The organism is Ruegeria sp. CDSB136, from assembly GCF_059610965.1.
Genome location: NZ_JBXWOP010000020.1, coordinates 1 through 115,343, shown reverse-complemented (window position 1 = coordinate 115,343; position 115,343 = coordinate 1). Strand labels below are relative to the sequence as shown.

Below are 115,343 nucleotides of genomic sequence, written 5' to 3'. Positions count from 1 at the left end.
AGGCTGTCGCGAAACGTACCGTAGATGCTCTTTCTCAGCCCAAGACAGCCCAGGATCGACGTGATTTCTTCAGATTCGCCGAGCAACTTTAGCTCTTCGACGTTCTGGCGAACTGCGAACGGGTTGCTGATGAAACTGTCGTCCGCCCCTTTTTGCAAACCGATCCCCAGACTGGCCAGCACGGCAAGATCTACGTATCCGGTCTGCACAAAACCATTCTCTGCCTGAAAAGACCGTATTCCAGCGCGTGTCCTTGGGCCAAAAGCGCCATCGGGCGTCCCAACATCAAAACCTGCTTTATTGAGTTCTTGCTGCAAACGCATTTTCATCTCTCGATCCGGCAGCAACATGTCTTCCAACACACCGATACGCCCATCTTTTTTGACCCAATTTGGTGTTATTTCGGCCATACGGTTCAGCACTTCCGGTTCGGCAATCGACGCCGCGCGGTATTTCTGGCTAATCAGACTCCAGCCCCGCATCGTGTTGACCGTCATCGCTGCTTCCATTTCGTCTTTGCGAGTTACAGTCGGTGCCAACGGAACAGGTGTAGCGGGTGCCTGTAATGCCGCCGTTTCCAGGCCAGGGACCAGAAAAATGTCCTGACCCGGAAGCGATCCATAGATGAAAGGCTCTTGAAAACCGTCCGTCAGTTCAAACACCCGGTCTCTTACCCGGCGGAACATCTTGCCCAGCTCCAACCCCGGCTGTTCGATATGCTCCAAAAGCGCCTGCGCGTAAGGGCTGTTCCGGCCTTCGCCATCCTGCGCCAGTGTGCCCCCGCGGGCGGCATATCCAACAACCACACCGCCCGGTTCCACCGCAGCCAGCCCGCGCCCGACCGACCGGGTCGCCGAAACGCGTGTCATCTGCGCCAGGAAAGGATTGTTCCGACAGGCGTCGACCAGCACGATTTTCAGCCCGGGGGCATCTGCAATGGCGTTCACGATCGCATCCAGACGAATGGCCTCGAACTCGACGTCCCGATCGCTTTTCAGCGTTGCGTTTACCGGTATAAGGTAGTTCGTGTTTTCGATCTCGATCCCGTGGCCGGCAAAATAAACCAAGGCCACGTCAGCGGCCGCGGCGGTTTCCGCAAAGTCGCGCAGTGCGATGCGCATACCGTTGTAGTCGAGGTTCAGGCTTTCGGTGACTTCAAACCCAATGCGCCTGAGAGATGCCGAGATATCTTTGGCGTCATTGGCCGGGTTACTCAAGTCCGATACATGCTGATACGCGGAATTACCGACTACAAGCGCGACCCGGTTTTCCAGGGCTTCAAGCCGCAATGGCATCAGCAGGACAAGCAGGCCAAAGGACAGAAGCCAGATGCCAGTTCTCCAACAGCGACCAGAAGACATGCGCACTCACCCGAACTCATTCAAACAGCGCTGAGGACTTTAGCACAACTCTGCTCAACCTCAGAATCCGCCAGGCAACGGGACACAGACGCGTCCCAAACTGGACTCTGACTTAGATCATGCTTACCGTTGCTTTTGAATGTTCTGTTTTATTAAGGGTTTACTGCGCGAGGCTTCGGGTGCCGTCGATCAGGGTTACAAAATTCGCACTGTTGTTCACGCTGGCACTGCCGGTGTTTTTTGACACTGGCGCTTTGGCGGCAAGTGAAGAACAAGTCACCAACGGGTCCAACGACGTTGTGTTTATCCCCCCTGAGATTGGTGCGCCCGGAGACCGAATGGGGGCCGGCACACGCGGCACACTTTCGGGCGATGACACAGAAATGCTGACGTTGTTGGTGCCGGAAGGTGGCGGCCTGACAACTCTTTCATCCCCCCCATTGGTCTGGCGTTTGGTGCACGGCCACCGGGGAAACCTGATCATCGGCCTCAATCCACTTGGATCATTGGGCGTGGAGTTGCAATTACAGGGCCCATTCCCACCCGGCGACTACGGGCTGGATCTTGGCAGGTCCGATTACACGCTGGAAACCGGCCGCATCTACGAATGGCATGTGGCGCTGATCGACCAGCAATCCGGCGCTGTTCTGGAGCGTGCGACAGCTTTGATCGAGCGGTTTCCGGATCAGATGAAGGCTCAGAACCCCGCGGCGGCAGGTCTTTGGTTCGACGCGCTTGCGCAACTGGTTGAAATTGGCCTCAGCGGTCGCGTGAGGGCCACTGACGCAACCGGGTTCGGGCAGCTTCTAGAAACAGCCGGTGTGGGCCGTTGAAATCAGAAGGTCAAAGGCAGACATGGCTGAGACCGTCGATGCTGATGCCAGTCTGGCAAAGCTGGGCACTGGTCGGCTTGATCACCCTTGTTGTCGGAGGTCTATTGGTCGAGTTGCGGTTGAAGGGTCTGCTTGAGCCTCTCCAACGTGCCCAATACGACTGGACCACGTCGGTGCTGGCAACCTCTGAACAAACGAAAGATGTCCTTCTTGTCGCCATTTCCGACGACGATCTCGGGCAATGGGGTTGGCCAGTCCCCGACGCGCAGATCGCACAGCTGACGGAAACCTTGCTGGCTGCCGGCGCGACCGCAGTCGGGATCGATATATACCGGGATGTTCCTGCGGGCGATGGCCGGGACAGGCTGATCAATATACTGAACGATCCCAGAGTTGTCGTGATCTCGAAACTGGCCGACGCAGGCGGGACAGGTATCGACGCACCCGCAGGGGCAAAAACCGGGTTTTCGGACATTCCGATTGATCCCGATGGCGTCGTTCGGCGCGCCCTTCTGCTGGTCAACACGCCGGATGGGATCGCAGTGTCGCTGTCAATGGAACTGGCGGCGATTTTTTCATCAAGACCCACATTGCAAAGCGCCCCGGATAACCCACGTTTTCTGGCCTTTGGGACAACGACCGCAGAGCCATTGGCCGAAGGGCAGAACTTGTTTCGCAATGCCGATGCTGCTGGTTATCAGATCATGATCGATTATCTGAATGATCTTCCGATTGCACACCGAGTCCCCGCAGCAGATGTACTGGCTGGGAAAGAGCTGGCGCAATTCGACGGAAAGACGGTCATCATCGGTGTTACCAGCCACTCGGTTAAGGACTATTTTTCGACCCCTCTCAATCGGGCAACCGGGGCCAGTTTCACTTTCGGCGCGGAAGTTCACGCAGCCATTGCGCAACAGTTGATCGACTATTCGAATGGTTCGCGTTCTCCGTTGGGCTCTCTGAGCGACCTTGCCTCTTCTATCATCATCCTGCTTTCAACATTTGCCGGCGCATGTGTGGCTGTATTCGTTCGAATGACTTCGCGGGCCATCGGTTTGGCGACGGTTGGCGGGGCGGTCTTGTTTGTCGGTCTGTCCGCCCATCAAGCGGCAGCCCTGCTGGCGCCTGCAGCGACCACGTTGTTGGGCTGGTCTATTGGGTTTCTCATCGGGTTCGCCGTTATCGCCGGAATTTCACGCAACCAAAGACGCGCCATCGTTCAGGTGTTTTCATCACACCTGTCCGAGGAGCTTTCCGCCGAAATATGGCAGCAGCGAAAAAGACTGCTGTCCGGTGGCAAGCCAAGATCCCGCCGTCTATTCGTCACCGCACTGCTGGCCGATATCGAAGGTTCAACGCGGATCGGAAATTCGATGGATGCGGAAGATTTCATGGTGTGGGTATCGCGCATATTGGACAGGTTGGGTGAAATCGCACGCGAACATGGCGGATTTGTCGAAAAGTTCACCGGAGATGGAATCCTCGTCGTATTCGGCGCTCCGATACCAAGCGAGACAGAAAGCCAACGGCAGGTCGACGCCCGGTCAGCCTTGAAATGCGCGCGCGCCATGCGTCAGGCCGCGATCGCGCTGAACGCAGAATTGAACGATCAGCCGAAATACAATCTGCGAATTGCACTGAACAGCGGCGAGGCTTTGGGCGGAACGCTGGGCGTGAGCGGCTCGCTGCACTACAACGTCATTGGTGACACAATCAACGTGGCCGCAAGACTGGAAAGCTGGACAAAGTCCCTTGATCGCGACAGCGGCGGGTTCCGCCCTGTGTGCATGACCATGGCCACTGCGCGCACCATTGACCCCAATCGTGATTGGCCCGTGCTGTCCTCATTCCTTCACGACGATGGGATTACCGATATTCAGGTCGTCGCCGTCGAAATGGAATAATGAGTACGGCCTTCTGAAAAATGTTCCGTGCTGGCAGAGCGTCGTGGGCACTCAACCTCCGCAATTGCATTGGTGCCTGCGCACCCCTCCACGGAAACAAGGGCATTACTGAACGCAGGGGGGCCAGGCTGTCTTTTGCACACAGGACTTTCCGCGATTTCAAACGCCAGCGGATTGCCCTTGGAGGGGGCATAGCGACGAAACGTTTTGTGTGAAGAACAAATGTCGGTATGACGATTTTCAGCAAACCCAAACTGCGTTAAGATGGTCAAGCAAAGCATTGAATTTTTAACACTCTGTGTCGCAACGTCTCACTCCAACAAGCGAACAGTCTCGCCCGTTTCCAGCGCCTTCTGGGCGGCAAGCCCCATCTTCACGGCCCAGATACCATCATGCAAACTCACATCCGGGCCCGCCTTTTTGCCGCGTAACAGATCCAGGAACCCCTTGTGCTGGTAGAATGTCGAACCGTTGTGATCCCCCGCTGCCAGAAGACGGGGATCGACGGGGATTTCCTGCGCGACAGGTCCCTTCGGATCCCGCGGACTTAGAATAACCTGCGGCACCGGCGGCTCGCCCAGATGCTTTGGCCAGAACCGGCCCGGTCCCGGCACCAGCGCCTCGATTTTGGCCTTCGGGCCCACGGCCGAGATTTCTTCCTGATAGCGAGAGCCTTCCGCAAACATGCACAATTCCAGCAAGGCTCGTGCGCCATTGGCAAAGTCGACAAGCACATAGCCGTGATCAAGAATATCAGGCACCTCACCGTCATAGCTCTCGTTCAGATGGTTTACGGCCTGTCCGCCGCTGGCCGAAATTCGCACCGGGTCAGAGTGCAGGATCAGGCGCATCAGGTCGAAGAAATGGCAACATTTCTCGACAAAGGTTCCACCAGTGTTGCGATTGAACCGGTTCCAGTTGCCGACCTTCTCCAGAAACGGAAAGCGATGTTCACGGATCGTCAACATACGGACCCCACCCGTTTCCTCGATCTTCTCAATCAGCGCAGCTATGGGCGGCATATAGCGATACTCCATCGCTACCCAGATCGGATGCGGATAATCGCGCTGCAGACGCTCCATTCGCGCCGCATCCTGCGGGTCGGTGAACAGGGGTTTTTCTACCAGCAGCGGCAGCGGACGGATCTGAGCGATCTTGCAGATCTGCTCGACATGCAGGTGGTTTGGGCTGGCGATAACCAGGCAGTCCAGCTCATTGACCGCCAGCAACTCCTGCACGGACCCCGACAGAACCGCATCCGGCGCGATGGTTTTCGCGGCATTTGTCATTGCCGGGTCAGGTTCGAAAATCGCCGCAACGCGCGCGCCTTCCAACAAGCCGATATTGTGCAGGTGTTCCTGCCCCATCATGCCGCATCCGATCAGCCCGTAATTGATGACCCGGGTCATGCGCGTTTCCTTTTACTTCAAACGTTGGACATAGGTGGCCCGATCGGGATCGAACCATGTTTTTGAGAACTCAACGGGCGCCGCCCCTTCAGACCAGCTGAACCGCTCGATATACCCTACGATCTGACCGGCGGGCTTGGTAAAGTCAGGTGGTGTCCAGTCGGGCAGCGCACCGACCGAAACCCGGTCCTCGGCCCGGGTGATCCAGAACCCCAAATGGTGCTGGTAGTAGCGGTAGAGAGAATCCGACAGCAGGTTGCGATCAATCCGACCGGCTGATTCGTCCAGCCAGATTTCCTCGACCGCGATAATTGTGTCATTCAGATAACGCATCCGGCGCACGCGGGACCCGGTTTCGGCGGTACCAAAATTTGGCAGATCAGACGGCTTGCGCAGATAGTCGACCGACAGGATATCCGCCCGCGGCAGGCCGCCCCCTTCGGGCAGTTCCAGCCGGAACATCGCGTAAACGCTGTTCTGGGTTCCCGTCTCGCGAACATAGTTTCCCGAACCCTGAATGCGTTCCAGCATCCCCTTTTTCTCAAGCTCCGATAGCGATTTTCGCAGCGTCCCGACCGAGACCTGAAGTTCGGCCGCCATATCCCGTTCGGGCGGCAGGCGTTCCCCGTCGATAAGACGGCCCGCCGCAATATCGCGGATCAGAAGTTCCGCGATCTGAACATAGATCGGCAATGCGTTTGGGTTTCGGCTGGTTGGGGACACGTCTGGCGCTTCATTCGGTCGCAGGAAAAATTGATACACTATTGATCTACATCAATGCGGTTGCTACGCAAGAGGAAAGTGGAAACCGCGCGGAGAACGACTTAGATGACCATCGTCCCCATCACTTCGCCCGATCTGGACGCGGCAGAAGTATCGTGGTTCGCGGCGCTGTGCTCGGACGATTATCAGTTTCTGGGCGTGCCGGATGGCAATCTGCGGTCCAGCTGGGAGCATTGCTCCGGCATCGTGAAAGAAGCTGAAGCGCAAGGGTTTCGAAACATTCTGTGCCCCTCGTCCTATCAGGTCGGGCAGGACACGCTGAGCTTTGTGGCGGGCTGTGCACCAATCACAGATAGGATCAATTTGCTGGCCGCGGTTCGCTGTGGCGAAATGCAGCCAATCATGCTGGCTCGTACCATCGCAACGCTGGATCACATGCTGAAGGGGCGGCTGACGGTCAATATCATCTCGTCCGATTTTCCCGGCGAAAAGGCTGAAAGCGCCTATCGTTATCAGCGCTCTCGCGAGGTGGTGGAAATTCTGAAACAGGCCTGGACCCAGGATGAGATCAATCATGCGGGCGAAGTCTATAACTTCTTGGGCCTGACGACCGATCCGGCCAGGCCCTATCAGACCGGTGGTCCGTTGCTGTACTTCGGCGGCTATTCTCCGTCGGCCCTGGAACTTTGCGGCGAGCACTGTGACGTCTATCTGATGTGGCCGGAAACCAAGGATCAACTGGCCGAACGGATGAAAGCCGTCCATGCGGTCGCCGAGAACTACAACCGAACACTGGATTACGGCCTGCGCGTGCACATGATCGTCCGCGATACCGAGGCCGAAGCGCAGGAATACGCGGACTACATCGTCTCGAAACTCGACGATGAATATGGGCGCGCCATTCGTGAACGCGCGCTGGATGCAACCTCTCTGGGTGTGGCGCATCAGGCCAAGAACCGCGATCTGGCGGATGAATACGGCTATGTCGAGCCCGGTCTGTGGACTGGCGTTGGCCGCGCAAGGTCCGGTTGCGGAGCCGCGCTGGTCGGGTCGACCGATCAGGTTTTGTCCAAGATCGAAGAGTATCAGAAGATGGGCATCCGCGCGTTCATCTTCTCGGGTTATCCGCACATGGATGAAGCCAGGCACTTTGGCGCCCGCGTTTTGCCCAACCTGAAAACCTGCTCGCTTCCCGAAGAATACGGGCGCGTGCCAAAGACGACCCCGGCCACACCGCTGGGCAACGGAGTTCGCCGCTGATGCAACGTGTAAAACTATCGGACACGCTGGAATTGAGCCGCCTTGTCTACGGAATGTGGCGGCTGGGCGATGACAGTGATACTTCGGCGGACCATGTCGAAGCCAAGATCCAGTCCTGCCTGGATCAGGGCATCACCACCTTCGATCAGGCTGACATCTATGGCGGCTACGCAGCCGAAGCTGTGCTGGGTGCTGCGCTGCGTGCCAATCCCGGCCTGCGCCAGCGGATGGAAATCGTTACCAAATGCGACATCGTCGCACCTGTCGGGCGGTATTCGGATGCGAAGGTCAAATACTATGACACCTCGCGCGCGCATATCCTGCAGTCGGTAGACACCTCGCTTTCGGAAATGGCCATCGACCATATCGACTTGCTGCTGATCCACCGCCCCGACCCGCTGATGGACCATCATGAAACCGGCGAAGCACTGGATGAAGTTGTCACCAGCGGCAAAGTGCGCGCGGTCGGCGTGTCCAACTTTCGACCTTGGGACTGGACACTGTTGCAATCTGCGATGAAGACCAAACTGGCCACCAACCAGATCGAGATTTCTTTAGGCGAGATCAGCCCCTTCACCAATGGCGATCTGGCGTTCCATCAGCAGCATGGGCAACCGGTCATGGCGTGGTCGCCGTTGGGCGGCGGAATGTTGATGGCCGGGAACCCTCCGGTCGGAGTAGTGGCAGACGAAATCGCGCAAGAGTTCGGGGTGGACCGGGCCGCTGTGGCGGTGGCTTTCCTGCTGGCGCATCCGGCGGGCATTCTGCCGGTGCTGGGCACCAACAACCTGGAACGGATCAAGCGCATCTCGGACGCACTGAAGGTCAATCTGGATCGTGAAAGCTGGTTCCGCCTGTACGAGGCGGCGCTGGGGCATGAGGTACCATGATGAACGCAATTTCAAAGGACCTGACCCGCACCTTCGTCCCGCACAAGGACGACACCCGCACCCTGCGCGACGCCTTTGGCCGTTTTGCCACCGGTGTTACCGTCGTCACCTGTGACAGCAAAGACGGACCGATATGCATCACGGCGAACAGCTTCTCGTCCTTGTCACTGGATCCGCCTCTGATCATGTGGGCTGCAGACCGCAATTCGCGCCGGTTCCCCTATTTCCACAAGGCGCGGCATTTCACCGTTCACGTGTTATCGTCTGAACAGGACGCACTTTGCTTTGGCTGTTCCAAGGACGCCCATGCGCTGCGTGACATCCGGCATGAGCGTTGCTCAAACGGAACGCCGCTGTTGCCGGATTGTCTGGCACGTTTTGAATGCGAGCAGCACGCCTATCACGATGCAGGCGATCACGTGATCGTGGTGGGCAAAGTCCTGAAGGCCAGCATGAGCGACGGAGACGCACTGACCTTCTATGCCGGAAAACTCGGCCAATTCGCGAAGAAATAAGCGCGTTCTGACGACTGCGGGACGAACCCGCAGCTGAACTTGGGAGGATCCGCATGGGCGGACTGGCATCGGTGCTTGCACCGATTGCATTCGTGAACGAAACCGTGCTGCGTCTGGGCCGCGCGGTTGGCGTTGTTGCGATTGCATTGATGGTGATCGCAATCCTGATTCAGGTGTTCTTCCGATATGTCCTGGGCAACGCTCTGCCCTGGCCGGATGAAGCCGCCCGGTTCTGCATGCTCTGGATGACCGGCCTGATGGCTCCGACGGCTTTTCGGCGTGGCGGCTTCGTGGCGATTGACATGTTGCAACGGTTCTTGCCACGCCTGCTGGGCCAGTCCCTCAATCTGTTCTTGTTGCTGATCTCGCTGATCGTCCTGCTGGTCGCCGTCAATATCGGCTGGTCTGAAGTCACAGGCTTTGGCGGCAGATTTGCCACTGCTGCTTTGTACCTGCCAACATCGTTCGGTTTCGATGAATGGTACCGTATTCCCCGCAGTTGGATGATGGCCTCGCTGCTGGTGGGGATCATCCTGCTGATCTCGGTGAATATCGAGCTGATCCTGCGATCCCTGATCACCATGCTGGGCGGCGCACATCTTCTGCCGGAAATTCCCGAAGCAGCCGTGGGGGCCGAATAGATGCTGATCTGGTTCCTGCCCACTTTCCTTGTTTTCCTGTTGATCGGCCTACCGGTCTTTTTCGCACTGCTGGCCGCGCCGGGTATCCTGCTGTGGCTCAACGGCCAAACGAATGACATTACGCTGCTTTATCGCAATGTCTATAATGGCATGGACAGCTTTCCCCTGATGGCCATCCCCTTCTTCATGCTCGCCGGAGAGCTGATGAACCGGGGCGGCATCACTATTCGCCTTGTCGAGTTCTCGCAGGCCCTGATGGGGCACCTGCGCGGTGGACTGGCACATGTGAATGTGCTGAGCTCGATCCTGTTCGCCGGCCTCTCGGGCTCTGCCGTGGCCGACACATCCGCCTTGGGGTCAATGCTGATCCCAGCGATGGAGAAACAGGGCTATACCCGCAAATTCGCCGCGGCGATTACGGCGGCCAGTTCGGTTATCGGGCCGATCATCCCGCCCTCGGGCATCATGATCATCTATGCCTATGTCATGGGTGAAAGCGTCGCCGCCCTGTTTCTGGCCGGAATTGTACCCGGGATCATGGTCGGCGTCGGTCTGATGGTGATGATCAAGTTCATGGCTGATCGCTATGATTTCCCGGTCGCCAGCCGGAAATACACCTGGGATGAACGCCGCCAGGCCAGCCTCAAGGCGTTCTTTCCGCTGATGACACCCGTGATCATTCTCGGCGGCATTCTGGGCGGCATCTTCACGCCGACCGAAGCCGCTGCTGTCGCGGTCGGCTATGCGTTCATCATCGGTTTTTTCGTCCTGCGCACGCTGACACTGAAGGAAGTGCCTGAGGTTCTCAGTAATGCGGGCATGACCTCGGCCGTTGTGTTGCTGCTGGTCGGCGCCGCGATGGCATTCAAGACGGTGGTCAGCCTCAGCCACGCGCCCGAACAGCTGGCCTCGCTGATCCTCAGCCTGTCCGAAAATCCGTTGATCCTGCTGTTTCTGATCAACCTGCTTCTGTTCATCGTCGGCATGTTTCTGGATGCAGGTCCCGCGATCATCATCCTTGGCCCGATCCTTGGCCCCATCTTCACCAGCCTAGGCGTCGACCCGATCCACTTTGCCATCATCATGAGCGTCAACCTGACTGTTGGTCTCGCCACGCCACCCATGGGGCTGGTACTGTTCGTGGCCGCCGCCGTGTCGCGGGAACGGGTCGAAACCATCGCCAAGGCGATCCTGCCGTTTCTGGCGGTCGAAATCATAGTGATCTTCCTGATCACCTATATCCCCGCACTATCCATGACGATCCCGAGGATAACGGGATTTGCAAACTGACTGAGTACCACAGGGAGGAAACGCATGCTCAGACAATTCATCAAAACCGCTGCGGTGGCCACATCGCTTGTGGCCGCGTCCGCCATGGCCGCTGTGGCCGCAGACTATACACTGCGGGCAACTGCGAACTCGAATGAAAACGACGAAGACTATGACGGCCTGATCGTTTTCAAGAACTATGTCGAGGCGGCTTCGAACGGCGCTATCGAGGTCGAGTTGTTCATCGGCACGCAGCTGTGTTCGAACGGCGCGGAATGCCTGCAGGGCGTGGCTGACGGCACTATCGACATCTACATTTCCACTTCCGGCGGGGCCTCGGGCATCTTCCCATATGTGCAGGTTCTGGACCTGCCCTACCTGATGGCCGATGACCGGATTGCCGAGCATGTGCTCTCCGGTGACTTCACCCGCACCATGCGCAACATGGCGCTGGAAGACTCGGGCGGCGCGATCCGCCTTATGACCATCGGCAACACCGGTGGCTGGCGCAACTTCGCCAACACACAGCGCCGCATCGCCGAGCCTGCCGATATGGAAGGTCTGAAAATCCGTACCGTGGTAGCAGACCTGCCGCAGGAACTGGTGAAAGCACTGGGTGCATCCCCTACGCCGATCCCGTGGCCTGAGCTGTTTACCAGCTTCCAGACCGGCGTTGTTGAGGGCTCGAAGAATGGCATCACGGACATCATGGGCATGAAATTCCCTGATGCGGGTCTGCAATTCGTCACGCTGGATGGCCACGCCTACATGGGCGCGCTGTGGTGGATGAACAACGCCAAGTTCCAGGAAATGCCCGAGGACCTGCGCCGCGTGGTTGTCGACGGCTTCTATGCGCTGCAGCAGGCCACCTTTGCCTCGCCCAAGCGCAAGTCGATTCAGGCTTATGAGGATTTCGTCGCCGGTGGCGGTGATCTCTATGTCCTGACGCCGGACCAAAAGGCTGCGTTCAAGGAAGCCGCAACTCCGGTCTATGAGTGGTTCCAGTCCAACGTGGCCCGTGGTGACGAGATCTTTGGTGCGCTGACCGACGCGGTTGCCGCGGCTGAGGCCGACGTGAACGCGTCACGTGACGCGGATCTGAACTAATCTGGCGGGTCGGGCCTGTGGCCCGGCCCTCACCGAAACGGGTACATCCACCCTTTGTAATCGTTCACCAGAACATGCGCCCTTTCGATCTGCTCCGGCGACATTTTCTTGACCACTTCCTCAAGGCTGATCGCCGCGTCGGGATCACCGCCAATGGCGCTGAGCGTGTACCACATGTAGGCCCGCACCAGATCGGGCGCGGGCATGCCAAGACCCAGCTCATAGTACCAGCCCACACCAGACTGCGCCCCGGGATGCCCTTTCATCGAGGCGCGCAGGTACCATTCGAACGCCCGTTCGTAATCCTGCGCGACTCCAAGACCCAACCCGTACATCACACCGATCAACTCTTCGGCTTCGGCATTGCCCGATCGGGCGGCCGGCAACAATTCCTCGCGCGCAGCTTCGAACTCTCCCGCCTCCATCATGTCGCGGGCCTGTTCCAACTCGGCCAGCGCAGGCGTCGCAAGACAGAAAAGGGCAAATACAAACTGGCGCATGGGGTGGCTGCTCTCCTTTGGGGCGGGATGGCGGCAGCGCAGGACTTGCCGCGCCCTTTGACCGACGATGACTTCATTTCTTTTGATATGAAACAGGCCGCCATTGGTCATCAACTGTTTTACGATCCAATCCTGTCAGGCAACCGGAACATCGCCTGCGCCCATTGCCACCATCCGGATTTCGGCACGTCTGACGGGTTATCGTTGGGTATTGGTGAGGGCGGACAAGGGCTGGGACCGAAGCGTACCCCCGGAACCGGAGCCGACAGAATCCGCAAACGTATCCCGCGCAATTCTCCGGGCCTGTGGAACCTTGGCGCGAAAGACATTCACACGGTTTTTCACGATGGACGGCTCAGTGTTTCCGAAATCTACGGCAACGGCTTCAACTCCCCTGCGCAGGAATGGCTGCCGGAGGGGTTGAACTCCCTTCTGGCCGCGCAGGCGCTTTTTCCGCTGACATCACAATTCGAAATGGCCGGGAACGTAGCTGAAAATCAGGTCACCGGAGCGGTACATGACCGGATCGACAAAGGCTGGCCGATCCTAGCCAAGCGTGTTCGTACCGAGCCTCGGTATGGCCCTGCCATGGTCGCGGCCTTCGATGAAATCGAAACCACCGAAGAAATCACGATCATCCACATCGCCAATGCGCTGGCGGCTTTCATGGCCATCGAATGGCGCAGCACGGACAGCCCGTTCGACCAATTTCTGGCGGGCGATGCCGATGCCCTTTCACTTAAGCAGAAAAACGGCATGAGCCTGTTTTATGGAAAGGCAAAATGCGCCACCTGCCATTCCGGGCCTTTAATGTCAGATCAGAAGTTTCACGCGTTGGGCCTGCCACCCTTCGGACCCGGCCGCACCCGACAGTGGGATCCTTTTGTGCGCGACGTCGGCCGAATGGGAGAAAGTGACCGGCTGGAGGACGCCTACCGTTTCCGCACCCCGATGCTGCGCAACGTTGCCCTGACCGCACCCTACGGCCATAACGGCGCATTCCCGGACGTTGAAAGCATGATCCGCCATCATCTGGACCCACAAACCAGTCTGGCGAACTGGACACGCGACATGGCGGCCCTGCCCCCGGTTCCCTGGCTTCAGGATGCGGACTTTGTCGTTTGGGACGACCGGTTTGAAATGGAACGTCAGCGCAAAAAGATCGACATTGCCCAAGTCACATTGACCGACGCGGAAATCGACAACTTAGTGGCCTTTCTACATTCCTTGACAGGTGCCGGCGTAGACACGCCGCCCTTTGGCGTACCAGCAGGGTTCGTTCCCTAGTTGATCTAACTCAAGGCATATAAGGGGTTCTCAGGGTCTAGACGCGGCGGCTCCCGGACCATAGCGGCACAGCATCATATCGACGCTGCTTTCGATGGTTTCGGTCATTTCCGCGTGGCTGAGCACGCCGCCACTGAACATCATGGGCCAGAACGCCTTTGCCTTGATCAGTCCGATAAATTCTTTACCTGCCTGATCAGCGTCTTCGATCTGCAACTGACCGTCCTCGGCGGCGTCTTTCAGCATGGCGATGAATGTCGAGGTCTTGTCCAGCTTGCCCTGTGCCGCCGCCGCCAGATCCGGGTTGCGCAAAGTTTCGCTGATAATCATCCGCGACATCGCGATCACGTCCGGGCGCATCAGAATACGGCCCTCAGCCCAGGCCAGATCCGTCAACTGCTCGCGAATATCGCGCCCCGGCTGATACCGGATCTCCAGAACCTCGGCAAAACGGCCGGACAGTTCGGCTACAATTGAACGAAAGAGATTTTCCTTACTTTCAAAGTACTTGTAAAGCGTGCGCTTTGACACTTCGGCCCGCGCCGAAATGCGATCCATACTGGCAGAAGCAAAGCCCTTATCTTGAAACTCGGCCACGGCGGCCTCAATGATCTGGGCGTATTTGGACTCATTCGGTGAATTGCATTCGTTCATGTTCCACCTATAGACCCATCACGTCCGGCCGGTCAAACAACAGTGTAAACTTGAGAGTTTACACAAGCTGATTTGACACTTAAGGTAAACGCGCCAGTTTACCGATTCAGGTATCCAGCCCAACAGGAGAACCCCTCATGGCTCTGACATTGAAGTTAAACGGTGAAACCCACACGGTCGACGCCGAACCCGGCACGCCTCTGCTCTGGGTGATCCGGGACGAACTCAAGCTGACCGGCACCAAGTTCGGGTGCGGTGTCGCATCGTGCGGTGCCTGCACCGTACACGTGAACGGCGAACCAGTTCGTTCGTGCCAGACCTTTGTAGAAGACATTGAAGACGCAGAAATCACCACAATTGAAGCCGTTGGCGACGGAAAGATCGGCGCAGCAGTGCAACAAGCCTGGGTCGAACTGGACGTGGTCCAGTGCGGTTATTGCCAGTCCGGTCAGGTGATGTCGGCGGTCGGACTTCTGTCAGAAAACCCAAAGCCCAGTGTCGAAGAGATTGATGACTACATGTCCGGCAACGCCTGCCGTTGCGCCACTTACCAACGCATCCGCGCCGGTATTCAGCGCGCTTCTGAAATTCTGGAGGCCTGATCCATGACCATCAACACTTCTCGCCGTGGATTTCTGAAAGGCGCTGCTGCCGCTGGTGCCGTCCTGCTGGTTGGCGCCCGCCCCGATGGCGTTCTGGCTGCGGCCTCATCCGAGACTGCGCAGTTCAACCCGTTCGTGAAAATTGACGCCGATGGCACCGTGACCGCCATCGTCAAGCACTTTGAAAAGGGTCAGGGCCCTGCAACCGGTCTGCCAACGCTGATCGCCGAGGAAATCGGCCTGACCATGGATCAGATCGAATACGAGTTCGCGCCCTCTGATCCGAACGTCTACAACAACCTGCTGTTTGGCCCCTTCCAGGGCACGGGCGGGTCGACCGCGATGGCAAACTCATGGCTGCAATACCGGCAGGCTGGGGCTGCTGCGCGTGAAATGCTGATCACTGCGGCTGCCCAAAGCTGGGGCCTGGATGCGTCAGGCATCACTATCGAGGAAGGCATCGTCAAGGCGGGCGACAAATCCGCACCGATTGCGGAGTTCGTCGCGGCGGCCTCACAATTAGAGGCTCCGGCCGAGCCGCGCCTGAAAGACCCGTCAGAGTTCCGTCTGATCGGCAACGAAGCGGTGCGCCGCAAGGACTCGGCCATCAAGGGCAATGGTCAGGCTATGTATGCCATGGACGTTCACCTGCCCAACCAGATGGTTGCCATGATCAAGCGCCCGGAGTCGAAGGGCGGCGTCGCGCTTGGTTTTGACGACAGCGCGTCGAAAGAGGTTAAGGGCTACATCAACGCCGCCGTCCTGCCCAACCAGGCGGGCGTCGCGGTTTATGCCGAAAACACCTGGGCCGCGATTCAGGCACGTGACGCGCTTGAGGTCGAATGGGACATGTCGGGTGCCGAAACCCGCGACTCGGATCAGATCAGGACCGAGATCATGGCCGCCCTGGACGCTGAACCCACGTACAACGTGAACAAGGCAGACGTTGCGGCTGTGGCGGCGGCCATCGAAGGCGCGGAAAAGGTAGTCGAAAAGACCTTCTACTTCCCGCTGCTGGCGCATGCGCCGATGGAGCCGCTGAACTGCACCATCGAACAGACGGCCGAAGGCGACATCGTCCTGCATGACGGGGCGCAGATGCCAACCGGCCCGCATATGGCCTATCAGCAGATCTTCCAACTGCCGCCTGAGAAGATCCACATCAAGACGATGCTGGCCGGTGGCTCGTTCGGTCGTCGCGCAACGCCGGATGCGGATTATCAGGTCGAGGCCGCGCTGGCTTTTGTGATGACCGACCGCTCACGCCCTGTGAAACTGGTCTGGACACGAGAGGATGACATTCGCAGCGGTTATTACCGCCCTGCATTTGGCCACAAGGTGCGTGTGGGTCTGGATGGAGAAGGCAACATCGTTGGCTGGCAGCATCAGGTGGCCGGACAATCGGTGATCAAAGGCACGCCGTTCGAAGCCGTTCTGGTAAAAGACGGGATCGACCACAGTTCGATCGAGGGGATTGCTGACAGCCCGTACACAATCCCCGGCATGGCTCTGGGTCTGACCGACACGCCCAAAGCTACAACCGTTCTGTGGTGGCGCTCGGTCGGTCACACCCACACCGGCTACGTGATGGAGGCCATGATGGACCTTGTCGCCGAAACAGCGGGCCGTGATCCGGTGGAGTTCCGTCTGGCACATCTGGCGGATACCAGCGACGCCGATCAGCAGCGCAAAGCAGGCGTCCTGAAACTTGCCGTTGAAAAAGCTGGCTGGGGCAACGCACCGGCAGGTCGCGCGCAAGGGATTGCCGTGCACAAATCCTTCGGATCCTACGCGGCTCAGGTCGTCGAGGTTTCGGGCGATCCAGAGAACGGCATCAAGATCGAAAAGGTCACTTGCGCCGTGGATTGCGGGATTGCGGTGAACCCCGATGTGGTGCGCGCGCAGATGGAGGGAGGTATCGGCTACGGTATCGGTCATGTCATGCGGGATCAGATCACGCTGACCGGAGGTGTCGTGGACCAGTACAACTTCCCGGACTACGAGCCTTTGCGCATCGGCGACATCGCGGAGATCGAAGTTCATATCGTACCTTCCGCCGAGGCCCCGACCGGTGTCGGTGAGCCGGGCACCCCCCCCTCGGCCCCGGCCCTTGCCAACGCGATCCGCGCGCTTTCGGGCATCAAGGTGACCTCGTTGCCGATGGCGGAAAACGGCGTCAACTTCGTCTGACGTCCTGTGGTCCCGCGCCAGTGTTGGTTGGCGCGGGACTCAAAGCCCTACCTGCCTGCAGGAAAAATTTGATCAAATTCCGTGACAAGACGCGCGGTCTCGACTACATCTCGGGAAACGAGAGTATTGGAGACCAAAATGGACCTGAGCGCCCTGCCCGGTTTTCGTGTTGCTGCCTGTGACCTTAACGGTCAGATGCGCGGCAAGCGCGTGCCGTCCTCTTACGCAGAAAAGCTGAACAAAGGCGCGGTCCGCATGCCGTTTTCGGCGCTGAATGTCGATCTTTGGGGCGCGGATATTGAAGGCAGTCCGCTGGTATTTGAATCCGGCGATGCCGATGGGATGCTTCTGCCGACCGATCGCGGACCGATTCCCATGCCCTGGCTTGATGCCGAAACCGCGCTGGTCCCGATGTCATTATATAATGACAAGTCCGAACCATACGCAGGGGATCCCAGACATGCGCTTGCCGCAGTTCTGGCCGACTATGCAAAGCGCGGCTGGTCCGTGATCGCGGCAACTGAACTGGAGTTCACGCTGCTTGATGCATCGGGATCACAACCCGGAGCGCCTGCCAATCCGGTCACAGGGCGCCGATTGTGCGACGAGGCTGTCCTGTCCCTTGCGGAGCTGGACGCCTTTGATGCGTTCTTTACCGAGCTCTATGACGGTTGCGTGGCCATGGACATCCCCGCCCAAACCGCCATTTCCGAAAGCGGAATCGGCCAGTTCGAGATCAACCTGAACCATCAGGAGGCCATGCGCTGCGCCGATGACACGTGGCTGTTCAAGGCCTTGACCCGTGGACTGGCCCGCAAACACGGCTTTACGGCGACCTTCATGGCCAAACTTTATCCGCAAGACGCAGGCAACGGGATGCACGTCCATTTTTCCGTGGTCGATTCATCGGGCCGCAATGTGTTTGACAATGGTGGCCCCGATGGCAGCCATGAGTTGCACGCGGCTGTTGCAGGCTGTCTTGCCGCGATGCCGGGCAGTACGCTGGTTTTTGCCCCTCACGGAAACTCTTACACGCGCCTCGTGCCCGGGGCGCACGCTCCAACCGGGGCAAGCTGGGCTTATGAGAACCGAACCGCTGCCATCCGAATTCCCGGCGGCGCGCCGGTGGCACGTCGAATTGAACATCGCGTGGCTGGTGGCGACATCAACCCCTACCTGATGCTGACAGCTGTGTTGGGGGCAGCATTGGCCGGTATCGATGACGGGTTGCAGCCGCCCCCGCCGATTACCGGAAATGCCTATGAAATTGCCGGGCTACCGCAATTGGCAGGCGACTGGTCCTCGGCCATATCCGCGTTCGAGGCCGACCCGATGATCCGGCGGATCTTTCCCACTGAACTGATCCGTAATCTTGTCATGACAAAACGGCAGGAGATCGCACGTTTTTCCGAGCGAGCGCCAGAGACACACTGGCTCAGTTACCTCGAGGCCGTATGACCCCCTTGCCCGCGATCAAGGACTCGCGTAGAATAAAATTTGATCAAATTTGGTGAATCATGAAAATCGGAATCCTAGTTACCGGCCACGCACCTGAACAGCTGGCTGACGACTTCGGCGAATATGATGCGATGTTTCGCGCCCTGCTGGATGGTCATGACTTCGAATTCGTGACCTTCCAGGTGGTCGACAATCAGTTCCCGAAGGACGTCTCTCAGGCTGACGGTTGGATCATCACGGGATCGCGTCACGGCGCTTACGAAGATCATCCGTGGATACCCCCGCTTGAGGACCTGATCAGGGAAATCCAGAATTCTGGAAAGCCGCTGATCGGCGTGTGCTTTGGCCACCAGATCATCGCCCAGGCGCTGGGTGGAACGGTAGAAAAGTTCCAGGGCGGCTGGGCTGTCGGACGCACGGATTATGAACTGGACGGCCAGACGGTTTCTCTGAACGCCTGGCATCAGGATCAGGTAACCCGGTTGCCCGAAGGCGCACGCGTGGTTGGTCAGAACGGGTTCTGCCGCAACGCAATGATCGCTTACGGAGACACGATCTGGACGGTGCAGGCGCATCCCGAATACTCCGATGACTTTATCGAGGGCCTGATGAGGACGCGCGGAAAAGGCGTGGTCCCGGACCCCATTTTGCTGGATGCGGCCAACCGCACGCGCGGGCCGATCGATAATCCCGCAATTGGCCGTAAGATGGCAGAATTCCTGAAGAAAGAGAGGGCCTAATGGCCGACTGGAAAAAACAGCTGCCAGAGGCAGCGCGCGAGTATATTGAAGGCCAACGTCTGGATGAGGTCGAGTGCATTATCTCGGATCTGCCGGGGATTGCCCGCGGCAAGGCCGTGCCTGCATCAAAATTTGCCAAGCAATCCTATTTTCATCTGCCCGACAGTATCTTCTATCAGACGATCACGGGTGACTGGGGCGAGGCAGCGGGCGAAGATGGCTTCATCGAACGCGACATGATCCTTAAACCGGATTTCTCGACCGCCTCGGCGGCACCCTGGACGGGTGACTGGACGCTGCAGGTTATCCATGACGCCTATGACCGGGACGACAATCCGATCCCGTACAGCCCGCGCAATGTACTGAAACGCGTCGTGCAGCTTTATCATGACCGGGGCTGGAAGCCGGTCGTCGCACCCGAGATGGAGTTCTTTCTGGTTGCCCCCAACGTCGACCCGGCGCAGGAAATCAAGCCGATGATGGGCCGTTCGGGTCGTCCGGCCGCAGCGCGGCAGGCATATTCGATGACTGCGGTGGACGAGTTCGGCCCCGTGATCGACGACATCTATGACTTTGCCGAACATCAGGGATTCGAAATCGACGGCATCACGCAAGAAGGCGGCGCGGGCCAGTTAGAGATCAACCTGCGCCACGGCAGCCCGGTGAAACTGGCCGATGAGGTCTTCTACTTCAAACGCCTGATCCGCGAAGCTGCACTGCGTCACAACTGCTTTGCGACCTTCATGGCCAAACCCATCGAGGACGAACCGGGCTCGGCGATGCATATCCACCACTCGATCATTGATATCGAAACCGGTCAGAACATCTTTTCCGGGCCGCAGGGGGGCGAGACGGACGCGTTCTATCATTACATCGCCGGATTGCAGAACCACCTGCCCGCCGGTCTGGCCGTCATGGCGCCCTACGTGAATTCCTATCGCCGTTATGTGAAGGACCACGCCGCCCCGATCAATCTGGAATGGGCGCGTGACAATCGGACGACGGGCATCCGTGTTCCGCTGTCCAGCCCCGAAGCGCGTCGCGTTGAGAACCGCATCGCAGGTATGGATTGCAACCCCTACCTGGGCATTGCCCTGTCTTTGGCCTGTGGGTATCTGGGACTGACACAGCAGGAACGGCCCCGGCGCCAGTTCTACGGCGACGCCTATGAAGGCGACGGTGACATCCCGCAGGTCATGGGCAGCGCGCTGGATCTGTTTGATGAGGCCACAGCCCTGCACGAGGTTCTGGGACCGGAATTCGCCCGCGTCTACAGCATCGTCAAACGGGCAGAATACGAAGAATTTCTGCAGGTGATTTCCCCGTGGGAGCGCGAGCATCTTCTGCTGAACGTCTAAGGTACTTGCGCGATGAACCTGCTCTATTCCAATGACCGCAAGGCGGAATACCCGCCTAGCTGGTATGCCGCGACCGTACATGCGGCTGATCCTAGCCCTGCCCTGACCGGCGATTGCACCGCGGATGTCTGTGTTGTCGGCGGCGGATACACCGGCCTGTCCGCAGCGCTGCATCTGGCTGAAGCCGGATTTGACGTCGTTCTGCTGGAAGCGCATCGCGTTGGCTTCGGTGCCTCGGGGCGCAACGGCGGCCAGTTGGGCAGCGCGCAGCGAATGGATCAGGAAGATCTGGAGCGCTTGGTTGGCGATGATGACGCCGCCAAGCTTTGGGATCTTGCCGAAGACGCCAAGGATCTGGTCAAGTCCCTGATCTCCAAACACCGGATTCAATGCGACCTGAAGCCCGGCATCGCCAATCTGGGGCTAAGCAAATCAGATCGGGTCGGACTGCACTCTCATGCGGAACACCTGTCCAAGCGGTATGGATATGACGAGATACAGTTGCTGGACCGCGAGGCGGGCCATGCGCTCTGCCCTTCTCCGACTTATCAGGGCGGGTATCTGGATATGGGGGCAGCGCATCTGCACCCCCTAAACTACGCTTTGGGACTTGCGCAGGCGGCCCGAAAGGCTGGTGTTCGTATCCACGAGGGGACCGAAGTCCTTAATATCTCGGATGGTAATGGCGTAAGTCTTCGGACGGCACAGGGAACAGTCAAGGCTGACCACGTCATACTGGCCTGTAATGGCTATCTCGGTGATCTGAATCGCAAGGTTGCCGAACGTGTCATGCCCATCAACAATTTCATAGCGGCCACCGAACCGCTGGGAGACGACGCCGCGCGCGTCCTGACGCGGGATGTGGCCGTTGCCGACACAAAATTCGTTGTGAACTATTTCCGGCTCAGCGCGGATGGCCGCCTTTTGTTTGGCGGCGGCGAAAGCTATGGCTATCGCTTTCCCACTGATATTGCAGCAAAAGTCCGCAAACCGATGGTCGAGATTTTCCCGCATCTGAAAGATGTCAGGATCGATTACGCCTGGGGTGGAACTCTGGCCATAACGATGCGTCGAATGCCTTATCTGGCGCGCCTTGCCCCGAATATCCTGTCTGCCTCAGGCTACTCAGGTCACGGGGTCGGCACGGCCACCCATGCTGGTCAGCTGATGGCTCTGGCCATTCAGGGACAGGCCGTAGGATTCGATACGATGGCGCGCGTTCCCGCCCAACCGTTTCCCGGCGGCCCTGCCCTGCGCAGCCCACTGCTGGTTCTTGCCATGACGTGGTTCGCCTTGCGCGACCGTCTGGGCCTTTAGTCTGATCTGGGGATCAGGACCGACTAAACTTGCGACAATTTGGTGAAATTTCGCCGACGGGCGATTACGCTCTTGGCTTGCCGGCGTTGTGAATTTATATTTACAAAAGTTAGAATTCAGGAAAACCAAATATGTCGCTGCCACCCAATGTTCACGAAGCCGAACCCATCCCCGCAGCCGCGCGCGAAGCGATTGATGCGCTGATGCAATCCGGTGACCTGTTTCGCTACACAGCACCCCAGGATTCACCCGTCGCACTGCTAGAGGCGGAATTTGCCGCGCTTTTGGGATCCAAATACGCTTTGGCGGTTTCATCCTGCTCAGCTGCACTGTTCCTGTCCCTGAAGGCGCTGGGTTTGCCACGGGACGCGCGGGTGCTGATACCCGGCTTCACCTTTGCCGCAGTGCCATCTTCCATCGTTCATGCCGACTGCGTCCCTGTCCTGTGCGAGGTTGGAGAAAACTACCGCATAGACCTAAAGGATTTTGAGGCCAAGCTGGACGGAGTTCAGGCAGTCATCATCAGCCACATGCGCGGCCATACCTCGGATATGGATGCCATTATGGAGCTGTGCAATGCCCGCGACATCCCTGTAATCGAGGATGCGGCCCACTCGCTTGGCACCACCTGGCACGACCGCAACATCGGAACGATCGGCAAAATGGGCTGTTTCTCGTTCCAGTCCTACAAAATGATCAACGCGGGCGAAGGCGGTATTCTGATCACCGATGATGCCGATCTGGTGGCGCAGGCCGTTATCATGTCGGGTGCCTATGAGCATAACTGGAAAAAGCATAAAACCCCGCATGGCGATAACTCGCCCGAGTTGGATCTGGCCTTTGCGCGCTGGCAGAACCGGTTGCCGCTATACAACCTGCGCATGAGCAACCTCAGCGCCGCCGTTATCCGCCCGCAAATTCCGGAACTGGCCCGTCGTGTCCGGGACGGCCTGGCAAATCACGACTACGTGGCGGATCGTCTGAACGCGTCACCCAACATTTCCGTGCCCGCCCCGCTTGATCCTGAAAAGCGCGCACCGGATTCAATTCAGTTCAACCTTGTCGGCATGAACGAGGACGAGATCCGCGCCTTTGCAACCGCAGCAGAGTCTCGCGGTGTGAAAGTGCAGGTTTTTGGCCTGAGCGAGGACAACGCGCGCGCGTTCTGGAACTGGCAGTTCTTGCCGGAAACGTTCGACCTGCCGGAAACCCGGGCAATGCTGATGAAAGCTTGCGATGTTCGACTGCCCGTGCGCCTGACCCGTGAAGAACTGGATGTGATCGCGGATATCCTGCTGGCTTCGGTCGGTGACGTGACAGCGCCGGCGATGGCCTTTGGAACCTGAAAAACCAAAAGGCCCGCCTCTGGCGGGCCTTGTTAGCTTCGGGTCTTCACCCTCAGTTCAGTTTGGATAGTTTTTTCTGCAGCTCAGCCAGCTGCTTTTTGATCTCATCCAGGTCTTCTTTAGGCTCTTCCTTCGCCTCGTCGTCCTGGGTCGGCGCCGACCACCCGCCCGACAATCCGCTGGTCATCGCCTTCAGGAAAGCCTGCTGCTGCGCCTGCATCGCCTCAAACCCGGGCATGTTGCTCATGGGGTTCATGGCGTTCATGTTTTCCATCATCTTGCTTTGGCTTTCGCGCAGCATTTCGAACGAGCTTTGCAGAAATTGCGGCATCATGCCCCCACCGGGCACCATGTAGCTGCGCACAAGATCGTTCAGCACGTTTACCGGCAGAACGTTTTCACCCCGGCTTTCATGTTCAGCGATGATTTGCAGCAGGTATTGCCGCGTCAGGTCGTCCCCGGATTTCAGGTCGATTATCTGAACTTCGCGGCCATCCCGGATAAATCCGGCGATATCTTCAAGTGTTACGTAGTCGCTGGTCTCGGTGTTATACAGCCGGCGACTGGCATAGCGCTTGATCAATAACGGTTTTTCTTGGTCCGACACCCTTTACCCTCCCCAAGGATGATGCGTTGCAGCACAGGTTATGCGAGTGCAGCACAAAAAGAAAGGGCAGGTCAATCGACCTGCCCAGCGCGATGGCACCAAATGGGAGGAGAGGGTGCGCCTCGCGGACGTTCTTACTTGGCAGCGGTTGCCTTTTTGGCGGCAGCAGTCACGTCGTTGGTGGCTTTCTTGACAGCCGAGCTTGCTTCTTCAGCAGCTTCTTTGCCGGCAGCCATCAGCAGTTCGACGGTTTCGCTCTGCAGTTTCTTGGCGATTTCAGCGAAAGCAGCCATGTTTTCAGCAGCAACTTCAGCCGAAGCGCTAGCGAAATCGGTTGCGGCTTTTGCGTAGTCGGCAGGCTCTGCCTTTGCTTTCGACATTTCGGTCAGTTTGGCCAGAGTGTCTTTGGTCCATTTGCTGGAGATTTCTGCCGATTTTTCAGCAGCTTCCAGAGCAACGCCCGACAGCTTTTCGTTCAGCGAAGCGGTCGATTTGAACGCGTCTTCCAGTGCGGTTGTGTCAACCGGGAATGCACCCATCATGTCTTTCATGACGGCGGTAAAATCCTGAGTCTTTGCCATTGTCTTAATCCTCTTTGCTGGACCGGGCCCACCCCGGCGTTCGTCAGCTTGAGGACAATATGCTTTCTGCATCGCAGCATTTCAAGTTCTTTTTGCTGCGATGCAGAAAAAATTTAGTTTCAGAATGAAATCAGCGATTTGCCTTGACCAGAACATAGGTCCCTGGGGCCGGACACAGGCTCGGATGTTTCGAATCGCCCGTTTCGCGGGCCGGTATCTGTTTGCCAGACCGCTTTTTTAGCCAGGCTTCCCACATCGGCCACCAGGATCCTTCGTGAAAATCCGCTTCTTTCAACCAGGTGTCCGCGTCCGTCTTCAGGTCCGGGTTCGTATAGTGCCCGTATTTCTTCTTGCTGGGCGGGTTCACAATTCCGGCAATATGACCGGATTCCGAAACAACAAAGGCTTTCGAGCGCGATCCCATCTGCTGAACACCGCGATAACAATCCTTCCAGGCTGCTATGTGGTCCGTCTCGCACGTGATGGCCATCAACGGGACATCTACGTCGCTGATATGCAGATTTTCGCCCAGCAGTTTGAACCCATCAGTAACAAATTCATTGTTCTGACAAAGCCCGCGCAGGTATTGGATTGCCATTCGGCCCGGCAGGTTTGCGCCGTCTCCGTTCCAATACAGCAAATCGAATGCCGGCGGTGTTTCACCCATCATGTAGCTGCGGATTGCAGGTGTGTAGATCAGATCCCGCGACCGCAGGAAGGACATTGTGCGTCCGATAATCCAGGCCTTTAGGATGCCATCCTTTGACACCTGATCCTCGATCCCGTCCACAAAATCGTTCTGCAGGAAAGGCGTGAACTCGCCCTGCTCTCCGAAATCGGTCAGCGTTGTAAAGAACGTGGCCGATTTGACCGATTTATCACCACGTTTCTTCAACAGCGAAAGCGTCAGGCTAAGCGTAGTGCCGGCAATGCAATAGCCCACGGCGTTGACCTGTTTGACCTTGCAGATATTCTTGGCCTCTTCGATGACGGCCAGAAACCCTTCTTCGATATAGTCCTCAAGTCCGATATCGGCATGTGAACTGTCTGCGTTGACCCAACTGACGACAAACAGGGTATAGCCCTGCTCTGTCACCCACTTGATCAGGCTGTTCTGCGCTTTCAGGTCAAGGATGTAAAACTTGTTGATCCAGGGCGGGAACAGGACAATGGGCGTTTCATGGACTGTTTCGGTCGATGGCTTGTACTGGATAAGCTCCATCATGCGGTTGCGAAACACCACATCGCCGGGCGTGGTGGCGATGTTTCCACCGATCTCAAACGCGCTCTCGTCCGCCAGCCGAACCACAAGTTCGCCGTCGTTGGCCTCAAGATCCGCAACCAGGTTCTCCAACCCCTGGATCAGCGACTGTCCGTCGGTTTCGATGGCTTTCTCGAGTGCGTCCGGGTTGGTTGCCAGAAAGTTGGTCGGAGCCATCATGTCGATGATCTGACGAGAGAAGTAGGCCAGTCTGCGCTTGTCCTTGTCTTCAAGGTCTTCAACCGAGGCTACGGCTTGCGAGATCGCTTCGGCATTGGTCTGATACTGTTGACGGATAAAGCGGAAATAGGGGTTGTTCTCCCACATCGGGTTAGAAAACCGCCGGTCTTCGGGCAGTTTGTCTTCGGTATCAGGCTCACCTTTAGACAATACCTGCTGTGCTTCGGCAAAGTTCAGAACCGACTTGCCCCAGAACTCGATCTGATGCTCAAGCAGCTTGGCCGGATTTTGCATCGCTTCGGCCCAATAGGCCGTTGCTGCTTTTGCAAAAAGCTCTTGATTCGGACCATCCAGGGCGGGTGTGTGCGACTTTTTTCCAGCCATCACTTCGACAAGCCGTTTCGAGAGGTCTTCGACTTTGGCCAAATTTTCCTTAAGACGTTCAATATGTTCGTCCGACAGGTCCGGCGTATTGTCTTCGGTAGTTGTCATTATAAGGATTCCCCCCTAACGTCGCTGCTATGCAGAATAACGTCGTGAACGCGTAGCGCAAAGCGGCGAATGGTCCGAAATCTCAGGATAATACTCAGGAGGCCCGAATACATGCGCTATATGATGACGTATGACCTGATGGAAACCATGCGCAATACCAACCAATGGTTGGGTGCAACCGCCAGCGCCATGGCCTCTTATCCGCTTTTTGCAATGGCCCCGAGCCCTGCGTTCAGCATGATGGCAGCCTGGGGAGAGGTTACCGAACGGACGTTTCAGCGCATGGTCGTCAAGCCGGACTGGGGTATTCGGACCTTCACCTGCGAAGATGGCAAGGATCACCTTGTCGACATCACAACCGTCGTCGAACGCCCTTTTGGCGATCTGATCCATTTTCGGGTCAACGGTCGCGAAGAACAGCCGCGCAAGGTTTTGCTGGTGGCACCGATGTCCGGGCACTACGCCACTCTGTTGCGCTCGACCGTCAAGAGCCTGCTTGTAAATTGCGAAGTCTACATAACCGATTGGCATAACGCGCGTGATATCCCGGTGTCCGAAGGCAAATTCGATGTCGAGGATTACACGCTTTACCTTGTCGATTTCATGAAGGAACTGGGTCCGGACACACATGTTGTTGCCGTGTGTCAGCCCGCGCCGCTGACACTGGCCGCAACAGCCTATCTGGCGGAACATGATCCGAAGGCGCAGCCCAGCACACTGACGCTGATCGGCGGCCCGGTCGATCCGGATGCCACCCCGACCGAAGTTACCGATTTCGGGCGCAGGGTGACAATGGGCCAGCTGGAAGAGACAATGATCCAGCGCGTCGGTTTCAAATACAAGGGCGTCGGCCGTATGGTCTATCCCGGCCTGTTGCAACTTGCGTCATTCATGTCAATGAACGCGGATCGCCACTCCAAGGCGTTTTCGGATCAGATTCAGCGCGTTATGCGCAACGAAGCCTCAGACCACGACGCCCATAACCGGTTCTATGATGAATACCTCGCAGTCATGGACATGACGGCCGAATTCTACCTGTCCACTGTGGAACGTGTTTTCAAAAACCGCGAAATTGCCCGAAATGAGTTCATTGTGGCCGGCCACAAGGTGGATATCGGGAAAATCACCGATGTCGCGGTCAAATCCGTTGAAGGGGCCAATGACGACATCTCGGCCCCCGGCCAGTGCATTGCGGCACTGGACCTGTGCACCGGTTTGCCGGACGGCAAGAAGGCCAGCCATGTCGAACCCGGGGCCGGTCACTACGGCATCTTTGCCGGGCGCAGCTGGCGCGACAATATCCGGCCCCTGGTGATCGACTTCATGAACGCCAACAGCCGCAAACCGCAACGCACGGCCGCAAACAAGAACAAAGTGGCCTGATCCTTAATTTCAGGCGGGCCGCCTTTTTCCAAACAGCGTTATACGTGACTGAGCCGCGCCGGACGGGAAAGCCAGCGCTTCAGTGCATCCGTCACGGCTTGTGGCGATTCCAGCATTGGTACATGCCCGGCGTCGTCAATCACCTGCAACTCGGCATTCGGAATGAGCTCGGTCATAAAGGCATGTTTTCGCACCGGTGTCAGCGTATCATGCACCCCACACAGGATCAGCGTCGGGACATTGATCCGCCGCAATGCACCCTGCTGATCCGGGCGGCGCTGAAGGGCGCGCAACTGGCGCACGAACAGGTCAGGACCCAATTCTACCGCCATCGTCAGAAGTTCATTCAGAATCGGGATGCGGTCGGGTCTCGGGGCCAGCGCATCCGAACCGATAACATCGCGCATGATGTCTTCAAGTCGCCCGGCCTGCGCACCCACTATCAGATCCTCGCGCGCTGCGGCCAATTGCGGGGTGTCTGCCTGCGCATCGGTCGACATCAAACACAGGCGCGAGACTCGCTCGGGCGCGCGGCGTATAACCTCAAGCGCAACGACGCCGCCCATGCTGAACCCGGCCAGCGCAAAACACCGAGGCAACACATCCAGAAGCGAAGAGGCTATCTCCTCAATCCGCTCACCGGTCGAGACCGGGGCCACGGTCACTGCACGCTCATGCGACAGGACAGTCATTTGCGACTGAAACAGCCGAGCGTCGCACATCAATCCAGGCAAGAATACCAGCGGCTCGATCACGCGGGGCCTCCATCCTTCCGCCAATCCCGGCGTCCCCGTTTCTTTCAGGATGGAAGTTTTGCAAGTGGCAGACAAGCCGTTTTTCAGGGGTATCGGATGGCCCGGAACCCGGGGAAATCACTGTAACGCCCGCGTCGTGTTTCGGCATCTTCTTCTGGCTCTGCACCGGGCCGCAACAGACATCCGCGTGGCGCGATGTAACTGTCGATCCGCCTTTGCGGCTTTGGTCGCCAAACCAGGTTAAAGGCGCACAGTTTCGGAAAAAACCAGATCTCCGAATAGTCCAGATGATCATGTATCCACCAGGCCAGATCGCGCCAGTCCCGCCCTGCGTCATATTGATCCGCAAACCATGGAATGACGATGGACGCCCCGGCTATTCTTGCATCCCCGGTTCCACGATCCCAGATGTGGCACTCCAACGGATGATCGTTCCGCGCGCAATTCAGCCGGTTTTCGTTCCCGAATCTGTTCAGAGACGGCGACCGGTATCCCGACCGAACGGCCACCCGGCCAAATGTTTCTTCCAGCGGGTCCAACAGGGACTGGCAAAACGCCCGGCCAGTCTCGATGGCCAGGTCCGGGTTGTCCGGCAGGTTCTGTTTTTCGTGGAAATTACTGATTTCGGAATACAGAAAATCACGCATGAAAAAATGCCGGGACAGGCGCACTCGGCCCAAGGTCTCAAGGCTCCACATGCTGCCCGGCTTGCGCATTCTCAACCTCCGCCCAAGGCATCGCGCCTGTGCCGACTTGGTGCTTCTCCCGGCATCATTCCACACCCAGCTCCTTTAGCCAGCCCAGTATGCCTGCGACGGTTACATCGGTCTGGCCGGGTGACATCAGACGTCCGGCAATCACGTGCGAAGACGGATCGTCCCCCGGCCCCGTCGTCACAAGATGTACTGTCGCGGGCGCGCCCCAGGCTTCTGCAACCCTATGTGTTCGGTCAGGCCGCACAACCTTTTCGTCATCTGAAAACCAAAACAGAGCAGGAGTTTTTGCTTCTGCGAAGTCCAATTCATTAACAGCCTCGACCAGCACGGTCAGCGGCACCACCGCCTCCCACGGGTAGACTGTCGACCAGTATTTGTTCTTTTCCGGGTTCGGCCCTGACACATCCCTGTCCTGCCCCATGATCAGCGGCAACCAATGCCGGGCCCAAGGGAGGCCGGGAAGCCAAGCCGCCGTCGTGTTCACACCGAAATTAGGTGAGACAAAGACCAGACCCGCTACATCGCGGCTCAGATCCTCATCCAATGCGGCCGCCGCGGCCAAGGTGCCACCGGTCGAGATCGAGATCACCACCACCCGGTCGCCCACCGCCCGCGCCGCCGCCAAACCTTCGGCGTAGTCCTGCATCCATCCCGAAGCCGTACCTTCGGCCATGGCGTCGCCGCTCCGCCCGTGACCTTGCAGACGCGTGTAGACCAGATTGGCCCCCAGCGCATCGGCCACCATATCCGGCACCGGGCGAATTTCTTCGGACGATGCCGAAAACCCGTGAACGTAAAGCACGGAAACAGGCGTTCGCTGCTCCTTATATCCGTCCTGCCAGATCACCCTCTTTTCAACACCCGGCACGATGTCGTCAAACGCAGACTCAGTGCTTTCGAAATAGACCTGCACGCCTTCGCCGAATTTCCTCGCATCAAAGTCTGGGTGCAGATTGACCTCTTCGCGGGGACCGAACCAATAGATCAGCCCGCCGACCAAAAGCACCACAATCAGAAAACGTCCCAGAAACCAGCCAAATCGCCGCATCAGCGATCCCCCATCACATCCAGCACGGCGTCTTCAATCAACCCCAGACAACGATCATCCGAGAACCTGTGATCGGCGTCCTTGACCAGCAACAGACGCATGTCTGGCCCTTCAGCACGCTCCAGCAAACGCACGGCGGTTTCGGTCGATACGGCAGTGTCTGCCGTTCCCTGCAAAAAACGGACCGGAAAAGGCAAACGCAACGGATCGCGCAAAACCAGATGTTCCCTTCCATCCACGATCATCCGCTTGGTGATGACATATGGCTCCATGTAGTCCGACGGCAGTTCCACGTGCCCAACCGTCTCGAGCGCCGCTTTCTGTTCGGCAGAGAATGAGGCCCAGTACCCGTCCTCGGTGAAATCCGGCGCGGCTGCGATCGTGACCATCCCGGCGATCCGGTCAGGCAAAATGCGCGCCAACAGCAACGCCTGCCACCCGCCCATGGACGATCCAACAACAATCAATGGTCCATCGGTCAATGCGGAAACCGCGGCCACGGTATCCTGATGCCAGTCGCCAATGCATCCCTCCTCGAACGAGCCGGAGCTTTCCCCATGCCCGGAATAGTCGAACCGCAGAAAGGACCACCCCCCCGCACGCGCCCATGCCTCCAGATGAACGGCCTTGGTGCCCTCCATATCCGACTTGAGCCCGCCCAGAAAAACTATGGTCGGCCCCGCGCCCTCGCTCTTGTGATAGGCCAGTCGGCGACCTTGCGCCGTTTCAAGAAATTCCGTCGCTGCCATGAAATCCTCGCTTCCTTGTCAGCATCATGCACGCCGCTCGCCCAAGCGCAATTCCCTGACCATTTCATCTTTTTGAAAATACTCCGGGGAGCGCGAGGGGCTGGCCCCTCGCCTGCGCGGTGCTTGACACTCTGCCTTGCACCTGCCAAAGCAACCGCACACGCATAACCCGCAACCGGGCGTTCAGTGGGCGCCAAACCGACGAGGAGAGCCAGATCATGGCCCTGGATTCCCAATCCGTCTCACTCACCTTCCCCGATGGCAATGCACGTTCTTATGACGCAGGCGTAACGCCCGCGCAGGTGGCTGCCGATATCTCAACCTCACTGGCAAAAAAGGCCATCTCGGCCACTGTGAACGGCCAGCACTGGGACCTGCAATGGCCCATCGAAGCGGATGCCGACATCGCCATCCACACCATGAAGGACGAGATTCAGGCCAATGAACTGATCCGTCACGATCTGGCGCATATCATGGCCCGCGCCGTGCAGGAAATCTGGCCCGACACCAAAGTCACCATCGGCCCTGTCATTGAAAATGGCTGGTACTACGACTTTGACCGGGCGGAACCTTTCACGCCCGAAGACCTTGGCCTGATCGAGAAAAAGATGAAGGAAATCATCAACAAGCGCGACCCTGTGACCACCGAGGTCTGGGATCGTCAGCGTGCGATCGATTTCTACACCGCCAATGACGAGCCCTATAAGGTCGAACTGATCGACGCCATTCCGGGCGACGAACCGCTGCGCATGTACTGGCACGGCGACTGGCAGGACCTGTGCCGTGGCCCGCATCTGCAGCACACCGGACAGGTTCCGGGCGACGCGTTCAAGCTGATGTCCATCGCGGGCGCCTATTGGCGGGGCGACAGCAGCCGCGCGATGTTGCAGCGCATTTATGGCGTGGCCTTCACCGGCAAGGAAAAGCTCAAGGCCCACCTGCATATGCTGGAAGAAGCCGCCAAGCGGGACCACCGCAAGCTGGGCAAGGAGATGGACCTTTTCCATCTGCAACCCGAAGCACCGGGCCAGATCTTCTGGCACCCGAATGGCTGGACCATCTATACCCAGTTGCAGGACTACATGCGCCGTCAGCAGAAACGCGGCGGCTATGTCGAGGTGAACACGCCGCAGGTTGTGGACCGCAAGCTTTGGGAAGCCTCCGGCCACTGGGACAAATATCAGGAAAACATGTTCATCGTCGAAGTGGACGAGGAGCACGCGCGCGACAAGGCGATCAACGCGCTCAAGCCGATGAACTGCCCCTGCCACGTGGAGATCTTCAAACAGGGACTGAAATCCTATCGCGACCTGCCGCTGCGCATGGCCGAATTCGGATCGTGCAACCGGTACGAACCGTCGGGCGCGCTGCATGGCATCATGCGGGTACGCGGCTTCACCCAGGATGACGCGCATATCTTCTGCACCGAAGAGATGATCGCGGACGAGACCAAGCGGTTCCTCGACTTCCTGTCGAATGTCTACAGGGATCTCGGGTTCGAGAATTTAAAGGTCAAGTTCTCGGATCGCCCCGAGGTGCGTGCGGGCACGGATGAACAATGGGACAAGGCCGACGAGTTGCTGAAAGCCGCCTGCGATGCCGCAGGTTGTGCCTATGACCTGAACCCGGGCGAAGGCGCGTTCTATGGACCGAAGCTGGAGTTCGTTCTGACGGACGCCATCGGGCGCGACTGGCAGTGCGGCACCCTGCAGGTGGACTTCATCATCCCGGAACGTCTGGGCGCGACCTATATTGCGGCGGACGGGGAACGGCACACGCCGGTCATGCTGCACCGTGCCTGCCTCGGATCGTTCGAACGTTTCATCGGCATCCTGATTGAGGAACATGCGGGCAAGCTGCCGTTCTGGCTGGCACCACGTCAGGTCGTCGTGGCCTCGATCACTTCCGATGCGGACGATTATGTCCTGGAAGTTGTCGAAACGCTGAAAGCCGCCGGTGTCCGCGCCGAAGCCGACATCCGCAATGAAAAGATCAACTACAAGGTCCGCGAGCATTCGGTCGGCAAGGTGCCGGTCATTTTGGCCGTCGGACACCGGGAAGTTGATGAGCGTACTGTCAGCGTCCGGCGCCTGGGTGAAAAACAAACGCAGGTACAGTCACTTGATGCTGTAACAAAAGAGCTGGCGCAGGCCGCAACCGCGCCCGACCTGCTGTAACATTCGGCGGCAATTCGCTCTGAATCCGGCCCCACATCCGGGGCCGGATTGAAACAAAATCTAATTTTCATTTCAAAAACAATTTGTTAACCTGCAAGGGGGCATGACGCTCTTTGACGGGGTTGTGAGACACGGGCTCGTGAATTCAACTATGAGCTTCAAGCCACTACCTTTGTCATTGTCGAACACAGACATACGCAGTCACTAAAAGGATTAACGAGATGTCGAACACCGCAAAAACCCTTGTCATCGCAAGCGCAGTCGCAGCCGCTGTTTCTGGTGCCGCAACCACCGCAACAGCGCAAGCGAAAGAGAAATGCTATGGCGTTTCGCTGGCCGGTCAGAATGACTGCGCCGCAGGACCCGGCACCACCTGCGCGGGCACTTCTACCGTAGATTATCAGGGTAACGCATGGACCTTGGTTGACGCAGGCACCTGCGCCGATATTGAGCTGCCCAAAGCCGCTGATGGCGCGGCCCGCAAAGGTTCGCTGGAACCGCTCGAGCGTGATCTGCCGGCATAAGGCCAGCCACACGAGATTACCGGGGCGGGCAATGTCGCCCGCCCTTTTCGTCGTGATCAGGAAAAATGCTCATGCTGGATGATGCACTCAGATCAAACCGGTTGCCTGCAGCACCCGGTGTTGGCTACAAACCGCAACATTTTGCGCAAATCCTTGAACACGCGAAACCGGTGGCGTGGCTGGAAATCCATGCCGAGAATTATATGGGCGACGGCGGTCGCCCGCTGGCGCAGTTGCGTCACCTGTCCGAACAATTTCCCATTTCCGTTCATGGCGTTGGCCTATCCATCGGTGGCGAAACGCCGCTGGACCCGGATCATCTGGCCCGCCTTAAACATCTGATCGGCTGGCTGAACCCCGCCAGCTTTTCCGAACATCTGGCCTGGTCCACGCATGACAGTCACTTTCTGAACGACCTGCTGCCCCTGCCCTATACTGATGCGACGCTGGATCGCGTTTGCGACCACATCGATCAGGTGCAGGAAACCGTTGGCCGCCAGATGCTGCTCGAGAACCCGTCCAGCTACCTCGCGTTCGAAGAAAGCACATGGTCCGAACCCGATTTCCTGCGCGAAATTTCGCGTCGCACAGGCTGTGGCCTGCTGCTGGATGTGAACAACGTATTTGTATCTGCCACAAACCTGGATTTCTCGCCTCAGGGCTATATCGATGCCTATCCGCTGAACAAGGTCGGCGAGATCCATCTAGGCGGACATGATGAGGATGAAGACGATCACGGGCACCCGCTGTTGATCGACAGCCATGGGCGCGAAGTGGTCGATCCGGTCTGGGTACTGCTGGATTATGTTCTGGAGCGTTCGGGCCCGAAACCCGTTCTGATAGAATGGGATACCGACGTCCCCGAATGGCCCGTTTTGCGCGCCGAAGCCGAACGCGCGCAGTCAGCGCTGGACCGGGTTCCAGCATGAGCGTTTCTCAGTCGGTCTTCCATTCCGCGTTGCTGGATGCGTCTGTTTCGGTTCCCGACGGGTTGCTTGACGCGGCGGACCAGCCCGCCGGGCGCAGGTTCAGCGTCTATCGCAATAATGTCGCCGTCTCGTTGACCGAAGCGTTACATCAGGCTTTTCCTGTCATCGCCAAGTTGCTGGGCGCACAGAACATGGACGGTCTTGCCGGGATGTTCTTGAGACAGCACCCCCCGTCTTCCCCGTTGATGATGTTCTATGGCGAAGCATTCCCCGGTTTTCTGGCTGATCTGCCGCAACTTGCGCATCTGGGATATCTGCCGGACATGGCGCGCCTGGAACTGGCTCTGCGCCGATCATACCACGCCGCCGACTGCACACCTGCGCCAGCCGACGCCCTGAACTTGTCACCCGAAGACATTATGCGATCGCGGCTGAGCTTTGCTCCTGCGATGCAGATCATGCAATCGGACTGGCCGGTACACGCGATCTGGCGATTCAATACTGAAGACAATGCCCCAAAACCCGAACCCGGCCCGCAAGACGTTCTGATTACGCGTCCCGAATATGACCCGATTCCGCATCTTTTGCCCGTGGGCGGCGCCAAGTGGATCAGCCATCTGCAAACAGGCGACACAATCGGTGAAGCGTATGAAAAAACGGCTGAAACCTGGCCCGAGTTCGATCTTGGAACCACACTGGCCATCCTATTGCAGGGCGGCGCAATAACCTCTGTGACTATTGAAAGGCTGGAGACATGACTGCTCTGATCTCAACCTACAACAACACGATGGAAAAGGTGGACCTGGCATCCAATTGGCTGACACCGACGCTGGCACGACTGGTGTTTGTCGCCGTCCTTCTGGTTTATTACTGGAACTCGGCGATGCTGAAGATCGATGGCTCGATCTTTTCGCCATCCGCAGGTGCCTTTGGCCAGATTTTCCCCAAGGCGGCCGAAGCCGTTCTGTATGATGTCAGCCAGATGACCTTTTTCCAGCGTATCGTGATCTTCTTTGGAACCGTCGCCGAGTTCGTTCTGCCGGCATTGTTGCTGGTCGGGCTGTTCACACGCCTGGCCGCACTTGGCATGATCGGGTTTGTCTGGGTGCAAACCCTGACCGACGTAACAGGCCATAACGTTCCATTGGGCAGCCTGTTCGACAACGCCATCTCGCTGATGGATCAGCGTGTGATGTGGACCTTCATGTTTCTGGTCATTGTCATCAACGGCGGAGGTCCAATATCGCTGGACCGGCTATTGCGACTGAAGTGAACTAGAAATGAGCCTTGGGCTGGTCCGGCTTTCCCGCAGCCAGCCCAAGCAGGCCGGCAACTGCTGCAAAAGCGACCGGGAACATCGTAAACGCATTGAAACCAAAGGCATAGTACATGCCGACGGCCGACAGCAGCAGCAAGACGCCGGCGATCAAGGCACGGGCATGGGCCATGGCTCCGCCCGCTATGGCGAGCAACGGCGCAAGGATCGAAGTGGTCTGCACCAAAGTGGCGTTTTCGACCTGCTCGGCAACGCCTTCGATCTCGCCAAACCGGTTGACCAGTTCGACATAACCATAGCCGAAAAAGCCCACGACCATTCCGATAAGCCCGGCGATAACACCCAAGATCATTGCAGCGTTACGCATAATCTTCCCTTCTGTCTGCGCTTGAGCAGATAGTCATCCGATCACGCAACTCCAAGTGCCGTACGTGTTTCCGGCGTCCAGCCCAGCAACAAAGCTCCCCCGGATTCGATCAACGGGCGTTTCATCAACGTCGGGTAATCGGCGAGAAGCTCCTGCGCAGGGCGTGACCGCTGTTCTTGGTCCAATCCCCGCCACGTTGTCGAACGGGTGTTCAGCAAGGCATCGCCGAATTGCTCTAGTGCCTGAGACAGCACCGAGGCCGGGACACCTTGGGTCCGGACATCCACAAACTCTGCATCTGGCATTGATTTCAACGCCTTACGGCACGTATCGCAAGTCTTCAAACCATAAAGGCGCATCTTACTTCTGTTCCTGTTTCTGCTTGGGATTTAGGCAAAATCACCGGTTTTCTTCGGTAATTCTTGATTTTTTACTTCACCGTGCAATGTTGAAAAAGACGAAACACGCAATTCGGGCCGTATCGTTTGGGCGAAACAGTGATGTGTTGCGGTTACGTCAACCACTGCCCCCACCAATTTGTGGGACAACGTGAAAGTAGAAGGAGACACGGGAAATGCCAACTGGCACCGTGAAATGGTTCAATACGACCAAAGGCTATGGATTTATTGCTCCCGATGAGGGCGGCAAGGACGTTTTTGTTCACATCTCGGCCGTAGAACGATCCGGTCTGACCGGGCTTGCTGACAATCAGAAGGTCTCGTACGAGTTACAAGACGGACGTGACGGCCGCCAGATGGCAGCTGATTTGAAGCCTCTTTAACCCCCCGCCAAGTGTGGGAAGATCAATAAGGTCGGCGGCCAATTTCAGGCCGCCGACCGTTTCAAAAGGTCCCAATCCTTACCCTCGCGCCGATTTCGCTCCGGCATGAGTGTGCTCGTCTTGTCCCATCGCAACGATACAGGACGTGCCGCTGGAATGAGTAACAACCATGGTTCAGTCACCCGATTTGCTGACCCAGACTTCCATGATCAACTCGGGCGCCTGCACCCCAGAGGCTGCACGGCTTGCACCGCACTGACGCTCGGGTTTCGAGTGCATTCTTGATGTGGGCTCGCAATTCACCTCGGCGATCCGAGTTTTTGCAGGTGCGGGATTGGCCCGCATCAGGCAGATCCCAAAAAAGCACACTGCACATAACATGCGGCCAGCGTGACAGCCGCATGGCACGATTTAAGGACAACCGACGGTTCGGAGACTTGCATCATCCCTGCCGGATCACGTCCTCGAATTCGCGCCATTCACGCGCTGTCATGCCAGAGTTTTCCTGCGTAACGGCCTCACCCGCCAGCATTCTGCGCAAGCTGTCGACCATCTGCGCGGATAGATTCACGGCACCCAGGCGGTAGTCTTCGAAGGCCCTGTAGGCAAAGGGAACCCAGTCCGCCACGATTTTGCACATTGTGTCGGCATAAACCCGAATCTCGTACTGGGCATGCGGGTCGGCGCGCAGCCGCAGGAAGTGGAACAGGTTGTGTAGATCCACCTTCCAATACCATTGCGTGTAAACATTGGCAGGTAGGTTCATCCGCGCAAGTTCACGCGCCAGCCCCTGCTGCCCTTCCTGGCTGATCATGGCTTCGTAATTGTCATAGCACCGCGTGCTGTCGGCTTTGAGAATTTCCAATACACGCGCCGCTTCTTCGCCCTCCAGGGCTGAGCCCCTCCCCTGGTTGTTCACCTCGGACTGGGCCGCCACATGGTCGGGGGCCGGGATATAGAATTCGCGATCCAGAATGGAGTACCGCGCCGAGTATTCGTTCACATTGGCCGTACGATGACGAATCCACTGGCGGGCCACAAAGACCGGAAGTTTTACGTGCAGCTTGATCTCGCACATCTCGAACGGGGTCGAATGCCAGTGCCGCATCAGATAGCGGATCAGCCCCTCGTCATTCTGCACCGATTTGGTGCCTTTGCCATAAGACACACGCGCGGCCTGACAAATCGCGGCATCATCGCCCATATAGTCGATGACGCGGACAAATCCATGATCCAGCACCTGATGGGCCGTATACAGATGCTCCTCCATTCCCGCTGCGACGACGCGGCGTGTGGGATGCGATTGCGCGCGTTGCGCTTCGATCTCGGCCAGTTGGTCAGAAGACAGCGGCATGAAATGGTCCTTTCCAGCAATGAGTCGCCGCCCACTATATATCGGTAGATCAGGCACAGGAACCGCGATATGTGCGCCCAATTGCGCAAACGCACAATTGTTTGCCCTCTGCCCCTCGACACCTTGCCTTGGCGCGCTAAGCTGCAGCGCATCACCTGCAAAAAAAAGGATGGCACGATGGGGCTGACTTATCTTCACACCATGGTCCGCGTGAAAGATCTGGAAAAATCACTGGCTTTCTACGAGCTGCTGGGACTGAAGGAAACGCGACGTTATGAAAGCGAAGCAGGGCGTTTTACCCTGATATTTCTGGCACCACCGGGTCAGGAAGATGCACCGATCGAGCTGACGTATAATTGGGATGGCGATGATGCACTGCCCAGCGACAGCCGCCATTTCGGGCATCTGGCCTACGGCGTCGACAACATCTATGAGACGTGCCAGCACCTGCAGGACAACGGAGTAATCATCAACCGCCCGCCCCGCGACGGACGCATGGCCTTTGTCCGCTCGCCTGACAACATCTCGGTTGAATTGCTGCAAAACGGCAATGCCCTTGAGCCGGCCGAACCCTGGGCAAGCATGGAAAGCACCGGCCACTGGTGATCGACAGATGCTCAATCGGGGGCCGGCCTTAGCGGCCCGCCCCACTCAGTGTGACGCTGGTTAATCTGCCAACCGCAGGACAGGGGCATCAGGCTCATTCGCGCGGTCCGCCTCATGCGCTCCCACAGATCTGAAATCTCGCCTCCGACGTAGCTGAAACGCTGGCTCAGTTTCCAGCTACTTCAAGACTTCCGCATTACCGGTTCCTTGTAACAACGGGCGCGATGGTCGAGGCCAATAACCATCGCGCCACCCTTTCGAATGAAGTGACATAGCTTGGAACAGCCAAACCAAATGTCTTTCGAAATCGTTACCTTATCACCCAACTGCCCAATCTGCTTGACCGGATGCAGCCCAAAGCCATCCAATTGATCGCTCTTGTACCGAAACCAGACCTTGCCCGATCCGGGCCAAGTTCTTCTGGGCAGACCTTTTTTGTTGCACAACGCACATTTCATTGTGAGAATTCAGAAGGCTGCACGGAGATCTGGAAGCAAGACACATTATTCAACGATTGACCCCGCTCACGAAACCGCCTGGCAACTGGCGCCACCAGAAATCCAGCGCAGGTTGTCATTGAGTACGAATTGGCGCTTCAGGGTCTTCGAAACACCGCATGAGGAAGAGCTTAAAAAGAACCGGGAAACCCGGACAAATTATTCTCAAAGGGAGGAACGTATAATGAAGAAATTGACATCCACGGCCGTCGGGTCGCTGATTGCCCTAGCTGCCTCCATGTCGGCGGCGCAGGCAGACAAGCTGACCTTCTATTGCTCGGCCCAGGAAGATTGGTGTCAACTCATGGCACGCAGCTTCGAAGATGCGACAGGCATCGATGTGAACATGACCCGGAAATCGTCGGGTGAAACCTTTGCGCAAATTCGCGCCGAAAGCTCGAACCCTAAAGGCGACGTGTGGTGGGGTGGCACGGGCGACCCGCATCTGCAGGCGGCCGAAGAAGGCCTGACGATGGAATACGTTTCACCAATGCGCGACCAACTGCACGACTGGGCGATTTCCCAGGCTGAAAGCGCCGGCAACCGGACGATCGGTATCTATTCGGGTGCGCTTGGTTATGGTTACAACGCAGATCTTGTCGCGGCGAACAACCTGCCCGAACCTGCCTGTTGGAAAGACCTTCTGAAGCCCGAGTACAAGGGCCATGTTCAGATGGCGAACCCAAACTCATCGGGCACGGCCTATACGACGCTGGCCTCGATGGTACAGATCTTCGGCGAAGATGAAGGCTTTGAGTTCATGAAGGGCCTGCATTCGAACATCAACCAGTACACCAAGTCAGGCTCGGCCCCGATCAAGGCCGCGGGGCGCGGTGAAAACACCATCGGTATCGTCTTTATGCATGACGCCGTGAAACAGGCCGTTTCAGGTTTCCCGATCAAGGTCGTGGCGCCTTGCGAGGGTACCGGTTACGAAATTGGCTCGATGTCGATCATCGAAGGTGCCCGCAACGTGGAAGAGGCGAAGAAGTTCTATGATTGGGCGCTGTCGCCCGAAGCTCAGAACCTTGCCCTTCAGGTCAACGCGTTCCAGGTTCCATCGAACAAAAGCGCCGAAACCTCGGAAAGCGCGCCTGACATGAGCCAGATCAAGCTGATCGACTATGATTTCAAAAAGTATGGCTCGTCAGACGAACGGAAGCGGTTGTTGCAGAAATGGGATGAAGAGGTTTCAGTTCTGCCACAATAAATGACTGACAAGAAGACAAAAACGACCCATCCGGTTCTGATCTTTTGGATCATTGTCGGTTGGGTCGGATTCTGCCTGTTGCCCTGGTACATGGTTGACGGCGGCCTGTGGTCGTTCGAATGGCTTTTTGACGGCTACCCGTTCGACGAAAATTATGCACCCGCAGCATTTCTGATCGGACAAGGCGAGAAGCTTTGGCTTGCACCGCTTGTGATTGCCCTTTTGCTGCCTTTGCTTGCACTGGGGCGCGTCAAATCCGACCCGCTTTATGCTCGCATTCTGATCCTGTCCGGCGCACTCGGCTTCGGCTGGCTGATTGCTCAGGGGTTCAGTATCGGCATCAGAGGTTTCAACTTCGATTGGATGGAAGCGTTTTTTGGTGAACTCGGCGATCGCCAGTTCGGCATGGGCTATGGCGCGATGATATGCGCATCGAGCTTTTTGTTCCTGCTGACCCAGGGCACCGCGGCAAGAGGCGCCATCAACGGCGATGTCTTCGTCGTCAGCGCAATCGGAGGCGTGATCACCATCGTCACCGCCTTTGTCTTTTTCCCTATCGCAAAGATGTTGTTTGCCGCCTTCGTCACCGAAGATGGCGCCTATTCAATTGCGGTATTCTTTTCGAAGTTCTTCGATGACCGGCTTTGGGGATTGGGTTGTTTTTATGGGGCCAAGTGCGGCGCAGCCTGGAATTCCCTGTTCCTTGCCATCGTGGTCGGCTTTGTCACTACGATCCTGGGCCTGTGTTTCGCTTTGGTCGTGACGCGCTCGGGCTTTCGCTACAAGCGCGCTTTGCGGGCCTTGACCGTTCTGCCGATCATCACGCCGCCCTTTGTGATCGGCCTTGCCCTCATCCTACTGTTTGGCCTGTCCGGGTCCGTTACCCGCTTCATTGCCGATCTGTTGGGCACGCAACCAACACGGTGGCTGTACGGAATGCCCGGCATTCTGATCGCGCAGACGCTGGCGTTCACGCCCATTGCGTTTCTCGTTCTGATCGGCGTGGTGGAAGGCGTCTCTCCTTCGATGGAGGAAGCAGCCCAAACGCTCCGCGCCAGCAGATGGCAGACGTTCAAGACGGTCTCCCTGCCCCTGATGCGCCCGGGTCTTGCCAATGCCTTTCTTCTAGGTTTCATCGAAAGCATGGCCGATTTCGGAAACCCGCTGGTGCTGGGCGGAAACTTCGACGTTCTGTCAACCGAGATCTTCTTCGCAATCGTAGGCGCTCAATACGATCAGGGTCGCGCTGCCGTTCTGGCCATGGTGCTTCTGTTTTTCACCTTGTCAGCCTTCTACGCGCAGCGGGTCTGGCTGGGCAAGAAAAGCTATACCACTGTGACCGGAAAAGGTGACGCAGGCGTGCACCCACTGATGCCGACCGGCCTGTCAGTCCCGGTGTTGGTAGTCGCGCTTGGCTGGGCGCTGTTCACCGTCATCGTTTATGCAATGATCGTATACGGCAGCGTGGTCGAGTTGTGGGGCGTCAACAATTCATTGACCCTTAAGCACTATGTGACCGCCTTTTCTGTGCGTTTCGAAGAAGAAGGCATTCGCTGGACCGGTGCAGCTTGGGACAGCTTCTGGACCACCATTACAATCGCTGCCATTGCCGCGCCGCTGACTGCAGCCGTAGGATTGGTAACGGCATATCTGCTGACCCGGCAAAGCTTTGCGGGCAAGAACGCTTTTGAGTTCGGAACCATGCTGTCGTTCGCGATCCCCGGAACGGTGATCGGTGTCAGCTACATCCTTGCGTTTAACGTCCCTCCTATCGAAATCACAGGCACGGGCGTCATCCTCATTGTCAGCTTCATCTTCCGCAACATGCCGGTCGGCGTTCGCGCGGGCATTGCCAGCATGTCGCAGCTTGACCGCAGCCTGGACGAATCCTCGCTGACGCTTGGGGCAAACTCGTGGCAAACGTTCCGGCGTATCATTCTGCCGTTGCTGCGCCCCGCGATACTGGCCGCGCTGGTCTACAGTTTTGTGCGGGCCATGACGGCGATTTCTGCCGTTATCTTTCTGGTCAGCGCGGAATATGACATGGCAACCAGCTATATTATCGGGCGGGTCGAAAACAACGACTATGGTCTTGCCATCGCCTATTCGACCACACTGATTTTCGTGATGCTGTCGGTTGTTGCGCTGATGCAGTTGATTGTCGGGCGGACACAGATCGGACGGCGAATGACCCAGTCGCGCACTAATGTTTAGGAGAGAATGACATGAGCCTGCAGTCCAAAGCCGCGCCGGTTCGGTTCGAATCCGTTACAAAAATGTTCGGCAAGGATGTGGTCGCCGTTGACAACATCAATCTGCATGTCGAGGCTGGCAAGCTGGTTACGCTGCTGGGTCCTTCCGGGTGCGGGAAAACCACGACCTTGCGCATGATCGCAGGGTTGGAAATGGCAAGCTCGGGCACGATTCTGATCGGTGACCGGGACGTGACCAGACTGCCTGCGACCGACCGCGACGTGTCGATGGTATTCCAATCCTACGCGCTTTTTCCGCACATGAGTGTGTTGGAGAACGTGATGTACGGCCTGACGTTTTCCGGCTTCGCGAAGGACGAAGCTCGAAGTCGCGCCCTGAACGGCCTGGAACTGGTTGGCCTCAAAGGGTTCGACAGTCGTCTTCCGTCCGAACTGTCCGGCGGTCAGCAACAGCGTGTCGCCGTCGCCCGGGCGCTGGTTCTTGAGCCTCAGGTGCTGCTGTTTGATGAGCCGCTGTCCAATCTCGACGCCAAGCTTCGTCGTCAGGTGCGTGAGGACATCCGGGCCATCCAGCAAGACCTTGGCCTGACTGTCGTCTACGTCACGCACGATCAGGAAGAGGCTCTGGCGGTTTCGGATGAGATCGTCGTGATGCGTAACGCGGCCATCGCTCAGATGGGCACCCCGCGCGAGCTATATGATGCGCCGAACGACCGTTTCGTCGCAGACTTCATAGGCGAGGCAAACCTGCTTGATTGCCAGATCGTTGGCACGGAAGGTGACACCGCCACAATCGAAATCGAAGGCTATCGTCATACGCTGCCGCGCCGTGGTTTGACGCCGGGTGGCGCCACCATCGCCGTCCGACCCTCGCGTCTGGTGATCGGCTCTGATCAGGGAATTCCCGCTACCGTGGCCAAGGCGACATATGTCGGCGTCCGGATGGAATACACGCTGACTGGCACTTTCGGTCAGGCCTTTGCTGTTCACGATGACGTCGACGCACCACTTGAGCCGGGCGCTGAGGTCAGGATGAGTTTTGCCGATAAGGGGCCAGTGCTATTGCCCGATTAGATGCCGAAACTTCTGATCATCACACATCCCGAGGTTTCTATCGATCCGGGCATCCCGATCACGGATTGGGGTCTGAATGCAGTCGGCCGTGATCGTGCTACAGCATTCGCTGTGAATGGCGCTCTGGCGAATGTCACCCGGATTTGGACCAGCAACGAGCAGAAGGCCCGCGAAACGGGCGAGATCCTTGCCGCCGCTCGAAACCTGCGCCCGAAACAACACGCGGGCCTTGGCGAAAACGACCGCAGTGCAACCGGATTCCTACCCAAGGAGGAGTTCGAAGCCGCCGCTGACGCATTTTTTGCCCGACCGGAAACCAGCTATCGCGGTTGGGAAACAGCGGTCTAAGCGCAGGCGCGCATTCATCGGACGGTGACCGAGATTGTAGGAATGCACCGGGGTAAAGACCTGGCCATAGTCACTCATGGGGCGGTCGGAACACTATTATGGTGCGCGCTTTCTGGCCGTTCAATTGACCGCCGTTACGATCAGCCTTCACAGGGTCATTTCTGGCAGGCAGATCTTTTGTCACTCAAACCTCAGTCCGGGTGGGTCGCCTTTACCTAGAAGTCAAGAGTTCCACGCGTCCTCGGCGATCTCAAGCAAGGTCTCGAAGACATCTGGCGTGCCCACAATGACGCGCCCTCCGTCCCGGATCATTGCATCTGCGTCCTGATCTTCGATTGTGCCACCAGCCTCCGCGACCAGCAGTTGCCCGGCCAGACAATCCCAGGCGTTCATGTGCTCTTCCACATAACCCAGAAGTCTTCCTGCGGCGACATAAGCAAGTGACAGCGCCCCGCTGGCGTTCCGGTGGAACATGGCCCCACGCTCGATCAGTTCTGCAACGGCAGGCAGGACATGGCGTGTTTCGACCCGGTTCGAATATCCTACGGCTACGGTTCCATCCCGCAACGCCACTCCGGATGCGACGTGAATCGGCGTACCGTTCAAGGTTGCCCCCTCTCCGCGCGTTGCCACAAATGTCTCATCGACATTTGGTTCATGGATCACCCCGACCATGATGCGCCCTTCAGCGACGCCGGCCAGAACAATGGTCCAAGCCGGAATGCCGTTGACAAAATTCGTTGTCCCGTCGATAGGGTCTATTACCCAATCGAAGCCACTTTTCCCTTCGGTCGCACCATGCTCTTCACCGAACACTCCATCCTCGGGCCAGAATTCCGCGATCCTCTGACGGATGAATGTCTCGACGTTCCTGTCCGCTTCGCTGACCCAGTCCTGAGCGCCCTTTTGGTCAACGACAAGATCGCCCCTGTCCGCAAAGTATTTTTTGGCGATTGCCCCAGCTTCTTTACAAACCGCAACAGCAAAATCCCGGCGTTCCGATAGTCGAGACATGGCCATTCCTTTTCCAGTTGAAAGACTGTTGCGCAAGTTCCCGCAATGGCCGGCACGCTGTCAACACCTGTTGCCAGCCGGGCTATTGATTTTTTAGCGCGCGCAAAGAATATGTAAAGCTATGATAAGATCAAGGCGGACAATACCCGCAGGCAGACTAGCATGACCAAAATAAAGAATATGGAAGAGTTCGCGGCCCTCAGCGGGATTTCGCGACCGACGGTATCCAAGTACTTTCACGACCCCGATAGTGTTCGCCCAACGACACGGGCCCGCATCGAAGAAGCGCTGGAACGGTTTGACTATCGCCCCAATATCTTTGCGGTGAACCAGAACCGGAAGCTGACCAAGAATATCGGCATTGTCGTTCCCTATCTGGCCGATCCGTTCTTTGCCGAAATCGCGCGTTATCTGGAACAAAGCTGTATCGCGGCCGGGTATCGCCCTTCCCTGTTCAGCTCTCATGGCGAACAGAAGCTTGAAAATGAAATCCTGGACGGGCTGCAATCCCTGAAACCCGCCGGGGTTTTGCTGGCGCCATTGGGGCGGATTTCAGACCGTTCGGCGATCGAAAAGTTCTGCGCCAATGTGCCGACAGTTCTGTTTGACAGTAACCTTGATGGCCTTGGCGCAGCATTCGTCGGGTCGGACAATTTCAGTTTTGTCTCGCAAACTGTGGAATACTTGACGCGCACAGGCGAACCGCCCTCGTTCTTCGAAATGCGGACGCCTGCCAACCCGAACGCCAACAAGAGACGCAAGGCCTATGTTGAGGTCATGGAGCGTCTCGGGTTTGAGCCACATATCATCAAGGTCGACGGCACGGGTTGGGCGTTTGAAGAAATTGGCCACAGGGGTGCACTGAAGGTTCTGGAGGAGCGCATGTTGCCGAGCGACTCGGTGTTATGCAGCAATGACCGGCTGGCCATCGGCTTTCTTGCGGCCTGCTACGAACAGGGGATTCGGGTTGGTCGCAAGGATGATTGCGCGCTTCGCGTGGCCTCGAATGACGACCATCCTTTCGCAAAGTTTACGTGCCCATCCCTGACAACAGCAGCGCATGACTATGACAATGTTGCCGGGCGCAGCGTCGAGACGCTGTTCGAACTCATTGAAAGTGGAGGGAAATTTGAAACGAGGACAGAGACGCTGTTCCCTGCACGGCTTGTTTTAAGGGATTCTGCTTAGTCGCAACTTTTTAACGCGCGTAAAGTTTTTATTGACGCCGCGACAATTTACGCTCTAACCTCTCTGCACGACATCCAAGCTCAGGGAGGACAGGGATGTATCTGAAGAACGCACTTCGTGCGGCGACTGCGCTGACATTCGTCGCCACGGCAGCAGCCCACGCGCAATCCATCACGATTGCTACAGTGAACAATGGCGACATGATCCGGATGCAGGGCTATACCGACAAATTCACCGAAGCGACCGGGATCGATGTGGAGTGGGTGACGCTCGAGGAAAACGTCCTGCGTCAGCGCGTGACCACCGACATCACCACCAAAGGCGGTCAGTTCGACATCATGACCATCGGCATGTACGAGACGCCGATCTGGGGTGCGAATGGTTGGCTGGTGCCGTTGGACGGAATGTCCGCGGAATATGACGTCGACGACATTCTGCCCGCGATGGCCGGTGGCCTGAGCCATGAAGGGACGCTTTATGCGGCGCCGTTCTATGGCGAAAGCTCGATGATCATGTATCGTACGGACCTGATGGAAAAGGCAGGTCTGGAAATGCCCGAGGCACCGACCTGGCAATTCATTCGCGAAGCGGCGGCGGCAATGACCGACCGCGACAACGACATCAACGGCATCTGCCTGCGCGGCAAAGCGGGCTGGGGTGAAGGCGGCGCCTTCATCACCGTGACCGGAAACTCATTCGGTGCGCGGTGGTTTGACGAAAACTGGAAACCTCAGTTCGATCAACCTGAATGGAAAGAGGCCCTGACCTTCTTTGTCGATATGATGGGTGAGTCCGGCCCCGCTGGCTATGCCACCAACGGCTTCAACGAAAACCTGTCGCTGTTCCAGCAGGGCAAATGCGGCATGTGGATTGACGCAACGGTCGCCGCTTCTTTCGTGACCAACCCCGACGATTCCACAGTCGCCGACAAGGTGGGCTTCGCACTGGCGCCCAATTCGGAAGGCGTGGACAAACGCGCCAATTGGCTTTGGGCTTGGGCCCTTGCGATTCCGGCAGGCACTCAGCAGGAAGACGCTGCCAAACAGTTTATCGAATGGGCGACCTCGAAAGACTACATCGAGCTGGTGGCCGAAAATGAAGGCTGGGCCAATGTGCCTCCGGGCGCGCGGACGTCGCTTTATGAGAACGACAACTACAAGGCGGTCCCGTTCGCAAAAATGACGCTGGAATCGATCCTGATGGCCGACCCGCAGAATTGCTGCGCACAGCCGACGCCCTATACCGGCATCCAGTTTGTCGCGATCCCGGAATTTGCGGGTATCGCCACTCAGGTAAGCCAGGAGTTCTCGGCAGTCTATGCCGGGCAGCAGACAGTGGACGAGGCCCTTGCCAAAGCGCAGGCCTTCACGGCTGAAGAAATGGAAGCCGCAGGATACTGAGGCATCCCTCCCCGGTGGGTGGGCAATGTCCCACCCGCCACTCTGACTTCCACAATTCCCGTTTTTCTCGCAGGCTATGCTTACGCCTGAACAGAGAGGTCTTGCATCATGGCTACTCAACACTCCCGATCCGTTGCGCGCCTGATGATGGCACCTGCCGTGGTCCTGCTGCTTGGCTGGATGCTCGTGCCTCTGACGATGACACTGTATTTTTCCTTCAAGAAGTATCTGCCGCTGCGCGGCGGTGATCTGGGCTGGGTTGGTTTCGACAACTACGTCCGGTTCGTCTCATCCAGTTCGTTCTGGCCCGCGGTGCAAGCAACGCTGGTTATTGTCGGCGGCGTTCTGGTGATCACGGTTATTCTGGGCATTCTATTGGCGATGTTGCTGGACCAGCCAATGTGGGGACAAGGCGTCGTTCGGATCCTCGTGATCGCACCGTTTTTTGTCATGCCCACTGTGTCCGCGCTGGTCTGGAAGAACATGTTCATGGATCCGGTCAATGGCTTGCTTGCCCACTTGTGGCGCTTTTTCGGGGCCGAACCAATTTCGTGGCTGTCCGAGGCGTCGATGACCTCGATCATCATGATCGTGTCGTGGCAGTGGCTGCCTTTTGCGACGCTGATCCTGCTGACCGCAATCCAGTCGCTGGACAGTGAACAACTGGAAGCGGCCGAGATGGACGGCGCGCCGGTGCTGAAGCGGTTCTATCACATCATCCTGCCGCACCTTAGCCGCGCGATTACCATCGTGATCCTGATCCAGACGATCTTTCTTTTGTCGATCTTCGCCGAAATCTTCGTGACCACGGGCGGCGCGTTCGGCACCCGCACACTCACCTACCTGATCTTCCAGCGCGTTTTGGAAAGCCAGAATGTCGGCCTCGGATCAGCCGGAGGTGTCTACGCCATCATCCTAGCCAACATCGTCGCCATCTTCCTGATGCGCATCGTTGGCAAGAACCTGGACGCGTGAGGAGGTAAGACCATGGCCCGCGCCGTCACAACCCGCCGCAAATCGCTGAACACCGCCCTGGCATGGGCCGTCGGTTTGCTGATCTTTTTCCCGATCCTCTGGACCATCCTGACCAGCTTCAAGACCGAGGCGCAGGCGATCGCCAGCCCGCCGCTGTTCCTGAATTTCGACTGGACGCTGGAGAACTACGCGATCGTGCAGGAGCGCTCGGACTACATGCGGTTCCTGTGGAATTCGGTTATCATCGCGGGCGGATCAACCATTCTGGGCGTGATAATCGCAGTGCCCGCCGCCTGGGCCATGGCATTTGTCCCCTCGAAACGCACCAAGGACATTCTGCTGTGGATGCTGTCCACCAAGATGTTGCCTGCCGTTGGCGTGCTTTACCCGATCTACCTGCTGTTCATCCGGTTGGGTCTGCTGGACACGCGCGGGGGGCTGGTCGTGGTTCTGATGTTGATCAACCTGCCGATCATCGTCTGGATGCTCTACACCTATTTCCGCGAGATTCCGGGTGAAATTCTGGAAGCCGCGCGGATGGATGGCGCGACGCTGAAAGAGGAAATCCTCTATGTCCTTACGCCCATGGCCATCCCGGGCATCGCCTCGACGGTTCTGCTGAACTTCATCCTGGCTTGGAACGAGGCGTTCTGGACCCTCAACCTGACCGCCGTCGACGCGGCTCCGCTCACCGCGTTTATCGCCAGCTATTCCAGCCCCGAAGGCCTGTTCTTTGCCAAGCTCAGCGCGGCCTCGACCATGGCGATTGCACCAATCCTGATCCTTGGCTGGTTCAGCCAGAAACAACTTGTCCGCGGCCTGACCTTCGGCGCTGTGAAATAAGGAACACGACACATGGGACGTATTCAACTCAAGTCCGTGACCAAAAGCTTCGGCGACGTACAGGTCATCCCCCCGCTGGACCTGACCATCGAGGATGGTGAGTTCACCGTCTTCGTCGGTCCGTCGGGGTGTGGCAAGTCTACCCTATTACGCCTGATCGCGGGGTTGGAGGATATCACGTCGGGTTCCATCGATATTGACGGATCGGATGCCACCGATGTCCCACCTGCCAAGCGGGGGCTGGCGATGGTGTTCCAGTCCTACGCCTTGTACCCGCACATGACTGTACGAAAGAACATCGCCTTTCCCCTGCGCATGGCCAAGCTGGATCAAGCCGAGATCGACAAACGCGTCGAAGGCGCGGCAAGTGTTCTGAACCTGAGCGACTATCTGGACCGCCGCCCCGGGCAGTTATCCGGCGGGCAGCGCCAGCGCGTTGCCATTGGTCGCGCCATCGTACGCGAGCCGGCAGCGTTTCTGTTTGATGAACCCCTGTCGAATCTTGACGCCGCGTTGCGCGTCGGCATGCGGCTTGAGATCAGCGAACTGCACGAACGCCTGGCGACAACAATGATATACGTGACCCACGATCAGGTTGAAGCCATGACAATGGCCGACAAGATCGTCGTTCTTCAGGCCGGAGTGATCGAACAGGTCGGCACCCCGCTGGAACTGTATCGCACGCCACGCAATCTGTTTGTGGCAGGGTTCATCGGTTCACCCAGGATGAACTTTATCGAAGGCCCGGAGGCCGCAAAACATGGCGCGCGAACCATCGGAATTCGCCCCGAACACATAGGCGTTTCCGAGACCGAAGGAGAATGGTCCGGGGTCGTCAGCGTCTCCGAACATTTGGGCTCGGACACCTTCTTTCACGTCCACGAAACCGGTCTGGCTGAAACAATCACGGTCCGAGCAGATGGCGAGGTCGGGTTCCGCCACGGAGACCGCATCCACCTGACCCCGCGTGCAGATGTGATCCACCGGTTTGACGCGCAAGGCCTGCGGATCGAATGACACGTCTGGCAGGCAAAACCGCCCTGATCACCGGGGCCGCGCGTGGCATCGGGCTGGCCTTTGCCAAAGCCTATGTGGCAGAAGGCGCGCGGGTCGCAATCGCCGACATTGACAGCAAACGTGCGCAGGAGGCGGCCGGTGAAATCGGCGAAGCTGCCCTGGCCGTCGAGATGGACGTGACCCGCCAGAACAGCATAGATGACGCCGTCGCGCGAACAGCCGCACATTTCGGTCCGATCGACATTCTGATCAACAACGCGGCCATCTTCACTGCCGCACCAATCGTTGAGATTGAGCGTGCCGACTACAATCGTGTCTTTGACATCAACGTTTCTGGTGTGCTCTTCACGATGCAGGCTGTTGCGCGCCACATGATCGAACACGGGATCAAGGGCCGGATCATCAACATGGCATCGCAGGCTGGGCGAAGGGGCGAGCCTTTGGTCGCTGTGTATTGTGCCAGCAAGGCCGCGATCATATCGCTGACTCAATCAGCCGGCCTGAACCTGATTTCCCATGGGATCAACGTGAATGCCATCGCTCCGGGCGTTGTCGACGGGGAACATTGGGACGGTGTGGATGCGTTTTTTGCAAAACACGAAGGCAAGGTCCCCGGTCAGAAAAAGCGCGAAGTGGCGGCCGCCGTTCCGTATGGCCGGATGGGCCGCGCCGAAGATCTGACCGGGATGGCGGTGTTTCTGGCCTCTGACGAGGCCAAGTACATCGTCGCTCAAACCTACAATGTCGATGGCGGAAACTGGATGAGCTGATGGACCCCATGGCGAACGCAAAACCTCCGGTTCGGGTGCGGCGCGACAGCCTTGAAGGCCTGCCGGCATCCGTCAGAACACCGGGTTATAATAGCGCGGACCTGAGACCGGGCATCGTTCATATAGGTTTGGGTAATTTTCATCGGGCGCATCAGGCCTGGTATATCCACGAGTTGATGCAGCGGGGTCAGGCATTGGACTGGGCGATTATCGGGGCGGGTGTGCGAAGCTACGACGCCGATATGCGAAAGAAACTGCTGGCGCAGGACTGCCTGACAACATTGATCGAACTGGACCCCGAGGGAATATCTGCCGAGGTGATCGGCCCTATGATCGACTACCTTCCGATTCAGAATGGCAACGCATCTCTGATCCGCAAGATGGCTGATCCGGCCATCCGGATCGTATCGCTGACCGTGACCGAAGGCGGGTATTTTCTGGACGCCAAGACCGGTGCGTTCAACCTGAACCACGATGATATTCGCCATGACGCGGCAAATCCCAACCAGCCCCGCACCGCTTTTGGCGCCATTGTTGCCGCGCTCGGGCAGCGCCGGGCGAACGGTCTGAAACCCTTTACCGCGCTCAGCTGCGATAACCTTCAGGGCAACGGTGCGATTTTGCGAAACTGTATCGTTGGATTGGCCCGTATGTCCGACCCCGATCTGGCCGATTGGATTGACCGGAATGGCGCATTTCCGAACTCGATGGTGGACTGCATTGTGCCCGCGACGACGGAACAATTAATATCGCAATGCCGCAACCTCGGCATCAACGACCGCGCGCCGGTCTCGCATGAAAACTTTCGCCAGTGGGTGATCGAGGACGATTTTTGTGACGGGCGGCCGCCGCTGGATGAGGTTGGCGTGACGCTGACCCAAGATGTCCATAGTTACGAGACAATGAAACTGCGCATACTGAATGGCGGCCACCAATTGCTGGCAAATGCCGGGGAAATTCTGAATGTCCCCACGATTGCAGATTGCATGCAGGACCCCGACATCGTGTCGTTTTTCCGCAAAGTTCAGGCCGAAGAAATTCTTCCCCATGTCAAACCTGTCCCCGGAACAACCGCGACTGAATATCTTGGATTGGTCGAGGGGCGTTTTTCGAATACCGCAATCCACGATTCGACGCGTCGGGTTGCGTTCGACGGATCATCACGCCATCCGGGGTTCTTGCTACCCTCGATGCGCGATGCGCTTGCGGCCGGTTCATCCCTGAACGGGCTTGCGCTGTCCCAAGCTTTCTGGTGCCGGATGTGCGCGGGGGTTCGCGAGAATGGATCCGAAATAGCCCCAAACGACCCTCACTGGGAGGACTTAAAAAAAACGGCGCTGGCATCAAGGGCCAATCCGCAACTGTGGATCGAACAAAGCCAGTACTGTGGTGCGTTTGGTCGAGACACTCCCTTCGCCAACGATTTCGCCCGCTGGCTGACCGCGATCTGGCAGCGGGGATGCCGGGCAGCGATAGCTGAGTATCTGGCTTCGACTCCCTCTCCAGACTGATCCGGCACCAAAAAAAAGGGGGCCCTCTCAAGCCAAATGGACGTAGAAAATAGAACTTGGCTTCGCTTTTTCCAGACGCTGGACAGCCCCCTACTCCACCTCACGCCAAGTTCGTCTGGCAAAGCCGTTCCGAATGTTCAACGACCAAATCGGCAAGCTCCGGCCGACACGAACCACAATTCGTTCCAGCTTGAAGGGCGTCTCCGATTTCATCCACATCAACCAGTTTTTCGTCGTGAATTGCGCGGATTATGGCTTTTAGCCCGACGCCGAAACACGAACAGATCATCGGGCCGCAGTCTTCCAGTTCCGCTGATGACCGACCGGACAAAATCTGGTGTGGTGCGACCTCGGGCAAAGCTGCAAGATAGTCTCGCATCAGCGTGACCGGCTCAGAAGATACAAACAGCACCGCCAACAGGCGTTGCCCCTCTGAGAACGCAATTCTGAATGACCCGCGCCTTTGATCTTCTATCAAAGTAGACACGGCATCGGGCAGGCCGAACCATTCTCGGGCAGTACTCTCCCAATCCTCGGCAACATGGTATCCTGCCAGTTCCAGCCTGTAACCTTTGTCCGTCTTTGCAATTGCCCAATACTCCGACTTTGGCGATGGGACCCCAACAGAGACTGCGAACCCGTACCAGGCGGCATTCATGCGCCGAACAGACACGGCCGTTGCCTTACTCTCCGGTTGTCCCGAGATGGGGTCCGTCACAGTTGGAATCAGCGCATCCACACGGGCCGCCGGGGCCGTTTCCCCCGTCCAGTGAATCGGCGCGAACACTTGGCCGGGCGCGACGGTGTCGGTGATGCGAAGTCGAAATATCCCAGTTCCGACCGAACTATTGATCTCGACCAAATCGGCAGAGCCGAGGTTCAGATGGCGCGCGTCCTCGGGGTTCACTTCCACATAAGGTTCGGCGAGATGAGCCGATAGACGAGGTGACAATCCGGACCGGGTCATCGTGTGCCACTGGTCCCGATTTCGCCCCGTATTCAAAAGCAATGGGTATTGCGTTGATGTTTTCGCAACCGGTGGCTTATGGGAAACGGGCACAAAACGTGCTTTCTTATCAGGATGGAAAAACTGACCGTCACCAAAGAACCGTCCGTCCGTTCCACCAGGTATCACCGGCCACCGCGTCGGGCTTAGTTCATTGTATTCTTCCTCCGTAATATCCGCGAGCTTTGAGACGTCAAAATCCCTGCCAAACGATTTAGCCACTGAGGACACCGCCGCGTATTCCCGAAAAATCTGCGCCGGAGAGTCGTAGCTGAATGGCGTTTTCCACCCCATGCGACGACCGACGTCCGAAAGGATATCCCAGTCTGCACGTGCCTGCCCGGGAGGTGCCAGAACGGCGCGCTGTCTGCTGATTGTGCGATCCGAATTGGTTACGGTGCCACTTTTTTCCGCCCAGCCTGTCGCTGGCAACAGCACATCCGCAAGACGTGCCGTATCCGTCCGGACCGTCAGGTCACTGACAACGGTGAAGGGACATTTCTCAATGGCTTGTCGCACGCTATCCGCATCAGGCATTGAAACCGCAGGATTGCTGTGAATGACCCAAAGCGCCCTGATCTGACCCTCTTTCACGGCACGAAACAGGTCCACTGCCTTAAGCCCCTGTTTTTCACAGATCTTCGGCGCGTTCCAGAAATGTTGAACGGCCTTGCGGTGGCTTTCATTCTCGATATCCAGGTGACAGGCCAGCATGTTGGCCAATCCACCCACCTCTCGGCCACCCATGGCATTGGGCTGACCGGTAACGGAAAACGGGCCCATCCCTTCGCGCCCGATCCGACCCGTCGCCAGATGACAATTGAGGATCGCGTTCACTTTGTCCGTCCCGCTAGAGGATTGGTTCACGCCCTGACTGAAGATGGTGACCACACGCTCGGTCCCGGTCCAAAGATCACAAAATGTCTCGATCTCTTCGGTGGTCAGGCCCGTAACTGTCGGGTCGTCCCGCTGCGCCGTTCTAAGCGCCTCATCAAAGCCGACAGTCTGCTCCAGAAATTCAGGCACGACGTGTCCGCCTTCGTGAATGCTGACCAGCAATCTGTTGAACAAAGCAACATCGCTGCCCGGATGCAAAGCCAGATGAAGGTCGGCCTGATCGCAGCTTGCTGTACGGCGCGGGTCGACAACAACGATCTTTGTCCCACGTGACTGTCGCGCCGCCAGAACGCGCTGGTACAAAACCGGATGACACCAGGCGAGGTTGGATCCGACCAGAACCACCAGGTCGGCCTGATCAATATCCTCGTAGATTCCCGGCACCGTGTCTGACCCAAAGGCGCGTTTGTGGCCAGCCACGGTTGAGGCCATGCAGAGCCTGGAATTCGTATCGATATTGGCCGAACCGATGAACCCTTTCATCAGCTTGTTGGCGACATAATAGTCCTCGGTCAGCATCTGCCCTGACACGTAGAACGCGACACTGTCCGGTCCGTAGGCCTCGATAGTGGACAAAAAGCGATCGGCGACCAGTTGCAGTGCTTCGTCCCACGGCACATCCTTTCCAAATGCTTGCGGGGCCAGAAGGCGATGATCCAGCCCGACCGTTTCACCCAATGCCAATCCCTTTGAGCATAAACGCCCATGGTTCGCCGGATGATCCGGATCGCCGCGTACCGCCAAACCGCCGGCGCCATCAGGGCGCAACAGAACACCGCAACCAACACCGCAATAAGCGCAGGTGGACCGGATTTCAGGCAGCCCGGTTCCGTCCATCAGGCCGCACTCCGCCGGGTTGCCGCTTTGTCGTCCAGCAGGATACGACTGCCTTCCAGCCGCACCGGATAGGTGGTGATGCGACCATCATCCGCGCCCTGAGCCTCGCCCGTGTTCAGATCGAAGACCCAATTGTGCAAGGGACAAGTCACCGACTGACCATGCACGATGCCTTCGGACAGCGGGCCGCCCTTATGGGGACAATTATTGGTAGCTGCGAAGACTTCGGCCTCGGCAGTTCGGAAAATCGCAATGCAGCCGATATGAGTTTTTATCAGGCGCGCCCCGCGCAGTGGCACCTCATCGATATGCCCGACGTCGATCCAGCTCATTCTGCGGCCTCCAATGTGAAATCTGCAATCGGCGCGTAGGTTTGCGCCTTGTCCCGCACATGTTCGGCCCACGGGTCCTTGCGGTAGATGCTTTGAGACAGCTCGAACCTTTCGACCAGAGCCGCGCGGTTTTCCAGATCGTCGACCACATGCCCCCTGATCCAACCCATGCCGACTTTGCCCATCCATTTATACAAACGATCCAAGTACTTGCCGCCTTCCCGATAGGCCTGAGTGACGGCCATCACAACCTCGATTGCTTCGTCTTCGGTTGGCACCTGGCACAGCAATTCGGTCTCTTTCACATCCATTCCGGCAGCTCCGCCGATGCTGATCTGAAACCCAGAGTCCACGCAAACCACGCCGATATCCTTGCAGGTGGCCTCGGCACAGTTGCGCGGGCAGCCCGACACGGCCAGCTTCAGCTTGTGAGGCGTCCACGACCCCCACAGGATTTTCTCAAGCTTGATCCCAAGCCCGGTGCTGTCCTGCGTTCCAAACCGACAATGATCGGTTCCGACACAGGTCTTCACCGTGCGCAAACCCTTGGAATAAGCATGGCCCGAGACCAGACCCGCCTTGTTCAGATCCGACCAGATCGCGGGCAGGTCCTCACCCTTCACGCCCAGAAGGTCGATCCGCTGGCCACCAGTGACCTTGACGGTTGGCACGTCGTATTTATCCGCCGCATCCGCGATGGCGCGCAGTTCTTCTGGTGTGGTAATCCCACCCCACATACGGGGCACCACGCTGAACGTGCCATCCTTTTGGATGTTTGCGTGCTTGCGTTCGTTGACAAACCGGCTTTGCGGGTCGTCCTGATACTCAAGCGGCCAATCAGCCAGCAAGTAATAGTTGATCGCGGGGCGGCAGACATGGCAGCCGTTGGGCGTGTTCCATCCAAGCTCCTGCCAGACGGCAGCCTGGCTTTTCAACTCCTGCCCTTTGATCAGGCGGCGCACATCCTCATGGGTCAGATCCGTGCAGCGGCAGACGGGTTGCGCCGTTGGCATTTGGAAGTCATCACCCAAAGTGACTTGCAAGACCTGTTCGACCAAACCCGTGCATGTGCCGCAGGAGGCACTGGCCTTGGTGCTAGCGCGCACCGCGCCCAGATCGCCGGCCCCTGCATTGATCGCCTCGACGATGTTGCCCTTGCATACGCCGTTGCAGCCGCAAATCTCCGCCTCAAGCGGCAATGCTGCAACGGCTGAGAGAGGGTCCGCAGTGTCACCCCCCTGATAGGCAGGGCCGAAGATCAGCGTCTCGCGCATCTCTTCGATGCTGGTGCCGTCTTTGATTAGCCCGAAGAACCAGCTGCCATCGGCAGTGTCGCCATACATCACGGCGCCAACCAGACGATCTTCTTCGATCACAAGCCGTTTATAGACCCCGCGCGAGGGGTCTCGGAACACAATATCCTCGCGCTCGGGGCCTTCGGCAAAATCGCCTGCGCTGAACAGGTCGCAGCCGGTGACTTTCAACTTGGTCGAGAGGGTTTTCTGTGCGAATGCAGCGTCTTCCGCCAGCAACGACTGCGCTGCCACCTTCGCCTGATCGTAAAGCGGCGCGACAAGGCCAAAGATTTCTCCGTCATGTTCGACGCATTCGCCCACGGCAAAAACGTCCGGGTCCGAGGTCAGCATCTGGTCATCCACATGAATGCCGCGCCCAGTGGCCAGACCGGCCTCCTGCGCCAGTGCCGTATTGGGGCGGATTCCAACTGCCATGACCAGCAGGTCGCAGGGCAACTCGGTCCCATCGTCCAACAAAAGCGCGCGGACCTTGCCATCCTGTCCGAGGATTTCCTTGGAGTTCGCCTGCAGGCAAATCCTGATGCCTTTGTCCTCCAGCGACTTCTTCAGCAAATACCCGGCTGCTTCGTCCAGCTGGCGCTCCATCAGGTGGCCCATGATGTGAACGACGGTAACGTCCACGCCGTGGGCGGCCATGCCTGCAGCCGCCTCAAGACCCAGCAAACCGCCACCGATCACAACGACCTTGTTGCCCGGGCCCATACCCATCATCTGCCGGGTATCTTCCAGATCGCGATAAGCGATCACGCCATCCAGATCATGCCCAGGCAGAGGGATCATGAACGGGTTTGACCCCGTCGCGATCAACAGCTTGTCGTATGGAACATGGCCGTTCGCCCCTTCGACCACCTTCATCTCGCGGTCGATCCTGGCCACCTTTTCGCCAAAGCGACAGGTGATCCTTCGCTCGGCGTACCAAGCGTCGTCATGGGTGACGATCTCTTCATAGGTCTTCTCACCCGACAGAACCGGGCTGAGCATGATGCGGTTGTAGTTTCCGCGCGGTTCCGCGTTGAACAGGGTGATATCGAACGCATCTGGTGCAGCATCGGTCAGGTGCTCCAGCACCCGGCCCGAAGCCATGCCTGCGCCTATGACAACTAGTCTTTGTTTCATGGTTTCACTCCGCTGCAATCGCCTTGGGGGCAGGCGATTTCGGCTTGGCGCCGTGTTCGTATTCTTCAAGGAAGTCCAGAACTTCCTGCCGGTAGGCGTAGTAATCGGGGTGTTCCAACAATGCCTTACGGGTCCTTGGGCGCGGCAGGTCGACCTCGGTGATTTTCCCGATGGTCGCTTGCGGACCATTGGTCATCATCACCACGCGATCGGCCAGAAGGATCGCCTCGTCCACGTCATGGGTCACACAGATCGCGGTGACCTTGGTACGGGACCAGACCTCCATCAGGACTTCCTGCAATTCCCAGCGCGTCAGGCTGTCGAGCATCCCAAAGGGCTCATCCAGCAGTAGCAGTTTGGGCGACAGCGCAAAGGCGCGGGCGATGCCGACGCGTTGTTTCATGCCGTTCGACAGATCGGAGGCAGACTTGTCCATCGCGTCAGCTAGACCGACACGTTCCAGATAGTATTCGACCACATCTTGCCGCTCGGCCATGCTGGCCTTGGGGTAGACCTTGTCGACGCCAATGGCGACATTTTCCTTGGCGCTAAGCCAGGGGAACAGGTTGGGCGACTGGAACACCACGGCGCGCTCGGGATCGGCGCCTTCGACGTGGCGGCCATCCAACTTGATCGCACCCTTCGAGATTTCGTTTAGCCCGGCAGCCATAGTCAGAACCGTGGACTTGCCACAGCCGGAGTGGCCGATCAGTGAGATGAACTCGCCCTTGTCGATCTTCAGATCGAAATCCTCAACCACGGTCAGCGGACCTTTGGGCGTCGGGTAGACCTTGTGCAGTTGCGAGAAATCGAGAAAGCGGTTCTCGATCATTCCTTTCTGTGCCTCGGCAACAGCAGTGGGGACTCCGTGGATTGGCGTGACATCGGGCAGGATGCGCGAGCCTTCGACTTTGGCCTCGATACCCACATCCATGAGATACTTGGTGACGTCTGCACGCAGACGTTTGAAGGTCTCGTCGTTGTTCATCGCGCCCCGATCCCGTGGACGCGGGATCGACACGCGGAACTCCTGCCCCAAAGTCCCGTCCGGGTTCAGAGCGATGATCCGGTCGGCCAGGATGATCGCCTCATCCACATCATTGGTGATAAGGACACAGGTCTTTTTGTCGGCTTCCCAGATATGTTCGATCTCATCGGCCAGATTGGCGCGGGTCAGCGCATCCAGCGCCGACAAAGGCTCATCAAGCAGAAGAACTTCGGGGTTCATCGACAGCGCGCGCGCCACGTTAACCCGCTGGCGCATCCCGCCGGACAACTCCGCCGGGCGGCGCGAGGCGGCGTGGCTGAGTCCAACCATCTTGACGTAATCCGCCACTTTCTCGGCTTTCTCGGCCTTGCTTAGGCCAGGAAAGACCGTATCCACCGCCAGACCCACATTGCCGCTGACCGTCAACCACGGCATCAGCGAGTAGTTCTGGAAGATCACGCCACGTTCCGGGCCCGGCCCCTTGATCGGAGTGCCTTTGAACGTGACCTCGCCCTTGGTCGGCATATCCAGGCCGGCCATCAAATTGATCAGCGTCGTCTTGCCGGTACCCGAGAAGCCGAGGATCACCAGAAACTCGCCCTCTTGCACATCCAGATCGATCCCTTTCAGAACAACGGTCCGCGCGGTGCCTTCACCAAAGGATTTCGAGGCGTTCTTGAAGCTCAGAATGCTCATCTCGATCACCGGTTATTCGTAAAGGTAAAGAGGGATTGCAGCGCGTACATCACCCGGTCCAGCAAGAAGCCGATGATGCCGATGGTGAAAACCGCAACCATGATCTTGGCCAGAGAGCTGGACGAGCCATTCTGGAATTCATCCCAGACAAACTTGCCAAGACCGGGGTTCTGCGCCAGCATTTCAGCCGCGATCAAGACCATCCAGCCAACACCAAGCGACAGGCGCAGACCGGTAAAGATCAACGGCAGGGCCGAAGGCAGCACCAGCTTAGTGATCTTGGTATAGGTGTTCATTTTCAGTACCTTGGAGACGTTAACCAGGTCCTTGTCGATAGAGGCTACACCCAGTGAAGTGTTGATCAGCGTTGGCCACAGCGAACACAAGGTCACGGTGATAGCCGAGATCAGGAAGGACTTGGCAAACCACCCGTCATTGGTGACATAAACTGCCGAGACGATCATGGTGACGATCGGCAGCCATGCCAGTGGAGACACGGGTTTGAATATCTGGATCAGCGGGTTCAGCGCAGCGTTTGCTGTTGGCGACAGACCCGCCGCAATGCCAAGCGGGACTGCCACCACCGTTGCGATCAGAAACCCGAAGAACACGGTTTTGATCGAGGTCCAGATCTGCTGGTAGTAGGATGGCGCGCCCGTGTAAGCGACCTGCTTGACCTCTTCCGCGCGGCCGGCGTCGATCAGCTTTTGGTTTCGCTTCTCGACCATCGCCTCGAACTTGGCGCGTTTGGCGGCTTTGGCTTGCGCGTCCTCGTTCAGATTGACCATTTCCGCCCAAACCTGAGCCGGTCCGGGGACCGCACCCAAAGAGGTCTGCACCTTGGGGGCCAAAGTCGCCCACAGCAGCAGAAATGCGCAAATCGACAAAAGGGGGACCACCAGCAACCGCCAGATCTCGGTCATCTGGGCGCGCGGGTTGTCCCCCGCTGCTGCTTTCAGCACCGGGGTGGCCCAACTGAGGCCAAGGACCTGAAACCATTTATCGGCGGCATTAATACGGGTAAAAAGGCGGGCGCGGCGGTCCTCTCGGGCGGCGTCTGCATTGAATTCTGGATCGACCGTTGTCATCTGATGTGTCCTTGCGATGGCGGGGCACTTGTGAGCGTCGCGCCTGACCCAAGCCGGGCGCAGTGTTGCGGGGTTAGCCTTGCACGTCCGAACCGACGATCTTCTGATCGCCCTTCAGACCAATGGACAGACTTTCGAGGTAGGCGTTGGGGGTGCGGCCGTCATAGGCGATGCCGTCAATGATATCCTCGACCGGGGTCGGCGCCTTGTAACCGTCGCTGTTCCAAGGGAAGTCAGCCTCATTGGCCAAGCCCTCGTCGACCAGCAGGCGCGCGGCTTCCAGATAGATCTTGGGTTTGTAGACGGACTTGGCGACCTCGTCATACCAACTGTCCGGTTTTGCGTCGGCGATCTGACCCCATCGGCGCATCTGGGTCAGGTACCAGACAGCGTCCGAGTAGAACGGGTAAGTCGCGTTGTAGCGGAAAAACACGTTGAAATCAGGAACTTCGCGCTTGTCACCCTTCTCGTATTCAAATGTGCCGGTCATCGAGTTCGCGATAACGTCGTAATCCGCGCCGACATATTCTGGACGGCTGAGGATTTCGACGGCCTCGGGGCGGTTGGCGTTATCGTTTTCATCCAACCACATGGCGGCGCGGATCAAGGCCTTGGTCACGGCCAGCGTGGTGTTCGGATACTCCTCCGCAAATTCGGCGGTGATGCCAAAAACCTTTTCGGGGTTGTTCTTCCAGAGCTCATAGTCGGTGATGACCGGAACGCCGATGCCCTTAAACACGGCCTGCTGGTTCCACGGTTCCCCCACGCAGTAACCATAGATCGTACCAGCCTCGAGCGTCGCAGGCATCTGCGGCGGAGGGGTTACGGACAGGAACACATCCGCGCCAATCTGGCCAGTTACGTTCTCGGGGCTGTAGTAGCCGGGGTGCAGACCGCCAGCGGCGAGCCAGTAGCGTAATTCGTAATTGTGCGTCGAAACTGGGAAAACCATGCCCATGTTGAAGGGCTTGCCTTCGGATTTGTACTTCTCGACCACCGGGGCCAGAGCCTCGGCACTGATCGGATGCTGCGGGCGACCATCCTCCATCACCGGGATATTCGGTTTCATCTCTTCCCAGATTTCGTTGGACACGGTGATGCCGTTGCCGTTCAGATCCATCGAAAATGGCGTGATGATATGCGCCTCGGTCCCGTATCCGATGGTCGCAGCCAGTGGCTGCCCCGCCAGCATATGCGCGCCGTCCAGCTGCCCGTCGATCACACCGTCCAACAGCACTTTCCAGTTGGCCTGTGCCTCAAGCGTGACGAACAAACCTTCGTCCAGGAAATATCCCTGCTCATAGGCCACTGCCAACGGTGCCATGTCCGTCAACTTGATAAAACCAAAGGTCAGTTCATCTTTTTCCAGTTCAAGTTCGGCCAGAGCGGGAGAAACAAGCGCGGTAGTTGCCGCAAAGCTCAAGATCAGTTTCTTCATCACATTTCCCTTCGGTTCGGCCCAATCAGGGCGCGTGGCTGCCCGTTTGCCTTGGGGCACAAAAAAAGCCGCCGACACACACCGCCGGGAGGAGTTGGCGGTTGGTCGAGCGGCTTTGCTCTTGATAGATGCCCATGGACATGGGCGCATTCTGTCGGATGGCTCCGTTGCCTGCCGATGGCTTCAGTAAGCCGACAAAACGTGGTCGCGTCATCTGTATTTTGAAGGACGGCTGAAATTTTTCCGCATTGCAGCATTGCGCGATGCTGCAATGCGGAAAAAATGTGCACACCTACTCGGAAGGCTCGAAAATACGTCGATCGAAGAAGACATTCCGAGACAGAATCAGGCTGCCCTTGGCTGATGCAACTGCCATTGGTTCCGGCAACGCACCTTCCAGTTTCTCGGACGCACCCGGGGTCTCAATTCCTGATCGATGCATCGCTTGCCGGTACAAGTCGCTCCGAAAGACCTTGGCTGCTGCATGTTCGGCAGCACCCACTTCAAGGCCGTTTCGCTTCGCCATTTGATGTGCAATCCACTTGGCCTGACTGCGCCACGGAAAAGTTGCCGCGCCTTCAAAAAACTCTACAAACCCCTCAACATTGCGGTGTTCTCCACTTGGAGAGATCGCAAATTCCCCCATCAAGGCGCGATCGACCAGTTCCGGGGACACATTCAGATAGGCTTTGCGCGCCAACATCTCGGACGCCGTAGAACGGCTGTCGGGATTGGACAACCACCGCCCGGCACGCCAAACCGCGCGCATAAGGCTGCCCAGAAGATGTGGTTCGGTCTGGGCCCAATCGTTTCTGACGGCCAGCACCTTTTCCGGCGCGCAATTCCAGATTGCCCGACCGGGCAACAGCAAAGCCCCAAACTGGTCCTCGACAGCAAACGACCCCCAGGGTTCCCCAACGCAGAACGCATCAATCTCTCGTGTAGCAAGCGCCTGCGCCATCAAAGGTGGAGGAACAGTACGGATCTCGACGTTTCTTGAAGCCAGCTCGGTTCCGGCCACCCAATATCGCAGCAACTCGACATGCATTGAAAATGGAAACGGCACCCCGAAGATCAGAGTGTCGTCGGCGGCCTTTGCGAGTGCAGCGCCGGCAGCTTTTGCATCGATGAAGTCGAAACCATATCCCTGATCCACCAACTTCCGGGCCAGTTGTGCGCCAACTCCGACGACATTGCCATTCAGCGACAGTACGGAAACAGCGGATATCGGGGTCGTGATCCCACCCAGCCCCAGCGCTATTGCGACAGGGATCGGAGATAATAAATGTGCAGCATCGACGTGCCCAAAAGCCAACATGTCGCGCAACGAAGACCAGGACGGTGCGGGACGAAGATCCAGCGAGATCCCTTCGGCGTGGTCAAAGCCCATCTCGCGGGCGACAACCAAGGGGGCAGCATCCACCAAAGGCATATAAGCAACCGGGAGCGTCACGGTTCTCATGACAACAACCCCGACGCCGTCACCAGTGCGTCGGCCACTTCGGCCACCCGACGGTTTTGATTCATGGCCGTCTTTCGTAACAGGGCGTAAGCTTCATCTTCCGGCACGCCTCTGGACTTCATTATCAAGCCTTTGGCCTTGTCAATCACCTTGCGCTCTTCCAAGGCGCGGCGCGTTTCCGCCAGTTCCACGCGAATTTGGCGCAGGACCTGGAACCTGGCGATTGCAATATCCATCACTGGCTTGATGCGGTCGGCCTGCAATCCATCCACGACATAAGCCGACACTCCGGCCTCGACCGCTGCCCTGGCCAATCCCCCTGCCGCGCCGGACACGAACATCGCAACCGGGCGCTCCAACGGGCCGGACGCGACCGTCAGTTCCTCCAGCATATCGCGGGACGGATTGTCGATATCAATCAACACAATATCCGGGTCGTGGGTGGCAATCTTGCGCGCCAGGCGCGAAACACTGCCGATCACAAAGACATCTACATCCCCATACGCTTTCAAGGCGTCAACTATAGCGAAAGCGCGGTCGTGGTTCTGCTCGACCACAACGACGGTCAGGTTTTGGCTCATGACTAGTCAACTGAGCTCTGCCCACCTCAACCACAATTGGAAAGTCCTCCACCCCTTCCTTCGGCGGCAGAATTGCTCAATTATTCAGCGATCATTGGCGCTATGCAAAGATACCGGGCATATTGACTGACATGTCGGCATGTCGAATTGTTCTGCGGATCAATTTGTTGGACAGGTCCCGCAAGCGCTATGGACTGCCAAATGTGTCAATCTCTCAGTACCCGCTTATTGAATGCAGCCCCTGTTCAGACAAACCTGTTTACATAGTTCTCCAGGATTTCCTGATGTCCCGATTGCGGCCTCGGATTTATGTTCTCACGCAAAACGCGCGCAGCAATCTCTTCCAGACCGCTATCCAGCATCGTCGCCGCTGAAGGCGTGTTCCAGCCCGAGTAACGCTTCGACAGCTCAGCTTCCAAACCGCCATCTTCAATCATGGCGGCAGCGGCCTTCAAACCCCGGGCGCAGATGTCCATTCCCCCGACATGGGCAGCCACCAGATCTTTTGCATCAATGGACTGGCGGCGAATTTTTGCGTCGAAATTTGTGCCTCCGGTGGTAAAGCCACCGGCCTTCAGTATGTAATAATAAGCCAAGGCAACTTCCGGCGTGTTATTTGGGAACTGGTCAGTGTCCCAACCCGACTGGTAGTCGTTGCGGTTCATATCGATCGAGCCCAGCATTCCCTCGGCTGCGGCCACTGCAATTTCATGCTCAAAGCTGTGCCCTGCAAGGATCGCATGCCCCTGCTCGAGATTTAGTTTCACCTCGTTCTCCAGACCGTATTTCCTGAGGAACCCGATACAGGTTGCCGCGTCATAGTCGTATTGGTGTTTGGACGGCTCCTGTGGTTTGGGTTCTACCAGAATGGTGCCCTTGAACCCGATCTTGTGTTTATACTCCACGACCATATTCAGAAACCGACCCATGTGGTCCAGTTCGGTTTTCATATCCGTGTTCAGCAGGGTCTCGTACCCTTCGCGCCCGCCCCAAAGTACATAGTTTTCACCACCGAGTTTGTGGGTCGCGTCCAGGCAGGATTTCACCGTTGCCGCCGCAAAGGCAAAAACGTCGGGGTCAGGATTGGTGCTGGCGCCGGCCATCCAGCGGCGATGGCTGAACATATTGGCCGTGCCCCAAAGCAGTTTCGTCCCGGACACCTGCATCTTTTCGCCAATGTAATCCGTGATTTCTTCCAGAGTTCTCAGGTTGTCGGCAAAATTTCCCTGTTCGGGCCGGATGTCGGCGTCGTGCCAGCAGAAGTAGGGCTGGCCAAGAACTTCGAACATTTCGAAAGCAATATCTGCCTTCAAACGAGCCCGCCCCATATCATCCTGAGGATGCCACGGGCGTTCAAAGGTAGGACCACCGAAGGGGTCTCCGCCCTCCCACGCGAATGAGTGCCACCAGGCGACTGCAAACCGCAGATGATCTTCCATGCGTTTGCCCATGACAATCTCGTCTGGATCATAGTGCCGGAAGGCCAGCGGGTTTTTGCTGTCCGCGCCTTCAAACCGGATCCGCTCGATCCCTTCAAAAAATCCGCTTGGCATTTCTGCCCCCTACTCTGCTTTTTGTTCTGGCTGCTTGCCGAGAATGATCATCGACAGAAGGTCGTCATCGGTGACATCTGCGATATCGACCGTTCCGACCAGTTTCCCATTCTTCATGACCGAGGCGCGGTCACACAGCTCCATAACGGCATGAACATCGTGATCGATCAGGAAGATACCGATACCTTGCGCCTTTAGCTGGTGGATCAGATCCGCCACCATCTGCGTTTCATGCGGCCCAAGAGCCGCTGTCGGCTCGTCCATAATCAGAATGCGCGCATTGAAGTAGACAGCCCGGGCAATTGCCACGGATTGTCTTTGCCCCCCCGACAACGCGGAAACCGGGTCATTGAACTTCTGAAAATTGGGGTTCAGCTGCGCCATGATCTTGCGGCACTCAGCCTCCATGGCTGCATCGTTGACCAACCCGAAAGGCGTCGTCATCTCGCGCCCCAGGAAAAGGTTCGACGTTGCATCCAGATTGTCGGCCAAGGCGAGCGTTTGGTAGATCGTTTCGATGTTGTTCGCGCGGGCATCACGGGGGTTTCCGATCTCGACACGTTTGCCGTCGATCAAAATTTCGCCCTGATCCATTTGATAGGCACCGGACAGGACCTTTATCAAAGTGGATTTCCCGGCCCCGTTATGCCCGAGCAAACCAACCACCTCACCGGGATAGAGATCGACAGACACATGGTCGACGGCCTTGATCCCGCCGAAGGAGATCGAGATATCGCGCATCTCGACCAATGGCGGCGTGCCAGATCCGCGGCCAGCATTGGTTGGCGTTTTCTGCGTGTCCTGAGCTTGCATCACTTTGCCCCCAGTCGCTTGCGATAGACGATGTCGATATAGACGGCCAGTACAAGAACGCTACCGACCACGATGTTCTGAAACGGTGCATCGACGCCAACCATGGCCATGCCAGATTGCAGCGCTTGCATGATCAATGCGCCAAGGATCGCGCCGTATATGGTGCCGATGCCGCCAGACAACGCGGTTCCACCGATGACGGCAGCGGCAATGACCCTCAGTTCATCCAGCGTGCCAATGTCGTTCGAATGGTTTGCAAGGCGGGCCGAGGCGACCACGGCCGAAACAGCGCACAGAAAGCCCATCAGTGCAAAAATCTTCACGGTCAGCAGACGTGTATTGATGCCCGAAAGTTCTGCCGCATCCGGGTTGCCACCAGTGGCAAAGATGTAGCGCCCGAACCGGGTTTTTCGCGCCACGACCGTAAGTGTCACCGCCACGATGATCAGGATGAGGACAGAAATCGGTATGCCGTACCCGACGACCAGCCCTTCGGGCATCGTCTCTCCGCGCGCCTCGAACATCCGCTGCAATCGGCGCGTCGGAATGGCGTAGCTGTTGACGATGTAGACGTAGCCAAGGATGGCAATTGCGATTATCCCGGCCAGGGTGGCCTCGGCCCAAACAGGCTTAACGGGGAAGCCATGCGCGGCTTTTGCGCGACGGCCGCTCCACAAGGCCCAGATGGCGATCCCGGTGGCAAACAAGCCAAACAGCCAGCTTGTCGTTGCCCCCAAGGTTCCGTTGGTTCCGCCAAACATCAGGAACTTACTGTCCAGAGGACCAATGGTCTGGCCGCTGGTCAAATACCATGCCACGTTCCTCCAGACCAGAAACCCGCCTAGAGTGACGATGAAGGCCGGTATCGTCAGGTACCCGACCATCCAGCCGTGAAAAGCACCGATCAATGTGCCGACAAACAACCCCACGACTATGGTAATCGCCCAGGTTGCCGGGTTGTTCAAACCCATCCCGAGGACCTGTGGCAAAAGTTCGGTTTGCGTCATTGCCATCACGGCCGAAGTCGTTGCCAGCAACGCGCCGACCGACAGATCAATGTGACGCGTGACGATTATGAACACCATCCCGCAGGCCATGATTGCCACCGAAACCGTCTGAATTGACAGGTTGAACAGGTTGCGAGGTGTCAGGAACCGCCCATCGGTGACGATGTTGAACCCGATGCACAGGATGACAAACGCGCCGATCATTCCCAAAAGCCGCATATCCAGTTCCAATTGCTGGAACAGGCTGGGTTTCGCTTTTTCAGGTACCGGCTGAGACGAAGTTTCGGTCATTTCCGATCTTTCATAGTCAGCAATAGTCCCCGGCCCCCAAAAAGGGCCAGGGACTTTAGGTTTTAGTTACAGGGGGCCGGGCCGTTTTCGACGCCCTGGCACAAGTCTTCCAGCGGAATCCATTCGGCATCCACCACGACAGTCAGGTTGTCTTTGGTGATCGGTACCGGCGCCAGGAAGACCGAGTTCATCGCAGTGCCACCCGGCGAAGTCCAGCTGACCGCGCCTTCAACATCTGCAGGACTTGTGCCACCGCTCAGCGCCAATGCGATTTCACCAGCCGCTTTGCCCAATTCACGGGCATCTTTCCAAACCGAAACGGTTTGAGTGCCCAGTGCAACCCGGTTCAGCGCTGCGTGGTCGCCATCCTGACCCGACACCGGAATGCCTTCCATGCCCTGTGCCGTCAGGGCTGCAACAACACCGCCTGCAGTTCCGTCATTCGAAGCGACAACCGCGTCCACCTTGTTTTCATTTGCGGTCAGGATCTGCTCCATGTTCCGCTGTGCGTTCGCGGGAAGCCAGCCATCCGTATAGGCCTCGCCGACAATTACGATGTCACCACTGTCGACGGCTGCTCCGATGATTTCTTGTTGGCCGCCCCGCAGGAAGTCAGCGTTCGGATCGGTCGGCGAACCTTTGATCATGACGTAGTTGCCCTTGGGCATGGCCGCAAAAACGGCCCGGGCCTGCATTCTGCCAACCTCGACATTGTCAAAGGTCAGATAAAACGCACGGTCGTCCTCGATAAGGCGGTCATAAGCAATGACCGGGATGCCTTCGTCAGCCGCCGCCTGAACCGCCGGTCCGATAGCCTGTGCGTCCTGCGCCAGAATGATAAGGGCGTCCACACCCTGGGCGATCAGGCTTTCGATGTCCGAAAGCTGCTTTGCGGAAGACGATTGCGCATCTGCCGAAATGTATTCGGCGCCCCCTGCTTCCAGCGCCGATTTGATCGCCGCTTCGTCCGTCTTCCAGCGTTCTTCCTGAAAGTTGGACCAGCTTACACCGACCACCGGCTCTGCGAATGCAACAGAGGCCAGCATAGTGGCCGCAGCTGAAAAGCTGAGAATTCGTTTCATGATTTCCTCCCATATGCCGAGCCATCGCATCTCGATTCGCGGCTCTCACAATTTTGAATAGCATATTTATTTCAGTCGGTAAAATATTTACTCTATTAGACGAACTGAAATTCAAATAAGTTGAGCCAACGGTGAGATTCGCGAGGACAAGATGCTGAAAAGCAAAGCCTCTCCGGTTTCTTTGGAACAAAGAAATGCAACCCGGCTGCGGGTGTTGGAGCACATCAGAACAAAAGGATCCGTCTCTCGGATCGATATCGCTTCGGCCCTGCAAACCAGCCCTGCTACGGTAACGGCGGCGACGGCAGATCTCATCTCGGCCGGATTGATCAAAGAAACCCAAAGCGAAGCGCAGCTCAAATCCGGGAAAAGAGGCAGACCAAGGGTTTTGCTGCAATTGGACGGTCAGTCTTACCTTGTGGCAGGGCTCAAGGTCGCGCGTCAGGTGATCTCGGTCATTCTGGTCGACTTCCAAGGCAATGAGGTGGCTTCACACAAGTATGCGCTGGAATCCGCCAGAATGTCGTCGACGGATTTTGTGCTGGCGATCCGCGAGGCACTCGAGGAGACCTGCGGAAAGATTGATGCCTCTATCGGCGACCTTGCTGGCGTCTCAATCGGGGTGGCTGGTCTCGTTGATGCCAGGGGAAACTTCGTGCACTGGTCATCTTCGATTGCCGAAAGAAACATCGATTTCAATCGCCTGCTGTCAAAAGAACTGTCCTGCCCTGCTTTCGTGGATAACGACGCGAACCTTGTTGCAAAGGCTGAACAGTTGTTCGGACTTGGCAAGGGGCTGAGCAACTTCCTTGTTGTCACGATCGAACATGGGGTCGGTCTGGGTATTGTTCTGGACGGAAAGCTATATCGAGGAGAGCGCGGCTGCGGAGCTGAGTTCGGGCACACCAAGGTACAGCTTGACGGCGCATTGTGCCAATGCGGTCAACGCGGATGTCTGGAAGCCTATGTCGGAGATTATGCACTGATCCGTGAAATGACGGTCACAGGTCATTCCAATGAAATGAAGGCTGTTTCCGACATTCATGATCTGGCCGACTCTGGAGATGAAAGAGCGTCTTCCGTGTTGGCCCGTGCCGGTCAGATGTTTGGACTTGGGGTTTCCAATCTGATCAACCTTTTTGACCCAGAATGCATTATCGTCTCGGGCACGCAAAAAAGCTTTGAGCATCTGTGTTCAAGCGAGGTTATGACCCGCATCCGAAGCGGCGTCGTTAAAGTCGATGCGCCCTTGCCGGATATCAAAGTTCACCATTGGGGCGATTTGATGTGGGCCAAAGGCGCCGCAGCATACGGGATCGAACAGATTTCGATCCTAAAGGTCAAGGAACACTCGGCGAATGCGTCCTGAGTTTGCTGCCCTTGTGGTTCTCGCCACCACTGCAAATGCCGGTCCGAACGCCCCCGAGTTCGTTGGCATCGAGGTGCCGGAACATATTTACGATGGCGGCTGGGAGCATTTTGTCGGCGGCGGTGTCGCCGTGTTCGATTGCAACGGAGATTCTTTGCCCGAACTGTTCGTGGCCGGCGGATCGAACCGGTCGCAACTGTTCCACAACACCTCGCAGGGCACGATTTCTTTTAAGGTCGAGACACCCGATGAATTGTCGCTGACCGGCGTAACCGGTGCGTATCCGCTGGACATAGACAGCGATGGCCTGATGGATCTGGCGGTTTTGCGTGTTGGTCCGGACCTTCTTCTTAAAGGCCGCCCAAATTGTCGGTTCAGCCCTTTTGATAAGCTTGGTTTATTGTCAGAAGATCACTGGACCACAGGTTTTTCAGCCACTTGGGAAGATGGGCAGTCCTTACCGACGCTGGCATTCGGGACTTATGTTGATCGGTTCGATCCCGACGGCCCTTTTGAAACTTGTGGACCCACCCTCCTCTACCGCCCCCATGGCAGCGGCTACCAGCAGCCGCAGCACCTTGAAACCGGCCACTGTTCGCTTTCAATTTTGTTTTCCGACTGGGCCCGGACCGGACGCGCGGACCTTCGCGTCAGCAATGACCGCCATTACTACGTCAGGGGTGGACAAGAGCAATTGTGGGCCATGGAAGCCGACCCGCGGTTGTATGATCTGGATGAAGGCTGGTTACCTTATTCGATCTGGGGAATGGGGATCGCATCAAGGGATCTGACCGGCGACGGCTTTCCCGAAGTTTATCTGACCTCCATGGGCGATCAGAAGCTTCAGGTTTTCGACCCAAGCGCCAACGGCCCGACATGGCGCGATGCGACCTACGAAAAGGGAACAACAGCCCACAGACCGCATAGTGGCGGTGACGGAAGACCGTCGACCGGCTGGCACGCTCAATTTGGCGACGTCAACAACGATGGTAAGGACGACATCTTCGTTGCGAAAGGCAATGTCGAGCAAATGCCCGACGCCGCCCTGAACGATCCCAACAACCTGCTCATGCAAACCCCGGAAGGTCAGTTCGTCGAAGCCTCAGTCGATGCCGGGGTGGCGTCGATGGCAAAGTCTCGCGGTGCGGCCCTGGCAGATCTGAACAACGATGGAAGGTTGGATCTGGTGGTCGTGAACCGTGGTTCGGCACTCGAAGTCAGCCAGAACATCTCGCAGGGTGGCAATTGGCTGTTGGTTGATCTTACCCAGGATCAATTTAATCGAGCAGCGGTAGGAGGGTTTGTCGAACTCAGAACCTCGCAAGGTGTTCAGACCCGCGAAATAACAGTTGGCGGCGGTCATGCCGGGGGCATAGCCGGGTTCCATCATTTTGGCCTGGGGAATGAGGACCGCGCACAGATTCGTGTGATCTGGCCGGATGGAAAGACAAGCGAGTGGCTGGAAGCCCCCGCCAACCAGATCTTCCGAATTCAGCGTTAGTCACTTGTCAATGGGCAGACCGCTGGGGACCTGATTGGGCACTCCGAGCCGCTCCGCCGGATGTTCAAGGCTTGCCAGAAAGCTCAGCAGCGCCTCAATCTCTTGATCTGTCAGGGTGATTTTCGGCAAGCCGTTACTTTCGGCAATCGCATCCACATTTTGCTGGTCCAGCATTGGACTTTGATCTTCGGAACCCGGGAAGTCTGGCAACCGGGCCATTTCAATCGAGTAGTTTTTCAAGGACGTCACCGGATCCAGATGGTGGCGCACCATGTCCTCAAGACGGGCAAAAGCTCCGTTATGTCCATACGGAGCAGTCAGTGTCACGTTACGCAGTGAGGGCGTTCGAAAAGCGAATGTATCCTCCGCGCGACCAGTCACGCGGAGACGCCCGTCGTCCCGCGTGTGGCTCTCAAACCGCGCCGCTTTTCCGGGGCCGATTTGCGGCATCGCGATTGAATGAAACTGGTGATCTGTCTGGAACCAGCCCGAATGGCAACTGCTGCACTCAGCCTTGCCGTAGAACAGGCTCATGCCGAATGTGGCCTTTTCCGACAACTCACCTTCACCTCTCATCGCGCGGTCGAACGGGCTGTTATCCGCGCGCCACTCAAATGCGATGAAATCCGCGATTGCGTTGGCAATATCCGTGAATGTGATCTCTTTGCCCGGCGTGATCTCATCGAACCTTTGCCGGTACTCCGGAACAGCCGCGACACGGGCTGCAATCAGATCCCATGCGCCGCCTGGTTGTGTCAAAAACCCAAGTCGCACCGCTTTGCTGACGTCATTCTCGGAATAATGACCTGCCATTTCGTCCGCCGACAAAACCGGGAACATGGCTTGTGCCGCCAGTGCCGACTGGAACCCGGGCCTCATATGCGTTCCCAGCGGCGTCCTGATGCCATTGACTTGGCTTGGGTCCGTCTCAAGCCGCCCGTCATGAAAGAACGTCGTGAATTCAATGGCTCCGAGGTTCCAAAGACCTGGCGAGTTTCTGGGAATTCGTTGTTCGGGCGTGTTCAGGGGATCCAGCGTGCGATCCGTACCCAGCCCTATTCCCCCTTCCCCGATGCCAAGGGAAAGACCATCTGACGTACCCAGCCTGGGATGATGACAGGTCGCGCAACTGATGTTCTTGTTGCCCGACAAGATCGGGTCGTAGAAAAGAAACCGTCCCAACTCGACGCTGTCGAAACCAGGCTCAAGGAACTCCGGCCTCGGCCCAAGCTCTTGAGCACTTATGCCACCGGTGCCCCACATGGACAGGCTAAAAACTGTGATTAGCGACTTAGCCCTCATGCCAACCCTCGGAGATCTCTAAGGCAAGCACCTGACGGTACGGGTTCTCAGGCGTACAGATAATCGACGGAAACGACGGGATATTTGGGGCGTTGGGGTATCCCGATGGCTCAATACAAAGACCGGACGAACCACGAAACGGTTTTGCCATCTTCGCCCCTGAATACACCTGCGCCCCAGGCTGGTCAGAATAGACTGTCAAAGCAAGACCAGAAGGTGACGCAAATACCGCTACCGGAGCCTTTGGATCACGGTTTTGGTCGAAGCAAAAGTAGTGATCGATCCCTGCAGAAATACTTCCGATCGATTTTGACTCTTCAAAGTCCAACTCGTTTTCCGTGGTCGAACAGACCCGACCGGAAGGAATTCCTTGATGGTCGATTTCCAGATACTGGTTTGAAGCAAGTTTCAACCTGTGCGCGTCGACCCCGTCTGAGCTTCCCAAGGTGTAGTAGTTGTGTTGCGTCAAGCTAATGGGCGTGGGCCGGTCCGGATTGGCTGTGAACGAATAAATCAATCGCGGAAACTGCAGCGAGATCCGGACTTCGAACCTGACCTCCCCCGGAAAACCGCTTTCCCCGTCGCGCGAAAGATAGCTCAGCGCGACCTCGTTCAGTGCAATCTGCTTGAGATACCAGAATTGCGTGGAAAGGCACTCCACTCCACCATGAAGGGTGTTTTCACCTTCATTGGCGCTCAGTTCAAAACCAGTGCCTTCCAGATCAAAGCGCGCACCGCCAATCCGGTTCGCGACGCGCCCAACAATTGCGCCCGTATAACTTGTATCCGCGAAGTACGCGGACAGGTCATTGAACCCCAGAATGAGCGGCCTGTCCTTGTACAACCACTCTTGCGTGATTGCGCCGTAATTCAGGACCGAGGCACGCATTTCCCCATCCGTCAACACAGCTGATTCGACCCGAGAGAGCTTTTCCGTGTCCGGTGTCATCTTGCCGCCAACGGCGCGAGCGCCTTGTAGTATTGCCGGTATCGCCCGTATTCGCTTTCATAAAGGTCGATCAGGTCACTACGCGGCTCTATAGTTTCCTCGATCTCCGGCGGCGTCATGACATCTGCCGGATTTGAGTTGTTGGCAGCACAGATGGCAAGGCGCGCGGCGCCCATGGCCGCTCCGAATTCGCTGCCTTTGGGCACGTCCAGCGGCACCTGCAAAACGGTGGCGAGTGTTTCCACCCAAAACCTCGACCGCGCGCCCCCTCCTACGGCCATCAGGCTGTTTGGTTCTGTCCCTGTACTTTTCAGGGCTTCCAGGCAATCTCTCATCGCAAATGCAACACCCTCCATCACCGCCCGGGTAAGATCGACAGGTTCGGTTGCCACGTCCACGCACAGAAATGCGCCCCGGATCTTGCTGTCGTTGTGCGGGGTTCGTTCGCCGGACAGGTAGGGAAGGAACGTAACCGACGAGGGACCAGTCACCCCTTCAGGCAACGCCGCAACCAGTTCTTCCACTGGTGTGCCGAGGTTCCTTGACAGCCAGTTCATGCTGTTTGTGGCCGACAGGATAACCCCCATTTGTATCCACTTGTCCGGGATAGCATGGCAAAAGCAGTGCACAGCAGTTTCAGGTGCGGGCGCATAGGTATCCCTGGCAACAAGCAAAACGCCGGAGGTTCCCAGTGAGACAAAGCCTGCCCCATCCCGAATGCTGCCAATACCACAAGCAGCTGCGGCGTTGTCCCCTGCTCCTCCGGCTACGACAACACGATCGGAAAGCGCCCACTCCTGCCGCAACTCGGCTTTCAACTCTCCACCGGGCTCACTGCCTTCAACCAATCGAGGCATTTGGTCCATGCGCATGTGGCCAGCGGCCAGCGCGGTTTCGGACCATTGCCGAGCGCCAACATCCAACCAGGAGGTCCCCGCACTGTCTGACACGTCCGAGACATATTCGCCCGTCAGCCAGAATCGCAAATAGTCTTTTGGCAGCAGAACTTTAGCGGTCTTTGCGAATACCTCCGGCTCATGTGAGCGCACCCATTCCAATTTTGGCGCCGTGAACCCCGGGAACACGATATTCCCTGATATGGCGCGCATCTGCGGTGTCTGATCCAACATCCTCGCTTCATCAGCGGACCGTGTGTCGTTCCAAAGAATACATGGTCGCAAAACATTGCCGGCTTTATCCAGAAGGGTGGCACCGTGCATATGTCCGCTAAGACCGATACCCAGCAGTTTTGCGAAGGCACTTTCGTTGCTGACGCGGATTTGCCTGACAACTTCTTCGCACGCATCGATCCAATCTGATGGGTTCTGTTCGGACCATCCAGGCTTCGGCGTCGAAGTTGAAACACTGACCTCGGCGCTGCTTACGACCAAGCCGTTTTCATCTACCAAAATCCCTCTGAGACCAGATGTTCCCAAATCCAACCCAAGGTACATTCGACGCAAATCCCCGTTTTTATTTTAGTTGATAAAATTAATTGAACCCGAGATCTTGTCAAGGCGCTGATCAAACCACTCCGTGTGGGGCACGACATGAAGTCCCTTCTGTCCCGCAGTTCCGCAAAAGAGGTGGTGCAGCGCCGGCCCGAGCCGAACTCAACGGCCTCCCCCAAGCGTCGCAGCTCCGCAAAATAGGTCAAGCCGTAAGCGACCGCTATTTCGGCCGGATTGTCGGGTGTTTTAGGCGCGCAGTGCTCGCAGTCAGGGTCCGGTCAGAGAGGTCTTCCCGGTCTGCGCCATGGCAATGCTCAGTTCTTCGCTAAGCGCGTCCCACAATTGCTCCAGACCGGATTCACCCGCGGCCGCAATGGCATACTGCAGGATCCTTCCGATAAATACGAAATCCGCCCCGACCGACAATGCCTTGAGAACATCTTCGCCTGACCGGACGCCGCTGTCGTAGAACACGGGAAAGTCTGGCCCAAGATCGGCACGGATCCTTGCAAGCATGTCAATCGGCGCAGGCGCGGAATCCAGCTGCCGCGCGCCATGGCTTGAAACCTGGATGGCATCCACGCCTGCCGACATCAGGCTGCGGGCATCTTCGACGTCCAGCACGCCCTTGACGACAAGTTTTCCAGGCCAAAGCTCGCGCAATTGCACCAAAGTGTCCCATGTGGCACGCGCCCGGCTTTCGGTGCGATCGAAGTCATAGCCTTCCATCTCGAAATTGGCCATCACAGGCTTGCCCTTCAGAAGGGTGTTCAATGACCAGTACGGGTGCAGCGCGAAGTCGATGAACTGGCGCGGGCCAATGCGGAACGGCATCTTGAACCCATGGCGCAATTCGCGCGGGCGACGGCCGACCTCGGGGACATCGACGGTCAGGACAAGGACGTCATACCCGGCCTGTTTCGCACGCTCGGCCAGTTTGAAAGATCCCGTCCCGTCTCCGCTGAAATACAACTGAAACCAGGCATTACCTTCGGCCTCGGTAATGATCTCTTCCATCGGCGTCGAGGCCACGGTCGATACGACATGTGGCACGCTGTAGCGCGCCGCAAGCCTCGCAAGCATCAAATCAGCGCCCGGGGCGGCAAGGTTGCACATCCCCATGGGGGCGATACCGAAGGGCCTGTCTGCCTCGACATCAAAGACCCGAGACGCCATGGACCGTTGACTGACATCGCGCAGGATACGGGGTCGCAAGGTTATGGCGTCCAATGCGGCACGGTTGCGCGCCGCGCCGGTTTCGGCCCCGGCGGAGCCGTCGATATAATCGAACACCATCCACGGCAGACGCCGCCGAGCCAGACGGCGGGCGTCTTCGGCGCTATGGATGGTGCCTGCGGCCATCAGGCCTGTACGGCCTTCATGAAGCGGTCGCGGATGACGACCGGGTCCATCGTGATCGGCGGCATCTTGGCATTTCCGCTTTCGCATTTGCTGACGATGATGGTCATCTGTTTGGCATCCAGTGCCTCTTGCAGCACACGGCCCGTGTCCTGGGCGGCACATTCGATCACCCGCTCGCACCCGGCGGCCTCGGCCATTTTCGTCAGGGACGTTTTCTGCCCGGCATAGGTCGGCTGATCCCCGGTCGACCCGTATGAGCCATTGTCCACGATCAGCAGGATATAGTTGTCGGCCACGTTGTTGGCGATGGTCGGCAAAGTACCAAGATTGGTCAGGATCGAGCCGTCACCATCGATGACGATCACCGGCTTCGGCTGCGACAGAGCGAGCCCCAGACCGATGCTCGAGGCCAGCCCCATGGTGCCCAGCATGTAGAAGTTGGTCGGCTGATCGTCGATGGCGTGCAGTTCCTGGCTGGGGATGCCGATATTGCAGACAACCAGCTGATTACGCAGGATCGGAGCGATTTCCTTCAGGATTTCAGAGCGGATCATTGGTCGCCGTAGCCTCCCCAGAAGTTGGCGTCGGTCAGGATGGCGACCGGCTTGTTGCACATGAAGGTATATTTCAGGATCGCGTCCAGTTCCTCGACATCCGACTGATGGTGGAAATGATATGTCGGGATATTGAGCTGGGCCAACAGTGCCTTGGTGTGCACCGCCATCTCGACCTGGCAGGCGATGGGTTCGCGCAGCTCACCGCGATACGAGATCAGCATGGGCAGTGGCATCCGGTAATACTGGATCAGGGTGGCCAACGTGTTGATCGTAACGCCGATGGCGGTGTTCTGCATGATAATCGCAGGGCGCTTGCCGCCCATCCATGCCCCTGCGCACAGGCCCATGCCTTCGTCTTCCTTGTTCGAAGGTATGTGATAGATGCCGTCGCGCTGGTCGATTTCTTCGATCACGCCCGCCAATTGCTTGCAAGGGACGGTGGTTACGAACGAAACATCGTTCGCAACCAGGTCGTCTGTTATCTTTTTGTCTATGTCCATATCCGGGATATCAGTCCTGTCTGTGGCGCATAACGCGCGGTTGGATGTGTCAGTATCGGAGTTCAGGCGGTGCGGCAGACATGCACCGCGCACGGAGCATGGCGAACAACACGGGCTGCCGTTGTGCCCAGAAAATAGTCGCTGAGGCCGGGCTTGTGAGAACCAACGACAATGCAGTCCACGCCGTGTTTTTCCGCGTATTCGACGATGCCGCGATACGAACGGCCCTTTACGATCTCGGCTGTTACGTTGTCATGGTCTGACGTTTTCTGGGCCAGCTGGCGGCGGGCCGTTTCAAACCCTTCGCGCACGACGTCTTCGTCCAAATAAGTGCCGACTGAGCCATGCGGCGCTTCGTAGACGTGCAGAGCGATGATCTGCCCACCCGGATTGCATAATGTCGTGGCGGCCCTGAGGGTGGTGCCGGAAACTCCGTGATCCAGGGCCATGGGAACCAGGACTTTGTCATACATGGGTTCTCTCCGTTTTATCGCAGGCGTTCAGGCCCACGGGTCGAGGATAATCTTGGGCGCAGCCACCGAACCGGACCGCAGGTCGTGAAAGGCGGCAGCGCCGTCAGACAACGGGCGCAATTCGGGCCAGTCGAGCGGGCCCAGGCGACCTTCAAAAATTGCCTGTGCGGTGTCACGGAAATCCTGCGCGGTATAGGTATAAGTGCCGATGAATGTGATTTCCTGCAAGGTCATGCGGCGGATATCCAGACCGCCCGCATCCTCACCCAGACCGACATGCGCAATTACTCCGCCCGGCATTGCAATCGCCGAGGCTGCGGCACGGGTGGCAGCATACCCCACCGCATCCACCACCAGCGGCACCATGCCCTGAAACGCGTCGATTGTCTGTTGGCCGCAGCGCTCTGTCAGAAAGGCACGGCGGGCGGCGTTGGGTTCCTGTATCGTCACATCATCCACACCCATGGCGCGAAACGCCAAGGCAGCCGCCAGCCCGATCGCGCCGCCGCCGATGACAAGCGCGCGGCGTTCCATCTGTGGATTCAGCGCTTCGAGTGCAAGTCGGGCGGCATGCCAGCTTACGGCCAGCGGTTCACTCAGCGCCGCCTTTTCCAGCGGCACGTCATCCGGCACCGTTACCAGATTGCGCTCGGGGATTGCCACGAACTGCGCAAAGGCCCCCTCGCGCGGGGGCATTGAAATGATCTCGCGGCGGGCGCAGAGGTTTTCGCGCCCGGACACACAGGCGGCACACTCTTCACAGGTGACCAACGGATTGATCGCTACCCGTTGACCATCACGCGGCCCGCCGACGATTACTCCAGCCGCCTCGTGCCCCAATATGAGCGGCGCAGGACGCCGGGCGTCATGACCCAGATAGGCATGCATGTCGGACCCGCAGATGCCCGAGGCATGGATGCGGATCAGGTGTTCGCCTGCCTGGGCCGCAGCCATCGGCACATCGCGAAAGCCAAGCTTCTCAACCCCTTCATAGACAAGCGCTTTCATTTTGCCGTGAACCCTCCGTCAACCATCAGGACTTGCCCGGTGACATAACCCGACGCTTCGGAACACAGAAACAACAGCGGTCCGTCGATATCCTCAAGCCGGCCATTGCGACCGATACAGGTTTGCGCCGCATTGCCCGCAGCGCGCGCCTTGTCGCTGAACACGGCCTGTGTCAGCTCGGTCGGGAAGAACCCGGGCCCGATCGCGTTGGCGGTGATGCCGTGGGGCGACCAGGCTTCTGCCATGGCGCGGGTCATCTGACCGACCCCACCCTTGCTGGCTCCGTAGGCGATGCCACCGGGAAAAGCCCGAAAGGTCTGGAGCGAGGCGAAATTGACGATCCGCCCCCACCCCCGTTCCTTCATCGCAGGCACAAATGCCTGGCTGATAAAGAAGGGCGCTGAAAGGTTCAAAGCCAGCGTCTGATCCCAATCCGCAATCGTCACTTCGTCCGCTGGCTGCCGTGTATTTATCCCGGCCGCATGTACCAGAATATCCGGCATTCCGAAGGGGGCCGAAATCGCTTCTGCCAGCGCCTTCAGCCCGCCGCGGTCCGCCACATCCGCCACCACATGGGCACCGCCAGCCCCGATTTCCGCACACAGACCTTCCAATGCCTCGGCACGCCGTGCGACCGCCACAACCTGCGCTCCGGCGGCAGCGAGCGTCACTGCCGCTTGCCGTCCCAAACCGGAACTGGCGCCGGTTACGCAGGCAGTTCGGCCTGTCAGATCAAACAGGGCACGCGGGTCAGCCATTTGCGGTCAGATCAAAGACTTCGTCCGGGAAGTACTTGGCCAACCGGACGTCGGCGGCACGCGCGTGCCCCTCCATCCCTTCCAGCCGGGCAATCCGCGCGGTGGCCTCGGCCACTGGTTTCGAACCCTCGCGGGTTGCGCGCTGCCAGGTGACGATCTTCATGTATTTGTGAACCGACAGCCCGCCAGTATAGCTTGCCGCGCGCGAAGTCGGCAGCACATGGTTGGTCCCTGCGGCCTTGTCGCCGTAGGAAACTGTAGTCTCTTCACCCAGGAACAATGAGCCGTAGCAGGTCAGCCGCTCAAGCCACCAATCCAGATCCGCGGCCTGCACTGTCAGATGCTCGGGCGCGTATTCGTCGGAACAGGCGGCCATTTCTTCTCGATCCGCACAAAGGATCACCTCGGCATAGTCACGCCAGGCCGCTGCGGCGTTCTCGCGGTTCACCTCGGGCAGGTCGTTGATGTAATCCGGTACCAGCCGCATCACGTCTTCCGCCAGGGCGCGGTTGTCGGTAACCAGCCAGACCGGAGAGTTGTAGCCATGCTCTGCCTGGCTCACCAGATCGGTAGCGACGATGTGGGCGTCCGCTGTGCCGTCAGCCAGGATCAGGCTGTCTGTCGGGCCTGCGATCATGTCGATGCCAACGCGACCAAACAGGATGCGCTTGGCCTCGGCAACAAACTGATTTCCGGGGCCCACCAGGATGTTTGCCTTGGGCAAGCCAAACAGACCGAATGTCATTGCCGCAACCCCCTGAACACCACCCATTGCCATGATTTTATCCGCGCCGCAGATGTGGGCGGCATAAATGATGGCCGGGGCCACACCGACGCCGGGGCGCGGCGGCGAACAGGCGGTGATATGCTTGCACCCTGCCACCTTGGCGGTGGTCACGGTCATGATGGCGCTGGCAATATGGCTGTAGCGCCCGCCCGGCACGTAGCATCCGGCCGCATCCACCGGGATCGCCTTTTGCCCGGTAACGAAACCGGGCGAGATTTCCATTTCCACGTCATGCACCGTGCCTTTTTGCAGCTGGGCAAAGCGGCGAACATTGTCGTGGGAAAACCGAATATCGGCCTTCAGTTTCTCCGGGACCAGTGCACAAGCCGCTTCGATCTCTTCCGGCGTCAGCAGCACGTTGCCCTCGTACTGGTCAAACTTTGCGGCATATTCCAGAGCCTTGGCATCGCCTCCAGTCTCAATGTCGTCGAGGATGCCCTGCACGATCTTATGAGTTTCAGACGCGTCCGACTTGGGAGTCAGGGTGGCCTTTTTCAGATATTCACGGGTCATTTCCAGGGGGTCCTACTTGTAGATATCAGGAAGCAAAGTGGTCGAGATCGGCGGGAAATAGGCGATCAGCAGCACGACGATCAGCATTGTCAGAACAAAGGGCACGGCACGGGCTGCGATTTTCAGGATCGACTCGCCGGTAATGCCGGAGACGACAAAGAGGTTCAGTCCCAGGGGCGGTGTGATGAAGCCAACGCCCAGCGCGGTGATCATCATGATGCAGAACTGGATCTCGTTCATGCCAATGTTGTCGGCCAGAGGTTTCAGGATTGGCGCCAGGATCACGATGTTGGGCGTCGTCTCCATAACGCAGCCCGCTGCGATCAGGATGCAGATCATCAACAGGATCAGCATGGCCGGATCATCGGTCAGCCCGGTTACGGCGGTCACAAAGCCCTGCGGCACACCCATGATTGCCAGCGCCTCGGCCAGCGGGGCTGAAAATGCGATGATCGGCAGGATCACCCCGTTCACTTTGGCAGAGCTGACAAGCATCGCCGGAAAATCCGACAGCTTCAGGGTGCCCAGTATGAAACCCATCACGATGGTTACGACCACCGCCGTTGCGCCGGCTTCGGTCGGGGTAAGACGGCCCGAGAAGATGCCGTAGAAAATGATCCCCGGCACGATGAAGGCATACCAGCCGGATTTCAACGATTGACCCAGATTGCCCATCCACTCGCCCAACCCCATGTTGCCGCCGGTCTCATAGGTATAAAGGCGGTTCATGATGATGTTGGTGATCAGGATCGACACCAGGATCGCAAGACCCGGGATAAGCGCCGCCAGAAACAGTGTTGACGCTGAGATGCCCAGCACGAGGCCGATAATGATATACGCGATTGAAGGTGGGATAAGGATGCCGGTACAGGCGCCAGCCGCCACCAGGGCGCAGGCATAGGGTCGGGGGTAACCGCTTTCGACAAGCCGCGCGATTGTCATCCGCCCCACGGCAGCGGCACCCGCCGCGTCCGAGCCCGAGATCGCCGCAAACATCCCGCAGACCAGAACGGTCGCTGATCCGAAACCGCCGCGCGTCCAGCAGGTCAGCGCCTCGGCCACATCCAGAAATTTCTTACTGAGGCCGGTTCGCACAAGCACATCGCCGGTCAGGATGAACAGCGGCACAGCTGTCAGTGCAAATGCGTCGATACCGGTGAACAGGCTTTCACCGATGGCGCTCAGCGGCAGGTCGCCCGACATAATCAGCATGACAATCGCCGCGGTGCCAATGGCGGCCCAGACCGGCACCGCCAAAGCGATCAGGCCCACGAACAGGATCACCGGCAGGTAAAAATCCCATCCAAGCTCAACAGTCTGATTGAGGGAGTTCCAGAGCATTCGAGTTCTCCTCAGTCAAACAGCTTGTCGCCTTCGAAGACGGGCGTGCCGTCGCGAAGGGATTTCAGGTCGCGCAAAAGGGATTGGATCAGCCGCCATATCATCAGCGCAAATCCGGTCGGCACAGCCATTAGGAACCAGACCTTGGAGACCCGCAACCCGTCCGTGACCGAACCGAACTTGGCCGAGACATGAACCGCCTCATACGACCAGTAGAGCGCGATAACGGCCACCACGAACATCACCAAATCGCCGAAGATGTACAAAGCCGCCTTAGGGCGTGGCCCCAGGTAATGCATGATCACGTCGATGCGGATATGGGCGCGTTCCTTGACGGCCGCCGCCGCGCCGATCCAAGCTAGATATATGAAGGAATAGCGGACGATCTCTTCGCCCCAGATCGAGGAAAAGGCGAACACTTCCCGCCGCAACACCTCGATCGCCATGGTGATGACAAGCATCACGTAGAACACCAGTAGCAGCCAGCGCTCGGCGTCTCGGTCGATTTTTTGCAATATGGTCATTTCCGGCCCCGGTCCCTGGCAACATTAGACCTGCCGGTCCGCTTGGACCGCCGCCATCTGGTTGCACGTGGTAAAACGGGCGAGAGAGGTCAGCCCCCTCGCCCGTCGGATCTTATGCGTCGTGGACGTAGTACTTGCCCTGCGTTCCAGCCGCCTCGACCAGTTTTTCGAAATTGTCCATCGAGCCAGCAAGTTCGGTTTTGAACGGATCCCATTCCGAACGCTGATAGCCACCGGCATCCTTCCACTCGGCCAGTTGATCATCGGACAGCGAATGGAATTGCACGCCTGCCTTGTTCAGTTCCGCCATGGCATAGGCCCGCGCCGACGGTACTTTGGACAGGTTCTGGTGGCTGGTCATTTCCGACCCCCACATGATCCCCTCCTGCACATCGGATGGGAGTGAATTGAACCATTCCAGATTACAGGAATAGACCTGACTGTCCGGCACGGCCTGCGTGAAGGTGACGTTGCTGAGAATGTCCTTGAAGCCAAAGACATACAACGCACCGACCGACGGATCCAGCGCATCGGCCACACCCTGCTTGATCGCCGATGGCGTCTCGCCCCATGCGACAGGTGTCGGGTTGGCACCGACCATCCGATAGTATTGCTGGAGCATCTTCGAACCCGGCACGCGGAATTTCACACCGCTCATGTCCGACGGGGTAAGAATGGCGTTTCCGCCCTGACGCACGGCGACAACCCGTGGATCAATCACAACGTAGAAAAGCGCCTTGAACCCGGCGGCTTCGACCTTGGGATGCACTTCGTTCTTCCAAGTGTCGGAATGCACCAGATTGGTAAACCGCTGGTTCGAGCCGCACAGATACGGCATGTTGATCAGATCGACGGTCGAGGCAAAAGGCGCAAAGTTCGACAGCGAATGCTGTGCTGCCTGAATTGTGCCGCCCTGAACCTTCTGAACCAGCGCGCCGCCCGCACCCAACTGCCCGCCGGGGGCCAGCTTGACGTAGATCTTGCCATTGGTCGCGTTCTGGATATTTTCCTTCAGATCCAGCTGCATGATCGGATAACTGCGCGATGCGCCCAGTACGTAAGCCGTGGCGACGGTCATCACATGCTCGGCTGCATTCTCGCGTTCTTTCTCTTCTTTGGCGGTTTGCGCTGCGGCCTCCGAAGACCACAATACGCCGCCAGCTCCGGCCACCACCGCCGCTGTGAACGAGCCAGTTGAAGCCAGCTTCAGAAAATTCCGGCGCTCAGCAGATTTGAGGCCATCCTTGCCATTCGTCATTTTCTTCCTCCCATTGAATCCGTCAGCTGCCGTTGTTGTTTTCTTGGTCAGCCTCTCGCTTGAGAATGGCCGCCACGAACAGGATCGAGGCAGCAAACAGAACCAGCATCTCACCGACATCCCCCAGGAATCCGCCGCCTCCAAATGCGCCCAGCGCCACATTTGTGAAAAATACGGCAAAGACGACAGCAGCAGCCCAAAGGAACATCGCAAAACCCCGGATTGTTTTCTCAACTCTATTTGTAAGCGCTTACATCAATAATGCAAGCGCTTACATCAACAGATGGCAAGACCGGTTTTTTGTGGTAAGACGGTGCCAAAGCAACAGCAGGCTCCGCATGGGAAAAACCCGTACAGCTCCGACACTTAACGACGTTGCAAAGGCGGCCGGCGTTTCCACCGCCACTGTGTCGCGATGCCTGAATTCGCCGGAACGGGTAATCGAGCAAACCCGGCGTCGGGTCATGCAAGCGGTCGAATCGTTGGGCTATACGCCGAATTTTGCAGCCCGTGTTATGGCTGCGAATCGCAGCTTCACCATCGGTGCGATTATTCCCACAATGGACAACGCAATCTTCGCCCGCGGATTGCAGGAGTTTCAGGACCAGCTTCGTGAAAGCGGATATACCCTTCTGGTATCCAGTTCCGCTTACGACCCCGAGGTGGAGAGAGAGCAGATCCGCACGCTTGTCGCCCGCGGTGCGGACGGGTTGCTTCTTATCGGACATGAGCGTGACGCAGACATTTATGAGTATCTGGAGCGCCACCAGGTTCCATCACTTGTTGCCTGGTCCTATGACCCGGACGTCAAGCGGCCGTCCGTCGGTTTCAGCAACAAGGATGCTATGGGGGAACTGGCGCGAACCGTGATTGCGGCAGGACACCGGCGGATCGCCATGATTTCGGGCAAGACAAAAGGAAACGATCGGGCGCAAAACCGCGTCGAAGGTGTCAGGCAGGCTATGTCACAGAGCAGCCTCGACGCCGATGCCTTGACCTTGATCGAAACCACTTACGAAATTGACAAGGGCGCTGAAGCCTTTCGGCAACTGATGGCCCTCACCCCAAGGCCAACAGTGGTCATGTGCGGCAACGATGTTCTGGCCGCAGGTGCACTGTGCGAGGCCCGAAGACTTGGAATACAGGTGCCGGAACAAGTTTCGGTAACGGGTTTCGATGACATAGAATTGGCCGAGATCGTCAGCCCGGCCTTGACGACCGTACATGTTCCCCACCGGGAAATGGGTCGCAAGGCCGCGCGTGAATTGACTGCAATGGTTGAGGGCAAATCGGAAGGCCATTCAATCTGCATCAATACAAGGCTGGTCAGCCGACATTCGCTGGCAGAACCCGACTGCCACACATCGCAATAGACGCGTGGGGTTTGCATCCTCCGTTTTCGCCCCAGTGAAGTCAGACATTTGCGGATAGCCAACTGCCCGACCAAAGCGCACTGTACCCAAAGCACGGTCGGCAACCTTCCCAGCAACGTCAACTTGACCGGCAGTGATGGGCGCAGTCTGTCGCCGCAGTTCGATCTGGGTCTGCATTCAGAGAGCTTTGCCTGCGCCGGCTTTGACGCGTCACCCTAACACCCTAAAATAGATAAGAAATAATCGCTATCATCTTGGTGCCGCATTCTGGAAATCGTGGTCCACCGCCTTGCCATCTATACCGCCCGAACTCTGGCGAGTTTCTGGATGGTCGAGAGCAAAGCCTCATGCCGGACCAGTGCAAGGCCTTTAGGGATCAGTGCGGACGCTCGGTCAAAAAGGCCGGCTCGCCGCAATGCGGATGAAACAGACGTAGAGAGTGAAGCATTGAGTGGCGCCTTTGATGTCGTGCATCAATTGTGTGGATGCGCAGCTTTAGTCCAATCAAATGCCGAGTGCTTGCAGGTCAAACGGCAGAAGGAACTCCTCGTTCTTCGTATTTCGGATCAGGAGTTGGTCTTTCCGGGTCTCAATGGCGTTCACTCCGCTCCCATCACGCCAACGAAACGCACCGACGACATGACTAATCTCAACTTGGCCGTCTGGGTCCAGTTGAATGACTCCACGACCTTTGGGAAAACCGTTTTCATCAGCGCCCAGAACGGTCGACGCAGCCCCCTCCTCGACCCCAAGGCAGGCGAAGTGCCTGCCCGACCACGGAGCATAGTAACGACCTCCGTTGGAATGCCACAACATTGTCATCGGCAAAGCCTGTGCCGATTTGAGTGACAGGAAAACGTCACCCTCCACCGGGCGAATAACCGCAGTCCACCCCAGTTTCACTTCAGGGGGTTCCAGCCCAACGACAAAATCTTCGCTTTTCGAAGACCATGGATAGTGTGACAGGTCCAAGTCGTCTTCCATACCGGGGAAAGACGACAAAGTATCACTTTCAGCCGGGTATTTTAGCGCTGAATGGCCCAATGACGGATCAACTTCCAGCGGGGTCTGAGGTGTTCTCCAACACTGCTTTCGAGAGGTTTGAATGATCCCGCCATTTGGCAAAGATACGTTCGCGTGATTGGCTACCGGCACCAACCCGTCGCCACCAATGAACGTATGACGCTGATAGACAAATGGATGCCCCGGGCGCAGTGTGATCTCTTTCTGCAGCCTTGCCCCATAGACCGTTTTTTCGAGCTCGGCTCGTAAGTAGTTTTCGGTCTTTTTCTTCAATACCCAGCGTGAATTGGGCGGCCATCCATGCAGCGGCGACGCGCCCTCGGTTGCCCCGAAAGGCGCGCAAAAAAAGTCACCACCGAGTTTTTCCAGATGAGGCGCAATACCCTCGGGCATGGCTTCGCCCGTTCCGACCCAAGGTGCGCGATGCAGCGGCGAGATCTCGGTACCGCCGTCATTTACGCAAAAGCTCTCGATCAACCCCAACTGCAAATCGAAGGAAAGCCGGATACCAGTAGCGGACAGGTTGATCACAATTGATACCTCACCCAAACCATCATTCCACCAGAACCATCACACGACCATGTTCCACTTTGGTTTCGTGGGTGCGAAGGTCTTCACATGCAGGCGCTCGTAGAGCTTTGCCCGAGCGGTAGTCGAATAGCCCGTTGTGCTTGGGGCACTCGATCTCATAATCCATAACCAGGCCGTCCGATAAGTGCACCTGTTCGTGTGTACAGAGACCGTCAGTGCAGTAGAACTCATTATCCTGACTACGGAAAATTGCGTATGTACGGCCCTCGTGATCCCAACGAATGACGTCCTCTTCGTCAACATCGTCTACGGCGCAAGCGTCGAACCAAGGCATTACACTCCCTCCCGGTCGCCGCTTACAGTTTCCGTTTTTCGCTCGGGAACAGCCATGTGCAAATGCTCTCGATAAGGTCGCGCCGTCGTTGGAAGTGTTTTTCGAATTGCATAGTTCGGATCAATGTGTTGCTTCATGACGGAGCCCATCATTTCTTTGTAGCCATCCCAAATCGAGGTATTCGGCGGCGGCAGGTCATCCTTGATCAACTCATGAAGCGCTGGAAGTGAGTAATATGGCACCATCGGGAACATATGATGCTCGATGTGGTAATTCATGTTCCAGTAAACCCAACGGCTGATCGGGTTCATGTAGAGCGTTCGGGAATTCAACCGGTGATCAAGAACGTTCTCGGCCAATCCTCCATGCTGAAGCAGCCCCGTCATAACAAAATGCCAGCATCCGTAGACCCGGGGGCCGCCGATCAGGAGTATCGGGATCAGGGACTTCCAAGCTGCCCCAGGGACAAACAATACCAATGAAACCAATAAAACAGCGGCGTAGATTGCGACGTGAACCCGTGCCCAGAATACTGCTTTCGGCCACTGGCTTTCCGGAATGTAGTCCCGCTCTTCCTGCGACAGGTTCCCCATGGAATTTCGCATCAGAACTTTGAGCGAAGTCCAGGTCTCGACAATCCCTACAAATGCAAGCGTCTTAAGGATCAGGTTGATCGGATGCATCCACGTTATTTCGGGATCGCGGCCAACAATAAGTGTATCGGTGTGATGCCGCGCGTGGCTCCAGCGCCAATTGACCGGGTTTCGCATGATCTGGAAGGACGCGATGTGGTACACGACATCGTTCATCCACCGGGTTCGAAACGCTGTTCCGTGACCACATTCGTGCCAACGGCTGTCGCAGGCCGAACCGTATACGACCCCGTAAGCAAACCAGAAAGGCACGCAAAGCCAGCTACCCCAAAAGTAAAGCCCGCCAGCCGCAAACACAAAATGCAAGGCAATCCATATGGCAGTGTCACGAATGGCAGGCGCATTCCGACGCTTCATTAGAGACTTCAGCTTCTTTCGGGGAACCTCGCTATGATACCACTCGGCGGCCGACAGACCGGCCTCTATCGCCTGGCGCGTACTCGTACCGGTCAGGGAATAGTCCCGAACAGCGAAATCCGAGCCAGTGGATGCGGTCGACTTACTCATATCCCCTCTCTTCATCGCTCATGGCAGTTCGTACGCGGCTTCCTTGACCATAGCAAAGTCGCCTCGAATTTTGGTCCGTCAACTGGGCGGCGCTGTGCTCGCCCGCGTGACAAGTTCCACGGAAACTGCCGTTTTTGTCGGAAGGTTCCGGCTTGTATTCGCCAACTGGCCCAGCAACACCTCGGCTGCACGGCGTCCCAGTTGATGCCGGTCTTGTCGGATTGTTGTCAGTGCGGGAACGTAAGAACCTGACATTTCGATATCGTCAAAACCGACAACCGAAATGTCTTCGGGCACCTTCAGCCCGCCTGCGACCAGCCCAGAGATCAACCCAAAGGCAACCATGTCCGCCGCGCAGAATACAGCCGTTGGGCGGTCATCCATCGCGAGTATTCTTCTGGCGGCCTCATGTCCTGATTCCAGCGAGAAATCGCCCCTGATGATCCACTCGGGCCTCGCCGGAAGCCCCAGCCGCGTCCGTTCTTCGACCATGCCCTCACGCCGGGCCGTTGTCAGAACATTCCCGTCGGGGCCGGTCACATGCGCGATTTTCTTGTGGCCCAAATTATGCAGATGCCTGATCGCCAATCGCGCACCTTCGGCGTTATCACTGGAAATCACCGGAAAGGACGCGCCCTCGACCCATTCACACAAAAAGACAATTCGGTCACCCGCCCCGTACCTGATGCATTGCTGCAACGCGGCCGACGATATCCCGCCGTCCAACGAAATTGCACCGTCGATCCGGCCATCCCGAAAGTACCCGGCAAGAGTTTCATCCTGCAATGGATTGCTTTCGGTGTCAGCGATCAGAACCGCGTAGTCCGATCCGGCAAACCCCTCGCTAATACCTGCCAAGATGCCCGAGTAGAAAGGTTTGCCTAGATTGGGGACCAGGATCAGTACAGCGCCCGCCCTTTGCATGCGCAGGTTTCTGGCGGCCTGGTTGACGCGGTAACCTGTCTCATGAATGGCTTCCTGCACTGCCAAACGCGTTGTTTCCGACACCAGACCAGGATTGGACAAAACACGACTGACCGTGGCCGTAGACACCATCGCGGAACGGGCAACATCCTGTATCGTGGCAGGTTTGGGCTTCTTGTTCATGACCAGTCAGAAAATTTCCAGCTTGACTCGAATCTATTGTGATGCCGATTATGTAATCGATTACAACTTTTGAAAAGCAGGTTTTTTCGAAAATGTAATCGATTGCAGAGGAAACTCGCCGATTGAGGGAAGTGATGGCATCCGAATTCAAAAGCAGCAGAAGCCGGGCTCTTTGATGACTTCGAAGACCTCCTTCGACTTTACCGGGGCAAAGGTCCTGGTGATTGGCGCCAGCCGGGGCGGTATTGGCGCAGCTGTTGCCAGAGCATTTCAGGACGCGGGCGCCGAAGTGGAAATTACCGGCGTGGAACCGGATTGCATCGAAGAGGACGCAACCCGGTTTGGCTACAGTCAGTTGGATGTAACCAACACGGACGAAGTCTACAAATTCGCTGGAGCACGGAACCATATTGATGTGCTGATCAATTGTGCCGCGATCACACGGCGCGGCGAGGAGATGGAGCCCGACTTCTTCTCACACGTGCTGGACGTCAATCTGACCGGGTCGTTTCGCTGCGCCGAGGCGTTGCACCCTGCCCTTTCGGCCGCAAAAGGACGCGTCATCAATGTGGCCTCGATGTATGCGCGATTTGGTTCACCGCAAAACCCGGCTTACGGCGCCTCGAAAGCCGGTGTGGAACAACTGACAAAATCGCTGGCAATCGCCTGGGCCAAGGACGGTATTCGGGTGAATGCGATCGCACCGGGGTTCATCGTGACCGAACAATCGGCCCGGGCGAGGGAAGATGCAAATTTCACAACAGCGGTCGAAACCCGCACACCGTTGGCGCGCTGGGGTCAGCCGGAAGATATCGCAGGATCAGCCATGTTTCTTGCATCAGATGCCTCGGCTTTTGTGACGGGTACATGCCTGACCGTGGACGGAGGGTATTCGGTTGTTTGACTGGAGCACACGATGAGTGACTTCGCAAAAATTGGCGCGGCAGTGATCGGGACTGGATTCATTGGAACGGCGCACGTTCAGGCCCTTCGGCGTCTGGGCGTGGACGTAAGAGGCGTTCTTGGATCATCGCCAGAGCGCGGCCGGGATCGGGCCCAAGCGATGAGCGTGACGCACGCTTACGCATCTCTGGACGACCTGCTGGCGGATGAAAGCGTCGATGTGGTGCACGTAACGACCCCGAACCACGCACATTATCCGCAGGTGAAGTCGATTCTGGCGGCAGGCAAACACGTCATCTGTGAAAAGCCCCTTGCCATGACGTCCGCCGAAAGCGCTGAAATGGTGGACCTGGCCAATGCGTCAGGAAAGGTCGCGGCGGTTTGTTACAACATCCGGTTTTACCCGCTGAACCAGCAAGCTCATGGCATGGTTCAAACAGGCGATCTTGGTGATATTCGTTTCATAACAGGGCATTACCACCAGGACTGGCTGGCAAAATCAGATGACTGGAACTGGCGGCTGGAAAGCGAAATGGGCGGAGCGCTGCGTTCAGTCGGTGACATTGGAACGCACTGGGTTGATCTGACAAGTTTCGTCACCGGGTTGAAAGCTGCTTCCGTCTTTGCAGAGCTGACAACCTTCATTCCGGAACGCCAGAAACCTCTCGGCTCGGTCGAGACGTTTTCCAGCGGAACCGGCGAAACCGAAACTGTCCCTATCGATACCGACGACGCGGCGATGATCCTCATCCGTTATGAAAACGGCGCACGCGGTGTGATGAGCACGTCTCAGGTGAACATGGGCCGAAAGAATTCATTGCAATGGGATATCGCCGGGGCAAAGGCCAGCGCCGCCTGGGACAGTGAAACCCCTGACCATCTGTTCATTGGGCACCGCGACGCACCGAACCAGACTCTGATGCGCGACTTTACATTGATGAACGGCCCCGGGGTTGCCGCCGCCACATTGCCACCCGGACATGTCGAGGGCTTCGCGGATTCCTTCTTCAACTTTTTTCGGGCCGTCTATGCCGATGTCATCGCAGGCGGGCGTCAGCAAGGCAGCACATGGGCCACATTCGAGGACGGCCATTACGAGATGCGGTTCTGCGACGCTGTCGTGAAATCGGCAAAAGAAAGCCGCTGGGTGGATTTGAGCGAGATTTGAGGGCGATGACATGAAACTGGGCTTACTGACTGCACCATTCGAAGACTCTCAACTGGCCGATGTGGCGGCCTGGGCCGGTGCCAATGGGTTTTCAGCGATGGAGGTCGCCTGCTGGCCTGCATCAGGCGGCGAGCAACGGCGCTATGCGGGAACCAGCCACATCAACGTGGACGGCCTTTCTGCAGATCAGGGGAATGAGATTATCGCGGAACTTGGAGGTCATGGGGTCGAGATTTCCGCTCTGGGATACTACCCCAACCCACTCCATGCCGATGCGGATCATCGGGCAGAAGTTATCGGGCACCTCATGAACGTCATCACTGCTGCTGGGGTGATGGGCATCAACGTCGTCAACACATTCGTGGGCGGTGTCCGGACGCTGAACCTCGACGCGAACTGGGAACGCGCGACGGAAATTTTCGATCCGATCGTCAAGCACGCACAAAACTCTGGCGTGCGCCTGTGTTTTGAGAACTGCCCGATGATCTTCAGCTATGACGAATGGCCCGGGGGTCACAACATCGCCTATTCGCCCAAGATCTGGCGACGGATATTCGAGCAGTGGGGCGATGCGGTTGGCATGAATTTCGATCCTTCGCATCTGATTTGGCAATTCATCGATCAGACGCGCTTTATCAAGGAGTTCGGCCCTCACATGGCCCATGTCCACGCCAAGGATGTGATGGTTGATCAGGACGGGCTGTATGAGAACGGGGTGATGTCAACCGGCATGGGGTGGCAAGTCCCCCGGCTTTGCGGGCTGGGTGACGTGGACTGGTCTGGTTTCTTCTCCGGGCTTTACCGCGTCGGATACGACGGTCCCATCATCATCGAGCATGAAGACAGGCTGTTCGAAGGCACAGACGAAAAGGTCAAGCGGGGGTTCCTGCTGGCCCGGGATGTCCTGTCGCCATTCATCAAATGAAGCAACATCGAACGTGAAACGACTGAAAACTGGGAGGAAAACGAAATGAAAAACCTACTTTATGGCGTTGCTGCGATAGCAGTATCTGCTTCTCTTGCAACTGTGGCGATTGCGGACGGGCACAAGCAATACACTATCGGCGTGTCCAACACCGTTCAGGGAAACGGCTGGCGTGAACAGATGATCTGCGCCATGCGTGCGCAGGCTTTGGTTGAAGCCGATGTCACAAACCTGATCGTTGCGCATCGCAACACGGATTCTGCCGGGCAACTGGAAGACATCAACAATCTGATCGAAGCGGGTGTTGACGCGATTGTTCTGAACCCATCCAATCCTGACGCCTTGAACTCGGCGCTAGAAAAGGCGATGGCGCAAGATATCGTCGTTGTGGCCGTGGATGCCGGCGTTTCGGCTGACGGCGCGTACATTCTGTCGAACAATCAGGAAGAATACGCATACCTTGGTGCCAAGTGGCTTTTCGAGCAGCTGGGCGGGAAAGGTGACGTCGTTTACATGCGCGGTATCGCCGGGGTTTCGGCGGATACGGACCGCGACAACGGCTTCAAGCGCGCACTGGCTGAACATCCCGAGATCAACGTGGTGCACGAGGTGTTCACCGGATGGCAGCAGGACCAGGGCAAGCAACAGATTTTTGATTTCCTAGCCACCGGCATCCCGTTTGACGGTGTCTGGACCAGCGGCATCGACAATGTGATCGTCGACGCCTTTACGGAATCCGGCGCACCTTTGGTACCGATCGTCGGAGCGGACAATGCGGGCTTTGTTCAATATCTGACCGAGGTTGAGGGATTGAATGGCGCAGCGGTGACAAACCCCGGGTCGGTTGGCGGCGCGGGCATCGCTTTGGCCGTCGACATCCTGAACGGTGAGGCCCCTGACAGTAACACTGTCCTTGTCGACCCCGTGCTTTGGGAAAACGCGACAGATGCTGGCCGCGAAACGATCAAGGCCGCTCAGAATCCCAATCTGGATCCTGAATGGCCCGTTTCCGTGACGGTTCCTGGATGGACTGACTACACGATGGAACAGATCATCGACTGCAAGGGACCCGGCGAAGGCTGATCCCAACAGACTGGCCTTCCGCCCCCGGCGGGGCGGAGGGCACACACAGTGCATCTCCAGCATTCAAGGAATTCCATGAGCCGCACAGCACTACTAGACGCGTCTGACGTGGCCAAAAGTTTTGGCGCCGTACATGCCCTGACCAAAGCCCAGCTTACGGTCGCCGAAGGCGAGATTGTTGCCTTGATGGGGGCAAATGGTGCCGGGAAGTCCACATTTGTCAAAATCATAACGGGCGCCCTGAAACCTGATGCTGGCCAGGTGCTGATCCGGGGGAAACCGGCGCATGTCGGAAACCCGGCCGAGGCGCGCCGTTCCGGTCTGGTGCCCGTTTACCAGGAACCGTCGCTTATTCCTGATCTCGACGTGTCCGACAATCTCAGGCTGACCGACACACCGGTCGATCAGTTCCGTGACTGGGTTTCAGAACTTGGGATCAAAGACCTGAAGTTGTCAGCGATGATCGGCGACCTGCCGCTCGCCACGCTTCGCATTCTCGATCTGGCCCGCGCGTTGGCAGTTGAACCTGACGTTCTCCTGCTGGACGAAATGACCGCTGCACTGCCCACAGATTTGGTTGAACGTGTTTTGAAAACCGTACGACGCAAGGCAAATGACGGGATGGGGGTGATCTATGTTTCCCACCGCTTCACCGAGATTTCGGAACTGTGCGATCGGGCGACGGTGTTGCGGGATGGCATGTCCGTCGGGGATCTGGACATTGAACCCGGTGTCGAAGAACGCGTTGTCGAGTTGATGCTGGGTCAAAAGATAGACATCGGACAGCGCCAGATACTTCAAGCAAACGGACCACAAACACAGACACCCCGATTGCACGTTCAGTCGCTTGCGTTCGAGCCCAGTTTCTCGGACGTCTCGTTCGACTTGCACCCCGGCGAAGTACTGGGGGTAGTCGCGCTTGAAGGTCAGGGACAGGATGAGCTTTTCGAGGTACTCGCGGGTTTTGACCGACCAACGTCAGGGTCAATGGAAGTGGACGGAAAGCCTGTTCATTTCGCCCACCCCGCCGACGCCATTGCGGCCGGGCTGACCTTCGTGCCGGGCGACCGTTCTGATGCTTTGATGGCGCAAAGGTCCGTCAGGGAAAACATTGCCCTACCATTCTCGGCACGTCTTAGAAACTGGGGGCCGATAAAACTCCGCCACGAGCGGGACCGGGTCGCTTATGCGGTCGAAAAGCTGCAGATCGACACACGCGCGCAGGGCGAAGTGCAACGACTTTCAGGTGGCAACCAGCAGAAAGTCACCATTGGTCGCTGGCTGGCGACCGGTGTCGAAACCTTGCTTTTGTTCGACCCGACCCGTGGCATTGATGTCCGCACGAAACGCCAGATTTACCCACTGGTTCGCGAGTTGGCTGATCAGGGCGCGGCGGTTCTGTTCTACACATCCGAGTTGGAAGAAATCCCGCTGGCCTGCGATCGTGCGGTCGTAATCTTCAACGGGCGGGTGGTTGACGTGATAGACGCTGCCAACGCCGATGAACAAACACTGATGCGCGCGGCTTATGGCCTGACCGAAGCGGAGGGCGCAGCGTGAGCGGGACCATCCGAAAACACTCCTGGGTAATGGGGCTTGTTTTACTTCTTGTGGTTCTTCTGACCATCACAAAGGTGATACAACCCACTTTCGGCGCGTCCGGGCTTGAGAGTATCGCCCGTGCCGCCCTGCCCTTTGCTTTTGCAACCGCCGGTATGGCCATCGTCGTGATCGTCGGCGGCATCGATTTGTCCGTTGCGTCGATGATGGCGGTATGCGCCGTGACGGCTGCCGTTTTGATGGAACGCATGGCCGGTGTGCCCGCCCTCCTCCTAGTTCTGGGTGTCGGGCTTTTGATGGGGCTGATCAACGGGCTACTGATTGTCGTGACGCGTGTACCCGACATCGTCGTTACACTCGCCATGCTTTTTGTTTGGGAAGGCGCTGCGTTGCTGATCCTTGAAACACCCGGTGGCGCGACGGCGGACTGGCTGGAACAATCGATCCGAGGGCATTTTCTGTTCGACGGGCTGCCAAAGGCGCTTGTCGTCATCGCTGTCGGCATCGCGGTGGTCTGGCTGCCGATCCGGCGCTCCAAACTTGGCCTTTCGATCTATGCAACCGGGTCGGACGAACTGGCTGCCTTCCGTTCAGGCGTTGCGGTCGGAAGAACGAAAGTTATCGCCTACGCCCTATGCGGTCTGTTTTGCGCCATGGGCGGATTAAGCCTGGCCGCCCTGACCGGGATAGGAGAGCCGGTGCCTGGTCCGTATCTTATGGCCTCTGTCGCAGCGGTGGTTCTTGGCGGTGTCGTTCTGGGTGGTGGCAAAGGCGGCCTTCTTGGCCCGATCATCGCCGTTTTCATTCTGCGGATCATCCGAACGATCCTGACTTTGCTGGCCGTCGATCCAAACGTGACAACCATTATCGAAGGAACAATCATGGTCCTCGTTGTCATGCTGGGCACTGCGGCGTCACTAAGGGGGGCCCGCCGATGAGCATGGACACCACTGACCTGCCAATGGTCCGCTTTGGGCGGTATCTTCGTGACAACCCGATCATCCCCCTATTGGTCTTCCTGTTCCTGATGATCGCTGTGCTCGAGGTCTTGCGGCCGGGTATCGTCACCCCGTTCCGGGCCGGTCGGGACGGGCTGATTTCAACCTTTTGGGTCGGCAACCTGATCAAGTTCGCAATTCCGCTGGCGATGCTTGCCGCTTGTCAGGTACTGACGATGCTGACCGCAGGAATTGACCTGTCGGTCGGAGTGGTCGCTACTGTGTCAGCCTTCGTCTGCGCGACACTCAGCGCAATATGGGGCGTTACACCCGCAGTCCTGATTGCGTTGTCCGCAGGCCTTGTTGTTGGCGTTGTGAATGGCATCGGGGTTGGGCTGGTGCGTGTCCATCCTTTGATCATGACGCTTGGAACTGGATTGATCGCCACCGGATGCCTGCAGGTCTACCAACGCCTCGTCATCAATGCGGGCACCGAGATTCCCGCTTTCCTTTCATGGCTCGGGACCGGTCGAACCGCAGGAATGCCTAATGGACTGTTCGTGTTCGTCCCGTTCGCGCTCTTTATCCTGTGGCTGATGCGCTATACCGGGTTTGGCCGGTTGCTGTTTGCACTTGGTTCCAACGAACAGGCCGCCAAACTCTCCGGTGTACGGGCCTGGCAGGTCTATCTGGCGCTCTACGTGCTATCCAGCTTTATCGCCGCACTGGCTGGTTTGCTCTATCTCGGCATGATCCGTCAAACCTCACTGAGCCTTGCAAATCCGTTGTTGTTGCCATCGGTCGCCGCGGCGGTGATTGGCGGCACATCGATCTTTGGGGGGCGTGGCAGCTTTGCAGGTGCGATTGTGGGCGCACTTATTCTGCGTGTGCTGGATACCATGCTAACCTTGATGCAGATGCCGGAAGGCGCACGCACGGCCCTTTTTGGGCTGATCATCCTCGCGGTTACTGCGCTCTACGTCAGGATCACCGGCACACGCTAAAGGAGGTTTCCAATGGCAAAATTCCGGATCGTCGGCGTCAGTTTCGATCACATGCATATGGGTGATTTGCTTCGGATGGTGCACGAGCATCCTGACGCCGAAATCGCCGCGATCTTCGATCCGGATCAGGACAAAATGCAGGCGGGAGCGAAGGCATTCGATATTCCCGATGATCGGGTATTTACGGATTTCGACGCATGTATGACGGCGGGTCCTTACGATATGGCCATTCTATGCGTGGCGACAGCGCAACATGCGGACTACACGGAACGGCTGGCTCCTCATGACATGCATGTTTTTGTCGAAAAACCCTTTGCCGCATCTGTTGACGATGCCCGCCGGATGATGACGGCAATGAACGAAACCGGAAATCAGCTGGTCATCAACTGGCCCTTGCGATGGGTCGAAAGCCACGTGACGGCCAAGCGGTTGATCGACGAAGGCATGATCGGCGATTTGTGTGAGGTTCATTTCTATGACGGAAATCGCGGACCGTTGTACCATCTGGCCGACAAGGTCGAAGTAACCCCCGAGGAAGTCGAGCGTCAAAAGCCGGACTCCTGGTGGTACAAACGGTCATCAGGCGGCGGTTCGCTGCTTGATTACCTGGGATACGGCGCGACGCTTGGAACCTGGTTCATGGGCGGCCGTGCACCGATCGAGGTCACATGCACGGTTGACGAAACACCAGGTATCGAGGTCGATCAGCATGCAATCGCCGTGTGCCGTTACGAAACAGGCCTGTCGAAGATGGAAACGCGCTGGGGTACGTTCACCGATCCTTGGACAACGCAGCCGCAACCCACTTGCGGGTTTGTTTTTGTCGGCACCGACGGCACCATTTCGTCGCCCGACTATGCCAGCCACATAACGGTTCAGACCCGCGCAAAACCCGAACGGCACGAGATACCGGTGACCCCGTTGGCTGCTGGCGAACGAAATGCCATCGAATACGTCCTTGGCTGCTTGTCCAATGGAACCCGGGTCGAAGGGCCGCTTGATCCGGCCCTGTGTCTGACAGCACAGCGGATCGTTGATACCGCACTCCGTTCAGCGCGCGAAAAACAAACTCTCAGGTTGCTGTCATGAGCGAGGACAGTGCCAAAACCGACCAGTATGCCTTAAAGTCAGCCCAGTTGCCCGAAGTCCCTGCCCCGGACTTGCCGTATTCTCCACCGGCGCCTCAAAAATACAGGCCCAGGATCGGAATAATTGGTACGGGCGGAATTTCCGTAAGCCATCTGGATGCCTACCGAACGGCCGGCTGGGACATTGCCGCAATCTGGAACCGGACGCGCGCGAAAGCCGAAGAAAAGGCCGCTGAATACTGCCCGTCAGCCCGCATCGAAGATGATTGGCAGGCGCTTCTTTCCGACAATGAAATCGACGTTGTCGACGTCACACTTCATCCGGAACACCGCGTGCCAATCGTCAAGGCTGCTTTGAAGGCGGGCAAACACGTGCTCAGCCAGAAGCCGTTTGTTACCGACCTCGATCTGGGCAATTACCTTGTGAACTTGGCAGATGATCAGGGTGTTAAACTCGCGGTAAACCAAAATGGTCGCTGGGCTCCGCACCTGTCCTGGATGCGCGAGGCGGTTTCAGCTGGGTTGATCGGCGACGTTCTGTCTGCACATGTTTCAATTCACTGGGATCACGGCTGGACCGCAGGTACGCCGTTTGACGAAATGGAGCACCTGATCCTTTATGATTTTGGTGTGCATTGGTTCGACTTTCTTGCGTCTCTTGTTGGCGACAGGGCGGAAAGCGTCTTTGCAACCGCGACACCGGCACGTGGCCAGGCCAACAAGGTCCCTTTGATGTCACAGGCGCTGGTGCGTTTGGACCAAGGCCAAGCAAGCCTGATTTTTGACGGGGGCGTTCCTTTTGGCCCGCGTGACACAACATATGTGGCTGGCACAAACGGAAGCCTTACATCAAGGGGACCGGATCTTTCATCGCAATCTGTGACGCTTGAGACAGCGCAGGGCATCGCGCGCCCAGCGCTCAAGGGACAATGGTTCAACGACGGGTTTCGCGGAACCATGGGCGAGCTTCTTTGTGCGATAGAAGAGGACCGAGAGCCCTCGGTATCCGCAAAGAACAACCTAAAGTCGTTGGCCATCGTTTTTGCGGCAATTACCTCGTCCAAACAAAACCGAGAAATCGAGATCGGAAGCATCAGAACAGTCGACGCCTGAACGGGTATTTTCAGGCAAAACGGGTACGAATTCAGGCCTTTGCCAATATCCTCTGACCAGTCTCGCCTCCTAGTCCAACCCGCAAATAGGTGGCTTTGAATGGTCGCCATACTGCGATCCCTACCACACACCGCCCGAGGACAGATGCGAAACAACCAGACGCTGCAAAGAAGAAACTTGCATTCGCGCCCTGATGCGTAGTCACTTGGGAACGGATGGTTGGAGGAAGACTATGAAACCATGGGCTATCGTGGTTTGTGTCGTTTGCACGTTGGGCCTTGTTGCTTGCTCTCCCCGAGTTCGTACATATGAAAAGACGGTATCAAGTGCTGTTCCTGCAAGCTCGGGCAGCAATCTTGCGCAAACCGTCAACCGCCTCGGAGACCCAAAAGACGGTCGTTCGGGTGTAAAGCTGATCAGCGACGGCGAAGAAGCTCTGGTCTCACGGCTATTGATGGCCGCAGCGGCAGAGCAAACGATCGACGCCCAATACTATCTTTTGCACAACGATCCGACCGGGCATCTCTTTGCGGCCAGTCTTTTACAAGCGGCAGATCGGGGGGTGCGTGTCCGGTTGCTGTTGGATGACATGGATACATCCGGCTACGACGCGATGACCGCTGCGCTTGATTACCACGACAACATCGAAATCCGGCTGTTCAATCCGTTCTGGCGCGATCAAAGCCTGCTGGTTGCGGGGCTGACTGATTTCAAACGCATCAATCGACGAATGCACAACAAATCCATGACTGCCGACAACGTGCTCACGATTGTCGGTGGGCGAAACATCGGAGCCGAGTACTTTCTGGCCCGTAAAGAGATGAACTACGCCGATCTGGACGTTCTGGCCGCAGGTCCCGTTGTAAAAGAAGTCTCCAAAAGCTTTGACGCATACTGGAACAGCGAATTTGCCGTCCCTGCTCGCGTGGTCGTCGGTGAACCAGAGGCCTTCAGCCTGAGCGATGCGCGAGGCAGGCTCAACGCGCTCGTGGAAGAGGCGAAGCAAACGCAATACGGCGCCGCCCTGCGACGATCAGCCGAAGAGAATTTTGCAGACGGCGCGCTGTCACTGGATTGGCTTCCTGCCCGATTGTATGCGGATCCGCCTTCTAAGGCCGCGGGCCTGGAAAACTCGGATCCAATTCTCGCATCCCAACTCCTGCCCTACTTCGAAAATGCCAAAAGCGAAGTGAACATTATCTCGGCCTATTTTGTACCGCGCAACAATGGCGTGAGATGGATGACCGAACTGGAAAACCGCGGGGTCGAAGTCAAAGTTGTCACCAACTCATTGGCCTCGAACGACGTCGCTCCGGTCTACGCCCACTACGCCAAGAAACGTCGGGCAATGCTGCGCGGCGGGGTCGACCTGTATGAACTGAGGCCCGATGCCTACCAAGTCCAACGTCGAGGCATCAATTGGGCGCAATCCCGATCCGGCCTCCATTCCAAGGCTTTCGCGGTGGATGACCGATATCTGTTCGTCGGGTCGTTCAACTGGGACCCGCGTTCGGTCCACATCAATACCGAAATGGGGATTCTGATGGATTCGCCCGCTTTGGCCAGTCAAACCATGGCTGCCTTGGACCAAGCGCTGCCAGCCTACACCTATCACGTGACGTTGGAGCGTGCAGGCCAACTTAAGTGGCGGACCCGGAACGAGGATGGCACGATCCTGGAATATGACTCCGAGCCGACAGGTACGGCATGGGATCACATCGTCGCCGGCTTTTTGAGCATCTTGCCAATTGGTTCACAGCTTTAGGGTTGATGATTTTGACAATCAGCCTGGCTTTGGCAAATCTCCGGAAGGGTTTTGATCGTGAAGTACTACAACCTGTATGCCGACGCCGCAGGCGAAAGCCGTTGGTCCGAGATCGAAGTTCCGCTGGCAGAGCGAAGCTTTGCGCCACCAGCAAAGGCAATTGAGGTCTCCGAGCCGGAGCATGTCAAACAGACCATGTTCCTGAGACTTCGATCAGGTTGGAACGAACCGATCCACCTGACGCCAGTGGTGCAAAGGCTGGTGTGCCTTGCCGGAACGATCCGCGTCACCGCAAGCGATGGCAACTTTCGAGATATAGGACCGGGGGACGTTTGGCACATGGCAGACAAGTTCGGACGCGGTCATCATACCAAAGTCACATGCTTCGAGGATTTTGAGGCGGTCATTATTCAGTTCGAGTGAAGTCGGAAAATTCCACGATCTCTTCAAACCTTCGCGAGCTCCACATTCAGCCTACAATGGAGAGCACCGTTACGGTCTGAAGATTTCCGGCTATACTGGGGTCATTGTTTCGCGCCGGCACCTGATTGACAGCGATTGAACCACCGCTGGCGCAGAGGGGGGATTGCCATGGAACAACGCCTCTCAGCCATTATGGCGGCCGATATGGTCGGGTACTCGCGCTTGATGGAAGTGGACGAGTTGGGTGTTCTGTCACGTCAAAAGAAACACCGGCGCGAATTGATCGATCCGGAAATAACCCGGCGCCGAGGAAGCATCATCAAAACGACCGGAGACGGCATGCTGGCCTCATTTGAATCCGTTCAGGACGCGGTTCAATGCGCCGTCAGCATTCAACAAGCGATGAGCCTTCGGGAAACCGAACTGGAGGACGACAAGAGAATTCGATTTCGCGTCGGCATCAATCTGGGCGATGTCATTTTCGACGACGGCGACATCTTCGGAGATGGGGTGAATGTCGCCGCACGGCTTGAAGGATTGGCAGAACCCGGCGGCGTGTGCGTTTCGGATATCGTGCATCAGGCGATTCAGGACCGGGTCGACGCGCCATTTCGCGACATGGGCGGCCAACGCGTCAAGAACATCACTCGGCCCATTCGTGTCTGGCAATGGTCCCCTCAGGCGGCGCCCGTGCGTGCGGCTCCTGAGATTTCACTGCAACAGCGCGTGAAGTTCTGCAAATCGGCAGATGGCGTAAATCTTGCCTGGGCCTCGACCGGAGAAGGTACACCTGTGCTGAAAGCCCCGAATTGGCTTAATCACATCGAGTATGAGTGGACCAGCCCGGTCTGGGGGGATTTCCTGTCCGAGATGTCCAAACTCTGTCGATTGGTCCGGTTCGACCAACGGGGAAACGGGCTTTCAGACTGGGAAGTTGAGGACATTTCAGAAGATTGTATGATCGACGACATGATTGCCGTGGCCGATGCGGCCGGGCTGGATCGTTTTGGCCTGTTCGGCATCAGTCAGGGGTCTGCATTTTCAATTCGATTTGCGGCAAGACACCCCGAGCGTGTGAAATTTCTTATCCTGCTGGGGGGCTATTTGCGCGGGCGCATGATGCGCGGGGACGCCGAAGCCGAACAGTTTTATCAAGCATCTCGCGCCATGGTATCGGCCGGCTGGGGCTCCCCCAACCCGGTGTACCGCCATTTCTTCTCGTCTTGCTACATGCCGGATGCCACACCGGAAGAAGGGGCAAGTTTCGACGAAATGCAACGCATCTCCGCCAGCCCGGAAACGGCCTTGCGGATCATGGAAATGAACAGCTACATGGACGTACGCGCGGATGCGCAGCGCGTGAGTGTTCCGACTTTGGTGTTGCATGCCCAAGGCGACATGGCGGCACCCATCAGTGAAGGCCGTGAGACAGCCCGGGAAATCCCGACGGCTGAGTTCGTTGAACTGCCCGGCGCCAACCATTGCATGATACGCGGCCATCCGGGGTTCGATGAGTTCTTTCAGGAAATCGAACCGTTTCTGAAAGAACATGGTGATTTTTGAGTACCTTACGCTTAAATGGATGCTGACGTTATTTGTACCCGCTGTTTCCTAAGTAACGTGATTTCCGGAGAACGTAATGACTGATATTTCCAGAAGGCGTTTCCTAAAATTCGCCCTGATCAACTCAACTGCCCTGGCTTTGGCCGGACAGGCAATGGCTCAGGCGACCTCTCTCTCGGACGTTGGCGGTGCGATGTTGGGTTTGGAGACCGCCACGATTTTCACCGCGCGCGAGATCGTGACGCTCGACCCCGATCAACCGTCAGCTCAGGCCGTTGCGGTGATAAATGATCGGATCCTTGCAACCGGAACGCTGGACGAGGTCAAGGGCATCCTTGGAGATAAACCGTACGATCTGGACACAACATTCGACGACCACGTTATCGTTCCCGGTTTCATTGCGCAGCACGACCATCCGATCCTGGCAGGATTGACAATGTCTTCCCTGATCCTGTCCATCGAGGATTGGGAACTGCCCGACGGCACCGCGATTGCCCTGAAAGATAAGGATGACTTCATGACGCGCCTTGCGGCAGCCGAGACCCGGCTGGATGATCCGGCTGAACCGCTGCTCACCTGGGGGTATCATGCCGCGTTCTATGGCCCTCTGACCCGTGCCGACCTCGACACGATCAGCACCGAGCGGCCGATATTCGCGTGGGCCAGATCCTGCCATGAGTTCATCCTGAATACAGCCGCGATGAACGCCGCGGGCGTCACCGAAGACCTGATCGCCAGCTGGTCAGAGACAGAAAAATCGCAATCCAGTTTCGAAGATGGTCACTTCTGGGAACAGGGTTTGTTTGCCGTTTTGCCGAGTATAGCGCCGATGGTCGCAAACCCTGAAAAGTTCCGTTCCGGCCTGCTGACCATGCGCGACTATATGCACGCCAAGGGTGTGACCTTCGGAAACGAACCGGGCGGTATTCTTGCAAAGCCCATTCAGGATGCGGTCAATGCGGTGATGTCGGCGCCATCGATGCCCTTCCGATGGACGTTCATTCCCGATGGCAAAAGCCTGGTTGCTACTTACGATCAGGATACCGACGTGATCCGCCAAACCGAGGCTTTGGTCGACTGGTACGGCGGCATGACCAGCATGGCAAAGGGCAGCGTAAAACTGTTCTCTGACGGCGCCATATATTCCCTCGCAATCCAACTTCGCGACCCCGCCATCGGTGACTATCACGGTGAATGGATGATGGATCAGGATGCTTTCGAACGTGCTTTCCGGATCTATTGGGACGCCGGTTATCAGGTGCATGTGCACGTCAACGGCGATGCCGGTCTCGACCGTGTTCTGAACACGCTGGAAGATAACCTATTGCGCAACCCGCGTTTTGATCATCGTACGGTGATTGTCCACTTCGCCGTCAGCGCACCCGACCAGGTCGAGCGTATCAAACGCCTCGGCGCGATCGTCAGCGCTAATCCTTACTACGTCACCGCGCTATCAGATCGCTACAGCGAAACCGGCCTGGGACCCGAGCGCGCGGACCAGATGGTGCGGCTGGGCGATCTGGACAAATCGGGTATCTCGTGGTCGTTGCACTCTGACATGCCCATGGCACCGGGCGACCCGCTGTTCCTGATGTGGTGCGCGGTAAACCGGGTCACGAGTTCCGGTCGCGTAGCCGGCAGCGACCAAAAGATCTCTGCCGAACAGGCCCTGCGCGGGGTCACGATCAATGCGGCGTATTCTCACCGCCTTGAAGAAGAACGGGGCAGCATCAAACCGGGCAAGCTCGCCAACTTCACGATTTTGGCAGAGAACCCCCTGACCGTCGACCCGATGAAGATCAAGGATATCGCGGTTTGGGGCACGATTGCGGAGGGACGCATTCAGAAAGTCGGAGAAAACTTGCAGGAAGACGCAAGCCGAAAGGGCAGCGACTTCACAGGCAATATAGATTTCGCCGAGAGGGCGTTAACCCACGCCCTTTCCGTTGTTCACGCGCATCTTTGAAGTTTGAATCGCACTGCAGGACAACTCGAACCGGTCGCATTAAGGCAGGGTTAGGCCAAATGGGCACGCAAATGAGCTGGGTTTTGTCACCTCTGAACGATGATCAATTCCCAGCCACTCAATCCCAAGTTCTACTGATACTGGTTCTAAGAAACCGATTGCTCCGAGACGATCTCGCCAAAACGCGTAAAGAACTTGCCCGAGAGCTTTTTCGCGGTGCCAGCAATCAATCGACTACCCAATTGCGCAATCTTTCCGCCGACTTCAACTTTAGCGGTGTATGCAAGAATGGTCTCATCCCCATTTGAGGTAAGCGTTACGTCGGCACCACCTTTGGCAAACCCGGCCGCGCCGCCTTTGCCTTCCCCGGTCAGGGAAAAACCTTCAGGTGCATTTGAAGTATTCAGCGTCACCTCACCCGAGAACCGCGCTTTGACCGGGCCGATCTTGAGGACAACCTTGGCCTCAAGGTGCTCTGGCGAATGCTGGATCAACTCCTCGCAGCCGGGAATGCACTCGCGCAGGACATCCGGATCGTTCAAAGCGCGGTAAACGACGTCGCGCGGGGTGGCAATGTGGATTTCGTCACTGAGTTCCATTCATGTTTCCTTTGTTCAACAACATCTTGGATAGACCAGAAGTGCGGTCTCGGTAGCCTCTTCCGGCGTTACGTCCGGGCGCACCAGCCACAAACGCCGCAGGCGATTAAGCACGTTTTTCATCATCAGATGCCTCTCTGGATTTGTTCGTGTTTCGCCACAGCACGATCTCGGCCAGGATCGACAGGGCGATTTCATGCGGATCGATCGCATGGATATCCAGCCCGGCCGGGGATTTGAGCTGCGCCGCGCGCTCCGGCGCCAAACCTTGAGCGATGAGTTTTGCCGTAAGCGCATCAGCCTTTCGGCGGCTGGCCACCATGGAGACATGGGCCGCCTCGGTTTGCAGCGCCGCTTTCAGGGCGTCAGCGTCTCCGCGACCCTGCGAGGCAACAACAACGAAATCCTGCGATTCGATGTCCAAATGGTCGATGGTTTCCAGCGTAAACCTATCGTAGTCGCCGTCTGTTTCTGCCTCGTCACCAACGCAGATGCGAAAGCCGGCCAGCGCCCCATGCGCTGCCAGCGCTGTGGCAATCGGAGACGTCCCAAAGATCACCAGACGCGGGGTGTGCTGATACGGCTCGACCAACAGATCGACAGTGCCGCCCGAGGGGCAGCCGCTTTTGAAGGTCTGCACTCCGTCGGGATCTGTCATGCTCACCACCTTGTTCGAAGGTTTGACACGGATCATCTGCGGCTCACCGGTGGTCAGCGCCGTCCGGGCCGAGGTTCGGACGGCGCGCTGCACGCAAGCCCCTCCGAGATGTCCAAGAAGGCGTCCGTCTTTGGTGATCGCAGCTTTTCCTCCGGCCTTTGCGGACGTTGCATCCGCCGTGCGCAGGACCGTTGCCACACAAAAGGCCTCACCGGTTTTGCGCAGCTGTTCAATCGTGTCGAATATGTCGAAGTTAGCCAATTCAGACTCCTTTCACAGCTTACGAAACTGCGGTTCCAACGCCGCCAGCGCTTCCAGCGTGTTGGCTGGCAAATGTGCATCCAGATAGGGTTCCGCCGCCTGCATCGCGGCAGCAATCGGCTGATAGTCACGCCAGCCTTTCAAGGGGTTCAGCCATACGATCCGCCGCGCTTTACGTCGGATGCGCGCCAGCGCATCGCCCAGCGCCTGCGGGTCGGAACTGCAATACCCATCGGACAAGATCAGCGCGATGGTCCGCCCGTTCAAAGACCGCGCGCCGTATCCATTCAGAAAATGCTCAAGACTGCCCGAGATATCCGTGCCGCCGCCAAACCCTTCGGCCATCAACGACAGCCGCCCGGCCGCGCGCAAGGAGTCGTGGTCGCGCAGCGCATCCGTGACGCGCATCAGACGGGTATGGAAGAGATAGGCGTCCGCCTCTGTGCCACTGCCGATCAGACCTTTGAGGAAGGCCAGAAAAACCCGCGAATAAACCGTCATCGAACCGCTTACGTCACACAAGGCCACAATCCGCATCGGGCGTGGTGGACGAGCGCGGCGATACAGGTCCATCGGTTCTCCGCCCCTTGCAAGGCTGGCGCGTTGGATCCGGCGCATATCAAGCGATGGGCCGCGCAGCGCTTGTTTCCGCCGGCGCGAGCGGCGGTCGCGGATGGCGCGCGCGATGGCAGTTGCGGCCAGTTCCGCTTGCCGCAGCGCGTCTTCGTCCATCAGCTCGCGCAAATCCTGACGCGACAGGTTGGCCGTACGGGTTGCAATCAGCTTCCCGTTCCTCCCCACGGCCTCCCCGTCGCCGGGATCAGGCGCAGTAGCCTGATCCGTGCCGGTTTCCGTTTCCTGAGCAGCCTGGCTTTCCTGCTGCCAGATCATCGGCTTGGCGGATTGAACCCGCACATGCGCCGTTTGGGCTGTTCCCGCGCGCTGCTTTCCTGCATTGAACCAATAGGCTTCGAACAGGTCATCGAAGCGCCGCCAATCGTCGGCGTCGCCGGCCAGTAACACGCAAAGCGCCCGCTGGGCCTGTCTGATATCCGTTGCCTCAACCGCCGCCAGCGCGGCCAATGCGTCCCCCGTTTCAGCCGGTCCCACACGCATTCCGTTCATACGCAGATGTGCGATGAAGCCGGACATGCGATCCGCCAAACCAGATGCGCGAGTGGGGAACCGGGTGACTTGCATCACGCCACCTTTCCTATCAGGCGATCCATCACTTCGGGCGGGGCAGCGTCATAGTCGGCGGCAGTTTTTAGAAGGCAGACAAGCGTCGCCTGAACCTCTTCGCGGGATTGCGCCATGTCATTTACACCCAGCCCCGAAAGGGCCGCCGCCCAGTCCAACATTTCGGCAATACCGGGAGTCTTCTCCAAGTCTTCTTTGCGCAGCGCCTGCACCACGCCAACAATCTGGCGCGCCAATAGCCCTTCGACTTCGGGCATGCGGGCTTTCAGGATAGCCATTTCCGTTTCACGCGATGGGTAATCGAGGAAGCTGTACAGGCACCGACGCCGCAGCGCGTCCGACAAGTCCCGAGTCCCATTCGCAGTCAGGATCACAATAGGCCGCGAACGCGCCTTGATCGTTCCGAGTTCCGGAATGGTGATCTGAAAGTCGGATAAGATTTCCAGCAGATAGGCCTCAAACTCCTCATCCGCGCGGTCGATTTCATCGATCAGCAGAACAGGTGGCACTTCTTCGCTGATTGCTTCCAGCAATGGTCGCTTCAGCAGATAGTCATCAGTAAATAGCTGGGCCTCGCTGGTTCCGCCCTGTGCTTCGCTTGCACGAATGGCCAGCAACTGGCGCTGGTAATTCCACTCATAAATCGCGTGGCTGGCATCCAGCCCTTCATAGCACTGCAACCGTATCAACCGCGCCGCGCGCTGTGCTGCCAGCGCCTTGGCGACCTCGGTTTTGCCGACCCCAGCCGGGCCTTCCAGCAGCAGTGGACGCCCAAGCGTCTGCGCCAGATGCAGTGCCATCGCCAACCGGTCGTCGGCAACATAGCCCACCTCGGCGAGGCCTTGCTGTATGTCCTGCAAGCTCATGCCATTCTCCCGGATTGCCGCCGCGTTGGGATGTAGCGCGGCGGCTTTTCCTGTTAGCCGTGCATTCCCAGACCGTTGGCGATCTTCCAGATACGCCAGTGGTCATGCGGCATATGGCTCTGAACAAGGCCAAATGGGCGGAATGCATCATGCACCGCGTTCGAGAACGCGGGCACGCCGCCGACATTGGGGCTCTCGCCCACGCCCTTGGCACCAATCGGGTGATGCGGAGATGGCGTCACCGTGTGATCAGTGGTGTAATTGGGCGTCTCCCATGCCGTGGGCAGGAAGAAGTCCATCAGAGTACCGGTCTTCACATTGCCCATCTCATCATAGGCGATTTCCTGACCCATCGCGATGGCCAGCGCCTCGGTCACGCCACCGTGGACCTGACCTTCGATGATCATCGGGTTGATCCGGGTGCCGCAATCGTCCAGCGCATAGAATTGCCGAACGTCCCATTCGCCTGTATCCACGTCGATCTCCATGACGCAGATATAAGCTCCGAACGGATAGGTCATGTTCGGCGGGTCATAGTAGCTGACTGCCTCAAGACCGGGTTCCAGTCCTGGGATCGCCTTATTGTAGGCGGCAAAGGCGATTTCCTTCATGGTCTTGAACCGCTCGGGCGCGCCTTTGACTGAGAACCGATCCACGTCCCATTCAACGTCGTCGTCATGGACTTCCAACAGGTAGGCGGCGATCATCTGCGCTTTGGCACGGATTTTACGTGCAGCCATTGCCGTCGCTGCACCCGCCACAGGCGTGGATCGAGAGCCATAGGTGCCAAGTCCATAAGGCGCGGTGTCCGTGTCACCTTCCTCCAGCGTGATATCGTCGGCAGGCAAGCCGATCTCACTGGCGATGATCTGGGCAAAGGTCGTGGCATGGCCCTGACCCTGACTGATCGTCCCCAACCGCGCGATGGCCGACCCAGTCGGGTGGATTCGAATTTCGCAGGAATCGAACATGCCGAGCCCGAGAATATCGCAGTTCTTCACCGGTCCCGCGCCTACGATTTCAGTGAAGTGCGTCAGCCCAATACCCAACAACTTGCGGGTCTTGCCCGATTTGAAGTCCTCAATCCGCTGCGCCTGTTCGGCGCGCAAGTCTTCGTAGCCCACGGCCTTCAATGCCTTATCCCAAGCGGTGTGGTAATCGCCCGAGTCATACTCCCAGCCCAGCGCCGATTGATACGGGAACTGATCTTTGCGGATAAAGTTGATCCGGCGCAGTTCAGCCGCGTCCATGTTCAGCTTGATGGCCAGAACCTCGATCATCCGTTCGATGAAATAGGCGGCCTCGGTCACCCGGAACGAACAGCGATAGGCGACACCACCCGGTGCCTTGTTGGTGTAGACACCATCCACAGCCAGATAAGCGGTGGGGATGTCATACGACCCGGTGCAGATGTTCATGAAACCGGCCGGGAATTTGGTCGGGTCGGCGCAGGCGTCGAACCCGCCATGATCCGCCGTGGTGTGACACCACAGGCCAGTGATCTTGCCATCCTTGGTCGCAGCGATCTTGCCCTGCATCCAATAATCGCGGGCAAAGGCGGTGGACATCAGGTTTTCCATCCGGTTCTCGACCCATTTTACCGGCTGGCCGGTGACAATCGAGGCAACGACCGAGCAGACATAGCCCGCATAAGCGCCAACCTTGTTGCCAAAGCCACCACCGATATCAGGGCTGATCACGCGAATGTTGTGCTCGGCCAGACCCGAGATCAGCGACACAACGGTTCGGATCGCGTGGGGGGCCTGGAAGGTGCCATACAGCGTCAGCTTGCCGTTTACCTTGTCCATCGACGCCACACAGCCGCAGGTCTCCAACGGACAGGGATGGGTGCGGTGGTAATAGACCATTTCTTCGGCCACGACATCGGCCTCTCCCAGAACGGCTTCGGTCGCGTCCTTGTCGCCCTGTTCCCAGGTGAAGATGTGGTTGTGATGCTTGCGCGGTCCGTGTGCGCCCTCGGTCTGACCCGCAAGGTCTTCACGTAGGACAACGTCCGATTTCAGCGCCTCGAACGGGTCGGTCAGAACGGGCAGTTCTTCGTAGTCAACCTCGACCAGCTCAGCCGCATCCGCCGCGATATAGCGGTTTTCGGCGACGACATAAGCGACTTCCTGGCCCTGGAACAGAACCTTGCCATCGGCCAACACCATCTGCTTGTCACCTGCCAGCGTCGGCATCCAATGCAAGCCTAGCGGAGCCAGATCCTCGGCCGTCAACACAGCAACAACACCGGGCACGGCCATCGCGGCGTCTTTGTTTACACTGACAACGCGGGCGTGGGCGTAAGGCGAACGGACGAATGCGCCGAACAGCATCCCGTCCAGCTTGATGTCATCGACGTAGTTGCCCTTGCCTTGGGTAAAGCGCACATCCTCGACGCGCTTTCGGGCGCAGCCCATCCCTTTGAGATTGGCGGCGCGTTCTTCGGGGGTCATGGTTTGATCGTTCATTCCGCGGCCTCCTTCTGAGCGTTCATCATGTCAGCCGAGGCCGAGATCGCCTTGACGATGTTCTGATACCCGGTGCAACGGCACAGGTTCCCAGCCATACCGAATCGAATTTCTTCCTCAGTCGGGTTCGGGTTTTCCTGCAGCAAGCGATGCGCGCGGGTAATCATGCCCGGCGTGCAGAATCCGCATTGCAGCCCGTGATGTTCCCGGAACATCTCTTGCAGAACACCAAGGCTGCCATCGTCATTGGTCAACCCTTCGACAGTGGTGATATCGGCGCCGTTCACCTGCGCCACAAAGGTGGTGCAGGATTTGACGGACTTGCCATCGATATCCACGGTGCAGGCACCGCAATGACTAGTCTCGCACCCGATATGAGGACCGGTGATTTTCAGATCTTCCCGCAGGAAGTGGATCAGCAGCGTGCGCGGCTCGGCCAGACCTTCGACCTGCTTGCCGTTCACGGTGAGTTTGACGTGCATTTTCGACATAAGTGTTCCTCCCTCAGCCCGCGCGGCTTTGCGCACGGTCTATGGCGCGGCGCAGCATCACGGCGGCCACGTGTTTCTTGAATTCGACGGGGCCGCGATTGTCAGCCACTGGATCAATCGCTTCGAGCATTGCTGCGACGCAGCCGTCGACGTCGCCGCCGGCCAACGCTCTACTGGCCGCCTCAGACCAGATGGGCGTATCCGCCAGATTGGTCATAGCGACCGAGGCCTGGCCGTTGCCAACCATCACCGCGGCCGCAGCGGTCGCGTAATCGCCGATCTTGCGCTTCTGCTTTTCATACGCCTGTCCGACGCCCGCACCCGGTACCGGGATCGAAATCCGGGTCAGGATTTCCTCATCCTCGCGCGCGGTGAAATAGGCAGCCTCATAGAAATCGCGGGCTGCCACGCTGCGGTTGCCATCAGGACCAGACAGTTCGAACGTCGCGTTCAGACACTGCATCAGGCCGGGCATGTCATTACCCGGATCACCGTTTGCGACGTTGCCGCCAACGGTACCCATATAACGCACCTGAGGATCAGCGATCTGCAACGCGGCCTCGCGGATCAAGGGAACGGCCGATGCCAGACCGTCATGCGTGATCAACTCATGCTGAGTGACCATCGCGCCCAGCGAGACGGTATCAGCCCCGATCTCGATGCCTTTCAGTTCATCAATGGCCTGCAGATCAACCAGATGGCCCATTTCGGCCATGCGAAGCTTCATCATCGGGATCAGGCTGTGGCCGCCTGCGATCACACGCGCCTCATCTCCGTGTTCCTGTAAGATGCCAATGGCCGAGGCGATGTCGCCTGGCCGGTGATACTCAAAACCGGCTGGTATCATGTTTTTCCTCCCTGGGTCCGAGCGGTATGCCTTGGGGGACCTGCGGGGAAGGAAAGAACACTGGGGGCAGCCATTCCAGCGGGTGGAAACGGGGCGCGCAGCTTGTTTCACGAAACGCGAATTAGCAGCACGAGTTGCGACTAAAGGCCCAGCGCCTCGCGAATGTCCGTCAGGCGGGATCGGCTGACCGGAACCTTGGCCAACGCGTCAACCCCGTCGAAGTAGCAGGTGCCGTTGTCCTTGTGCCTCTCAAAGCTTGAGACATGTTCGGGATTGACAAGATAGCTACGATGCGCCCGCAGGAAACCATCTGGTTTTAGCCGGCTTTCGGCCTCGGTAATCGACCAGGGGCAGAAAAGCTTATCGGCATCCATATACAGCACGGTGTAATGCCCCTCGGCCCGGATTGCGGCTATTTTTCCGGGTTGGGCAAAGAAGGTTTGGCCGTCCCGCTCGTACGGAACACCTGCACGCGGTACGACCGGCGCCGGTTCCGGTTCGGGTTCCACAGAAGGCGCAGCGCCGGTGGCCGTCTCGGGGCCGACAAACGAAATGCCGGTCAGCAGAAAGGCACCACAAATCAGAAACACCGAAACAGTCACACCCATCGCCAGGACCTGATTGTTCAGGGCCGGTCCGGCTCCGCCTGCGTTGTCCGTCGCGACAAAGTCGGTCAGGCCGGTTGCCACGAAGTGCATCGTGAATACAGCCAGGCCAAAACAGGCCGTGCCCAGCAGGATATTGCGCTGGGTTCGATTGTCGTACGCAACCCAAATGGCGGCAACGGAGAGCACAACCGACGCAAGCGTTGCAATTGCCACATCCCAAGCATTGTAGACTGGGCGGCAAAGCTGCATCCCTGACATGCCCACGTAATGCATTACCACAATTCCAAGGCCGACGATGACACCGGCGCCGATCATTGTTTGCACTGTCCGGGGACGGAAATGCAAAAGCAGCAGGGCCAGACCGACCATCAGAATTGCCACCAAAGCTGAAATCAATGTGATCAGCGCGTCGTAATAAAACAGAATTGGCAGTTGCAAACCCAGCATTGCGACGAAATGCATGGACCAGATGCCGCCACCCAGTATGATCGCAGCCAGAGCGACGATGAACTTGCGTCTTTGGTCGTTCAGCTTTGAGGCTCCATGCGTCAGATAGAGCCCGGTAAAACCGGCCATCAATGCCACGGCAAGCGATGCCGCCACAAGCCAGCCGTTATGCGAATAGTCCAACATGTAGGTACATGCGCCCTCCCTGGCGCGGGGACGACGTTAACAAACCTGTTTTATTGGCACAATCGGCTCGTATGATCCATCAGTTAAATCTTTCTGGAATCTGTGACTAAGGCGGAATTCAGCGAAAACACTCTGTTTCGTGCTGGCCGGTTATTTCGACGTTTTGCGACCACCATTAATGGCACCTCACTTTTCAGAACTTCACAAACAAAGCACCATATCAAATCTAAAGTCACTGGAGCCCACATTCCCCAAGTAAGTCGCTGTTTCCGCTGTCGTGATCGTGTTATTTCCGATATAAATCATGGTGTTGGTG

105 protein-coding genes and 1 pseudogene (1 of these 106 running past the window's edge) are annotated in these 115,343 nt (G+C 57.6%); 51 read left to right on the top strand and 55 right to left on the bottom strand.

What is annotated here, in order from left to right; all coding sequences use genetic code 11:
• Positions 1-1,361: the 5' portion of a caspase family protein gene (locus AC2FIR_RS19815; RefSeq protein ID WP_496744454.1), read on the bottom strand. It extends 448 nt beyond the left edge of the window; 1,361 of the gene's 1,809 nt are visible here — the first part of the coding sequence; the start codon lies at positions 1,359-1,361; the stop codon falls past the left edge of the window.
• A 179-nt stretch (positions 1,362-1,540) separates the two neighbouring features.
• Here AC2FIR_RS19815 and AC2FIR_RS19810 point away from each other — a divergent pair, with 179 nt between their 5' ends.
• Complete coding sequence (locus tag AC2FIR_RS19810) at positions 1,541-2,194, top strand: DUF928 domain-containing protein (RefSeq protein ID WP_496744452.1); 654 nt, start codon at positions 1,541-1,543, stop codon at positions 2,192-2,194.
• Positions 2,195-2,232: 38 nt separating this feature from the next.
• Positions 2,233-4,098: a CHASE2 domain-containing protein gene (locus AC2FIR_RS19805; protein ID WP_496744450.1), complete on the top strand. Its 1,866-nt coding sequence runs from the start codon at positions 2,233-2,235 to the stop codon at positions 4,096-4,098.
• A gap of 311 nt (positions 4,099-4,409) precedes the next feature.
• Here AC2FIR_RS19805 and AC2FIR_RS19800 read toward each other — a convergent pair whose 3' ends face one another.
• Positions 4,410-5,507 (bottom strand): Gfo/Idh/MocA family protein, encoded by a 1,098-nt coding sequence (locus AC2FIR_RS19800; protein ID WP_496762927.1) that lies wholly within the window; start codon positions 5,505-5,507, stop codon positions 4,410-4,412.
• Positions 5,508-5,519: 12 nt separating this feature from the next.
• A complete protein-coding gene (locus AC2FIR_RS19795; protein ID WP_480812384.1) occupies positions 5,520-6,230 on the bottom strand; it encodes a GntR family transcriptional regulator in 711 nt (236 codons plus the stop codon).
• A gap of 105 nt (positions 6,231-6,335) precedes the next feature.
• Between AC2FIR_RS19795 and AC2FIR_RS19790 the strand changes: the two genes are divergently transcribed.
• From AC2FIR_RS19790 to AC2FIR_RS19765, 6 genes are read left to right on the top strand one after another with little or no spacing between them, the layout of a single operon-like run.
• Positions 6,336-7,490, top strand: a complete 1,155-nt coding sequence (locus AC2FIR_RS19790; RefSeq protein ID WP_480525488.1) for an LLM class flavin-dependent oxidoreductase — start codon at positions 6,336-6,338, stop codon at positions 7,488-7,490.
• Positions 7,490-8,380: an aldo/keto reductase gene (locus AC2FIR_RS19785; RefSeq protein ID WP_496744448.1), complete on the top strand. Its 891-nt coding sequence runs from the start codon at positions 7,490-7,492 to the stop codon at positions 8,378-8,380. Before AC2FIR_RS19790 ends, AC2FIR_RS19785 begins: the two co-directional genes overlap by 1 nt.
• Entirely contained in the window at positions 8,380-8,895 is a 516-nt protein-coding gene (locus tag AC2FIR_RS19780) for a flavin reductase family protein (protein WP_496744721.1), read from the top strand. The genes AC2FIR_RS19785 and AC2FIR_RS19780 overlap by 1 nt, the downstream gene beginning before the upstream one ends.
• Before the next feature lie 53 nt (positions 8,896-8,948).
• Entirely contained in the window at positions 8,949-9,536 is a 588-nt protein-coding gene (locus AC2FIR_RS19775; RefSeq protein WP_170614655.1) for a TRAP transporter small permease, read from the top strand.
• A complete protein-coding gene (locus AC2FIR_RS19770) occupies positions 9,537-10,826 on the top strand; it encodes a TRAP transporter large permease (protein ID WP_170614654.1) in 1,290 nt (429 codons plus the stop codon).
• A gap of 24 nt (positions 10,827-10,850) precedes the next feature.
• Positions 10,851-11,912, top strand: a complete 1,062-nt coding sequence (locus AC2FIR_RS19765; protein WP_480904865.1) for a TRAP transporter substrate-binding protein — start codon at positions 10,851-10,853, stop codon at positions 11,910-11,912.
• A 29-nt stretch (positions 11,913-11,941) separates the two neighbouring features.
• Here AC2FIR_RS19765 and AC2FIR_RS19760 read toward each other — a convergent pair whose 3' ends face one another.
• Positions 11,942-12,412, bottom strand: a complete 471-nt coding sequence (locus AC2FIR_RS19760; RefSeq protein ID WP_170680337.1) for a tetratricopeptide repeat protein — start codon at positions 12,410-12,412, stop codon at positions 11,942-11,944.
• Between the two features lie 27 nt (positions 12,413-12,439).
• Here AC2FIR_RS19760 and AC2FIR_RS19755 point away from each other — a divergent pair, with 27 nt between their 5' ends.
• Complete coding sequence (locus AC2FIR_RS19755; protein ID WP_496744719.1) at positions 12,440-13,699, top strand: cytochrome-c peroxidase; 1,260 nt, start codon at positions 12,440-12,442, stop codon at positions 13,697-13,699.
• Positions 13,700-13,729: 30 nt separating this feature from the next.
• Here the strand turns inward: AC2FIR_RS19755 and AC2FIR_RS19750 are convergent, their stop codons facing one another.
• Positions 13,730-14,353 (bottom strand): TetR/AcrR family transcriptional regulator, encoded by a 624-nt coding sequence (locus tag AC2FIR_RS19750; RefSeq protein ID WP_170614651.1) that lies wholly within the window; start codon positions 14,351-14,353, stop codon positions 13,730-13,732.
• Positions 14,354-14,490: 137 nt separating this feature from the next.
• On the opposite strand from AC2FIR_RS19750, the gene AC2FIR_RS19745 reads away from it, so the two are divergent.
• The 7 genes from AC2FIR_RS19745 (at position 14,491) to AC2FIR_RS19715 (ending at position 23,364) form a co-directional block, all read left to right on the top strand.
• Positions 14,491-14,955 carry a (2Fe-2S)-binding protein gene (locus tag AC2FIR_RS19745; RefSeq protein ID WP_170680341.1) on the top strand — a complete coding sequence of 155 codons (465 nt, stop codon included), beginning with the start codon at positions 14,491-14,493 and terminating at the stop codon, positions 14,953-14,955.
• Between the two features lie 3 nt (positions 14,956-14,958).
• The gene (locus AC2FIR_RS19740) at positions 14,959-17,145 is read left to right on the top strand and encodes a xanthine dehydrogenase family protein molybdopterin-binding subunit (protein WP_496744444.1); all 2,187 of its coding nucleotides are present in this window, start codon (positions 14,959-14,961) and stop codon (positions 17,143-17,145) included.
• Positions 17,146-17,283: 138 nt separating this feature from the next.
• Entirely contained in the window at positions 17,284-18,603 is a 1,320-nt protein-coding gene (locus AC2FIR_RS19735) for a glutamine synthetase family protein (protein WP_496744442.1), read from the top strand.
• A 59-nt stretch (positions 18,604-18,662) separates the two neighbouring features.
• Positions 18,663-19,343 carry a type 1 glutamine amidotransferase gene (locus AC2FIR_RS19730; RefSeq protein WP_496744440.1) on the top strand — a complete coding sequence of 227 codons (681 nt, stop codon included), beginning with the start codon at positions 18,663-18,665 and terminating at the stop codon, positions 19,341-19,343.
• Positions 19,343-20,701 (top strand): glutamine synthetase family protein, encoded by a 1,359-nt coding sequence (locus AC2FIR_RS19725; RefSeq protein WP_321253799.1) that lies wholly within the window; start codon positions 19,343-19,345, stop codon positions 20,699-20,701. Before AC2FIR_RS19730 ends, AC2FIR_RS19725 begins: the two co-directional genes overlap by 1 nt.
• 12 nt (positions 20,702-20,713) lie before the next feature.
• On the top strand, positions 20,714-22,018 hold the full coding sequence (locus AC2FIR_RS19720) for an NAD(P)/FAD-dependent oxidoreductase (protein WP_496744437.1): 1,305 nt from the start codon (positions 20,714-20,716) through the stop codon (positions 22,016-22,018).
• A gap of 131 nt (positions 22,019-22,149) precedes the next feature.
• Entirely contained in the window at positions 22,150-23,364 is a 1,215-nt protein-coding gene (locus AC2FIR_RS19715; protein ID WP_480812048.1) for a DegT/DnrJ/EryC1/StrS family aminotransferase, read from the top strand.
• 52 nt (positions 23,365-23,416) lie between these two features.
• Here the strand turns inward: AC2FIR_RS19715 and phaR are convergent, their stop codons facing one another.
• The 3 genes from phaR to AC2FIR_RS19700 all read right to left on the bottom strand — a co-directional run bounded on the left by phaR (position 23,417) and on the right by AC2FIR_RS19700 (position 26,485).
• Positions 23,417-23,971, bottom strand: a complete 555-nt coding sequence (phaR, locus tag AC2FIR_RS19710) for a polyhydroxyalkanoate synthesis repressor PhaR (protein ID WP_170614643.1) — start codon at positions 23,969-23,971, stop codon at positions 23,417-23,419.
• 134 nt (positions 23,972-24,105) lie between these two features.
• A complete protein-coding gene (locus tag AC2FIR_RS19705; protein ID WP_170614642.1) occupies positions 24,106-24,552 on the bottom strand; it encodes a phasin family protein in 447 nt (148 codons plus the stop codon).
• A 130-nt stretch (positions 24,553-24,682) separates the two neighbouring features.
• Positions 24,683-26,485 (bottom strand): PHA/PHB synthase family protein, encoded by a 1,803-nt coding sequence (locus AC2FIR_RS19700; RefSeq protein ID WP_496744435.1) that lies wholly within the window; start codon positions 26,483-26,485, stop codon positions 24,683-24,685.
• 111 nt (positions 26,486-26,596) lie between these two features.
• Between AC2FIR_RS19700 and phaZ the strand changes: the two genes are divergently transcribed.
• The gene (phaZ, locus tag AC2FIR_RS19695; protein ID WP_170680357.1) at positions 26,597-27,868 is read left to right on the top strand and encodes a polyhydroxyalkanoate depolymerase; all 1,272 of its coding nucleotides are present in this window, start codon (positions 26,597-26,599) and stop codon (positions 27,866-27,868) included.
• 38 nt (positions 27,869-27,906) lie between these two features.
• Here the strand turns inward: phaZ and AC2FIR_RS19690 are convergent, their stop codons facing one another.
• The 4 genes from AC2FIR_RS19690 to AC2FIR_RS19675 form a co-directional block, all read right to left on the bottom strand.
• The gene (locus AC2FIR_RS19690; protein WP_496744432.1) at positions 27,907-28,623 is read right to left on the bottom strand and encodes an alpha/beta fold hydrolase; all 717 of its coding nucleotides are present in this window, start codon (positions 28,621-28,623) and stop codon (positions 27,907-27,909) included.
• A gap of 83 nt (positions 28,624-28,706) precedes the next feature.
• Complete coding sequence (locus AC2FIR_RS19685; RefSeq protein ID WP_496744718.1) at positions 28,707-29,321, bottom strand: hypothetical protein; 615 nt, start codon at positions 29,319-29,321, stop codon at positions 28,707-28,709.
• Between the two features lie 73 nt (positions 29,322-29,394).
• Positions 29,395-30,387: an alpha/beta hydrolase gene (locus tag AC2FIR_RS19680; protein ID WP_496762924.1), complete on the bottom strand. Its 993-nt coding sequence runs from the start codon at positions 30,385-30,387 to the stop codon at positions 29,395-29,397.
• A complete protein-coding gene (locus AC2FIR_RS19675; protein WP_496744428.1) occupies positions 30,387-31,136 on the bottom strand; it encodes an alpha/beta fold hydrolase in 750 nt (249 codons plus the stop codon). The genes AC2FIR_RS19680 and AC2FIR_RS19675 overlap by 1 nt, the downstream gene beginning before the upstream one ends.
• Positions 31,137-31,354: 218 nt before the next feature.
• On the opposite strand from AC2FIR_RS19675, the gene thrS reads away from it, so the two are divergent.
• From thrS to AC2FIR_RS19650, 5 genes are all read left to right on the top strand, one after another.
• Positions 31,355-33,313 carry a threonine--tRNA ligase gene (gene thrS / locus AC2FIR_RS19670; RefSeq protein ID WP_496744426.1) on the top strand — a complete coding sequence of 653 codons (1,959 nt, stop codon included), beginning with the start codon at positions 31,355-31,357 and terminating at the stop codon, positions 33,311-33,313.
• Between the two features lie 221 nt (positions 33,314-33,534).
• Positions 33,535-33,837 (top strand): BufA1 family periplasmic bufferin-type metallophore, encoded by a 303-nt coding sequence (locus AC2FIR_RS19665; RefSeq protein WP_170614635.1) that lies wholly within the window; start codon positions 33,535-33,537, stop codon positions 33,835-33,837.
• 71 nt (positions 33,838-33,908) lie between these two features.
• On the top strand, positions 33,909-34,766 hold the full coding sequence (gene bufB / locus AC2FIR_RS19660) for an MNIO family bufferin maturase (RefSeq protein WP_496744425.1): 858 nt from the start codon (positions 33,909-33,911) through the stop codon (positions 34,764-34,766).
• A complete protein-coding gene (locus tag AC2FIR_RS19655; protein ID WP_170806413.1) occupies positions 34,763-35,524 on the top strand; it encodes an HvfC/BufC family peptide modification chaperone in 762 nt (253 codons plus the stop codon). The genes bufB and AC2FIR_RS19655 overlap by 4 nt, the downstream gene beginning before the upstream one ends.
• Positions 35,521-36,039, top strand: coding sequence for a DoxX family protein (locus tag AC2FIR_RS19650; RefSeq protein WP_496744422.1), 519 nt, complete (start codon positions 35,521-35,523; stop codon positions 36,037-36,039). The genes AC2FIR_RS19655 and AC2FIR_RS19650 overlap by 4 nt, the downstream gene beginning before the upstream one ends.
• 1 nt (position 36,040) lies before the next feature.
• Here AC2FIR_RS19650 and AC2FIR_RS19645 read toward each other — a convergent pair whose 3' ends face one another.
• Both AC2FIR_RS19645 and AC2FIR_RS19640 read right to left on the bottom strand, forming a co-directional pair.
• Positions 36,041-36,409, bottom strand: coding sequence for a hypothetical protein (locus AC2FIR_RS19645; protein WP_170806414.1), 369 nt, complete (start codon positions 36,407-36,409; stop codon positions 36,041-36,043).
• 41 nt (positions 36,410-36,450) lie between these two features.
• Positions 36,451-36,768 carry an ArsC/Spx/MgsR family protein gene (locus tag AC2FIR_RS19640; RefSeq protein ID WP_170614630.1) on the bottom strand — a complete coding sequence of 106 codons (318 nt, stop codon included), beginning with the start codon at positions 36,766-36,768 and terminating at the stop codon, positions 36,451-36,453.
• Positions 36,769-36,983: 215 nt separating this feature from the next.
• Here AC2FIR_RS19640 and AC2FIR_RS19635 point away from each other — a divergent pair, with 215 nt between their 5' ends.
• Complete coding sequence (locus tag AC2FIR_RS19635; protein ID WP_008758035.1) at positions 36,984-37,190, top strand: cold-shock protein; 207 nt, start codon at positions 36,984-36,986, stop codon at positions 37,188-37,190.
• A 174-nt stretch (positions 37,191-37,364) separates the two neighbouring features.
• Here the strand turns inward: AC2FIR_RS19635 and AC2FIR_RS19630 are convergent, their stop codons facing one another.
• Positions 37,365-37,535 carry a hypothetical protein gene (locus AC2FIR_RS19630; protein ID WP_496744419.1) on the bottom strand — a complete coding sequence of 57 codons (171 nt, stop codon included), beginning with the start codon at positions 37,533-37,535 and terminating at the stop codon, positions 37,365-37,367.
• Between the two features lie 97 nt (positions 37,536-37,632).
• Positions 37,633-38,544 carry an FAD-dependent thymidylate synthase gene (gene thyX, locus AC2FIR_RS19625; protein ID WP_170680383.1) on the bottom strand — a complete coding sequence of 304 codons (912 nt, stop codon included), beginning with the start codon at positions 38,542-38,544 and terminating at the stop codon, positions 37,633-37,635.
• Positions 38,545-38,721: 177 nt separating this feature from the next.
• Between thyX and AC2FIR_RS19620 the strand changes: the two genes are divergently transcribed.
• From AC2FIR_RS19620 to AC2FIR_RS19600, 5 genes and pseudogenes are all read left to right on the top strand, one after another.
• Positions 38,722-39,150, top strand: coding sequence for a VOC family protein (locus AC2FIR_RS19620; protein WP_170614628.1), 429 nt, complete (start codon positions 38,722-38,724; stop codon positions 39,148-39,150).
• 681 nt (positions 39,151-39,831) lie between these two features.
• The gene (locus AC2FIR_RS19615) at positions 39,832-40,857 is read left to right on the top strand and encodes an ABC transporter substrate-binding protein (protein WP_170619677.1); all 1,026 of its coding nucleotides are present in this window, start codon (positions 39,832-39,834) and stop codon (positions 40,855-40,857) included.
• Positions 40,858-43,071 (top strand): ABC transporter permease, encoded by a 2,214-nt coding sequence (locus tag AC2FIR_RS19610; protein WP_496744415.1) that lies wholly within the window; start codon positions 40,858-40,860, stop codon positions 43,069-43,071.
• Between the two features lie 11 nt (positions 43,072-43,082).
• Positions 43,083-44,144 (top strand): ABC transporter ATP-binding protein, encoded by a 1,062-nt coding sequence (locus AC2FIR_RS19605; protein WP_496744413.1) that lies wholly within the window; start codon positions 43,083-43,085, stop codon positions 44,142-44,144.
• Positions 44,145-44,711: pseudogene (locus tag AC2FIR_RS19600) on the top strand (histidine phosphatase family protein). It abuts the gene before it with no gap.
• A 3-nt stretch (positions 44,712-44,714) separates the two neighbouring features.
• Here the strand turns inward: AC2FIR_RS19600 and AC2FIR_RS19595 are convergent.
• Positions 44,715-45,506, bottom strand: a complete 792-nt coding sequence (locus AC2FIR_RS19595; RefSeq protein WP_496744412.1) for an inositol monophosphatase family protein — start codon at positions 45,504-45,506, stop codon at positions 44,715-44,717.
• Between the two features lie 162 nt (positions 45,507-45,668).
• Here AC2FIR_RS19595 and AC2FIR_RS19590 point away from each other — a divergent pair, with 162 nt between their 5' ends.
• The 7 genes from AC2FIR_RS19590 (at position 45,669) to AC2FIR_RS19560 (ending at position 53,210) form a co-directional block, all read left to right on the top strand.
• Positions 45,669-46,694 carry a LacI family DNA-binding transcriptional regulator gene (locus AC2FIR_RS19590; protein ID WP_480489637.1) on the top strand — a complete coding sequence of 342 codons (1,026 nt, stop codon included), beginning with the start codon at positions 45,669-45,671 and terminating at the stop codon, positions 46,692-46,694.
• 95 nt (positions 46,695-46,789) lie between these two features.
• Positions 46,790-48,094: an ABC transporter substrate-binding protein gene (locus tag AC2FIR_RS19585; RefSeq protein ID WP_170614621.1), complete on the top strand. Its 1,305-nt coding sequence runs from the start codon at positions 46,790-46,792 to the stop codon at positions 48,092-48,094.
• 108 nt (positions 48,095-48,202) lie between these two features.
• Positions 48,203-49,069, top strand: a complete 867-nt coding sequence (locus AC2FIR_RS19580; protein ID WP_170375757.1) for a carbohydrate ABC transporter permease — start codon at positions 48,203-48,205, stop codon at positions 49,067-49,069.
• 12 nt (positions 49,070-49,081) lie between these two features.
• Positions 49,082-49,912, top strand: a complete 831-nt coding sequence (locus tag AC2FIR_RS19575) for a carbohydrate ABC transporter permease (protein ID WP_170614620.1) — start codon at positions 49,082-49,084, stop codon at positions 49,910-49,912.
• Positions 49,913-49,924: 12 nt separating this feature from the next.
• Positions 49,925-50,929, top strand: a complete 1,005-nt coding sequence (locus AC2FIR_RS19570; RefSeq protein WP_480489636.1) for an ABC transporter ATP-binding protein — start codon at positions 49,925-49,927, stop codon at positions 50,927-50,929.
• Complete coding sequence (locus AC2FIR_RS19565) at positions 50,926-51,699, top strand: L-iditol 2-dehydrogenase (RefSeq protein ID WP_170806423.1); 774 nt, start codon at positions 50,926-50,928, stop codon at positions 51,697-51,699. The genes AC2FIR_RS19570 and AC2FIR_RS19565 overlap by 4 nt, the downstream gene beginning before the upstream one ends.
• Entirely contained in the window at positions 51,699-53,210 is a 1,512-nt protein-coding gene (locus AC2FIR_RS19560; protein ID WP_496762922.1) for a mannitol dehydrogenase family protein, read from the top strand. Before AC2FIR_RS19565 ends, AC2FIR_RS19560 begins: the two co-directional genes overlap by 1 nt.
• 100 nt (positions 53,211-53,310) lie before the next feature.
• Here the strand turns inward: AC2FIR_RS19560 and AC2FIR_RS19555 are convergent, their stop codons facing one another.
• The 12 genes from AC2FIR_RS19555 to xylF all read right to left on the bottom strand — a co-directional run bounded on the left by AC2FIR_RS19555 (position 53,311) and on the right by xylF (position 69,677).
• A complete protein-coding gene (locus AC2FIR_RS19555) occupies positions 53,311-55,950 on the bottom strand; it encodes a molybdopterin-dependent oxidoreductase (RefSeq protein ID WP_496744408.1) in 2,640 nt (879 codons plus the stop codon).
• Positions 55,950-56,282, bottom strand: a complete 333-nt coding sequence (nirD, locus tag AC2FIR_RS19550; protein ID WP_170614615.1) for a nitrite reductase small subunit NirD — start codon at positions 56,280-56,282, stop codon at positions 55,950-55,952. Before nirD ends, AC2FIR_RS19555 begins: the two co-directional genes overlap by 1 nt.
• Complete coding sequence (gene nirB / locus AC2FIR_RS19545) at positions 56,279-58,714, bottom strand: nitrite reductase large subunit NirB (protein WP_496744406.1); 2,436 nt, start codon at positions 58,712-58,714, stop codon at positions 56,279-56,281. Before nirB ends, nirD begins: the two co-directional genes overlap by 4 nt.
• A gap of 4 nt (positions 58,715-58,718) precedes the next feature.
• Positions 58,719-60,398, bottom strand: coding sequence for an ABC transporter ATP-binding protein (locus AC2FIR_RS19540; protein ID WP_170614613.1), 1,680 nt, complete (start codon positions 60,396-60,398; stop codon positions 58,719-58,721).
• A gap of 5 nt (positions 60,399-60,403) precedes the next feature.
• Positions 60,404-61,486, bottom strand: a complete 1,083-nt coding sequence (locus AC2FIR_RS19535; protein WP_170614612.1) for an ABC transporter permease — start codon at positions 61,484-61,486, stop codon at positions 60,404-60,406.
• Positions 61,487-61,559: 73 nt separating this feature from the next.
• Entirely contained in the window at positions 61,560-62,924 is a 1,365-nt protein-coding gene (locus AC2FIR_RS19530) for a CmpA/NrtA family ABC transporter substrate-binding protein (protein ID WP_170614611.1), read from the bottom strand.
• A gap of 292 nt (positions 62,925-63,216) precedes the next feature.
• Positions 63,217-64,386, bottom strand: a complete 1,170-nt coding sequence (locus AC2FIR_RS19525) for an ABC transporter substrate-binding protein (RefSeq protein WP_496744404.1) — start codon at positions 64,384-64,386, stop codon at positions 63,217-63,219.
• The gene (locus AC2FIR_RS19520) at positions 64,383-64,967 is read right to left on the bottom strand and encodes an ANTAR domain-containing response regulator (protein WP_496744402.1); all 585 of its coding nucleotides are present in this window, start codon (positions 64,965-64,967) and stop codon (positions 64,383-64,385) included. The genes AC2FIR_RS19525 and AC2FIR_RS19520 overlap by 4 nt, the downstream gene beginning before the upstream one ends.
• A gap of 245 nt (positions 64,968-65,212) precedes the next feature.
• A complete protein-coding gene (xylA, locus tag AC2FIR_RS19515) occupies positions 65,213-66,520 on the bottom strand; it encodes a xylose isomerase (protein ID WP_496744400.1) in 1,308 nt (435 codons plus the stop codon).
• A gap of 9 nt (positions 66,521-66,529) precedes the next feature.
• A complete protein-coding gene (locus AC2FIR_RS19510) occupies positions 66,530-67,333 on the bottom strand; it encodes an ATP-binding cassette domain-containing protein (protein ID WP_170614607.1) in 804 nt (267 codons plus the stop codon).
• The gene (locus AC2FIR_RS19505; RefSeq protein ID WP_170614606.1) at positions 67,333-68,631 is read right to left on the bottom strand and encodes a sugar ABC transporter permease; all 1,299 of its coding nucleotides are present in this window, start codon (positions 68,629-68,631) and stop codon (positions 67,333-67,335) included. The genes AC2FIR_RS19510 and AC2FIR_RS19505 overlap by 1 nt, the downstream gene beginning before the upstream one ends.
• A 62-nt stretch (positions 68,632-68,693) precedes the next feature.
• A complete protein-coding gene (gene xylF, locus AC2FIR_RS19500; protein WP_496744716.1) occupies positions 68,694-69,677 on the bottom strand; it encodes a D-xylose ABC transporter substrate-binding protein in 984 nt (327 codons plus the stop codon).
• Between the two features lie 187 nt (positions 69,678-69,864).
• On the opposite strand from xylF, the gene AC2FIR_RS19495 reads away from it, so the two are divergent.
• Together AC2FIR_RS19495 and AC2FIR_RS19490 are read left to right on the top strand one after the other, a co-directional pair.
• On the top strand, positions 69,865-71,082 hold the full coding sequence (locus AC2FIR_RS19495; protein ID WP_496744396.1) for an ROK family protein: 1,218 nt from the start codon (positions 69,865-69,867) through the stop codon (positions 71,080-71,082).
• On the top strand, positions 71,072-72,583 hold the full coding sequence (locus AC2FIR_RS19490) for a CRTAC1 family protein (protein WP_496744394.1): 1,512 nt from the start codon (positions 71,072-71,074) through the stop codon (positions 72,581-72,583). The genes AC2FIR_RS19495 and AC2FIR_RS19490 overlap by 11 nt, the downstream gene beginning before the upstream one ends.
• Here the strand turns inward: AC2FIR_RS19490 and AC2FIR_RS19485 are convergent, their stop codons facing one another.
• From AC2FIR_RS19485 to AC2FIR_RS19420, 14 genes are all read right to left on the bottom strand, one after another.
• Positions 72,584-73,885, bottom strand: a complete 1,302-nt coding sequence (locus AC2FIR_RS19485) for a cytochrome-c peroxidase (protein WP_496744392.1) — start codon at positions 73,883-73,885, stop codon at positions 72,584-72,586. It lies immediately after the preceding gene.
• Positions 73,875-74,834 (bottom strand): aldose epimerase family protein, encoded by a 960-nt coding sequence (locus AC2FIR_RS19480; protein WP_480912805.1) that lies wholly within the window; start codon positions 74,832-74,834, stop codon positions 73,875-73,877. The genes AC2FIR_RS19485 and AC2FIR_RS19480 overlap by 11 nt, the downstream gene beginning before the upstream one ends.
• A complete protein-coding gene (gene xylB / locus AC2FIR_RS19475; protein ID WP_496762920.1) occupies positions 74,831-76,288 on the bottom strand; it encodes a xylulokinase in 1,458 nt (485 codons plus the stop codon). The genes AC2FIR_RS19480 and xylB overlap by 4 nt, the downstream gene beginning before the upstream one ends.
• A gap of 264 nt (positions 76,289-76,552) precedes the next feature.
• The gene (locus AC2FIR_RS19470) at positions 76,553-77,647 is read right to left on the bottom strand and encodes an alpha-hydroxy acid oxidase (RefSeq protein WP_170614599.1); all 1,095 of its coding nucleotides are present in this window, start codon (positions 77,645-77,647) and stop codon (positions 76,553-76,555) included.
• Positions 77,647-78,201, bottom strand: coding sequence for a sulfopyruvate decarboxylase subunit beta (comE, locus tag AC2FIR_RS19465; RefSeq protein WP_170614598.1), 555 nt, complete (start codon positions 78,199-78,201; stop codon positions 77,647-77,649). Before comE ends, AC2FIR_RS19470 begins: the two co-directional genes overlap by 1 nt.
• Positions 78,198-78,704 carry a sulfopyruvate decarboxylase subunit alpha gene (gene comD, locus AC2FIR_RS19460; protein ID WP_170614597.1) on the bottom strand — a complete coding sequence of 169 codons (507 nt, stop codon included), beginning with the start codon at positions 78,702-78,704 and terminating at the stop codon, positions 78,198-78,200. The genes comE and comD overlap by 4 nt, the downstream gene beginning before the upstream one ends.
• 62 nt (positions 78,705-78,766) lie before the next feature.
• Positions 78,767-79,177: a universal stress protein gene (locus AC2FIR_RS19455; RefSeq protein WP_170806438.1), complete on the bottom strand. Its 411-nt coding sequence runs from the start codon at positions 79,175-79,177 to the stop codon at positions 78,767-78,769.
• A gap of 27 nt (positions 79,178-79,204) precedes the next feature.
• The gene (locus AC2FIR_RS19450; protein ID WP_496744387.1) at positions 79,205-80,185 is read right to left on the bottom strand and encodes an alcohol dehydrogenase catalytic domain-containing protein; all 981 of its coding nucleotides are present in this window, start codon (positions 80,183-80,185) and stop codon (positions 79,205-79,207) included.
• Entirely contained in the window at positions 80,182-80,943 is a 762-nt protein-coding gene (locus AC2FIR_RS19445; protein WP_496744385.1) for an SDR family NAD(P)-dependent oxidoreductase, read from the bottom strand. Before AC2FIR_RS19445 ends, AC2FIR_RS19450 begins: the two co-directional genes overlap by 4 nt.
• A complete protein-coding gene (gene hisD / locus AC2FIR_RS19440) occupies positions 80,936-82,243 on the bottom strand; it encodes a histidinol dehydrogenase (RefSeq protein ID WP_321253872.1) in 1,308 nt (435 codons plus the stop codon). The genes AC2FIR_RS19445 and hisD overlap by 8 nt, the downstream gene beginning before the upstream one ends.
• A 12-nt stretch (positions 82,244-82,255) precedes the next feature.
• The gene (locus AC2FIR_RS19435) at positions 82,256-83,584 is read right to left on the bottom strand and encodes a TRAP transporter large permease (protein WP_170680424.1); all 1,329 of its coding nucleotides are present in this window, start codon (positions 83,582-83,584) and stop codon (positions 82,256-82,258) included.
• An 11-nt stretch (positions 83,585-83,595) separates the two neighbouring features.
• Positions 83,596-84,108: a TRAP transporter small permease gene (locus tag AC2FIR_RS19430; protein ID WP_170614591.1), complete on the bottom strand. Its 513-nt coding sequence runs from the start codon at positions 84,106-84,108 to the stop codon at positions 83,596-83,598.
• 112 nt (positions 84,109-84,220) lie between these two features.
• Entirely contained in the window at positions 84,221-85,366 is a 1,146-nt protein-coding gene (locus AC2FIR_RS19425; RefSeq protein ID WP_170614590.1) for a TRAP transporter substrate-binding protein, read from the bottom strand.
• A 22-nt stretch (positions 85,367-85,388) separates the two neighbouring features.
• Entirely contained in the window at positions 85,389-85,574 is a 186-nt protein-coding gene (locus tag AC2FIR_RS19420) for a hypothetical protein (RefSeq protein WP_170614589.1), read from the bottom strand.
• A 130-nt stretch (positions 85,575-85,704) separates the two neighbouring features.
• Here AC2FIR_RS19420 and AC2FIR_RS19415 point away from each other — a divergent pair, with 130 nt between their 5' ends.
• A complete protein-coding gene (locus AC2FIR_RS19415; protein ID WP_496744382.1) occupies positions 85,705-86,739 on the top strand; it encodes a LacI family DNA-binding transcriptional regulator in 1,035 nt (344 codons plus the stop codon).
• A 504-nt stretch (positions 86,740-87,243) separates the two neighbouring features.
• Here AC2FIR_RS19415 and AC2FIR_RS19410 read toward each other — a convergent pair.
• The 4 genes from AC2FIR_RS19410 to AC2FIR_RS19395 form a co-directional block, all read right to left on the bottom strand.
• Positions 87,244-88,311, bottom strand: coding sequence for a hypothetical protein (locus AC2FIR_RS19410; protein ID WP_496744381.1), 1,068 nt, complete (start codon positions 88,309-88,311; stop codon positions 87,244-87,246).
• Positions 88,312-88,315: 4 nt separating this feature from the next.
• Positions 88,316-88,627 carry a MocE family 2Fe-2S type ferredoxin gene (locus AC2FIR_RS19405; protein WP_496744379.1) on the bottom strand — a complete coding sequence of 104 codons (312 nt, stop codon included), beginning with the start codon at positions 88,625-88,627 and terminating at the stop codon, positions 88,316-88,318.
• On the bottom strand, positions 88,627-89,787 hold the full coding sequence (locus tag AC2FIR_RS19400; RefSeq protein ID WP_496744377.1) for a fatty acid desaturase family protein: 1,161 nt from the start codon (positions 89,785-89,787) through the stop codon (positions 88,627-88,629). The genes AC2FIR_RS19405 and AC2FIR_RS19400 overlap by 1 nt, the downstream gene beginning before the upstream one ends.
• A gap of 78 nt (positions 89,788-89,865) precedes the next feature.
• Positions 89,866-90,894 carry a LacI family DNA-binding transcriptional regulator gene (locus AC2FIR_RS19395; protein WP_496744376.1) on the bottom strand — a complete coding sequence of 343 codons (1,029 nt, stop codon included), beginning with the start codon at positions 90,892-90,894 and terminating at the stop codon, positions 89,866-89,868.
• A gap of 175 nt (positions 90,895-91,069) precedes the next feature.
• Here AC2FIR_RS19395 and AC2FIR_RS19390 point away from each other — a divergent pair, with 175 nt between their 5' ends.
• The 13 genes from AC2FIR_RS19390 (at position 91,070) to AC2FIR_RS19330 (ending at position 106,393) form a co-directional block, all read left to right on the top strand.
• Positions 91,070-91,798: an SDR family NAD(P)-dependent oxidoreductase gene (locus AC2FIR_RS19390; protein ID WP_170614583.1), complete on the top strand. Its 729-nt coding sequence runs from the start codon at positions 91,070-91,072 to the stop codon at positions 91,796-91,798.
• Positions 91,799-91,810: 12 nt separating this feature from the next.
• The gene (locus AC2FIR_RS19385; RefSeq protein WP_170614582.1) at positions 91,811-92,965 is read left to right on the top strand and encodes a Gfo/Idh/MocA family protein; all 1,155 of its coding nucleotides are present in this window, start codon (positions 91,811-91,813) and stop codon (positions 92,963-92,965) included.
• A 10-nt stretch (positions 92,966-92,975) separates the two neighbouring features.
• On the top strand, positions 92,976-93,890 hold the full coding sequence (locus tag AC2FIR_RS19380; protein ID WP_170614581.1) for a sugar phosphate isomerase/epimerase family protein: 915 nt from the start codon (positions 92,976-92,978) through the stop codon (positions 93,888-93,890).
• A 45-nt stretch (positions 93,891-93,935) separates the two neighbouring features.
• Complete coding sequence (locus tag AC2FIR_RS19375) at positions 93,936-94,973, top strand: ABC transporter substrate-binding protein (protein WP_170614580.1); 1,038 nt, start codon at positions 93,936-93,938, stop codon at positions 94,971-94,973.
• 75 nt (positions 94,974-95,048) lie between these two features.
• Positions 95,049-96,533 (top strand): sugar ABC transporter ATP-binding protein, encoded by a 1,485-nt coding sequence (locus AC2FIR_RS19370; RefSeq protein ID WP_170614579.1) that lies wholly within the window; start codon positions 95,049-95,051, stop codon positions 96,531-96,533.
• A complete protein-coding gene (locus AC2FIR_RS19365; RefSeq protein ID WP_480812089.1) occupies positions 96,530-97,471 on the top strand; it encodes an ABC transporter permease in 942 nt (313 codons plus the stop codon). The genes AC2FIR_RS19370 and AC2FIR_RS19365 overlap by 4 nt, the downstream gene beginning before the upstream one ends.
• The gene (locus AC2FIR_RS19360) at positions 97,468-98,475 is read left to right on the top strand and encodes an ABC transporter permease (protein WP_480714184.1); all 1,008 of its coding nucleotides are present in this window, start codon (positions 97,468-97,470) and stop codon (positions 98,473-98,475) included. Before AC2FIR_RS19365 ends, AC2FIR_RS19360 begins: the two co-directional genes overlap by 4 nt.
• A 12-nt stretch (positions 98,476-98,487) precedes the next feature.
• Positions 98,488-99,564 (top strand): Gfo/Idh/MocA family protein, encoded by a 1,077-nt coding sequence (locus tag AC2FIR_RS19355; protein ID WP_496744373.1) that lies wholly within the window; start codon positions 98,488-98,490, stop codon positions 99,562-99,564.
• Complete coding sequence (locus AC2FIR_RS19350) at positions 99,561-100,676, top strand: Gfo/Idh/MocA family protein (protein WP_496762917.1); 1,116 nt, start codon at positions 99,561-99,563, stop codon at positions 100,674-100,676. The genes AC2FIR_RS19355 and AC2FIR_RS19350 overlap by 4 nt, the downstream gene beginning before the upstream one ends.
• Positions 100,677-100,908: 232 nt before the next feature.
• The gene (locus AC2FIR_RS19345) at positions 100,909-102,441 is read left to right on the top strand and encodes a phospholipase D family protein (protein ID WP_496762915.1); all 1,533 of its coding nucleotides are present in this window, start codon (positions 100,909-100,911) and stop codon (positions 102,439-102,441) included.
• A 57-nt stretch (positions 102,442-102,498) separates the two neighbouring features.
• On the top strand, positions 102,499-102,864 hold the full coding sequence (locus tag AC2FIR_RS19340) for a cupin domain-containing protein (protein ID WP_496762913.1): 366 nt from the start codon (positions 102,499-102,501) through the stop codon (positions 102,862-102,864).
• Between the two features lie 168 nt (positions 102,865-103,032).
• Positions 103,033-104,427, top strand: coding sequence for an alpha/beta fold hydrolase (locus tag AC2FIR_RS19335; protein WP_496762911.1), 1,395 nt, complete (start codon positions 103,033-103,035; stop codon positions 104,425-104,427).
• Positions 104,428-104,503: 76 nt separating this feature from the next.
• On the top strand, positions 104,504-106,393 hold the full coding sequence (locus AC2FIR_RS19330; RefSeq protein ID WP_496744364.1) for an amidohydrolase: 1,890 nt from the start codon (positions 104,504-104,506) through the stop codon (positions 106,391-106,393).
• Between the two features lie 146 nt (positions 106,394-106,539).
• On the opposite strand, the gene AC2FIR_RS19325 is transcribed toward AC2FIR_RS19330, so the two are convergent.
• The 8 genes from AC2FIR_RS19325 to AC2FIR_RS19290 form a co-directional block, all read right to left on the bottom strand.
• Positions 106,540-106,992, bottom strand: coding sequence for an SRPBCC family protein (locus tag AC2FIR_RS19325; protein WP_170614570.1), 453 nt, complete (start codon positions 106,990-106,992; stop codon positions 106,540-106,542).
• Positions 106,993-107,098: 106 nt separating this feature from the next.
• Positions 107,099-107,911 carry an XdhC family protein gene (locus AC2FIR_RS19320; protein ID WP_496762909.1) on the bottom strand — a complete coding sequence of 271 codons (813 nt, stop codon included), beginning with the start codon at positions 107,909-107,911 and terminating at the stop codon, positions 107,099-107,101.
• Positions 107,912-107,923: 12 nt separating this feature from the next.
• Complete coding sequence (locus tag AC2FIR_RS19315) at positions 107,924-109,111, bottom strand: vWA domain-containing protein (protein WP_170614675.1); 1,188 nt, start codon at positions 109,109-109,111, stop codon at positions 107,924-107,926.
• Positions 109,111-109,977, bottom strand: coding sequence for an AAA family ATPase (locus AC2FIR_RS19310; RefSeq protein WP_170614568.1), 867 nt, complete (start codon positions 109,975-109,977; stop codon positions 109,111-109,113). Before AC2FIR_RS19310 ends, AC2FIR_RS19315 begins: the two co-directional genes overlap by 1 nt.
• A 53-nt stretch (positions 109,978-110,030) precedes the next feature.
• The gene (locus AC2FIR_RS19305) at positions 110,031-112,448 is read right to left on the bottom strand and encodes an aerobic carbon-monoxide dehydrogenase large subunit (protein WP_170614567.1); all 2,418 of its coding nucleotides are present in this window, start codon (positions 112,446-112,448) and stop codon (positions 110,031-110,033) included.
• Entirely contained in the window at positions 112,445-112,939 is a 495-nt protein-coding gene (locus tag AC2FIR_RS19300; RefSeq protein ID WP_050605914.1) for a (2Fe-2S)-binding protein, read from the bottom strand. The genes AC2FIR_RS19305 and AC2FIR_RS19300 overlap by 4 nt, the downstream gene beginning before the upstream one ends.
• Before the next feature lie 13 nt (positions 112,940-112,952).
• The gene (locus tag AC2FIR_RS19295) at positions 112,953-113,786 is read right to left on the bottom strand and encodes an FAD binding domain-containing protein (RefSeq protein WP_170614566.1); all 834 of its coding nucleotides are present in this window, start codon (positions 113,784-113,786) and stop codon (positions 112,953-112,955) included.
• A 140-nt stretch (positions 113,787-113,926) separates the two neighbouring features.
• Positions 113,927-115,027, bottom strand: a complete 1,101-nt coding sequence (locus tag AC2FIR_RS19290) for an MHYT domain-containing protein (protein WP_170614565.1) — start codon at positions 115,025-115,027, stop codon at positions 113,927-113,929.
• Positions 115,028-115,343: the final 316 nt, after the last annotated feature.

Coding starts and splice junctions, on each gene's coding strand:
- AC2FIR_RS19390 (WP_170614583.1), top strand. CDS start 91,070: ATGACTTCGAAGACCTCCTTCGACTTTACCGGGGCAAAGGTCCTGGTG.
- AC2FIR_RS19375 (WP_170614580.1), top strand. CDS start 93,936: ATGAAAAACCTACTTTATGGCGTTGCTGCGATAGCAGTATCTGCTTCT.
- phaZ (WP_170680357.1), top strand. CDS start 26,597: ATGCGCTATATGATGACGTATGACCTGATGGAAACCATGCGCAATACC.
- AC2FIR_RS19555 (WP_496744408.1), bottom strand. CDS start 55,950: ATGGACGGAACCGGGCTGCCTGAAATCCGGTCCACCTGCGCTTATTGC.
- AC2FIR_RS19575 (WP_170614620.1), top strand. CDS start 49,082: ATGGCCCGCGCCGTCACAACCCGCCGCAAATCGCTGAACACCGCCCTG.
- xylB (WP_496762920.1), bottom strand. CDS start 76,288: ATGTACCTTGGGTTGGATTTGGGAACATCTGGTCTCAGAGGGATTTTG.
- AC2FIR_RS19640 (WP_170614630.1), bottom strand. CDS start 36,768: ATGCGCCTTTATGGTTTGAAGACTTGCGATACGTGCCGTAAGGCGTTG.
- AC2FIR_RS19535 (WP_170614612.1), bottom strand. CDS start 61,486: ATGACAACGGTCGATCCAGAATTCAATGCAGACGCCGCCCGAGAGGAC.
- AC2FIR_RS19620 (WP_170614628.1), top strand. CDS start 38,722: ATGGGGCTGACTTATCTTCACACCATGGTCCGCGTGAAAGATCTGGAA.
- AC2FIR_RS19315 (WP_170614675.1), bottom strand. CDS start 109,111: ATGCAAGTCACCCGGTTCCCCACTCGCGCATCTGGTTTGGCGGATCGC.
- AC2FIR_RS19455 (WP_170806438.1), bottom strand. CDS start 79,177: ATGTATGACAAAGTCCTGGTTCCCATGGCCCTGGATCACGGAGTTTCC.
- AC2FIR_RS19305 (WP_170614567.1), bottom strand. CDS start 112,448: ATGAACGATCAAACCATGACCCCCGAAGAACGCGCCGCCAATCTCAAA.
- AC2FIR_RS19590 (WP_480489637.1), top strand. CDS start 45,669: ATGACCAAAATAAAGAATATGGAAGAGTTCGCGGCCCTCAGCGGGATT.
- AC2FIR_RS19420 (WP_170614589.1), bottom strand. CDS start 85,574: ATGTTCCTTTGGGCTGCTGCTGTCGTCTTTGCCGTATTTTTCACAAAT.
- AC2FIR_RS19525 (WP_496744404.1), bottom strand. CDS start 64,386: ATGAGAACCGTGACGCTCCCGGTTGCTTATATGCCTTTGGTGGATGCT.
- AC2FIR_RS19325 (WP_170614570.1), bottom strand. CDS start 106,992: ATGGAACTCAGTGACGAAATCCACATTGCCACCCCGCGCGACGTCGTT.
- AC2FIR_RS19780 (WP_496744721.1), top strand. CDS start 8,380: ATGAACGCAATTTCAAAGGACCTGACCCGCACCTTCGTCCCGCACAAG.
- AC2FIR_RS19570 (WP_480489636.1), top strand. CDS start 49,925: ATGGGACGTATTCAACTCAAGTCCGTGACCAAAAGCTTCGGCGACGTA.
- AC2FIR_RS19755 (WP_496744719.1), top strand. CDS start 12,440: ATGGCGGCAGCGCAGGACTTGCCGCGCCCTTTGACCGACGATGACTTC.
- bufB (WP_496744425.1), top strand. CDS start 33,909: ATGCTGGATGATGCACTCAGATCAAACCGGTTGCCTGCAGCACCCGGT.
- AC2FIR_RS19730 (WP_496744440.1), top strand. CDS start 18,663: ATGAAAATCGGAATCCTAGTTACCGGCCACGCACCTGAACAGCTGGCT.
- AC2FIR_RS19415 (WP_496744382.1), top strand. CDS start 85,705: ATGGGAAAAACCCGTACAGCTCCGACACTTAACGACGTTGCAAAGGCG.
- nirD (WP_170614615.1), bottom strand. CDS start 56,282: ATGAGCTGGATCGACGTCGGGCATATCGATGAGGTGCCACTGCGCGGG.
- AC2FIR_RS19685 (WP_496744718.1), bottom strand. CDS start 29,321: ATGTGGAGCCTTGAGACCTTGGGCCGAGTGCGCCTGTCCCGGCATTTT.
- AC2FIR_RS19790 (WP_480525488.1), top strand. CDS start 6,336: ATGACCATCGTCCCCATCACTTCGCCCGATCTGGACGCGGCAGAAGTA.
- AC2FIR_RS19580 (WP_170375757.1), top strand. CDS start 48,203: ATGGCTACTCAACACTCCCGATCCGTTGCGCGCCTGATGATGGCACCT.
- thyX (WP_170680383.1), bottom strand. CDS start 38,544: ATGCCGCTGTCTTCTGACCAACTGGCCGAGATCGAAGCGCAACGCGCG.
- AC2FIR_RS19770 (WP_170614654.1), top strand. CDS start 9,537: ATGCTGATCTGGTTCCTGCCCACTTTCCTTGTTTTCCTGTTGATCGGC.
- AC2FIR_RS19370 (WP_170614579.1), top strand. CDS start 95,049: ATGAGCCGCACAGCACTACTAGACGCGTCTGACGTGGCCAAAAGTTTT.
- AC2FIR_RS19595 (WP_496744412.1), bottom strand. CDS start 45,506: ATGTCTCGACTATCGGAACGCCGGGATTTTGCTGTTGCGGTTTGTAAA.
- AC2FIR_RS19300 (WP_050605914.1), bottom strand. CDS start 112,939: ATGTCGAAAATGCACGTCAAACTCACCGTGAACGGCAAGCAGGTCGAA.
- AC2FIR_RS19540 (WP_170614613.1), bottom strand. CDS start 60,398: ATGAGCATTCTGAGCTTCAAGAACGCCTCGAAATCCTTTGGTGAAGGC.
- AC2FIR_RS19435 (WP_170680424.1), bottom strand. CDS start 83,584: ATGCTCTGGAACTCCCTCAATCAGACTGTTGAGCTTGGATGGGATTTT.
- AC2FIR_RS19680 (WP_496762924.1), bottom strand. CDS start 30,387: ATGCGGCGATTTGGCTGGTTTCTGGGACGTTTTCTGATTGTGGTGCTT.
- AC2FIR_RS19530 (WP_170614611.1), bottom strand. CDS start 62,924: ATGAAGAAACTGATCTTGAGCTTTGCGGCAACTACCGCGCTTGTTTCT.
- AC2FIR_RS19630 (WP_496744419.1), bottom strand. CDS start 37,535: ATGCGGGCCAATCCCGCACCTGCAAAAACTCGGATCGCCGAGGTGAAT.
- AC2FIR_RS19700 (WP_496744435.1), bottom strand. CDS start 26,485: ATGACAACTACCGAAGACAATACGCCGGACCTGTCGGACGAACATATT.
- AC2FIR_RS19425 (WP_170614590.1), bottom strand. CDS start 85,366: ATGACGAATGGCAAGGATGGCCTCAAATCTGCTGAGCGCCGGAATTTT.
- hisD (WP_321253872.1), bottom strand. CDS start 82,243: ATGACCCGTGAATATCTGAAAAAGGCCACCCTGACTCCCAAGTCGGAC.
- AC2FIR_RS19720 (WP_496744437.1), top strand. CDS start 20,714: ATGAACCTGCTCTATTCCAATGACCGCAAGGCGGAATACCCGCCTAGC.
- AC2FIR_RS19650 (WP_496744422.1), top strand. CDS start 35,521: ATGACTGCTCTGATCTCAACCTACAACAACACGATGGAAAAGGTGGAC.
- AC2FIR_RS19290 (WP_170614565.1), bottom strand. CDS start 115,027: ATGTTGGACTATTCGCATAACGGCTGGCTTGTGGCGGCATCGCTTGCC.
- AC2FIR_RS19395 (WP_496744376.1), bottom strand. CDS start 90,894: ATGAACAAGAAGCCCAAACCTGCCACGATACAGGATGTTGCCCGTTCC.
- AC2FIR_RS19765 (WP_480904865.1), top strand. CDS start 10,851: ATGCTCAGACAATTCATCAAAACCGCTGCGGTGGCCACATCGCTTGTG.
- AC2FIR_RS19400 (WP_496744377.1), bottom strand. CDS start 89,787: ATGAGTAAGTCGACCGCATCCACTGGCTCGGATTTCGCTGTTCGGGAC.
- AC2FIR_RS19335 (WP_496762911.1), top strand. CDS start 103,033: ATGGAACAACGCCTCTCAGCCATTATGGCGGCCGATATGGTCGGGTAC.
- AC2FIR_RS19665 (WP_170614635.1), top strand. CDS start 33,535: ATGTCGAACACCGCAAAAACCCTTGTCATCGCAAGCGCAGTCGCAGCC.
- AC2FIR_RS19295 (WP_170614566.1), bottom strand. CDS start 113,786: ATGATACCAGCCGGTTTTGAGTATCACCGGCCAGGCGACATCGCCTCG.
- AC2FIR_RS19760 (WP_170680337.1), bottom strand. CDS start 12,412: ATGCGCCAGTTTGTATTTGCCCTTTTCTGTCTTGCGACGCCTGCGCTG.
- AC2FIR_RS19705 (WP_170614642.1), bottom strand. CDS start 24,552: ATGGCAAAGACTCAGGATTTTACCGCCGTCATGAAAGACATGATGGGT.
- AC2FIR_RS19310 (WP_170614568.1), bottom strand. CDS start 109,977: ATGAGCTTGCAGGACATACAGCAAGGCCTCGCCGAGGTGGGCTATGTT.
- AC2FIR_RS19715 (WP_480812048.1), top strand. CDS start 22,150: ATGTCGCTGCCACCCAATGTTCACGAAGCCGAACCCATCCCCGCAGCC.
- AC2FIR_RS19430 (WP_170614591.1), bottom strand. CDS start 84,108: ATGACCATATTGCAAAAAATCGACCGAGACGCCGAGCGCTGGCTGCTA.
- AC2FIR_RS19445 (WP_496744385.1), bottom strand. CDS start 80,943: ATGGCTGACCCGCGTGCCCTGTTTGATCTGACAGGCCGAACTGCCTGC.
- AC2FIR_RS19360 (WP_480714184.1), top strand. CDS start 97,468: ATGAGCATGGACACCACTGACCTGCCAATGGTCCGCTTTGGGCGGTAT.
- AC2FIR_RS19345 (WP_496762915.1), top strand. CDS start 100,909: ATGAAACCATGGGCTATCGTGGTTTGTGTCGTTTGCACGTTGGGCCTT.
- AC2FIR_RS19645 (WP_170806414.1), bottom strand. CDS start 36,409: ATGCGTAACGCTGCAATGATCTTGGGTGTTATCGCCGGGCTTATCGGA.
- comD (WP_170614597.1), bottom strand. CDS start 78,704: ATGGACATAGACAAAAAGATAACAGACGACCTGGTTGCGAACGATGTT.
- AC2FIR_RS19610 (WP_496744415.1), top strand. CDS start 40,858: ATGACTGACAAGAAGACAAAAACGACCCATCCGGTTCTGATCTTTTGG.
- xylA (WP_496744400.1), bottom strand. CDS start 66,520: ATGCCAAGCGGATTTTTTGAAGGGATCGAGCGGATCCGGTTTGAAGGC.
- AC2FIR_RS19495 (WP_496744396.1), top strand. CDS start 69,865: ATGCTGAAAAGCAAAGCCTCTCCGGTTTCTTTGGAACAAAGAAATGCA.
- AC2FIR_RS19775 (WP_170614655.1), top strand. CDS start 8,949: ATGGGCGGACTGGCATCGGTGCTTGCACCGATTGCATTCGTGAACGAA.
- AC2FIR_RS19505 (WP_170614606.1), bottom strand. CDS start 68,631: ATGACCGAAACTTCGTCTCAGCCGGTACCTGAAAAAGCGAAACCCAGC.
- AC2FIR_RS19615 (WP_170619677.1), top strand. CDS start 39,832: ATGAAGAAATTGACATCCACGGCCGTCGGGTCGCTGATTGCCCTAGCT.
- AC2FIR_RS19485 (WP_496744392.1), bottom strand. CDS start 73,885: ATGAGGGCTAAGTCGCTAATCACAGTTTTTAGCCTGTCCATGTGGGGC.
- thrS (WP_496744426.1), top strand. CDS start 31,355: ATGGCCCTGGATTCCCAATCCGTCTCACTCACCTTCCCCGATGGCAAT.
- AC2FIR_RS19480 (WP_480912805.1), bottom strand. CDS start 74,834: ATGACACCGGACACGGAAAAGCTCTCTCGGGTCGAATCAGCTGTGTTG.
- comE (WP_170614598.1), bottom strand. CDS start 78,201: ATGATCCGCTCTGAAATCCTGAAGGAAATCGCTCCGATCCTGCGTAAT.
- AC2FIR_RS19725 (WP_321253799.1), top strand. CDS start 19,343: ATGGCCGACTGGAAAAAACAGCTGCCAGAGGCAGCGCGCGAGTATATT.
- AC2FIR_RS19350 (WP_496762917.1), top strand. CDS start 99,561: ATGAGCGAGGACAGTGCCAAAACCGACCAGTATGCCTTAAAGTCAGCC.
- AC2FIR_RS19385 (WP_170614582.1), top strand. CDS start 91,811: ATGAGTGACTTCGCAAAAATTGGCGCGGCAGTGATCGGGACTGGATTC.
- AC2FIR_RS19800 (WP_496762927.1), bottom strand. CDS start 5,507: ATGACCCGGGTCATCAATTACGGGCTGATCGGATGCGGCATGATGGGG.
- AC2FIR_RS19380 (WP_170614581.1), top strand. CDS start 92,976: ATGAAACTGGGCTTACTGACTGCACCATTCGAAGACTCTCAACTGGCC.
- AC2FIR_RS19585 (WP_170614621.1), top strand. CDS start 46,790: ATGTATCTGAAGAACGCACTTCGTGCGGCGACTGCGCTGACATTCGTC.
- AC2FIR_RS19510 (WP_170614607.1), bottom strand. CDS start 67,333: ATGCAAGCTCAGGACACGCAGAAAACGCCAACCAATGCTGGCCGCGGA.
- AC2FIR_RS19330 (WP_496744364.1), top strand. CDS start 104,504: ATGACTGATATTTCCAGAAGGCGTTTCCTAAAATTCGCCCTGATCAAC.
- AC2FIR_RS19405 (WP_496744379.1), bottom strand. CDS start 88,627: ATGCCTTGGTTCGACGCTTGCGCCGTAGACGATGTTGACGAAGAGGAC.
- AC2FIR_RS19655 (WP_170806413.1), top strand. CDS start 34,763: ATGAGCGTTTCTCAGTCGGTCTTCCATTCCGCGTTGCTGGATGCGTCT.
- AC2FIR_RS19735 (WP_496744442.1), top strand. CDS start 17,284: ATGGACCTGAGCGCCCTGCCCGGTTTTCGTGTTGCTGCCTGTGACCTT.
- nirB (WP_496744406.1), bottom strand. CDS start 58,714: ATGAAACAAAGACTAGTTGTCATAGGCGCAGGCATGGCTTCGGGCCGG.
- AC2FIR_RS19740 (WP_496744444.1), top strand. CDS start 14,959: ATGACCATCAACACTTCTCGCCGTGGATTTCTGAAAGGCGCTGCTGCC.
- AC2FIR_RS19675 (WP_496744428.1), bottom strand. CDS start 31,136: ATGGCAGCGACGGAATTTCTTGAAACGGCGCAAGGTCGCCGACTGGCC.
- AC2FIR_RS19785 (WP_496744448.1), top strand. CDS start 7,490: ATGCAACGTGTAAAACTATCGGACACGCTGGAATTGAGCCGCCTTGTC.
- AC2FIR_RS19745 (WP_170680341.1), top strand. CDS start 14,491: ATGGCTCTGACATTGAAGTTAAACGGTGAAACCCACACGGTCGACGCC.
- AC2FIR_RS19565 (WP_170806423.1), top strand. CDS start 50,926: ATGACACGTCTGGCAGGCAAAACCGCCCTGATCACCGGGGCCGCGCGT.
- AC2FIR_RS19490 (WP_496744394.1), top strand. CDS start 71,072: ATGCGTCCTGAGTTTGCTGCCCTTGTGGTTCTCGCCACCACTGCAAAT.
- AC2FIR_RS19605 (WP_496744413.1), top strand. CDS start 43,083: ATGAGCCTGCAGTCCAAAGCCGCGCCGGTTCGGTTCGAATCCGTTACA.
- AC2FIR_RS19355 (WP_496744373.1), top strand. CDS start 98,488: ATGGCAAAATTCCGGATCGTCGGCGTCAGTTTCGATCACATGCATATG.
- AC2FIR_RS19635 (WP_008758035.1), top strand. CDS start 36,984: ATGCCAACTGGCACCGTGAAATGGTTCAATACGACCAAAGGCTATGGA.
- xylF (WP_496744716.1), bottom strand. CDS start 69,677: ATGCTGGCCTCTGTTGCATTCGCAGAGCCGGTGGTCGGTGTAAGCTGG.
- AC2FIR_RS19805 (WP_496744450.1), top strand. CDS start 2,233: ATGCTGATGCCAGTCTGGCAAAGCTGGGCACTGGTCGGCTTGATCACC.
- AC2FIR_RS19560 (WP_496762922.1), top strand. CDS start 51,699: ATGGACCCCATGGCGAACGCAAAACCTCCGGTTCGGGTGCGGCGCGAC.
- AC2FIR_RS19470 (WP_170614599.1), bottom strand. CDS start 77,647: ATGGCCGCAGGCACCATCCATAGCGCCGAAGACGCCCGCCGTCTGGCT.
- AC2FIR_RS19750 (WP_170614651.1), bottom strand. CDS start 14,353: ATGAACGAATGCAATTCACCGAATGAGTCCAAATACGCCCAGATCATT.
- AC2FIR_RS19450 (WP_496744387.1), bottom strand. CDS start 80,185: ATGAAAGCGCTTGTCTATGAAGGGGTTGAGAAGCTTGGCTTTCGCGAT.
- AC2FIR_RS19520 (WP_496744402.1), bottom strand. CDS start 64,967: ATGAGCCAAAACCTGACCGTCGTTGTGGTCGAGCAGAACCACGACCGC.